A 115,343-nucleotide genomic window follows, 5' to 3' on the forward strand; every position below is an offset into this window, starting at 1 on the left:
TACGGCTCTGTTTTTTGATTGACCATGTCCGCGAATCCGATAATTCTGCCTTCTAGATCAGGATGCGGGTAGATTCCTGTATCGACAACAGCGACAGTAACACCTTTTCCTGTCAGGGTTTGCCCGTTTCTGACGACTTCCTTCGCTTGGCTTGCTTCGGTTGCCGTGTCTAAAAGCGCTTTGACTTCGCGGTTTAAATACACTTTACGGATATTGCTGCATTCAGAGAGAAGGGAATGTAATGCTGAAGGAGTAACCTCGGCGCTGCAGCAGTTGATTTTGTTGAAGCGGCTTTTTAGCTTGCTGCGTTTTTCTTTTTGCAGCACATCTCCAGCCATTTGAAAGCCGGTCTCGTGACAGCCTTCCTCAAATTCGATAATGACTGACATTTTTTTTCTGTTTTGCAATTTGGTTTCGAAAAATTTATGCAAGAAGCAAGGAGTCCATTTGAAGGGCTTGTAAAGCTGCAATACGGTTTCCCGTAACGGCCAATCTAGCTTGTGAGCATTTGCTCTCACCATTTGTACCATAGAGTACCCAAACATGTATTTTCCTCCTATTATAAGGTTCTCTGTATACTCTATGAACAGATGATAGGTTTGGTAAGTTTGTTTGTCCTCTGTAAGAGACAGACAAGAGTTTGTTTTTCTGAATCTTTCGCATTAGATACGATAGATTCAGAAGTTGAGGAAATCATTGGGGATTGAAAAAGAACGTTTGTTCGTATTATAATGTGGTCATATCAAACTGGGAAGGGGAGAGCAACCGTATGAATTTCTACTTGCACCGTTCTTTGGAAAGCCAAATGCCAATCAGCATTATATATATGAAGAAAGACGGAACGATTAGTAAAAGAACGATTATTGTGAGACAGAAAAGCAAAACGAAAATCAAAGCATTTTGTTTTTCGAAACAACAGATCAGAACATTTTTATTGGACTCTATCCTCTCCTGTGATTTTGTGAGAACAAATAAGCAAAATCTCTATTCTGCAGGCCGGTAACAGCTGTCCGTCTCAGCAACCGGGCAGCCTGTTACTAAAACCCTCCTTAAACCTATATACATTTATTTGCCAAGTGAGGTTGTTCCTACATTTTTTGTCTTTCCTCTCAACCTTTTTTCACTCTTATTTGAAATGAACCGCTAATAACCGTGACAATCAATTGATTTTTTGAAACCGGGAACTTTTTCACTGATGATATTGTGTATACAATGGTAAGATAAAACCTATTGGCTAAACCTCATATAATGAACCGCGCCATTCTTATGAAAGGAGTTAAACATGAGAAGATTTTTACTAAATGTCATATTAGTCTTAGCCATTGTCTTGTTCTTAAGATATGTTCATTACTCATTGGAACCTGAACCATCAAATCAGCCAGATACATATTCAAATTTCAGCAGCTTGGCAGAGAATGAGAGCCCAGCCGATTACGATATTTCATATAATGAGAAAAAAGGAAGCAAAGTCTTAATTATGTCTCCGCATGGCGGAAGAATTGAAGGCGGAGTAAGTGAGCTTGTTCGTTATTTCAATAATGAATACTCTACATACCTGTTTGAAGGGTTGAAGTCCCACGATAACCAAAGGCTGCACATTACAAGCACCAACTTTGATGAGCCATTGGCAAAAAAGAAAATCAAGGAGCATCAATATGTGGTGGCTTTTCACGGATATAAAGGGGAGAACAAGAATACGCTTGTAGGGGGAACAGACCGAAAGCGGGCGAAAATGATTGTGAGAGCCCTTGAGCGGAGAGGGTTTTCCGCTGAGTTAGCGTCGTCTAAAAGCGGTCTTGCTGGATTGAATGCCGAAAACATTAATAACCAAGGGGAAACGGGGCTAAGTATCCAGCTGGAAATCAGCCGTGAGCAGAGAGAAGCATTTTTTGATGATTTTTATTATAAAAATAGAAAATACACAAAGAACAGTGAATTTTATGCTTATGTCAGTGCGATCAAAGGTGTCCTGGAAAAAGAGTATTCGTAACAAGCAGATCAGAAGACAAAATAAGAGAAGATCAGTAGACTGAAATAGGATAAAAAAGGAGGCGAAACAATGGCAGATCATCATTTTTATTTAAAAGCGAATTGGCCGGGTAACCGCAATGATGTCGGTACGATTGAAAGCGGAAACCTGATCACATCGATTTCCATTCCTAAAGAAATGGATGGCCCGGGAGAAGGGACCAACCCAGATGAAATGCTTCTCGGGGCGGCAGCGACCTGTTACATTATTACACTTGCAGCGATGATGGAGAGAAGCGGGCTGGAAAAAGAAGACTTACAGATGGAGTCAGAAGGCATTGTCGACGTCACAAAAGGAGCCTTTACATACAAAAAGATCATTCACCGTCCCTCTGTCGTGCTTAAACATGATGCTTCACAAGACGACGTCGCATTGGCGCACAAGCTTTGTAAAAAAGCGGAGTCGTCATGCATGATTTCGCGTGCAATTCAAGGAAATGTCGAGCTGCAGCTTGAAGCCTCTGTGAAACTGGGTGGAGAATAAAGAAAACAGACGGTCACTCACAGACCGTCTGTTTTTTATCTTCAGCGTGGGCTTTCGATTGATTTAGCACGACCACGCCTGCAATGACAAGCGTGAGACCGAATACACCTTTTAAACTGATGGTTTCGCCAAAAAGCAAAAACCCGACAATTGCTGTAAGCGCGGTACCAACGCCCGACCATGTTGCATACGCGCTTGATAAGTCAATTGTTTTTAAAGAAAAGCTTAAAAACGTAAAAGCAGAAAGAAATCCGACTATGACGCCGGCAATGGGCCAGGCTTGTGTAAATCCTTCTGAAAGCTTCAGCATCGTGCTCCCAAACACTTCAGATACAATGGAGAGAGCCAAATAAAGCAATCCTCTCATCTTCATCACTCCTTTACTGCCAATTAAGTAACACGACCCCTGATAGTAATAAAAGAATCCCGATAAGCCCTTTGGCATTCAGATCTTCCTTGAACCATTTTACTCCGATCACTGTCGTCAGCACCGTGCCCGCTCCGCTCCAAGTCGCATAGGAGAGGCTCAGGGGAATATGGTTTAAAGTCAGGGACAGCATATAAAAGGCGAGGGAATAGCCAATAACGACCAAAGCACTTGGCTTCCACTTTTTGAAACCATCAGATACTTTCAGCATGGCTGCTCCTATCGATTCCGAACATATGGCAATCGTGAGGAATATATATCCTATCAACATCATGAATTCTCCTCACTATATTTTTAGATTAGAAAAAACTTCAGCTAGAAAAATATTAGTGTATGCCTATGTATGAGTCAAGAGATTCATTTTCACACACTTAAAAAGACCCCTTTTTAAGGGGCCTTTTGCGTTTAATAATAATAATAAGGGAACGGGGCATACGGATAATAGGGGTATCCGCCATAAAAATAAGGATTAAATAAAGCGCTTCCTATAAGCCCGCCTGCAAGGCCGCCGATAAACGGTCCTCCAAAAAATCCGAATGGCCGGCCAAACCCATAACCAAATCCGGGTCTTCCAAATCCATAACCGAACCCGAACGGTCTTCCAAACCCAAATGGTCTCCCGAATCCGAACGGTCTTCCAAATATTCTTGTATCTTCAGGGCTGAAATGCTCTAACTCGTTCATGTTTTCTTTCCTCCTGTAATAAAGTGTAGATGATGCAGTGTATTCACCCTGCCCGGATTTGATTGGGGGAATCGAGGAAAAGGAGGATGTGAACACATTGGGCCTGTATCAGTCTGACTGGTCAAAAGCACCGCCCCACGCACATGCCTATCATGTCAAAACAACGAGAGAACAGGGCCATTATCATCTCATTGAAGGGTTTACTCAGCCGGCAAACGGATCAAATACCGATCAGCATACACATTACTATACAGGGATCACTTCATTTGAAAACGGCCATTTTCATCGGTATTACGGAATCTCAGGGCCGGCGATTCCCTTAGCAGATGGCACACATTATCATGAAATCGAAGAAACGACATATCTGGCCTATAACGAGCCGATTGAGATCCAGTACGGAGGGGTTGTGTACGATCCCGGAGATGACAGAAGAAAAACGCATCGTCATAACCTAAAAGGAAAGACAAGGGAAATTGTCGGCAATGAGCCGCTCGGCTGGTAGAAGGATGTTTACCGAAGCAAAAAAAGGGCAAAATGGATAGGTGGTTGTCCATGTTGAATGCTATAATGGGGGGAGATTTATAAAAGAGAGTGATACATATTGAATAATACGAAGCAGCCCGTTGTCATTTTAGTCGGACCGACGGCAGTGGGGAAAACCAATTTAAGTATTCAGCTAGCCAAATCCTTAAACGCAGAAATTATCAGCGGAGATTCGATGCAGATTTATAAAGGGATGGATATTGGAACAGCTAAAATTACCGAACAGGAGATGGAGGGAGTGCCCCATCATCTGATTGACATTTTAGATCCCCAAGACTCTTTCTCTACTGCCGATTATCAAAGCTTAGTAAGAAATAAAATCAGCGAGATTGCAAATAGAGGAAAGCTTCCGATGATTGTCGGCGGTACAGGGCTTTATATACAATCTGTGCTTTACGATTATACATTTACGGAAGAGGCAAATGATCCCGTGTTTCGAGAGAGCATGCAAATGGCCGCTGAGCGGGAAGGCGTTGACTTTCTTCATGCCAAACTTGCTGCAGCAGATCCCGAGGCAGCAGCTGCGATTCATCCGAATAATACAAGAAGAGTCATTCGCGCACTGGAAATTTTACATACGTCCGGAAAAACGATGTCCCAGCATTTGAAGGAACAAAAACGAGAACTTCTGTACAATGCAGTGTTAATTGGCCTGACAATGGATAGAGACACGCTTTACGAAAGAATTAATCAGCGGGTCGATATGATGATGCAGTCAGGCCTTCTTCCGGAAGTGAAACGCTTATACGACAAGAACGTGAGAGACTGTCAATCAATACAGGCGATAGGCTATAAAGAGCTGTATGCATATTTTGACGGTTTTGTGACACTTTCCGATGCTGTCGAACAGCTAAAGCAGAACTCGAGGCGGTATGCGAAACGCCAGCTGACGTGGTTTCGCAACAAAATGCAGGTCACATGGTTCGATATGACACCGCCTGTTGATATGGAGCTGAAAAAAAAGGAAATTTTCACACATATAGCAGGAAAACTCGAACTTTAATCGAAAATGTATGATATAGAGAATCAAGGAGGACGAAACATGAAACCGATTAATATTCAGGATCAGTTTTTGAATCAAATCCGGAAAGAAAATACGTATGTCACTGTTTTTTTGCTGAACGGCTTTCAGTTGCGGGGCCAGGTGAAAGGCTTTGATAACTTTACCGTATTGTTGGAATCGGAAGGTAAGCAGCAGCTTATATATAAACATGCGATCTCAACGTTTGCGCCGCAAAAAAACGTCCAGCTTGAACTCGAATAGATCAAAAAATGCCATGTCAAGACATGAGGAAAGGCTGCCGGGGGTTCCCGGCGGCCATTTTTAACATGAATCCACTTTTGCTCCAAGCTTTTTGTGTAAGCTGACCATGCCAAGGCACGGTCTTTTTTTATGAGAACAACATACGGAAGTAAAAATGGTATATTATGTATAAAATGAATTTGGGGGTGATCGACCTTGTTTGAAAGTGAAGCAGAACTGAGACGAATCAGGATTGCACTTGTATGGATAGCTGTCTTTTTACTGTTCGGGGCGTGCGGGAATCAAGATACCATTATTGAAACAGACAGCGGCAATTCAGACTATGAAACGCCTCAGCCCACCTCGTTTCCACTTGAACATAACCATTTTGGCGTGATGGAGGACGGCTATATCAAAATTTATGAGTATAATGAGTCCCGCAATGAGGTAAAGCTGAAGAAAGAATACGCGGATGATGAGCTTGAATAAAATTCACAAGCATTCGAATTTACAAAGCGGATGCCAGCCGCTAAACTAAATACAGACACAGATCAAACAGAGGGTGAAAACATGAAGCATAAAGTGATCGTGAATCATTGGGAAGAAATTTGCGAAGATGATTCTTGCTATGAATACGGAACAAGTATCATTGTGAACGGAAAAGAATTAATCAGAGAAGCGTCAATTATCACTGCTTTGAAGGCGGTTTTAGAAGAGATCGGCGCGGATGTTGAAATAGAAGAAACAGTAGAGAGCGAAAAATGCTGTGATAGCTTAAGAAAAAAAAATCTAGACTACTAAGCAGTTTTTTTTCATGTTATGATATACATCGGCTAAAAACGACACCCCGAGTAGGACGAGAGATGATTCTCGTTCTGCTCTCTTTTTTGGGCCCTAATGAGTCTGCCCGTTTGCCTGATTTGATCAAAATATGAATTTTTCATAAAAACGAATCTATATATTGTGTTTTTGCTAGAGGGTAGTATACTATATATAGTGTTAGTGGTGAGAGATTCATATTTTTTGATAGGTCGTGATAAAACGTGGTACAAATCATATTTGATTCGAAAACAGGGAATGTTCAGCGGTTTGTGAATAAAACAGGCTTTCAGCAGATACGCAAGGTGGACGAAATGGACCACGTGGACACTCCGTTTGTTTTGGTCACCTACACGACAAACTTCGGCCAGGTACCGGCATCAACACAATCATTTCTCGAAAAATACGCCCATCTCTTATTAGGAGTCGCTGCGAGCGGCAACAAAGTATGGGGCGATAACTTTGCAAAAAGCGCCGATACCATTTCAAGACAATATCAGGTGCCGATCTTGCACAAATTTGAACTCAGCGGCACATCTAAAGACGTTGAATTGTTTACTCAGGAGGTAGAAAGAGTTGTCACAAAATCAAGTGCCAAAATGGATCCAGTTAAATAACGAAATCATGATCCAAAAAGATGGAAAATTCCAGTTTGATAAGGATAAAGAGGCTGTACATAGCTATTTTGTAGATTATATCAATCAAAACACAGTCTTCTTTCACGATTTAAAAGAGAAGCTGGATTATTTGGTTGAAAATCAATACTACGAAGAGGAATTCTTAAGCCTTTATTCTTTTGAAGACATTAAAGAAGTGTTTAAGACAGCTTACGCTAAGAAGTTTCGTTTTCCTTCCTTCATGAGTGCGTTTAAATTCTATAATGACTATGCTTTGAAAACGAATGACAAGAAAAAAATCCTCGAGCGTTATGAGGACCGGATCTCAATTGTTGCGCTGTTCTTCGCTAACGGCGACACTGAGAAAGCAAAAGAATATGTAAACCTGATGATCAATCAAGAATATCAGCCGAGCACACCGACATTTCTGAACGCCGGCAGAAAACGCCGCGGTGAACTTGTGAGCTGCTTCTTGCTGGAAGTCAATGATTCCTTAAACGACATTTCAAGAGCGATCGATATCTCCATGCAGCTTTCTAAACTGGGCGGAGGGGTTTCTCTTAACCTGTCCAAGCTTCGCGCGAAAGGTGAAGCCATTAAAGATGTTGAGAATGCGACAAAAGGCGTTGTAGGCGTCATGAAGCTTCTTGATAACGCGTTCCGTTACGCTGACCAAATGGGACAAAGACAAGGATCCGGCGCGGCGTATTTAAACATTTTCCACCGCGATATCAATGATTTTCTCGATACGAAAAAGATTTCTGCGGATGAAGATGTGCGTGTCAAAACGCTTTCGATCGGTGTTGTCATTCCGGATAAGTTCGTTGAGCTTGCACGCGAGGACAAAGCGGCTTATGTATTCTACCCGCACACGATTTATAAAGAGTACGGCCAGCACATGGATGAGATGGACATGAACGAAATGTACGACAAATTTGTCGACAACCCTCGGGTGAAAAAGGAAAAAATCAACCCGCGGAAACTGCTTGAAAAACTGGCGATGCTTCGTTCTGAATCAGGCTATCCATACATCATGTTCCAAGATAACGTCAATAAAGTGCATGCGAATAACCATATTTCCAAGGTCAAATTTTCTAACCTTTGCTCTGAAGTGCTGCAGGCATCTCAAGTTTCTTCATACACAGACTATGATGAAGAAGATGAAATCGGTCTGGATATTTCCTGCAACCTGGGTTCGCTTAACATTCTCAATGTCATGGAGCATAAATCAATCGAAAAGACAGTCAAGCTTGCGACAGACTCTTTAACACACGTGTCTGAAACAACTGATATCCGTAATGCGCCTGCTGTAAGACGGGCAAACAAAGCGATGAAATCAATCGGCCTCGGTGCTATGAACCTTCACGGCTACCTTGCGCAAAACGGCATTGCGTATGAAAGCCCGGAAGCGCGTGACTTTGCGAACACGTTCTTTATGATGGTGAACTTCTACTCCATCCAGCGTTCTGCGGAAATCGCAAAAGAGAAGGGCGAAACGTTTGATCAATATGAAGGCTCAACCTATGCGACAGGTGAATACTTTGACAAATACGTTTCTACTGATTTCTCACCGAAATATGAAAAAATCGCCAACCTGTTTGAGGGTATGCATATCCCGACGACAGAGGACTGGAAAAAGCTAAAAGCATTTGTGGCTGAACACGGCATGTATCACAGCTACAGATTATGCATTGCGCCGACAGGCTCTATCTCATACGTTCAATCAAGCACGGCGTCTGTTATGCCGATTATGGAACGCATTGAAGAACGAACATACGGCAACTCAAAAACGTACTACCCAATGCCTGGGCTTGCATCTAATAACTGGTTCTTCTATAAAGAAGCCTACGATATGGACATGTTCAAGGTTGTGGATATGATCGCCACTATCCAGCAGCACATTGATCAGGGAATCAGCTTTACATTGTTCTTAAAAGACACAATGACGACCCGTGATTTAAACCGAATCGATCTGTATGCACATCATAGAGGAATTAAAACCATTTACTATGCAAGAACGAAAGATACTGGGCAAGACAGCTGCCTTTCTTGTGTTGTTTGATTAAAGGAGAGTTTATAGTGACAAAAATTTATGACGCAGCAAACTGGTCAAAGCATGAAGACGATTTTACCCAAATGTTCTATAACCAAAACGTGAAACAGTTCTGGCTTCCGGAAGAGATTGCTTTAAACGGCGATCTCCTCACATGGAAGTACCTCGGAAAAAATGAGCAGGACACTTATATGAAGGTACTGGCCGGACTTACGCTTCTTGACACAGAGCAGGGGAATACGGGGATGCCGATCGTGGCTGAACACGTAGATGGCCACCAGCGGAAAGCGGTGCTGAACTTTATGGCGATGATGGAGAACGCTGTCCATGCAAAGTCGTACTCTAATATTTTCATGACCCTTGCACCGACTGAAACGATTAATGAAGTATTTGAATGGGTTAAACAAAATAAATATTTGCAGAAAAAAGCGCAAATGATTGTCGGGCTTTACAAAGCCATTCAAAAAGATGATGAAATTTCACTGTTCAAAGCGATGGTTGCTTCCGTCTATCTGGAAAGCTTCCTTTTCTACAGCGGTTTCTATTATCCGTTATATTTCTACGGACAAGGAAAACTGATGCAAAGCGGTGAGATCATTAACCTGATCCTTCGTGACGAAGCGATTCACGGCGTGTATGTCGGTCTCCTTGCTCAGGAAATTTATAATAAACAGACAGAAGAGAAAAAAGCAGAGCTTCGTGAATTTGCGATCGACCTTCTGAATCAGTTATATGAAAATGAGCTTGAATATACAGAGGACTTGTACGATCAAGTCGGACTCTCACACGATGTAAAGAAATTCATCCGCTATAATGCGAATAAAGCGCTGATGAATCTTGGATTTGATCCATACTTCGAAGAGGAAGATATTAATCCGATCGTTTTAAACGGATTAAACACAAAAACAAAATCGCATGACTTCTTCTCTATGAAGGGGAACGGTTATAAAAAAGCGACAGTTGAGCCGCTCAAAGATGATGACTTTTATTTTGAAGATGAAAAAGAGCAGATATAATATCTGCTCTTTTCGGCTTGAAGGTTCAAATGAGGAGGACGCAGTACCCATGGGAAAAATGGACGAAATGATTTTAGTTGCCCCGCGCGATGATGTGTTTAAGAAAGAAATCTTAACCTTCCAGGGCGTGTACAGTGAAGATAGCAGAGTAGCAGAAATCATGGCTCAGATTGAAGCGGCCTATCGTGAAATGAGAAGAGGAGACGCAGAAGAAGATCCGCGTTTCAAGCAGCCGATACCTTATGTCATCATTAAGCGTGAAGATGAAGTTTTTCTTTACGAGCGGCTGGCTGGCGGCGGTGAATCACGTCTGCACAACAAACTTTCTCTCGGCTTTGGCGGCCATATGAACGCCATCGAAGGGGCAGCTTCATTTGCTGAAGTCATAAAGCTGAACACAGACCGTGAGCTTGAGGAAGAACTGCAAATAAATGAAGAAGATAAACAGGCGATTGTCACACTGGGATTGATCAATGATGATGAAAACAGTGTTGGCAAAGTGCATATCGGTATTCTTTCTGCGCTTCAATTAAAGCCTGGCGCACAAGTGGAAGTGAAGGAGAAAGAACAAATTGCGGGTAAATGGATGAAAGTTTCTGAATTAAAACAGGATGACATCTACAACCGTCTGGAAACATGGTCACAGTTTGTTGTTGATATTCTTGAATAAAAAAACCCGGTTTCTCGCGATGAGGGACTGACCCCATAAGATGAGACAAATAAAAACACCTTCAAGTTTGAATACGGATGATTGTTATCCGAAATTAGACTTGGAGGTGTTTTTTCTATGGGGACAAGAGTGAGTTATCCGGTTGAAGTGAAACAGAAGGCTGTAGAAATGAGATTGGCAGGCGTACCTATGAAAGAGATCATGCAGGAGTTGAATATCAAAAATAATACGCAGATTAAGACATGGGTCAGATGGTATAAGGCTGGTGATACACATCGATTTGAACAGCCTGTTGGTAAGCAATACACTTATGGAAAAGGTCCGGAGTATTCTTCCGAATTAGAGAAACTGCAGGCAGAGAATCGATATCTGAGACAACAGAATGAAGTGTTAAAAAAGTACAACGAATTGGAAAGGAAGTTGATAGCCAAACGTCAGTCGAACTTGTAGAAGAATTGCACAGCACAATGACCGTGCAGGATATCTGTATTCATTTAGGTATCTCTCGCTCGTCTTATTATCGTTGGAAGAAGAATCTGAAGAAAGATCATCCCAAGCGCCATTTAGAAAAACAAATCGGCACGTTGTGCCGAGAGCACCAGTATCGATATGGATATCGAAAAATCACAGCTATATTAAAAAAGAGAATGTGTATTAACCATAAAACGGTTCAGCGTATTATGCAGAAAAATCAGTGGCAGTGCCGGGTTAAGGTGAAAAAGCGCAAGAAGAATGGGCAGCCATATGCCGTGGTCGACAATATATTAGATCGGAACTTTCAGTCTGATCATCCTCTTGAAAAACTAGTAACAGACATCACGTATTTGCCTTATGGACAGAAACAATTGTACCTTTCCAGTATATTGGATGTATATAATGGAGAAGTGATTGCTTTTACGATTGGAGATAAGCAGGACACAGACTTTGTCTTACACACACTTGATCAACTGCCAACACTGCCTGAGAACTGCGTGTTACATAGTGACCAAGGATCTGTGTATACATCTTACGAGTATCAGAAAGCTGTTAAAACAAAAGGCATTACCATGAGCATGTCCCGCAAAGGGACACCCGCTGATAATGCCTCCATCGAATCGTTTCATTCCTCACTAAAGTCTGAAACGTTCTATCTTAACAGCATTGATCGAACCACGACCGCCATCGTAGAACGCACTGTCATAGAATACATTCATTATTATAACAATATTCGTATTCAAACGAAACTAAACAACCAATCACCGATAAATTATCGGCAATTGGCTGTTTAAAAGGTGTTTTGATCCCTGTCTCAAAAACGGGGGTCAGTCCCATGAGGAGCCGGGTTTTTTTATGAGACGCTCGTCCCCGTCTCGGCTATGATTCTAGGATCACAATAGCGTCAAAGCCGGCATTTTTCGCTCTGGCAGCGAGGGTGTTTGCATTGTCTTTGGATGAAAATGCGCCAATCTGCACTTTGTATAATCCGTCCTTTAAAAGGACAATCGAGTCAAAACCTTTGGCTTCGGCTTTACTTGCGAGCGAGTCGGCATTCGCTTTGACTTTAAATGCGCCGATTTGAACCTTATATAACCCTGAGCTGGAAGTCTTTTTAAGGTTAAAGGCTTGCTCCAGCCCGTTTGCATGTCCTCTCGCTAAGCTTTGAATAAAACTGCTCGTTTTCAGCTTATTTGCATCGGCAACGGTATCAATGAAGCCGTTCTCGGTCAAGAGGGCAGGCATTGCCGACTCCCTTAGGACGTGGAAGTTCGCTGTTTTTTTGCCGCGATCGGCAAAGTCGACAGCTTGTATCACTTCAGAGTGAATTGCCGATTGATAAGTCGTCGTCGGGGCTCCTACACCTGGATAAATATAGCTTTCAAAACCTGTGCCTCCCCCGGAATTAACGTGAATGGACAAAAAGAAATCTGCTCCCCAGTTATTTGCGGCATTTGTCCGGTCGTTTAAGCTGACATATTGGTCGCTTGTCCGGCTCAGCAGCAAAGAAACGCCTTCATATTCATTAGTTAATATCGTACGTAAGGCTAAAGCGATTTGCAGGGTTAACGTTTTTTCCTGAAGGCCATTACCTGTTGCGCCTGGATCAGACCCGCCATGACCAGGATCAATAAAAATTTTAACCATTTTTCATCACCTCATTACAGGATATGAAAAAACACGGCTTCTGCTTGTACGATTATCATTCAACTGAAAAATGAGGAAATAACCCTTTCACACCGGAAATTATTTCTCGGGAAAGCGCACAATTCAACATGAAGCGACAACAGATACGGCCCGAAATGAAATATATGCATATGCCATATGTGGGTTCGGTTAACCTGCACTGATTCCTGCTGATTTTAAGCTTTGCGTTCATAAGCATTTGAAACGTAAATTGATGAGAAAAGCTCCTTTCATTAAAGACACCACTTTATAAATCGAAAAAAAGGAAAACACTTCAGGTATCTTAGGGTGGGTAATACGCTTCGTACAAAAAACAGCCCGTTGCATGAAAAAAGGATTGGCGAATGGAGAAAATAATGAAAAAGAAGTTCACCATGATACTCTGACAAAATGATTAAAAACAAAATCTCATGGTTTGTCCACCCCATGTTCGTGAATACAATAAGAAATAAAGTATTTCTCGGGAAAGCGCAGGATTCCTTATTGTTCCCGAAAAAAGCAATTGTTTCGACACATGATAGGCGTTTGTCACAATCGGCATCCGCTTGAATATCATATAGAGAGAACAGAGAGGTGAAGATGTTGGAGCGCGCTGTGACTTATAAAAACAACGGACAGATCAACATTATTCTGAACGGGCAAAAGCAGGTGCTGACGAATGCTGAGGCAGAAGCGGAATATCAGGCTGCATTGCAAAAAAACGAAGCAAAGCACGGCATTTTGAAGGAAATCGAAAAAGAAATGAGCGCATTAGTTGGGATGGAGGAAATGAAACGCAACATCAAGGAAATATACGCTTGGATTTTTGTGAACCAAAAACGCGCGGAGCAAGGCTTGAAGGTTGGAAAGCAAGCGCTGCACATGATGTTTAAAGGAAATCCGGGAACGGGAAAAACGACGGTTGCACGGCTCATCGGCAAGCTGTTCTTTGAAATGAATGTCCTGTCAAAAGGCCACTTAATAGAAGCGGAGCGGGCTGACCTGGTCGGGGAGTATATCGGACATACCGCCCAAAAGACGAGAGATTTAATCAAAAAGTCATTAGGTGGCATTTTGTTTATAGACGAAGCCTACTCGCTGGCAAGAGGCGGCGAAAAGGACTTTGGGAAAGAAGCGATCGACACACTTGTAAAGCATATGGAAGACAAACAGCATGAGTTTATTTTGATACTCGCCGGATATTCACGGGAAATGGATCATTTTCTCTCGTTAAATCCCGGACTCCAATCAAGATTTCCCATCTCCATTGATTTTCCGGATTACTCTGTGACCCAGCTCATGGAGATTGCGAAACGAATGATCGATGAAAGGGAATACCAGCTCAGTCAAGAAGCTGAATGGAAATTGAAAGATTACTTAATGACAGTGAAAAGCACGACAAGTCCCATTAAATTCAGCAATGGACGTTTTGTCAGAAATGTGATCGAAAAATCGATCAGAGCACAAGCCATGAGGCTTTTAATGGGAGACCAATACTTAAAAAGCGACTTGATGACCATCAAAAGCCAAGATCTTTCCATTAAAGAAGAAGCATCTGGATCTGCATAGACCTCTCAGTTTTTGAGAGGTCTGTTTTTTGCTCGTATTTCCGCATTTCAAAGCAATCGATTTGTGGTATACACATGCAGGGTTTGGTATGATAATACTACTGCCCAATATGCAAAAGAAAGGAACATCCATTTGAACGAACAAGAAACGATTCAGGAGAAAGCCATTTTAGTCGGATGTCAGCTGCCGCATATCACGGATGAGCATTTTGAAAATTCTATGGAAGAGCTAGCATCGCTGACAAAAACAGCAGACGGAAAAGTACTGACCAGCGTCACACAAAAACGGAACAGGGCTGACGCCGCTACATATATAGGAAAAGGGAAGGTAGAAGAGCTGAAGGCACTGGTGGAAGAGCTTGAAGCTGATCTCCTCATCTTTAATGATGAACTGTCGCCAAGTCAGCTGAAGTCATTGGCAACAGCAATTGAAGTGAAGATGATTGACCGCACGCAATTGATATTAGATATTTTTGCAAAGCGGGCGAGAACGAGAGAAGGCAAACTTCAAATTGAGCTGGCTCAGCTGCAATATGCACTGCCGCGTCTGACGGGACAAGGGATCAATCTCTCCCGGCAAGGCGGAGGGATTGGGGCAAGAGGTCCCGGGGAAACGAAACTGGAAACCGACCGCCGCCATATCAGAAATCGCATTCATGAAATCAACACACAGCTTTCCACTGTCATTCGCCATAGAAGCCGATACCGTGAAAGAAGAAAGAAAAACGGTGTGCTTCAAATTGCGCTTGTCGGCTATACAAACGCAGGGAAATCAACATGGTTCAACCGCCTGACGAGTGCCGATAGCTATGAAGAAGACCTCCTGTTTGCCACGCTTGATCCGATGACCAGAAAAATGGTCCTGCCAAGCGGCTACAGTGTTCTTCTTTCAGATACAGTAGGATTTATTCAGGATCTTCCGACGACATTGATTGCTGCATTCCGCTCAACGCTTGAGGAAGTAAAAGAAGCGGATTTGATCCTGCATTTAATTGATTCTTCAAATGAGGATTATGCGGGACATGAAAAAACAGTGCTTGGGCTTCTCGAGGAGCTTGAAGCAGATGATATCCCGATGCTGACGGCTTACAATAAACGTGATCAAAAACTGCCTGATTTTATACCGTCCGCCGGAAGGGATCACATTATGGTCAGTGCGAAATTTGAGGACGACGCTGCAGCCTTTAAAGAAGCGATTCAGCGCTATTTGCGCCAAGAACTGTTAACGTCTTTTGAAGCACATGTGCCGGCAAGTGAAGGGAAGCTCCTTTCCAGAATCAAATCGGAAACGATGATAGACCGCTTCTATTTTAATGAAGAAAATGAACAGTATGACATATCCGGCTATGTCCAAGAAGAGCAAAGTATCATCGGTGAATTAAAGAAGTATATGTAGGAAGGAAAAATAAAGACATGTTTGACACATTAACACACGGAGAATTATTGAAGAAAACGGCAATGGAAGTGGAAGCGGACATTGCCGGCATTCATAAACAAATAGAAGAAATCAGCGAGCGAAATGAGTGGAGAGTGCTTCAAAGCTATAGAAAACACAAAGTAAGCGACACTCATTTCACGCCGTCTACTGGATACGGCTATGATGATATCGGAAGAGACACGCTTGAAAGCATATATGCGGATGTGTTTGGCGGAGAAGCGGGGCTTGTAAGGCCGCAAATCATTTCAGGCACACATGCCATCTCAATTGCTTTGTTCGGTGTCCTCAGACCGGGGGACGAGCTCCTTTATATCACGGGCAAGCCGTATGATACGCTAGAGGAAATTGTGGGCGTCAGGGGTGGAGAAAACGCTGGATCGTTAAAGGATTTTCAAATCGGCTATAATGCGGTTGAACTGACGAAAGACGGAAAGATAGACTATGATGCAGTCGCCGCTGCGATCAATCCGAAGACAAAAGTAATCGGCATTCAGCGCTCAAAAGGATATGCGAATCGCCCTTCTTTCTTAATTAGTGAAATAAAAGAAATGATCCGTTTTGTAAAAGAAATCAATGAAAATCTGATCGTCTTTGTGGACAACTGTTACGGAGAATTTGTGGAAGAGCTTGAGCCTTGCCATGTCGGAGCCGACCTGATGGCGGGATCTCTCATTAAAAATCCCGGCGGCGGCCTTGCGAAAACAGGCGGCTACCTCGTCGGAAAAGCGAAATGGATTAAAGCTTGCTCATACCGTATGACGTCACCCGGCATCGGCAGAGAAGCAGGCGCATCTCTTTACTCGCTCCAAGAAATGTACCAAGGCTTCTTTTTGGCGCCTCACGTTGTGTCTCAAAGTCTAAAGGGAGCGGTGTTTACAGCGAGATTCCTTGAAAAACTCGGCTTCACTTCAAACCCGAAATGGGATGCGAAAAGAACGGATTTAATACAATCCGTTGAGTTTTCTGACAGAGAAAAGATGATTGCTTTTTGCCAGGCTATTCAATTTGCATCGCCAATCAATGCTCATGTGACGCCTTATCCAGCCTACATGCCTGGATACGAGGATGATGTCATTATGGCAGCAGGGACGTTTATTCAAGGAGCAAGCATCGAATTATCAGCTGATGGCCCTATCCGCCCGCCGTATGTAGCGTATGTTCAGGGAGGATTAACCTATTCGCATGTGAAGAATGCCATATGCAGTGCAGTGGATTCATTGATGGAAAAGCAATTAATTTAAATTTTTTAAAAATTTCTCTGGATTTGATGTTAAGAATCCTTACATCATATTGACACATAATATAACATCACCTATAATGAAACTAAGTTAAGAAAAGGAGGAAATTGAGATGAGTGATAATATTCGCCGCTCAATGCCTTTATTTCCAATAGGAATTGTCATGCAGTTAACTGAGTTATCAGCAAGACAAATTCGATATTATGAGGAAAATGGACTGATATTTCCAGCCAGAAGTGAAGGAAATAGACGATTATTTTCATTTCATGATGTAGATAAACTGTTAGAAATCAAGCACCTGATAGAACAAGGTGTAAACATGGCAGGAATTAAACAGATTCTGGCGAAAGCCGAAGCCGAGCCAGAACAAAAACAAAACGAGAAGACGAAAAAACCAATGAAACATGATCTGTCCGATGACGAACTGAGACAGCTCCTGAAAAACGAGCTCATGCAAGCCGGCCGTTTTCAAAGAGGGAATACATTCCGTCAAGGCGACATGTCCCGCTTCTTTCATTAATCCGTTAGCAACTGTTTTGCTATATACATTTACCTTTTAAGAGGAGGAATTTTACCAAATGGCAAAGTACACTAGAGAAGATATCGAAAAATTAGTAAAAGAAGAAAACGTGAAGTATATCCGTCTTCAATTTACTGACATTCTTGGAACAATCAAGAATGTTGAGATTCCTGTAAGCCAGCTTGGAAAAGCGCTTGATAATAAAGTCATGTTTGACGGTTCTTCTATTGAGGGATTCGTTCGTATCGAAGAGTCAGACATGTACCTGTATCCAGATCTAAATACATTTGTTATCTTCCCATGGACAGCTGAAAAAGGTAAAGTAGCACGTTTCATCTGTGATATTTATAATCCGGATGGCACACCTTTCGAAGGTGACCCGCGAAACAACTTAAAACGGATTCTGAAAGAAATGGAAGACCTCGGCTTCAGTGATTTTAACCTTGGGCCTGAGCCTGAATTCTTCTTATTCAAATTGGACGAAAAAGGCGAGCCAACGCTTGAACTAAACGACAAAGGCGGATATTTTGACTTAGCTCCAACTGATTTAGGAGAAAACTGCCGCCGCGATATCGTACTTGAGCTTGAAGAGATGGGCTTTGAAATCGAAGCGTCTCACCACGAAGTAGCACCTGGTCAGCACGAAATCGACTTTAAATATGCTGGAGCAGTCCGCTCTTGTGATGACATCCAAACATTTAAACTAGTTGTCAAAACAATTGCCCGCAAACACGGCCTGCATGCGACATTTATGCCAAAACCATTGTTCGGTGTGAACGGTTCAGGTATGCACTGCAATCTATCACTCTTCAAAAATGGTGTTAACGCATTCTTTGACGAAAACGCAGATCTTCAGTTAAGTGAAACAGCGAAACACTTTATTGCAGGTATCGTGAAGCACGCAACAAGCTTTACAGCAGTAACAAACCCGACAGTAAACTCTTACAAACGTCTTGTTCCTGGCTATGAAGCACCTTGCTATGTAGCATGGAGCGCGCAAAACAGAAGCCCGCTTATCCGTATCCCGGCTTCCCGCGGCATCAGCACACGTGTTGAAGTACGCAGCGTAGACCCAGCTGCTAACCCGTACCTTGCACTTAGCGTATTGCTTGCTGCAGGATTAGACGGAATCAAAAACAAACTGGAAGCACCAGCTCCAATCGACCGCAACATCTATGTGATGAGCAAAGAAGAGCGCATGGAAAACGGAATCGTTGACCTTCCAGCAACACTTGCGGAAGCACTAGAAGAATTCAAATCAAACGAAGTCATGGTCAAAGCGCTGGGCGAGCACCTATTCGAACACTTCATCGAAGCAAAAGAAATCGAATGGGACATGTTCCGCACACAAGTTCATCCTTGGGAGCGCGAACAGTATATGTCTCAGTATTAATCTTTCAATCCCTTGGCACTATTGGTGTCAGGGGATTTTTTATGTTAATAGGTAATAAATTATGGAGCGGCACTGCTAAAAAGCAGGGTCACTTTTAGTCTATTTCACTAATAATTCTATGTACTAAATTTTCAATTAGGGAAATAATTCCACGCTTAAGGAAGCAATACGCATAAATAATTCGACAAATTCTGTGATAATTCCATTGTTCAATACTTCTACCAGCAATAATAAGATGAGTAAGGTAGATGTTTATCATTGACATAGTAACCAAATGAATCCATAATTACGTTGAAATCTAAATCAATTTTCAAAAAGGAGATTTCTATGAAAAAATTGACTATCTTCTCCGGGGGATTAGGAGCGGTTTTTTCTGTACTGGCTCAACTGTTTGCGGTTAAAGATGACTCTTACACTTTGGGGAATTTATGGTTTTTAGGTGCTTTGGCGGGAATTATAACCATGCTTGCTTCAATCCAGACAAATAATAAACCAGTCTTCAGCATATTATTAATTGCTAGTTCAGTAATAGGTCTACTTGGAACTGGTCTTGTATACATCATACCAACACTTTTCAATATAATAATAATTTATAAATTTTCAAAAGTAAGCCAATGGTAAAATAAAGGTTCTTTTTTTATTTAGTATCCCTTTGACAAGGTCGGTAATGAATCGCAGAATGTTGCAGCTAGGGCTTCCGTGGGCATGATTATCGAACGCCATGTTTCTAGGATACCGGAATTGAAACATTTGCTGAGACATTTCGTGAAGCTGATCACCAAATGACCATTTTCATAGAGGCACGTCTAAAGAAGCTATCATAGGAGGACAATACTGTGTGGAAAGCTTTAAGTCAATTACTCAAGAAACAGAAAAATCAAAGTCCAAGCGATGAAGATTATATACAGATTCCAGAATTAGAAGTAAAAGTTTTGGGGATGCTTCACAGTATCAATATAGACTTGGTTAATTTAATAGCTCAAGCAGAAAAGTCTAAGGAGTTTATAGGACAAATCGAAGGCATCTGGCATTCTATAGCAAATCAATTTTATTCACTCGCCCAAGGGTTTGAGAATGAGGATATCAATAAGCTTTCTGCGGATCTTGATCATGCTGCCGCCACTTGGGAAACTGTTGCTAATAAAGCAAAAGAGTTTGTAACAAATTCATACCATGGGTAAAAGAAAAATAAGGGCCTGAAAGGGCTCTTTTGCTTATAGTCATATTTCCCGTAAGTATTACTTTTTGGATTTATTAAATTTTAAAGCGTGTTTGTTTCACTGAATTCATAGTCAAAAGGGGAATGTTTTTATGCTTGGAATCAACGTTGAAAAATCAAATGAAAACTTAATTATCAATTGGCAGCTATCCAAAATTGAAATTCCAATCAAAGAAATCAATGATGTATTTCTTGATCCAAACTATGGGGGAGAGGAGAAAAGCGCAGTAAGGATTGGGTTTCCTTATGGCTCAACAGATAGGGTAGTAATTAAAACAGCATATAACACTTACATTTTGTTCACCACTAATCCTGCTTTAATTATGAGTAAAATTGTTTCTTAATAAACAGTTTATGTCCCTTTTAAATTTATCTTAATGTTCTGTGTGGTAAAATTTAGTGAGATGATTTAAGGAGGAGGAGTATTTATGGAAGAAGGAAAGTTAGTTCACATGACATTAGATGGTATTAAGAAAGCAGTTACTAAATATGGTACATTTCCTGTGTTCCATCATGGGGGTTATGTCTTGGAAGATGCTACTTTTCATTTCAAAAATCCAGCAACTCCTCAAGAAATTAGCGGCTTAGAAAAGAAATTAGGTGTTACTTTTCCTAATGACTTTAAAGAGTTTTTGTTACAACACAATGGGATGGAAATGTTTGATGGCATTGAAATACTTAGCTTAGAGGGAATCGTTGAATATAATGAGGTTCAAGATTTCCCAGAGGGATACTTATTAATAGGATATCATTTTGATGGAAGGTATGTCATAGACACAAACAAATCAAAAAAAGGATTAGGTTATATGTTATATCTAGACTCAATTGACGATATTGAAGATGCGATTAACTTAAATTCTAATTTCGAGATATGGTTTGATATGCTAGTGTCTTCTAATGGAACGAAATATTGGGAAGTAAATCCGAATCTCCAAGAGTATTATAAACTGGTTTCAGAATAACACTTCGGCAAAAGAAAAAATTATGACTAATTTCAACAACCAAAGAAACTGCAATTTGAGGGAAGTATAATGACAATTTACGAGCAAATTAAAGATGCTTTGAAAAATAAGATCAATGAGTTGGTTTCACCTCAAGAAGTAAAGAAAACCCTTCAAGAAAAATACGGAACTAATCCGGATAGCATTATTTTATCAGATTATTGTTATAACCGGTATAATAAGGGGATTTCTTTTAATAAGCACCTCTTTGAATATGTGAATAGAAGTTCTTACAAATACTTAGGTGAAAACTCTCTTTATACAGGACTTATTTTCAGAAAATCAAAAGGGGAAGATAAGGAAGTTATCGTAGGCGAATGGGTAAACGGTGTTAAATCACTCCGAGAAGCTTTTATTACTAATAACCAAATAAATGATCAAGCCGAAATCATTAGTAAAGAACAACTTGTAAACCTTTATAATGAATATAACCAAATTCTGAGATATGAAATGAATGTATTGAACTGTAAGCCTACAGAATTGAGGCATTTAATTGGCAGAATCGGTGAATTCATTTGTGCAATCCAAACCAACGGCACTCTGGCACGTCAAACTAATCAGCATGGATTTGATGTTGTGAGTGATGGCAGACGGATTAGTGTAAAAACAACAGCTCAATCAAGTGGTTTTATTTCGATAAATAAAAATACATTTCATGATTTTGATGGTTTTTTTGTAGTTCAATACGTAAATGATGATTTTAAAGTTATTTTCTTCGGATCAAAGGAAGAAGTGCAAAAAATAAGCAGAGTTTATGGAAGCCAATACGAAGTTGAAATTTCACATCTTAAAAAGATTAACAAGGAATACCAATTAAATAACAATCTTGTTGATAACAAAACATTCCCTTACTTATTGTAAGGGGACGTTTGTTTAATCCTCATATATTTTATCTTCGCACTCTGGCTTACGAGTTGCATCCACAGTAAATGATCTTACTTCGTCTTTAGTTTTGTCCTAAATTCCCCGTATTACTTTTTTCTATTTAGATAACAACCATTGATTTCAATGCCGCCCATTGGATTTACCTCATAATCATCAGTGTAATCAATTGATTCAATATCTTTATCGTTTGTTTTAATAAAGTCATTAGCCAAAGAATACAACTCTTCTTTTTACAGAACTACTCGAACTTCCATTTTTTACTATGTTGTTCCTTCATAATTATCCCTCAGGGAAAGGTAGGGGGATTATTTTGGAGAATCATATTCCATTGCTTGTTCACAGTCAGAAATCCTTGAGTTGTTCTAGCAAGAGGCAATATTGTTGAATAAGGATAGTTTTAAAGAGGTTATTGTTGTCTTCATATTGAAATAAAGATTAAGTATATTAGAGGGGAGTTGCTTTAATGCACATAACAACAAAAAGGTTATTGATACGTGAATTTGAATTCAAAGATTGGCAAGCTGTACATGAGTATACATCTGATAGTAATGTAATGAAGTATATACCTGAAGGGGTTTTTACTGAAGAAGATGCAAAGGCATTTGTAAATAAAAACAAAGGTGATAACGCTGAAAAATTCCCTGTCATACTAAGAGATGAAGACTTTCTTATAGGCCATATTGTCTTTTATAAGTATTTTGGTGAACATACATATGAAATTGGGTGGGTGTTTAATCCGAATTATCAAAATAAAGGGTATGCTTCTGAGGCAGCTCAAGCTATCTTGGAATATGGATTTAAAGAAATGAACTTACATAGGATTATAGCTACGTGTCAACCTGAGAATATTCCCTCATACCGAGTTATGGAGAAGATTGGAATGAGAAGAGAAGGATTTTTTAAAAAATGTATTCCAAAAGGCAATGAATGGTGGGATGAATATTATTACGCTATTTTAGAGGAAGAGTGGAATTGTAAGAGGGGTAATGCAGGAAATTGAAACCATAACAGCTATAGAACGTATAGTGATAGTAGGGCTTATAGTGCTTAATATGAATGATGTGAGAGGGGTATCCAAATGCAAATTCATCTCACCAAAAGCGGAAAACAAGACAATCATCATAAATGGTTAGGAACTGTCTTGCTCAGTTGGGGAACATTCGTATTTGCTGGGCTTGTCAAGAAAAGTGTGTAAGTTATTCTAGATATTTCTTCACACGTTCCTTTAGGTGGTCATGAACTAATAGTTGATTCATGACCATAGCCCATTGCTGGATGCGTCCACCATCCCATTTCTTTTCTAATTCTTTTGTTCGTAAAAACAATATTTTTAATAGGGCATTCTCATGGGGGAATGCTCCTTTTTTCGTGACTTTTCGAAAGCTAGAGTGGATACTTTCAACGGCATTTGTAGTGTACATGATTTTACGAATATTACCACCATAATCGAAAAGTTGTTCCACATGAGAAAAGTTTCGTTTCCATACGTCTACAGCTCCAGGGTACGTAGACCACTGCTTTTCAAAAGATTCAAATGCACTGTGACAAGCCTTAAGGCTTGGAGCTCCATACACTTTCTTTAAGGCAGCAGTAAAAGGCTTGTAGTCTTTACTTGGTATATACTTAATCGAATTTCGAATTAAATGAACAATACATCTCTGTACGGTCACATCAGGAAAAATCGCACGTGCTCCTTCTTCCAGACCACTAACGCCATCCATTGAGAGAAAGAAGATATCTTCTACACCACGAGATTTGATTTCATCAAAAATTTGCATCCATTTATGTTTACTTTCCGTTTCATTCAACCACAAACCTAGAATGTCCTTTTTACCTTCTATGGTATATCCTAGTATTGTGTAAACGGCATACTTCTTCGTTTCATAGTCATTACGAATGGTTGTGTAAAGACAATCGACAAACACAAAAGGGTAACAGTTACTTAAGGGACGATTTTGCCACTCTTCTAAATTAGGAAGTACAGTATCCGTAATGTCGGATACCATTTCATGAGATACAGAAAAGCCATAGATGTCTTCTATCGTGGAAGAAATGTCTCGTTGTGACATTCCTCTGGCATACATCGAAATGACCTTATCCTCTATAGAGGATACATCTCTTTTACGCTTTGGAATCAACTGCGGTTCAAATGAACCATCACGATCACGGGGGACTGCAATTTCAACTTCTCCTGCCGTTGTTTTCACGATCTTTTTGCCATATCCATTTCTTCTATTTCTTGTTTCTTTTTCTCCCTTGTCATTGGATTCATAGCCCAAATGGTGATTCATTTCACCTTTTAGCATTGACTCAAACATGGGACCAAATATGTCTTTTAATGCTTCTTGCATATCTTCTACTGATTTAGGCTGATACTGTTCGATAATCTTGTTAGCTAATTCTACGGAGTTCGGATCTCTTTTCAATTTCCCCACTGAAACCACTCCTTTAGCTTTATACTTATTATTCTATCAAATAAAAAACTGTGTGAGTAAGGAACCGTACGCATTCCTTACTTACACAGTTAATATTACACTCCCTATTTGCTTTGTTTTTTGCTACTTTAGTCGGTTCAATGGCTAGCCAAGCAGGAGCTTCCAAGCTTTTGAAGCATGGCATCCAAGCAGGTTTAGTCACATTAATAACTGTCCCGTTGCTCTACATTCTTCTTAAACGGATGTCTAGTAGACCCTTTTATTCTATAGGACTGTCTGGGTGGCGGCAAGCTATTCCGAAAGCCATTATGGGAGCAATATATGTGATTGTATTATCCGGGTCTGGTTTCGCTATCGCCCATTTATTAGGCTGGATCAAAGTTACACAATTTCACTTCTCTGTCCATTTAGTGACAGCATTGCTCTTAAATATGATTATCGCTTTCTTTTATGAAGCTTTTCCAGAGGAATTAACTTTTCGTGGGACGGTGTACTATGCTCTAAATAAGCGTTTGAACTGTTTTATGGCCTTACTCCTACAACCAATCCTGTTTGTGCTTGCACCAATAACTGTAAGTGGCTTGCAATATATAGCTGGAATTGAATCACCTGCTATCACATTAGATTACATCGTTTTATTGTTGACTTTTGGATGCATCCTTCAACTCCTGCGTATTGTAACAGGAAGCTTATGGACGTCTATCGCTTTTCATCTAGCCTTTCTTGAAAATTCTCGGTTCTTCGTCCTGCAGGGGGAGGAGCGCTTTATTACCTATGAAGAAATTGTTCCGGGAACAGGTTCGCTGTTTGTGATCTTTTTTATGTTGCTTATTGTCGGTACTCTACTATTAATACCTGTTGCAATAACTCGCCGAAATACTATTCAATGGCGGAAGAATGAGAAATGCGACCAAGATGTTTAATTTCTGAGTAGAACAGTAGTTTTAAAGTGATTTTAAGGAGGATCTAGACAATGTTGAAGAAGCATTCCTGATGAAAGATTAGTAGATTTTGATTCTCAAGGTGGAAACCTTATTAGTGTTTTTTTAGTTACTCACTGTGAGTTATCTGATCAATCGTATAAAAATGTATTAAGCTTTAATGATGATCTTTTGGGTATGAAGCATAACTGTTCGTATGCAATGGATATTCTAAGCGTTAAAGAGGAATTTGATTTCGATTTCCCATTTAATATGCTTGCAATAAAAAGCTACGTACAAGAATTAATAAAAAGGTTAGGGATTGATATAACTCTGCCTGAAATGAAAGAAAGAGATTTTGACAAACTTTCTCAAGACTAAATAAAACTACGATTTTAAAGAGAACGGAGACTTGCTTTTAATATGAATGTTAGAAAAGCTGCAGCTATTTTTTCAATCACGATTCCAATTATCTCAGCTATCTTAATTATTAATTTTTTTACGGGAGTTATGTCAATTCCATGGCAAGGAATGCCGGTGTTTTTTCCATTATTGCTTTCTCCTATAGGAATCATTTTAGCGTTCGTTTCAATAAAGACAAATAAACGGTGTGCTTTATATGGGATTGTCTTAAATGCAATTATGTTTCCATTTCCTTTTTTCTGGTTTATAGGAGGGACTTTGTTATTTGGAGTTTAATCCATTAGGCATTACGCTTATACATTGGTATTTTCGAGCTTGTCAAAAGAAGGAATAAAAAATTTTCAGAATTGCTTGGCTTTACTTTATTTTGAAAGGGGTCGAGTAAGATGGATAGGAAAAAGGATGAAATACAAAGAAAATATAGGGAACAAATGAGGGAGAAGAAAGAACGAGAAAAAGAAGATGGCAGTTCACATACTTTTGAAATTGTTGTTGTGCTAGCCATTATCATTTTGATGTTTTTCTTTAATTCAGTTTTCAAGGCTTTTTAGATATTGTACAGATGACTTTCAGGATGTTTGAAAAATAACCCTTTGAGATATATACCACATGAAAGTATTGAAGGACTTATGAAAATTCAAGAGCCAGTTGAATCTTAATAATTAATCACCAAATAATGGGGATGTAAAATGAAATTGTATAATGAATTTATCAATATAGCTAAAACGTTTAATAAAGAGTTAGACATAATTCCATTATTATATGGATCTTTAGGTCTTGAAAAGGTAACTGGGTTAGACTTTTCCCCAGAAGATATTGATATCCTTATTCCTTTAATTTTTTTAGAGGAAAAGTGGGAAAAACTAAAAAAAGTGATGGAACTGCATGGATACAAAATGGTTGATTTACATGAGCATGAATTTAAGAAAACTAATACAAAAATAGGCATTGCTTACATTGAGGATTTAAAACCATTTGCAGATGTAGACTATAATAACCTAGAGGTTTTTGAAGATGGCGGAGCGAAATATCATTTGCTAACGATTGATGATTACCTCAAGATTTATAAAAAGTCTTTATTAGATGGTTATAGAAGAAGGAAGAAGAATCATAAAGACCAAAGTAAAATTAACATATTGAATAAATTAATACGGAATTAATTTCTGTATTCTCTTTTGGTGGGAGTGTAATATTAACTGTGTAAGTAAGGAATGCGTACGGTTCCTTACTCACACAGTTTTTTATTTGATAGAATAATAAGTATAAAGCTAAAGGAGTGGTTTCAGTGGGGAAATTGAAAAGAGATCCGAACTCCGTAGAATTAGCTAACAAGATTATCGAACAGTATCAGCCTAAATCAGTAGAAGATATGCAAGAAGCATTAAAAGACATATTTGGTCCCATGTTTGAGTCAATGCTAAAAGGTGAAATGAATCACCATTTGGGCTATGAATCCAATGACAAGGGAGAAAAAGAAACAAGAAATAGAAGAAATGGATATGGCAAAAAGATCGTGAAAACAACGGCAGGAGAAGTTGAAATTGCAGTCCCCCGTGATCGTGATGGTTCATTTGAACCGCAGTTGATTCCAAAGCGTAAAAGAGATGTATCCTCTATAGAGGATAAGGTCATTTCGATGTATGCCAGAGGAATGTCACAACGAGACATTTCTTCCACGATAGAAGACATCTATGGCTTTTCTGTATCTCATGAAATGGTATCCGACATTACGGATACTGTACTTCCTAATTTAGAAGAGTGGCAAAATCGTCCCTTAAGTAACTGTTACCCTTTTGTGTTTGTCGATTGTCTTTACACAACCATTCGTAATGACTATGAAACGAAGAAGTATGCCGTTTACACAATACTAGGATATACCATAGAAGGTAAAAAGGACATTCTAGGTTTGTGGTTGAATGAAACGGAAAGTAAACATAAATGGATGCAAATTTTTGATGAAATCAAATCTCGTGGTGTAGAAGATATCTTCTTTCTCTCAATGGATGGCGTTAGTGGTCTGGAAGAAGGAGCACGTGCGATTTTTCCTGATGTGACCGTACAGAGATGTATTGTTCATTTAATTCGAAATTCGATTAAGTATATACCAAGTAAAGACTACAAGCCTTTTACTGCTGCCTTAAAGAAAGTGTATGGAGCTCCAAGCCTTAAGGCTTGTCACAGTGCATTTGAATCTTTTGAAAAGCAGTGGTCTACGTACCCTGGAGCTGTAGACGTATGGAAACGAAACTTTTCTCATGTGGAACAACTTTTCGATTATGGTGGTAATATTCGTAAAATCATGTACACTACAAATGCCGTTGAAAGTATCCACTCTAGCTTTCGAAAAGTCACGAAAAAAGGAGCATTCCCCCATGAGAATGCCCTATTAAAAATATTGTTTTTACGAACAAAAGAATTAGAAAAGAAATGGGATGGTGGACGCATCCAGCAATGGGCTATGGTCATGAATCAACTATTAGTTCATGACCACCTAAAGGAACGTGTGAAGAAATATCTAGAATAACTTACACACTTTTCTTGACAAGCCCCTTTTGGTTTCCAGTCTCAATTAAAATTTTTAAGATTAAAATAAGTTTGAAAGGATAAATCATAGTGTTTAACACAGCCATTAATCCTCAGACAGTCAAATAGCCATTTCTACTCCGGTTAAAAGCTTCTCAATTTTTGCTTCTTATTTATCTTTCCTGTATTGATATATGTATGTAGGGTTGGACTTATAACATAAACTATTCTGCCATTCCTGTTCTTTCAATTCATGACCGGGCTTGCCATCAGCATAAATCTAGGCTAACAGTCTCCATACATCCTGTGATCACCTTTATCAAACTCTTAAATGCAACTTACCACTAACCAATTCCTTATTTCGCATAGATCATCTTTGGCATGTGTTTACACAAGAATCTGTTTTGGACTAATCGTCGTTAACTGATACATGACATTCGCAAATATTTGAGACACTGAATATAACGAAACAGTCAAAAATCAATATTTAAATCATTCTGTTTAAACTTTCTGAAAAAGATGTTGAAAAAGTTGAAAGGATTTTATAATATTAAGTCAAGTTAGTTTGTTCGATCAACAAACTAATAAGATAAACTTTCATTGTCCACAAGATAAGGTCTTACTGAATATGGATGGAAGGGGGATAAGAGGATCGATTTTAATGGAGCTAAACAATATAAGAAACGAAAGAATGAGGCTTTTATCCTTTTCCAGGTATATAAGGCATGACGAAAAAAGATGAGTTTACTGCTTGCTGATCACCATATTTTTTTGCACTGTTTTGAAAGCGCTTTTATAAACGTTTACTGACCGTAAATTCGAGAGATTGTTATACCGTTTCACACTGTTCCATATTAAAGGATCGAAAAGGGGAGAAATCATGCTCAGTGAAAATGTAAAGAAGATTAGCATGGTTGAAAAAGTTGGATATGCGTCTGGAGATTTTGCGTGTAATTTAATTTATGCAACAGTGTCTACGTATCTTTTGTTCTTCTATACAGATGTATTTGGTTTATCGGCAGCAGCAGCCGGTACTATGTTCTTAGTGGTTAGAATAATCGACGCTCTCGCTGATCCTTTTATCGGAACAATAGTTGACAGAACGAACAGCAGATTTGGGCGCTTTAGACCGTATCTTTTATTCGGAGCTTTCCCATTTGTCATACTGGCAATACTCTGTTTTACAACACCAGACTTTTCGGATATGGGGAAATTAATATATGCCTATATAACCTATGTTGGCTTGTCGCTTACATACACAACGATAAACGTTCCATATGGCGCGTTAACTTCTGCAATGACTAGAAATAATCAAGAAGTGGTTAGTATAACATCAGTTCGTATGTTATTTGCGAATCTTGGGGGACTTGTCGTTGCATTTTTTGTTCCCTTACTGGCTGCATATTTAAGTGATACTTCTGGCAACGAATCTCTTGGCTGGCAATTAACCATGGGTATTTTGGGAGTGATAGGCGGGTGCCTTTTAATCTTTTGTTTTAAAAGCACAAAAGAGCGGGTCACTCTTCAAAAATCCGAAGAAAAAATTAAATTTACGGATATATTTGAGCAGTTTCGTGTTAATCGTCCACTTGTTGTATTAAGTATTTTCTTTATTATTATTTTTGGAGTGAATTCCATCAGTAATTCGGTTGGCATTTACTACGTAACGTATAACTTAGAAAGAGAGGATTTGGTGAAGTGGTACGGTTTGATAGGCAGTTTGCCCGCTTTGGTCATTTTACCGTTTATTCCAAGGCTTCATCAATTTTTGGGGAAGAAGAAATTACTAAACTATGCATTATTACTGAATATTATCGGCCTCTTAGCTTTACTGTTTGTTCCGCCAAGTAATGTATACCTCATACTTGTCTGCCGATTAATCGCTGCTGCTGGAAGTCTCACTGCCGGGGGATATATGTGGGCGCTTATTCCTGAAACAATAGAATATGGAGAGTACAAGACTGGAAAAAGAATGGGTGGGCTCATTTACGCTATAATCGGATTTTTCTTTAAGTTTGGTATGGCCTTAGGAGGAGTTGTTCCGGGTCTGGTTCTTGATAAGTTTGGATATGTGGCAAATCAGGCACAAACCCCGGCGGCATTAATGGGGATTTTAATTACAACAACCATTATTCCCGTGTTCTTGCTGGTTCTAGCTTTAATTGATATTAATTTCTATAACTTAGATGAGAAAAAATATAAAAACATGGTTCGGGAATTAGAGAATAGAGACAAAGTTTATTTGGATCATATTGATGATTTCAAAGCTTAAAAAGAAAATAAACTGAGGAGGAGTCCCAAATGAAAATTACCAATCCAGTACTTAAAGGATTCAATCCCGATCCAAGTATTTGTAGGGCAGGAGAGGATTATTATATCGCTGTATCTACATTTGAGTGGTTTCCGGGAGTCCAGATACATCACTCAAAAGACCTAGTAAATTGGCACTTAGTTGCACATCCATTACAGAGAGTTTCACAATTAGACATGAAAGGAAATCCAAATTCAGGTGGGGTTTGGGCACCATGTTTAAGCTATAGTGATGGGAAGTTTTGGCTGATCTATACGGATGTTAAGGTAGTAGATGGCGCATGGAAAGATTGTCACAATTATTTAGTTACTTGTGAAACGATTAATGGTGATTGGAGTGAGCCGATTACATTAAATAGCTCGGGGTTTGATGCTTCTTTGTTCCATGATACGGATGGAAAAAAGTATTTATTAAATATGTTATGGGATCACCGTATTGATCGGCACTCATTTGGAGGAATTGTTATACAGGAATATTCTGATAAAGAGCAAAAATTAATCGGTAAACCAAAAGTTATATTTGAAGGAACTGATAGAAAACTGACAGAAGCTCCGCACCTTTATCATATCGGGAACTATTATTATTTATTAACTGCAGAAGGAGGAACACGGTACGAACATGCTGCTACAATTGCCCGTTCTGCAAATATTGAGGGGCCATATGAAGTTCATCCCGATAATCCAATCTTAACGTCATGGCATGACCCAGGAAATCCATTGCAAAAATGTGGTCATGCATCCATTGTTCAAACACATACAGATGAGTGGTATTTAGCTCATTTAACGGGACGTCCTATTCATCCTGACGATGATTCAATTTTTCAGCAGAGAGGATACTGTCCTTTGGGCAGAGAAACAGCTATTCAAAAACTTTACTGGAAAGATGAATGGCCCTATGTAGTAGGTGGAAAAGAAGGAAGCTTGGAGGTAGATGCACCTTCTATACCCGAAACAATATTTGAAGCAACGTACCCGGAAGTTGATGAATTTGAGGATTCAACATTAAATATAAATTTTCAAACTTTAAGGATTCCATTCACGAATGAATTAGGTTCATTGACTCAAGCGCCAAATCATTTACGATTATTCGGTCATGAATCATTGACCTCGACATTTACTCAGGCATTTGTAGCCAGACGCTGGCAAAGTCTCCATTTTGAAGCCGAAACTGCTGTTGAGTTTTATCCGGAAAATTTTCAACAAGCCGCTGGATTGGTGAATTACTACAATACAGAGAACTGGACGGCTCTTCAAGTCACGCATGATGAAGAACTTGGCCGCATTCTTGAATTAACAATATGTGACAACTTTTCTTTTTCACAGCCATTAAATAATAAAATTGTTATTCCTCGTGAAGTAAAGTATGTATATTTAAGAGTAAATATTGAAAAGGACAAATATTATTATTTCTATTCTTTTAACAAAGAAGATTGGCACAAAATTGACATTGCACTGGAATCGAAAAAATTATCAGATGATTACATCCGTGGGGGAGGATTCTTCACAGGGGCCTTTGTAGGGATGCAATGCCAAGATACCAGTGGTCATCATATTCCGGCCGACTTTAGATATTTTCGTTATAAAGAAAAATAATTTGCACATGAAAAAGGAGATTTCTATTTTAGAACTCCTTTTTCATATGAGAAGGTGCCTATGTCAATATTGCTTCAGAAATACTCCTAGAATAAAAAAGCTCATCTTTAAAGATGAGCTGTACATTCCATTAAAATTACATTGTAACCATGTCCAGAAAATGATCAATCACAATGGAGGACATTCCTAATGCCGGCGCATTCTGTCCTAAGGAAGATGGCAATAATTCATAGCTATTGCCTAAATGGGAATAAACCCTTGACGATACTTCACTTCTCATTGAATTTAAAACCATAGGATGCGATTCAATTATGCTATTTCTTAAAATTACGGCTTGTGGGTTGAAAGTATTTAGAATATTGGTAAGGCCTATTCCTAAATAGAATCCAAAATTTTGTAATGCATTTAAGGTTCCGATATCATTCAGATGGGCGAGGTTTATGATATCTTGATAGGACAGTTTTTTCTCTTTGGTCTGAAGATTTTTTAATAAAGCCTTCTCTGAAGCATACAATTCCCAGCAGCCTCGGTTTCCGCAGCTGCATTTAGGACCATTAAAGTCTATTGTCATATGTCCCATTTCTCCAGAGAAGCCGCTTACTCCTCTATATAAATGATTGTTGATAATAACACCGATCCCTATCCCTGTGCTGATACTTACGTAAATAATGTTATCGTGATTTTTTGCAGCTCCAAATACTTTCTCTCCATATGCGCCAGCATTTGCCTCATTTTCAATAAAAACAGGCACATTGTACTTCTCTTGTATAGAAGATTTTAAGTCAATATCTCTCCAGTTGGAGTTCGGAGTGAAAACAATTTTTTGATCTTTATCAATGAGTCCAGGCACGCAAATACCTATACCAATAAGCCCGTACGGAGATTGGGGCATTTGCGTAATAAAGTGATGAATCATATCAATCAAAATGTCTTTCGTTATTTCTGGAGAATTGGATTCCAAATGGCGGTATTGATCAAGAACGATTGTTCCTTCAAGGTCTGTTAAAATGCCATTAATATAATCCACACCAACATCTATTCCAACGGAGTATCCTGCCTTTTTATTAAAAACAAGCATGACAGGTCTTCTTCCGCCACTTGATTGTCCTTGACCTATTTCAAATACCATACTTTCTTTCATTAACGTGTTTACCTGTGATGAGACAGTTGATTTATTTAATCCAGTCATTTCAGATAATTTTGCTCTTGAAATAGGTGAATTTTTAAGGATTTCTTTTAATAATAACTTTTGATTTACTTTTCTGACAAAGGTTTGATCAGCGATATCCACTTCATCCACTCCATTTGTTTAATCTTTAAATTAAGTATCAACATAGTACATAGCGAATCTTCCCTTTATTATATCTAATGTGTTCATAAAAAACTAAAAAAATATTGAAAATACTGACGAGGTTATATAAGATGAAAATAAATTAGTTTGTTTAAACAACAAACTAATAGGTAACTTACAAGATGAAATAAAATGCATTTGTATTTGAATGATCATGTTTTGAATTTATTTTTAAGGGGGAAATTACATGGCTCAATCTCATTCCAGTTCAACCAACTATTTTGGAAGCGCAAACAAAGTGGTTTACGAAGGGAAAGATTCGACTAATCCTTTAGCATTTAAATATTATAATCCTCAAGAAGTAATCGGCGGAAAAACGATGAAAGAGCATTTGCGATTTTCTATTGCCTATTGGCATACATTTACCGCTGATGGAACAGACGTTTTTGGAGCAGCTACGATGCAAAGACCATGGGATCACTATAAAGGCATGGATCTAGCGAAGATGAGAGTAGAAGCAGCATTTGAGATGTTTGAAAAACTAGATGCACCATTCTTTGCTTTTCATGACAGGGATATTGCACCAGAAGGCAGTACGCTAAAAGAGACAAACCAAAATTTAGATATGATCGTGGGCATGATTAAAGATTACATGAGAAATAGCGGCGTTAAGCTATTATGGAATACCGCAAACATGTTTACGAATCCCCGTTTCGTCCATGGTGCCGCGACTTCTTGCAATGCAGATGTGTTTGCGTATGCTGCAGCACAAGTGAAAAAAGGGTTAGAAACAGCAAAAGAGCTTGGCGCTGAGAACTATGTATTTTGGGGCGGCCGTGAAGGATATGAAACATTGTTAAATACCGATTTAAAATTTGAGCTTGATAATTTGGCTAGATTTATGCATATGGCAGTGGATTATGCGAAGGAAATCGGGTACACAGGGCAGTTTTTGATTGAGCCAAAACCAAAAGAGCCGACCACCCATCAATACGATACAGATGCAGCAACAACCATTGCCTTTTTGAAGCAATATGGCTTAGACAATCATTTTAAATTAAATCTTGAAGCCAATCATGCCACATTAGCTGGGCATACATTCGAACATGAATTGCGCATGGCAAGAGTACATGGTCTGCTTGGCTCTGTTGACGCAAACCAGGGTCATCCTCTTTTAGGCTGGGACACGGATGAATTTCCGACGGATTTATATTCTACGACATTAGCAATGTATGAAATCCTGCAAAATGGCGGCCTTGGAAGCGGCGGATTAAACTTTGACGCGAAGGTCAGAAGATCTTCTTTTGAGCCTGATGATCTAATATATGCCCATATTGCAGGGATGGATGCATTTGCAAGAGGATTGAAAGTTGCCCACAAATTAATCGAAGATCGTGTGTTTGAAGATGTGATTCAACATCGTTACCGCAGCTTTACTGAAGGGATTGGTCTTGAAATTATAGAAGGAAGAGCTAATTTTCACACACTTGAGCAATATGCGCTAAATCATAAATTAATTAAAAACGAATCTGGAAGACAGGAGAAATTAAAAGCGATATTGAACCAATACATTTTAGAAGTATAACAGGATAAGCTCCAGATCCTGCTATCAATACCAAGTCACTGAATTACCCGTCATGATTCCTTTCCTATTGCTTGTTGTTATGACGGGTAACTTCTATAATTAGGATTTATTTAGAGTGAATGGTTTTTTAAAAGGGCAAGGAGTGAAAAAATGAAGTATGTCATTGGAATAGATCTTGGAACGAGTGCTGTTAAAACCATTTTAGTTAACCAAAACGGCAAGGTTTGTGCAGAAACGTCCAAAAGGTATCCGCTTATCCAAGAGAAGGCGGGATATAGTGAGCAAAATCCTGAAGACTGGGTGCAGCAAACAATTGAAGCATTGGCTGAATTGGTTTCTATATCCAATGTTCAAGCCAAGGATATTGACGGGATAAGCTATTCGGGACAAATGCATGGATTAGTACTGCTTGACCAAGATCGTCAGGTGTTACGTAATGCAATTCTTTGGAATGATACCAGAACAACGCCTCAATGTATAAGGATGACCGAGAAATTTGGCGATCATCTTCTTGATATCACAAAAAACCGTGTTTTAGAAGGGTTTACATTACCTAAAATGTTATGGGTAAAGGAACATGAACCTGAACTTTTTAAAAAAGCTGCTGTGTTTTTGCTTCCGAAAGACTATGTGCGATTTCGTATGACCGGTGCCATTCACACCGAATACTCCGATGCAGCAGGAACTTTACTTTTACATATTACTCGCAAGGAGTGGAGCAATGATATTTGCAGTCAAATTGGTATTTCTGCAGATATTTGTCCTCCGCTTGTTGAATCTCATGATTGTGTAGGGTCGCTGCTTCCGCACGTTGCCGCCAAGACCGGGCTATTAGAAAAAACAAAAGTGTACGCTGGGGGAGCAGATAATGCTTGCGGCGCTATTGGAGCAGGTATCCTTTATTCCGGAAAAACATTATGCAGTATTGGGACCTCAGGGGTCATACTTTCCTACGAAGAAGAAAAAGAAAGAGACTTTAAAGGGAAAGTCCACTTTTTTAATCATGGAAAAAAGGATTCTTTTTATACGATGGGCGTCACGCTCGCTGCAGGATACAGCTTGGACTGGTTTAAAAGAACGTTTGCACCAAACGAATCGTTTGAGCAATTATTGCAGGGGGTGGAAGCTATTCCGATAGGAGCCAATGGACTGCTATACACTCCTTATTTGGTTGGTGAAAGAACGCCGCATGCTGATTCATCTATTCGGGGAAGCTTGATCGGAATGGATGGAGCCCACAATAGAAAGCACTTTTTGAGGGCAATAATGGAAGGTATCACATTCTCTTTACATGAATCAATTGAGCTATTCCGCGAAGCGGGAAAATCAGTTCATACTGTTGTTTCTATTGGTGGGGGAGCTAAAAATGATACGTGGCTGCAAATGCAAGCTGATATTTTCAATGCGAGGGTGATTAAGTTAGAAAATGAACAAGGGCCAGCTATGGGAGCTGCAATGCTGGCTGCCTTTGGAAGCGGTTGGTTTGAATCCCTTGAAGAATGTGCAGAGCAGTTCATTCGTGAGGCTGCTGCATTTTATCCAAAGGCACAAAATGTTCAAAAATATAAAATACTATTTGATTTGTATAAGAACATTTACACTCACACAAAGGATCTCAATACAGCTTTGAAGAGCTTTCGAAAAAACTAATGATGTTATTGTCTGGAGATCAACCGAAGAACAATTAATGATCAATCATCATCAAAGGCCTTTGATGACATGGCTGCCTTCTTTTGAAAAGATGGTGAGAATAAGGTATCGCAACCTTTAAACAGTATTGGAGTGTCCAGCAGACAAAACGAACGAGCGGAACCGTATTCTGTCAGCGAACACTTCAAGAAGTGAGAAAGCTTAGGAATGCCAATGGGTAAGATGTATGAAACCGCGCTAACGACGGTAGAGGGATCTCTTGATTTATGATGAAATAGGAAGGATGTTTACACACAAATAACCCCCTCACATTGACGTGAAGGGGTGTTTTTTATTGTTACTATACAGCGGAAATTTTACAGGCTAGTTGCATGATTTTAGCTTGATAAGCAGAATGGAAACTAGACACGCCATCATCTCTTTCTAATTCTTTGGAAACTGCATTCTGCTAGGTTTGCTGCTTTTTTTAACAAACAGTGTTTTTCTATTTCACACAGCCATTAAATCCTCTGTTCGTCACATAACCGCTCTTACTCCAAATTGACAGTTTATCTGATTTTGCTTCTTGCTCATCTAGTCTGAATTGGTCTATGTATTTTGTGTTAGGCTCATATACATATGCTACTCTGGCCAATCCCTCTTTCAATAATGTCTCTTGAACAGATTTGCCGTCAACATAAACGTATGCTAACAGTCTTCCATACTTATCTCTGCGATCGCCTTTATCAAATTCCAGCTGTAGCTTACCGCTGTTGACCAATTCTTTATTTCGTTTCGACGCATCCTCACCGTATGGTTGAACACAAGAATTTGGTTTCTTCGTCTCAGGTGTATCAACGAGCAAGTAGCGAACTGTGTCTTTCTTTCCGTTGTAAATAACCTTAATCGTATCTCCATCTATTGCTCTATCTAATGTAACATCGACCAATTTCTTCTGATTTTTTGAATGAGGCGTGCCAGCCTTTTGTTCTGTCTGATTATATTCATTAGATTGAGTATCTTGAGAGACTTGCTCTGTCCCATTAGAATCTGAATGGTTTTTGGCTGCTTGATTTGATCCGCAAGCTGCCAAAGTAATACTTAAAACGATTGCGATCATACTGATCAAAATCTTCTTCATATTGATTCCCTCTTTATCATTTTCTTTTTTCGCAATTAAACATCATCATTATAACGATATGGACATTTTTTGTGAATGGAAAATACCCATAACTTCAAGGGAACTTATAACACTTAAATTGCCAATAGTTAACTTCATAATAAGATGATCAAAACATAACCATCACATAGCGGAAATAAATAATTCTGAAAATAATATTGATTGAAAATGCTTTTGGAATTATGATAATATAAGAAATGACAATAATGTGACAAAAATATTACTACAACATAACAACTAATAGCTTAGGTTTATTCTACTGTCTAAAAATGTAAACGGTTACAAATCCAGAGGCGAAAATCTAAGATAGAGATGACTTTAGTTTTGACTCAATATCCACACTGAAAGAGCTTATTAAGTATTCTTAATAAAGGCAGGGGAAATGGATATGAATGAACATCGAAATCGAAGGTTGAAATTAATAATGATTTCAGCAACTTTTGGAGGGCTTCTCTTTGGATATGACACCGGAGTTATAAATGGAGCTTTACCTTTTATGGCAAGGCCAGATCAGCTTGATTTAACACCGGTTACAGAAGGGCTTGTTACGAGTATTCTTTTATTAGGTGCCGCATTTGGAGCGTTGTTATGCGGAAGATTGGCTGATCGATATGGCCGACGTAAAATGATCCTTAATCTTTCCTTTTTATTTTTCCTGGCATCACTGGGAACAGCGTTAGCACCTAATGTTTTCATCATGGCGGCCTTTCGTTTTTTACTGGGGCTGGCTGTTGGAGGAGCCTCGGCGATGGTGCCGGCCTTTTTAGCAGAAATGGCACCGCATGAAAAGAGAGGGCGTATGGTAACCCAAAATGAACTAATGATTGTTGGCGGACAATTTTTAGCATATGTTTTTAATGCGATCCTCGGTGTAACAATGGCAAATACGGGACATGTTTGGAGATACATGCTAGTCATTTGTGCTGTTCCGGCTATCATGTTATTTGCCAGTATGCTTAAGGTCCCAGAAAGCCCGCGATGGCTAATCTCCAAAGGCAAAAACAGTGAGGCGCTGCGAGTTCTTAAACAAATTCGAGAAGATAAACGTGCAGAAGCTGAATGTAGAGAAATTCAAGAAGCGGTAGAAAAAGATACAACACTAGAAAAGGCATCACTCAAGGACTTTTCTACACCATGGCTGCGCCGTCTTTTATGGATTGGAATCGGTGTTGCCATAGTGAATCAAATTACAGGTGTGAACTCGATTATGTATTATGGCACACAAATCCTTAAAGAATCTGGTTTTGGTACAAAAGCGGCTTTAATTGCTAATATTGGAAATGGGCTGATATCAGTTATTGCAGTTATATTTGGGATTTGGCTGGTCGGAAAAGTGAGACGGCGTCCAATATTATTGATTGGTTTGGCGGGGACGACTACAGCGCTCCTATTGATTGCGATTTTCTCAATTGTGCTTGATGGATCTATGGCACTTCCTTATGTAGTGCTTTCTTTGACCGTTTTATTTCTTGCCTTTATGCAAGGGTGTGTAGGACCTGTGACTTGGCTTGTCATAGCGGAAATATTCCCTCAAAGGTTAAGAGGGCTTGGTTCTGGGATAAGTGTTTTTTTCCTTTGGATATTAAACTTTGTGATCGGTTTTGCTTTCCCGATCTTGCTTAGCTCTGTAGGTTTGTCTTTTACATTCTTTATATTTGTGGCTTTAGGTGTATTGGCAATCGGTTTTGTATACAAATTCATGCCGGAAACAAAGGGGCATACACTTGAAGAGTTAGAAGAGCATTTTCGTTCTCGACACGATCATAATACTCCCGAACAATCAGTTATTGAGGTATAAATATGTTGAAAATCTCTCTTCTTATAGGAGGGATTTTTTTAGTTTCAGAAAAAACAAAATCCCTCTGGGTAGAGGGATCTTGATTCAGCATTTTAAGATGTTCTACACGTATAATACTGGAGTTGATACTTTAAAAATCTCGCCATCTCTTATATAAAAACGAGGGATGCGGCGGCTTAATGTAGACACGACTTCATAGTTAATCGTATTGAGCATTTCAGCCACTTCATCAACGGAAATCTCGGCTCCTTTTTGCTTACCGTAAATCACGACTTCGTCTCCTTGTTTACCTTCACCGTTTTCTCCTAAACTGACCATGATCATATCCATTGTTACTCTTCCCGCCACTGGCACTCGTTTTCCGCGATGAAGAACAAATCCGCGATTGGAAAGGGCACGAGAATAGCCGTCAGCATAGCCGATCGGGAGTGTAGCAATTACTTCATTAGGTTCTGCGACGTATGTAGCACCATAGCTAACGGTTCGGGGTTCTGTCCGCATGGTTTTCACATAAGCGATGCGTGCCTTTAAACTTAACGCAGGTTCAAGCTTAACGAGATTTAGTTGTTTAATATAGGCTGAAGGATATAAACCATATAAGCCGATACCTAAACGGATCATATCAGCGCTAAATTCCGGAAATGCGATAGCTGCAGCCGTGTTGCACATATGCACGGTGGGCAGCTCAATCCCCTGTTTTTTTAAAAAGCTGAGAAAACTGATGAATTTTTCGTACTGCAGCTTTGTGAGTGTTGTGTCCGGTTCATCAGCTGTCGAAAAATGTGTGAAAATCCCTGTCCATCTGAGGAATTTACTTGCCTTTAAGGCTTTCACTACTTCTAAAAGTTCTTCCTTTGTGCGTACACCTAATCGTCCCATGCCGGTATCCACGTTAATATGAATGGCCAGCCGGTTAGCACTCGCTTCTTTTTCCAATATCTCGTTTGCTTCTTTCATCCAATCAACCTGGAATGCTGATAATGTTATATTCCAAGCTGCTGACTTCTTTACACAACTAAGGGATGTAAAACCAAGCACAAGGATAGGTGCTGTAATCCCAGCTTTTCGTAAAACGATTCCTTCCTCCACACTGGCAACAGCGAGCTCACTCGCCCCGTGTTCCAGTGCATGGCGTGCCACTTCTATAGACCCGTGACCATAACCGTTCGCTTTTACGACAGCCATAATTTTGCTCTTATGTGGAATATGACGGCGGATCGCTCGCAAATTCTTTTTAACGGCATCAAGATTGACTTCGATCCAAACTTCTCGGCAAAGCTTTATCATCAACGCTTCCTTCCTTCTTATGGATTATAAATACCACCTATTGCCGCAAGTAAATGTTAATTGTTGGATGATTCGATCTTATTTTATTCAACTTTATTTGAAATCATTCAACAGCAAATCCATGTGATACGAGAAGGTGCCTATCAATGTTCGAATAATAGCAAGTACGGGATACATGAGGCTTGTAAGTGGGGTGTTAATGGGTACGGCGACCGAGGATTACAAAAATGATTATTTGTTTTGGGACATTTTTTTCTAAGGGTAGATGATAACGAGAAATCTAATCAGGAAATACTTACCGTTGTTATGAACATTGGAAGAACCTTTTAAATGAGAAGGGCTGAGGAAATTCTGTAAAAGATAATCGGTTGAAAAGGCAGTCGATTCCTTGTTCCATAAACCTAACATCAGAGTATATAATTAAACTCGTATTCACAAAAATCGTTTAAGTAAGGGGTATACATGAATAGGGGAGTTAGTTTTCAAATACCGAATGAATATGGAAATTTTCTATGGAGAATACTGCAGCCGGTAGAAATAGCTAATTATAGGTGGCAAACGAGTGGGGAATCTTATTTTGTTGTAGAAGGAGAGCTCGATGATGAGGAGCTTTTTCATGACTATGCAATTGTTGAAGGGGCAGTTTTTGAGCAACAATTAAAAACAAATCAGTACTATACCATTTTCGTTGAACTGAAAGCATTTCCATATGGAAAAATGGTTAATCAAGTCAATATATATGAAGAGTTTGCTGACAGTGATTGCGAACTTGTCCTTTTGATAGCAGATAATAGCTACGTTTCGATTTACTGTAAAAACAAAAAAATCATTGAAAAACTGTACTTCAATGCTTTACAGAATGATTTTGAAGACGTTCAATTTATAACTGATGAAAATGACACAAGAACAAGCCTTACTGTATGATAGTCAATAAAAATTAAAGGAGCTAGTACATAACAATGCAAATTAAAATCAAGTATCTAGATGAAACACAAACAAGAATCAGCAAAATTGAGCAGGGAGACTGGATTGATCTTCGGGCAGCTGAAGATGTAACAATCAAAAAAGATGAATTTAAGCTTGTCCCATTAGGTGTTGCAATGGAGCTGCCTGAAGGTTACGAAGCACATGTCGTCCCTCGTTCAAGTACATACAAGAACTTTGGCGTTATTCAAACAAATTCAATGGGTGTTATCGATGAGTCATATAAGGGAGACAACGATTTCTGGTTCTTTCCTGCTTATGCATTGCGTGATACTGAAATTAAGAAGGGTGATCGTATCTGCCAGTTTAGAATCATGAAGAAAATGCCGGCGGTTGAATTGGTTGAAGTCGAGCATTTGGGAAACGAGGATAGAGGAGGACTCGGTTCAACAGGTACGAAGTAAACAAAATAAATCCTTGGCTGTCTTCATGCTGTGTGATTGATCAATGGAGGTTTCAGCCAAGGTACATATAAATATTATGTATAAAATGAATATTTTAATACGAAGGATTTAATTAAAAACAAATTTTAAAAAGGGAAGTTTTGAAAAAGTGAAATAGTAATAACTAAAGTCGATAAAGAACCTAAAGATGTCAAAGAAACAATTTTTCTGGTGCTTTGCTTTTTTGAAGGTTTACTTAGCTCGTGGATAACTGCCCCCCATAAAAGCATGGATGCTAAAATTATAATACTTATATACATATAGATGCTCCTTTTATTATATTTACAGTTTTTACATTTTTATTGATTTTACCACTTTAGGATTGAGTTGTCGATGAAACAAGCATCTCTATAAAGAAATACTTTTATCTAAATTTTTATAAATAGGGGAAGGCAACTAAAAACTAGTAATGCCACTAATAATAAGCCAAGTTAAATGACTTGTGTTCATTAATAATTGAATTTTACAGCAGCCATGAGCACAAAAAAATCTGAGTTCGTCGATAAATATCATAAAAAAGCCCCCGGTATGTCGCCAGGGAATAAATAGACGTTTAAGAGATTTAGTGATGTTTTTTATATGATTCGACAAAATCATAATAATGATCATCGTCATCATAATACTTTTTTTCGTAATGATAATCGTGATCATCGTAATATTTTTTATCATGGTCATCATACTTTTTGTCGTAATCATAATGTTTTTTATCATGATCATAATACTTGTCGCAATCATAATGCTTCTTATCATTGTCGTAATACTTTTTGTAATATGTTTTTTTCCAAGTGTAATACTCTTCTTTATATTTTTTATAATAACCCAATTAAATTCCTCCTTTATGTTATTCGAATTTAATTTATGAAGTTTAAATGATATGGTATGGTCAAATGAAATAAGAATAGTAAAAAGAGGCTGTTTAAAACACTTTCTGAAAAACAAAACGGATAGCTGTTTATGAAAATAAGAGCGAGAGAGAGCACTCAATCACTGTAAAATAATAGTAAAGTGTATAGAGAAGATTAGTATACGTAAAAAGGGACTTTCTCCTTGAAGAATATTTGAACGTTATGGTTAAGATTCAAGAGCTCTATAATGTGATTTTTCACACTGCTTCTGAAGGATTTAAAGTTAGACGTCAAAAAGCAGCAAAATCGGTTAGAAACAGATCATATAAGGAATGAAACGCTGCCAAATATCATAAAAAAGTTGTTAATGATCAAATGAATGAAATTAGAGAGAATTTATTTTAAAGAAAGCCCAATTGCACATGGACAAATGACAATTGATATTGAGGTAAAATACAATGCATTAAATCAGAAAAAGCTATTGGAGGATTTAATGTGTTTAGACAATTTCCAATTTGGTATACACAAACACCTGACTATTTGAATTTTTATGTACCGCAATATCAAACCATTTCGTATAATCCTCAACAATGTTATCAACGGTGTATGTACCAAACTGGCGGTAACTATGAGCTATGTGACAGACTATGTTATGGAGAAATACAGGTGTAAAAGAGGGGGGATTAACTCCTCTTTAAACACACAGTGAGTGGAATAAGATCCTCACTTTATCTGCAAGTGCTTAGTATTTGCGATAATATTGCATTCGTAATAAATTATGCTTAGCAACTGAAAATGAAAGAAGGATATGAATAGTCATGACGCAATTCGATAAACAATACAATTCAATTATAAAGGATATTATCAATAATGGAATCTCAGACGAAGAGTTTGATGTAAGAACCAAGTGGGACTCAGATGGAACACCGGCACATACTCTAAGTGTAATCAGTAAGCAAATGAGATTCGACAACTCAGAGGTTCCGATTTTAACGACAAAAAAGGTTGCCTGGAAAACAGCCATTAAAGAGTTGCTCTGGATTTGGCAGCTGAAATCTAATGATGTTAATGATTTAAACAAGATGAGCGTACATATTTGGGATCAATGGAAACAAGAAGACGGCACCATCGGACATGCATATGGATTTCAGTTGGGGAAGAAAAACAGAAGTCTAAATGGAGAAAAAGTGGATCAGGTAGACTATCTTCTTCATCAATTGAAGAACAATCCATCTTCACGCAGACACATTACAATGCTGTGGAATCCTGATGAATTAGACGCAATGGCCTTAACGCCATGTGTATACGAGACACAATGGTACGTTAAACATGGGAAACTCCACCTTGAGGTAAGAGCACGGAGCAATGATATGGCATTGGGAAATCCATTCAATGTATTCCAGTATAATGTGTTGCAGCGCATGATTGCTCAAGTGACTGGTTATGAGCTTGGTGAATATATCTTTAACATTGGGGATTGCCATGTGTACACACGTCATATAGACAATTTGAAAATCCAAATGGAAAGAGAACAGTTTGAAGCACCTGAACTATGGATCAATCCTGAAGTGAAAGATTTTTATGACTTTACCATTGATGATTTCAAGTTAATCAACTATAAACATGGGGACAAGCTTTTATTTGAGGTAGCGGTTTAATGCTGCCTTTTTATTGTGCAGTAAATAGATAGCAGGTATCCTAATTTCATTAAGCAATCTGGAAGATGAATAAAAATTGAAGGACAAACACGTATAATACATAAAAAAGATTAACTCTACAGTTAATCTTTTTTATTCAGAAGAAAATATCCTAACTTTGAAACTAAATACAAAGTAAAAGCAATCATTACAGTTCTAGATATTACAATTCCATGAATAGCTAGATCATATCCAGCAGGTATCAACGCATTTGTATTACACATAAAATATATAGATATTAGAAGTGCTACAATAACTAAAATCATTCCAAAAAGACTTGTTTTTTCATATTTCATACCAATTTCCACCCTTATTAAAGTTAGGTTTAAACAAAAGAGCTGAAGAAACGAACTATGACCAGTATGCTCCAAGGAAAACCGCCAGACAATGCTGGCGGCTTTTTGCTGCTTCGTTTATTTATTAACAGAGATCGTAACGTTATTTCCTGCAACTGAAACCTTTGCGAAATCCTGTGTATCTACCACAGGAGTGACGGCTTTATTGTCGATAGTGATGTTGTTAAAAGAGGTCGAAAAGGTTGCTTTGATCGCATCACGCTGGCTTTCATACGAAACAGCCGCGGTAGCAAGTGTTTTCCATTTTGAAATCGTGCCGATGTTGGTTCCTTGAATTTCTGTGATAATCCGTCCGGTGTAGCCGTCATTGTTCGTTCCCCAAAGGGTCATGCGCGTATTGCCGCTTAAATTTTTATAGATTGTCATTTGGACTGTGCTTCCAGGGCGGAAGCCTTTATTGTATGTGAATTTGTCTTTTCCTTCGATGTACGTTTCTTCATTTTTGGACCCAACCTTCATGAGGGGCTTCCAGACGTTGTATTGTTTGCTGTACTGAAGCCCGATATCGGCTTCAGTTCCGCTTGTTGCCCTAAAGCCAGAATAAATATAGGGAGTAGAGACCGAGTCGTTGTTTTTGACAGTTTCAGGAAGCGTGATTTTAGCTGTAAAAACGGCGCCCGTACTGTTCAGGTAGACACGGCCGCCGATTCCGTTAGGCAGCTCGGATGCTGCTTTTGCGACTTGAGCGTCTGCCGCGGGTAAACCTGGTATACCTGATGAAAGGGTTCCGAAAAGAACTGCTGTTCCTACTGCACCTGCAATCAATACTTTTTTCACCAAAATTCCCCCTTTTGATAGTGGTTTCGCCATTTATTATACCTTATTTTGGAACTGGATTTACGTATATAAATCGACAAAATATTTCATTTTGAATGATGTAAGGTCGAAACGCTTCGCCAATCTGAAAGCTATATACCTTTATCAGAGGAAAGAATGAGATCACATTCGTTTTAACCGATTTGAAATTTTCCTCAAAATAAAAGTACAAATGCTTAAAGAAACGATTATTAAAAGAATGCCCGCTATCGTTTCCCAGCCTGTAAAAAAGAGGTGACGTTTCATCAATGTCTGTCCTTGTAAAATGATAAAAGCACAGATACCGACTAAGAAAAGAAAACAAATACTTAGGATTGCTAACGCTTTACGTGAGTATGTTTTCATTTCATCTTTAAAATACAGCAATACGAAAATAAAGCAGATAACATTGGCTATTGTTCTAATCACCTCAAAGCTTTTCATGACAACTGATATAAATAGACAAAGTAAAATGAGATAAAATACGATGTTTCTATACAAAAAACCTCTCCTTTTATGTAGGATCCTCAAAGAGTTTATAAAAGTTTCTTTGTAACTGCAATAAATTGAATGCGCTCACTTATGAACTAACTAAACTATGTACTAAATATTCACTATTCTTTTTCAGATTCAGTCACCAAGGTTTTCATAGAAAGGGAAGCTTCAGAAATATACATATAGTGCACAAACAAAAAAGACCCGGCAATAGCCGGGGGAAAGTAAAAACGAGGAGATGTTAATGGCGTTTAGTAGTGTTTTTTATGCTTTTTATACTCTACAACATAATCATAGTCTTTTTTATCGTGATCATAATATTTTTTATCATAGTCATCATATTTTTTGTCGTAATCACAGTCATAATCTTTTTTATCATGATGGTCATAATATTTTTTATCATATTCGTAATACTTCTTATAATACGTTTTTTTGACCGTATAATACTCTTCTTTGTATTTTTTGTAATAACCCATATATACTCCTCCTTTATTTTTACTACGCTTTATTATACGGCGAGTAGATTTTGCGGCTTGGACAGTTAAAATCATAGAAGGAAAAAAGGGCTGTCCAAATGATAGAAAAAGACAGATGACACAAAAACAAATCAAAATAAAGAGCCGATTTTTCATCGGCCCAAACGATTTATCCTACATTTGTTTGTCTTCTTTGTTTTCTGAGTCATTTTTTCTGATATCCTGAGTCAGTCCGCTTGTTGCTTGTTTAAATTCTGATAAGGCTTTTCCTGCTGCACGGCCAAGCGCCGGCAGTTTATCAGGCCCAAATACTAAAAAACCCACAAACAAAATAACGAGTATTTTTGTGAAGCTTAATTCCATATCCTTTTCCCCCTGATTGAAGTACAACCTTTTAAACAAATTATAAGAGATAGCAGTACAAATGGGAATGCATTTATTTTGAACATTTTAAAACCAGACAAAGGCGGATTCATAAAACGGCTGCTGCTGAATATAATGTCCAATGCCACCTGCCTAAGAAGCAGGGAGGCAGGCTGGATCAATTATGTAGCTCTGCCGAAAATGATACAAACGTATCTGCGGCTATCATTGAAATAGAGGAGTGGTGTAGCTGATGAGATTCACTAAGGTAGTTGGATTTTTGTCTGTTTTAGGGTTGGCTGCGGTTTTTCCATTAACGGCACAAGCAGAAAAAGCCGGAACTGCGGGGGCTGGAGAGTGGGATAAGTTGGGGACTTACACATATACTTACTCAAGTCCGACGGTATACTCAACCGGAGGAGATTTTAGAGTGTGCCTTTCAGGAAGCACACCTTTTTCTGTTTCACTGCACTTATATGAGGATGATCCCGGTGACAATCCTGATGATTATGTAGGGGCAAACTATTTTTCACCCGGAGAATGCCACACCTTTGGCAGTATTGGAAAATTTGTAGATGGGAGCAATAACAAGGCCGAGTTCTTTGTTACCGATTACTCTGGTAAATCTAAAACTGTTACGTTTTATGATTGATGGACTCAAATTGTGAAGTATAACCCTTGGAAAAAACAAAAAAGAGAGATACTTCTCTCTTTTTTATTCTTCGACAGCCTTACGAAGCCGTTCATTTACAATGCCAGTCCAGCCGCCATCCATCTTACCGCGAACGACGGAGCTTTTCTCGTTTGCTTTGCCGATCACTTCATTCGGCTCTTTCCAGCCGCTGTGAATAAGGGTAAACCCTGTCTTTTCCCCCAAGTCTTCTAATTGAAAGGTAACGACCCATCCTTCTGTATCCCATTCAAAAGAAAGTTCAGTTGGAGCTTGAACAGCCAAAACTTTACAAGGGGACGGCCCAAACGGCGATTGTAAGTGAAATTCTTATCCTTCTTTGAGCTGAAAGTCATTGGGCATAAACCACTTGGCAATGCCTTCTGAAGTAGAGACTGTCTCCCAGACTTTCTGAATGGGAGCCTCCAGGGTAATGCTTTTTGTAATATCCGGTAATGCATTTTCGTTGTTTTGAGCCATTTCGTTTACCTCTTGACATATGATGTTTTTTTCAATTCAATCATATAATAACTAATAAGATCATGTCCATAGCGTGCATTATTTATGCTAGAGCTGCTGTTGAACAGCGTGTCAGTCGCCAGTCTGATCTGTGAATGGGAGAATTCTGCATGCACGAAAAAGAGAGAGAGGTGTATGTTGTCATTTCGTTCATTCTTGTTTGCTCAGCCGCAACTGCTATGTTTGAACCGGAATTCCTGTTCAGCCAATTTATTTTGCGATTTTTGTTTTAATAGTAAATGTGCCATTTTCTAAAACAGGAGGTTTTTTATGCTTGGAAAAATCAAAGCAGCCATTGATAACAGTCCAGGGAAGCCGGCCAGAATTATAGTTAGTGAAAAAGTGTTTCAGTAATTAGAGGAAGAAATGCGCTTTGTTTACGTATCCAAACCGAAAACGATAATGGGGATTCCTGTGGAAGTTTCAGATCAGGCAGAAAGCTTCAAGCTGGAATTTTAGTTTATCCCAGACTGCTAAAAGGCTCATTTTGTGTTTAATAATGCAAAATGGTCAGGTTGATTTCTTTAAAAGCATGATGAAATGTTCATCATGCTTTTTTTATTGAGAAAAAAGACGAACATAAAAAATAGGTATACGGGAAAAATAATCCTATTAGAGAGAGGGGAACTGACAGATGGATAACATGATATCAACACTTACTGACTGGAATGTGTGGTTTCAAGCGTTAGTAGTATTTCTCGTTCCATATGCAATCTATAAAGTGTTTACTTGGATTCATGTATAAGAAGGTGCAATGATGAGGTGGCGGAGCAATCAGTACAAAACACAGAAGCAGCATAAATCAGATCATTCAACAGCTGAAAAGGATCAGGATGTGTTAACCGGTAACATCGGATACGATTTAGAACATGTAAAAAGAAAAATAGGACATAACGGGGACGTTCATTTCCGTAAGCTTGAAATCACTCATTTACATGTGAAAGCGGCATTGATCTTTGTTGAAGGACTGTCTGATCAGGACTTGATTAATAAAGGACTATCAGTGTTAGTCATGAATCAACCTAATCAGGTAAGCGATGAAATTTCTCAATCCGGCAAAGGTATTTTAACTTCGAAACAGATAAAAAATCAAATCATATCAATCGGTGATGTCATAGAATCAGAGAAAATCAGTGATATCGTGTTGAATGTTTTCATGGGTTCGACAGCGCTTCTCATCGATGGAATACCGCAGGCCTTTCTTCTGGGAACTGTAAAAAAACAAAATCGAAGTATCGAGGAGCCGCTTTCAGAAGCGCTTGTCAGAGGGCCGCGCACAGGCTTTACAGAAGAGTTGAGTACGAATACAGCTCTTTTGAGACAGCAAGGAAAAAATGATCAATTAACATTGCAGAGATTTGAAGTAGGAACACGATTAAAAAAGGATTTAATTATCGCTTATATGAATGACATTGCAGATCCAAAAGTAGTCGAGGAAGTAAGAAAAAGAGTGAGAGGGATTGAGATCGATCATTTGCCGGAGTCAGGCTACGTTGAACAGTTAATTGAGGATAATTATTTGAGCCCGTTCCCGCAAGTACAGAGTACAGAACGTCCTGATCGCGTCATAAGCGGATTAATGGAAGGAAGAGTAGCCATTCTGCTTGACGGCACTCCGTTTGCTTTGATTGTTCCAGTCACTTTCAGCATGATGCTTCAATCGCCTGAAGATTATTATGAACGGTGGTTCCCGAGCTCGCTCATCAGATTGCTGAGGTTCATCGCAGCAATGATAACGTTATTTGCACCCGCTTTATATATATCATTTATTTCTTTTCATCCTGGGTTAATTCCGACCAAGCTGGCGATTTCAATTTCCGGGACGCGCCAGGGTGTTCCGTTCCCATCCCTCATTGAAGCCTTATTTATGGAAGTCGCGATCGAAATTTTAAGAGAAGCGGGGCTTCGTCTGCCAAAACCGATTGGACCCGCAATTGGCATAGTTGGCGGATTAATCATCGGGGAAGCAGCTGTGCAGGCGGGGATTGTCAGTCCAATCATGGTCATTGTTGTTGCGCTCACAGCAATTTCTTCATTTGCCATCCCGCATTATAGCACAGGTATAGCACTTCGGATGCTTCGGTTTGGTGCGATGTTTTGTGCGGCGGTGTTTGGATTGTTTGGAGTCATTATGTATTATCTGCTGCTAAGCAGCCATGTCGTAAAGCTAAAGAGCTTTGGTGTGCCATACGCAAGTCCGGCAGTGCCCTATCACTTAAAAGATTGGAAAGACTTTGTTATCAGAATGCCTCTTTTAGTCATGAAGCGCCGGCCTAAAATGATGAATACAGATAATACAAAACGGGTGAAATGATGAACTTAACAGGATGGTGATAAAGTCTCATGTTCAGCCCAACCAGTAAAATCACAACCGCTCAGGCAACGATTATCATCATTAATTATATGCTTGCTGCCGGAGTTCTTACGCTCCCTCGGACAGTAACAGAACAAACACAATCTCCTGATGGATGGATTTCAATTTTATTAGGCGGGGTACTAGCGGTAATAGCCGGGATGATTATAGTTAAATTAAGCCAGCAGTATCCTAAGGAGACCTTTTATGAATACTCCCGACATATTGTAGGAAAATGGCTCGGGCATCTGATCAGTATTGTTTTTATTACTTATTTTCTGGCACTCGGTGCATTTGAAGTCAGAGTCATGTCCGAAATCGTGGATTTTTTTCTCCTCGAAGGGACACCGTCTTGGGCCATCATTATGACAGTTCTTTGGATTGGGCTTTATTCAATTACACAAGGCCTAGATCCGATTGCACGGCTTTTTGAAATGATTTTTCCGATTACGGTCATCATCTTTTTAACGATAGCCCTCATGAGTTTAGGCATATTTGAAATCAACAATTTGCGCCCTGTATTAGGAGATGGAATCATGCCGGTTCTTAGAGGAGTAAAGACAACGAACCTTTCATTTACATGTTCAGAAATTATGCTCATTTTAGTAGCATTTATGAAAAAGCCGAAAAATGCGGTGAAAGCGGTTGTGATTGGGACAGGCGTTGTGACCAGTTTTTATATGATTACGCTGATTATGGTCATCGGTGCACTATCAGTTGAGGGAGTTGTGACGAGAACATGGCCGGGGCTTGATCTGATGAGAAGTTTTGAAATACCTGGTTTAATATTTGAACGGTTTGAATCATTTCTGCTTGTGATTTGGATTATGCAGCTTTTTGCCACGTTTATTATCACTTTTTATGCAGCTTCCCTGGGAGTCTCACAAGTTTTTAAAAAGAAACCCCTTTCATGTATGTTTGGGCTGCTTCCTGTTATTTATATCCTCTCTTGCATGCCGAAAAATGAAAATGACGTCTTTATATTGGGCGATACGGTCAGTCATATCGCTTTGTATATATTTGGCGCTTTACCGATTTTGCTGTTAGTCATTTCGAAATGGAGGAAAAGAGGTGAAAAGTAAACTAAAACGTCAATTGCCTGCTATGGGCATGGTATGTCTGCTGATGGTTTGCGTAACAGGATGCTGGAGCAGTCGGGAAATAGAAGATCTGGGTCTCACATTCGCTATCGCAATTGATAAAGGAAAAGAAACGAACACTGAAAAAGAGTTAAAAGAAGAGGGCGGGAGTTATCCGAAAAAAGACAACATTACGCTGACCTATCAATTTGTTAATGAAAAAGCGGCAGGCGCGGGCACTGGCGGGGGAGGCGGTAGCGGACAAGGAGTGCAAAAAGCGTATATTAATATAAGTGAAACAGGGGATTCATTACAGCAGATCGGAAGTGAGGTTGCACTAAGACGGGACCGAGAAGTGTTTAGCCCGCATTTAAAAGTTGTTGTCATGAGTGAAGATGTGCTGCACACATTTCCTATCGACGAAATGCTGGATCAATTTTTTCGTGATAATGAAATCAGGCTGAGCTGTCTTGTTTTATCTGCTAAAGGGGAAGCAAGAGACGCTCTCCAGCTGAAAGAAAACGGAGAAATTCCGGCATTTCGGCTGATTGGATTAGGTGAAAATGAACATAAAGTTTCCAGAATTCTTCCCCCTATGACACTCGCGAAACTAATTGGAAAACTGCATTCTGGCAGCAGCTTTTTACTGCAAAATGTGGTTGCGGCGAATGGAGCGGTCAAGTATTCCGGAGCAGCTGTAATCAACGGAAAATCGAAAAAAATGATCGGCACTTTAAATGAATATGAAACTGAGGGGATTACATGGATTAGAGGAGAAGGGAAAGGCGGAGTTGTCAAAAGTCATGATAAAAAGAGCCAACAGACGTTAGCGTACGATATCAATAAAATCAAAAGCAAAATTCAGCCAATCGTAAAAGGGAAAGATATTTCATTCCATGTCGATATTGAATCAGAAGGCGATTTGGTTGAAAACTGGAACACAAAAGAGGCGTTGGACACCCAGTTTATAGATCGTCTCGAAACGACTATTGAAAACGAGGTAAAGAAAATAGTTGGTCAGGTATTAAAAAAAATTCAGCATGATTATAAAGCAGATGTTGCGGGTTTTGATGAATCTGTTAGACTTACATATCCTCACTTATGGAAAAGGGTGAAAAATAACTGGGATGACACCTTCAGTAAAGCCGACATCACATACAGTGTGAACGTCACAATTACTCATTTCGGCACGGTTAAAACTCAGTAATGAATCCCAAGGAAGAGAAGGAAACCTCTCTTCTCTTTTTTATGCATTTATTAGGATAAAGATACTTTTTTTGGAGAGATATACACTTTTCAAATCGACCAATATGCTAATATAGGAATTGCTTGAAATAGAAGGGAGAAGGGGCTGTGAGGCAGAAACCGATTTATGTAGAAATCGAAATGAAATCTGATCTGGATACACTCTGGGAATATACACAAAACCCATCACTGCATAAGGAATGGGATCTCCGGTTTTCAAATATTACGTATTTGAATAGTCAGCCATGCGAAAAACAGAAGTTTCTTTACGAAACAAGGGTAGGCTTTGGATTAAAGGTGTCAGGTACAGGAGAAACCGTCGGTGTTTTCAACAAATGTTCATCTGAAAGGTCACTGGCTTTTGGCTCTGATCATCCATTATCTCTGATTCGGCATGGAAGCGGCTACTGGAAGTATATACAGAGAGAAAATGGGAAAATGACGTTTTTAACACAGTACCAATACAAAACAGCCTACGGACTGCTGGGAAGATGGATTGATCGTTTATTATTTCGGCCGCTGCTTGGCTGGGCGACTGCCTGGAGCTTTGATGCATTAAGGCTTTGGGTAGAGCAAAATAAACATCCGAAGCGCTTCATTCGATCTGCTATCATCTATGTGTTCATGTGTCTGTTTTTCAGCCTGTTTTGGTTCTATCAAGGCTTTGCAGGTGTTAAGACAAGCATATTGGCAGGAACAGCGGAGATAGGCTTAGCTATTTTGTGGCTGCTTCCTTTAAAAAGAAAATGGATCATTCATGGTGTCCAGGCTTGTATTTTTGCTGGGTTTGCTTGTCTAGGTTCCGAAATATTCATGTGGGTTCTGTTGAGTGTGTTTTCTGCTGCAAGCGGCGCTCTTAGCCTGCAGCTCCCCAGTGCCAGGCGCACAAAACGAAAGAGAAAGAAGTGACATTGTGAGTTCGATTTATGAAAAATCAATTATTAACTATCATTTGCTGCATCCCAAGCTGCAGAAACGGTACCAATTAGACGAGTCTCAAACATTCAGCGGGACGGGAACGATGTCAGAAATAAGCGGAGGCTCTTTTCTGGTTAGAATGCTGTTAAAGCTGGGTGTTTTTTTCAGATGCTTCTTTTCAGAAAGAGGCAAAGACATTCCATTTACAATACAAAATAGAACTTGTCTTTTGAAATCGCAACATACAGGGATAGAATGGAATCGTACATTTTTCTTTAAAGGCAAAAAACGTTTCTTTGACGCGATAATGATATATGACGAGAAAGAAAATAGAATACTTGATTTCTTCGGCAAACCTCATCTGCTGCTGTCTGTTTTGACGTTCGAGGCATCTCTTGACGGCTCTCTTACAATCACATCGGGAAAGCAATGGCTATTGATATTTGGAAAAAGAATCCCGCTGCCGAAATGGCTGACCGGTACATCCGTAGTTTGCGAAACGTTTGATGAAAAAAAGAATTGTTTCACCATTGAAGTGCATGTGCAAAATACAATTCTTGGCACTCTTTTCTTTTATAAAGGAACGTTTCAGGAGGAAGAGAGAGAATCATGGAACGAAATGGCATAGTCAGTGCGCTTTGTTTTATAGGATTTCTTGCAGCGGAAGCACCGGATATTTCAGTGGCAGAGGCACTCGTTTTGTTATCCATTCTATTTTTCGTGCCGGGAATTTTCCCTTTTGTTTTTCGTCAATCGCCGGTTCGTGCTGCTCAGTTTATGGAATATGGGCTAATCCAGTGCTATCCGGCAGCCGCATTCTTTGCGGTGTTGGCTCTTGTGACAGAGGTTGGAGTTTTCGCACTTATCTGGTGGATGTACACAGTTTTTATTGCATTGTATGCGATCCTCCGCCTTTGGGAAACAAAGATACATAGAATCGAAGAGACATCAGTTTTGTTCGGCCTTATTTATTTGGCGGGAGGAGGATTTTGGTTTTTTGCTTATGCTGCCCATTTGCAGATCATGCAATTTGGCCCTCTCATCATTTTGCTTACTGCTGTCCACTTTCACTATTCTGCTTTTCTGATCCCGATCTTCAACGGATTACTCGGCAGAACCATTAGAAAACATCGGATGTTGTACAGTTGGATAACATGGGTGATTTTGCTTTCGCCCCTTCTTATCGCACTGGGCATCACATATTCAAAAACACTTGATGTCATTGCGGTTAGCATTTATATGGCGGCGATTTATCTTCATGCATTTTTGGTGTTCACGGCAGCTTTTCGCACCAAGACGGGGACATTTCTTATTCGGCTTTCTTCCGCTGTTTTAATGATAACGATTGCTTTCTCGATGATTTATTCATTTGGTGTATTTCGGCAAGAAGTTACATTGACCATCAATCAGATGATTTGGATTCACGGTTTTGTCAATGCGTTTGGTGTTATCTTGCCCGCTCTCATAGGGTGGAGAATAGAGGATGCGAAGCCTTTTGATGCAGACAGTGTAAAGACATTCAGCCGTATCTACGGAAAAAGAAAGATTGGAGAAGAATTTTTAGCTAACATTCAAGCTGAAAATAACGCTCGGTACAGCGGGCTTGTGGATGATATGGGCAGCCTGCGTTCAAAAGATTTTTCACCAGAAAAACTGGCGCCGCTCATTCTTTCGTTTTATGAACAAACCATCGAATACAATATTAAAGCAAAAGTAACATGGAGCATGTGGTTTCGGCCGCTTGCAATTATTTACGAATGGTTCAGCAGAAGAATCGGCCAAATACATCTTTCGACGAACCCTGACTGGTATAGGATGTACAGCAAGATAAAAGGTGTTCATTCGAAAAAAGACGGAAGGGAAAGAGTACGTGCCTGGATTAGAACAAATGAAAAAAACGAAACCATTTTTACCGCTCTTTATTCAGTGTATCGTTCAAATGGAGAGGGGTATATGAATATTTCTTTACCGCTTCCATTCAGCAGCATGACAGGTATTTTAAAACCATATCATCATCAGGAGAAGCTGGTTTTAACAAGCAGGCGGAGAAAAAGCAGAGCGGGTGATGAGGGGATTTATCTGCAAACAAGAGCGGGAACTTGTCCGCTTCCTTTATCTGAAACCTTTCTGATAGAAGCTGCACATGACAACAAATTAACGGCTGTTCATCATATGTGGCTGTTTGGAATAAAATTTCTAACTGTTCATTACAGCATTACACATATTAACCAGCCTATTGAAAGAACCTAACACAAAGAAGAAGCTTCGTCTGCCAGTTGTAATAGATGAACTGTTTTTAAAAAATTCTGCGCCGCATCAAGACAGGAAAGGAAGGGTTTATGGTGTTTTATATCAGTTTATTTCTGATTCTTTGGCTGGCTGCGGGGTTTGCAGTGGGAATGAAACAAGTGTATGTCGATCAGCTGTTTGATAAAGCTGTGATCGAAAGGCTGGAAAAAGAAGCGAATGATCATGGACACGCTGACCGAATGATCAAACAGCGCGTCCTTTATATTGCAGCAGTGACATTAAGCGGGTTTATTTCTGTTTATTATGAAATGAAAACAATCCCGCAAAGGCGAAACATAAGAAAAATTGAAAAAAACATCATGAAATTAAATCAAGCAAAAAAACGAAGAATGAAGAGAAAATAAAAAATGCACAGGCCAAAGGGCAGGTGCATTTTTGTTTTGTATGGAAATGGGGGAGGTGGTGCCAGCTTACTTTTCATAAATTCAAAAATGAGAAGAACAGCGCCCGGGCTAATGGTATATAATATTGTGAATTTAACAAAAATTTAACAAGGAGGACGAGAGAATTCGTGCTAAAGCCTCAAAGAGACCTACATCCTGTTGATTTGGACTTAGAGGCGGAGTAGATGAAACCGGCCAAAGTATCCCTGCTCCGCCGTTTGCTCCATTCCTTGAAGCATGTTGATTGTAACATAGCCAAACGTTTTCCATCAACTATTAAAATTGTAAAATTATTGTTTATTTTTATGGTATTTACTCCGATTTCTTCAATTTATGCTGAAGATGTATATCAGAATTTTGAGGAATTAAAAAACAATGAAGATCCTTCTGATTACGACGTTGTTACGAAAGAAACCGGAAGCCCTGTTCTTGTTTTAGCTATTCACGGAGGAGGTATTGAAGGCGGGACAAGTGAAGTAGCGAGAGAGCTCAGCAAAGAGTACTCGATGTATTTATTTGAAGGCTTAAAATCGACAGGAAACTCAGTCCTGCACATTACGAGCACGCACTTTGATGAACCTCGGGCCCTTAAAATGACGGGAAATCATGAATATGTCATTTCATTACACGGGTACGCAGAAGAAGATCAGCAGATCGAAGTCGGCGGTACAGATCGCGTAAGAGCGGCAGATTTAGTTGAGAAATTGCAGCATGCCGGTTTTCCTGCTGTATTGCTCAATACGGACCATCCGCATGCGGGCGTTAGTCCGAATAACATTGCAAATAAATCAAAAACAGGTTTAAGTATCCAGATAGAAATGAGCACAGGCTTTAGAAAGTCTTTGTTCGGCATCTTTTCTTTAAAAAGCAGAGCTGTTACTCAAAATGAGAGGTTTTATAAGTTTACAGAAGTGATGTTCCGTTTTCTCAAAAATAGCTACTGAAAAATAGGAGGCGATAAGACAGCCTCCTATTCCTTATGCTTCTCATTCGTTTCGGGAAACAGCTCGTCCGCGGCTTCCGTTTGATACTGCAACGTGTTATCTCTCGCTGACAGTTCATTTCGGAAATTTTCATCAAGCACATTTTTCAGTAAATACCGATGAAAAAAGTATTCAAAAACAGTAAGACAGGCAGCGGAAAGGAGAGCTGCTCCAAATGGTGAGAAATCGTTTCTTGTTTGGGTTAAAACAAATACCCAAAGAATAATGAATGAAAGGCCAAAGTCAGCCAATGAAGCTGTAATATTGTTTGTTCTGGGTAAGACGAGCATGTCACCAGAAAGATAGGAAACAAAACCTAAGAAAAGTGCAATAAACATCACACTTAAAAAGGATGCGTGATAGACTCTGTCCAAAATCACATATAAAAGGGCAAGAGTGAAAGCAATCTTTGAAGCAAGCGCAATGATATGTTTCATTTGACCACCTAAATTGTTATTTTTTGAAGAAAATTCTTGGGCGTAAACAAATGATAAATAATGCAATTCAAAACCATTCATAATGGTCATGTTACTATTTTAAACAGTCCGTTTTTGTTTACACTGGTATTTTTTTCAGCTGTATGAAACTTTCTTATGAAAAAAGTCGTATATGTGGATGATCAGCTTTCAAGGGGGGAATGATTTGTGGAGATAAAAGGAATCAATCACTTGTTATTTTCAGTTACGCATTTGGATACATCGATTGATTTTTATCAAAAAGTGTTTGATGCAAAGCTTTTGGTAAAGGGAAGAACAACTGCATATTTTGACATGAACGGCATCTGGCTAGCGCTTAATGAAGAACCAGACATCCCGAGAAATGACATTAAGCTTTCTTATACCCATATTGCTTTTACAATTGAAGATCATGAATTTGAGGAGGTATCAGCTAAATTAAAAAGACTTCATGTCAATATTCTGCCTGGCAGAGAACGAGATGAACGCGATCGAAAATCAATTTATTTTACCGACCCTGACGGCCACAAATTTGAATTTCATACCGGAACCCTTCAAGACAGGCTTCGATATTACAAACAAGAAAAAACCCATATGCACTTTTATGATGAAACGGCCTTTTGATATCACAACCATATTTCATATAAGGTTAAATTTAAAGAAGGGTGTTGGTGGAGACTTTATGTTTGGGGAAGGTTTCTACCCGATTTGTTCAACGATGCCATATCTTTTGAACTGCACAAGTGATTGGGTGCAGGTGAAATTGAAATACATATTACATTTTATATGAAGAAAGCGAGCTGTTTTAACAGAGTGTTGAACTACCTAAACTATGTACTAAATTTTCAGTTATATCAATTGCCTCGCCCTTTAATAAATATAAAACCGCATCCTTCCACGACCTAAAAAATGAAACGTTTTTAAGAAGATAGCGTCTAATATTCTAAACGTTCATATTTTGAATAAAAGTTTCCTAAAGGAAAGAAAATTTCTTGACTTCAACAATTGTTTGGTGGATAATTATGGTGTAAACATGATGTTCTTTTTCCTCCTATTCAGGCTCGCACCCAAAAGTCAGGGCGAGCCTGCTTTTTTTGAACAACAAACCCCCTCTCCATAAAGGAAGAGGGGGTTATTTTATGCATCTGATAGATCAATAGATTAATGGACGGTTCTGAACACGCCAATCACTTTCCCTAGAATGCTGACATTCTGCAAAATGATAGGTTCCATCGTTGGGTTCTCAGGCTGCAAGCGAATGTGGGTATCCTCTTTATAGAATCGTTTTACAGTTGCTTCATCATCTTCTGTCATCGCAACTACAATTTCCCCATTGTTCGCTGTGTTTTGCTGTTTAACGATGACATAGTCCTTATCGAGAATACCAGCATCTATCATACTGTCTCCCATAATCTCCAGCATAAATACATGCTCGTCTGGAGGAACCATGCGGTCTGGGAGCGGAAAATATTCTTCAATATTTTCTACTGCTGTAATAGGAGATCCCGCCGTGACTTTCCCGATGACCGGTACATTAACGACCTGGCTTTGCGGAATGTCTACTTCTTCATCAAGAATTTCTATTGCTCTTGGTTTTGTCGGATCCCGTCTGATCAGCCCTTTTGTTTCCAAGCGGGCCAAATGGCCGTGGACAGTAGAGCTGGACGCAAGCCCGACAGCCTCTCCGATCTCTCTCACGGAAGGCGGATATCCTTTTGATTTAACCTCTGCTTTAATAAAACGGAGGATATCAAGTTGCCTTTTTGATAGCTTCGTCATTTTTCGCACCTCAAAACGTCGATTTTAAGAAGATTATAGCATGATTTTCCTTACAGTACAAACATAGGTTCGAAAAAACAATTGACAGAAACGTTTGTTCGTATATACTGAAATTATAAAAAATGCGAACAAACATTCCTGTTGGAGGTTATGATCATGAGTAAAGAATCTATTATTTTTGTCGGTCTGTTCACAGTGATTTTGAGCGCGGTTATCCTTATGCTGTCATATACAAGCAGCGGCCAAGAGCTTAATCAGTATGTTAAAATAGAAGTCCAGCAAGGCGACACACTCTGGTCAATTGCTGATCAGGTAGCAGATACAAAAAAGATAAACAAAAATGATTTTATTGAATGGGTAGCTGATAAAAATCAACTTCAAACCTCTGATATCCAGCCGGGTGATGAGTTAGTGATCCCATTGAAAAAGAAGCATCAGGATGCATATGAATTAGCAACTGTAAGATAGAGAGGAAAGAGAGATAAAATGAAAGCACTCATTTATGCCCGTGTAAGCACAAATAAAGAACAGCAGGAAACGTCATTAAAGCGGCAGGAGGAGGAGCTTACGGCCATTGCAGCGGAGAACGGCATGGAAGTGGTCAAAGTGATTTCAGAAAAAGCCAGCGGATATGAAATGGGTCGGGATGGTGTATTTGAGCTGCTTGATGAGATTAAGAACGCTGGAATTGATGTCATTTTGGTTCAGGATGAGACAAGGCTCGGACGGGGAAACGCAAAAATCGCACTGCTTCATTGTATTTACAGAGAAGGTGTGAAAGTCTATACAACGGCTCATAGAGGTGAACTGGAGTTATCGGAGGCTGACTCAATGGTCTTGGAAATCGTCAGCATTGTGGAAGAGTATCAGCGAAAGATTCACAACATGAAAATCAGACGGGGAATGAAGCGTGCAGTAAAAAACGGTTTTAAACCGCAAAAAAACTTAAAAAACCAACATGGGAACAGTGGAAAAGAAAAAATAGAGGTGCCAATCTCTGAGATCGTCCGCCTAAGAGCGAATAAACTGACGTTTGCTGAAATCGCGGCTACCCTAAGAGGGTTTGGCTATGATGTCTCTAAAGCAACCGTTCACCGACGTTTTCAGGAATACATAGAGAATGAAGAGACAGCAGAGTGAATCAGTTGTAAAACTTTTTTTGATCTAGTACTATATAGACAAAATGCAATAAAGGAGTTTAACATGATTTCAAACGCGAAAATTGCCAGAATTAATGAACTTGCTGCCAAAGCTAAAGCTGGCGTTATTACAGAAGAAGAAAAAGCCGAACAGCAAAAGCTCCGTCAAGAGTACTTGAAAGGTTTTCGTTCTTCTATGAAGAACACGTTAAAAAGTGTGAAAATCATTGACCCAGAAGGCAATGATGTTACACCAGAAAAGCTAAAAAGAGAACAAAGAAATAACAAACTTCACTAATATAAGAGGAATACGGCAATATCGTATTCCTCTTTTGCATATACTATAATCAAAACTCTTATGTGACAAAATTCAACAAGTTTCTCTCAAATTTAAGCTGAAACAGTTGAGAAAAAGTCGTCAGACATTTATGATGTAAGGGTACAACACATAAGGAAGGGGATTTTTATGGATACAATTGAAAAGAAATCAGTTGCTACCATTCGCACACTGTCAATAGACGCTATTGAAAAAGCAAATTCTGGTCACCCAGGGATGCCGATGGGAGCCGCTCCAATGGCATACACGCTGTGGACAAAATTTATGAACGTAAGTCCGGCAAACCCTGGCTGGTTTAACCGTGACCGTTTTGTTTTATCTGCTGGACACGGGTCAGCACTATTATACAGCATGCTTCATTTAAGCGGGTTTGATCTTAGTATTGAAGATCTTAAGGGATTCCGCCAGTGGGGCAGCAAAACACCAGGACATCCGGAATTCGGACATACTGCCGGTGTTGATGCTACAACAGGTCCGCTTGGCCAAGGAATTGCCATGGCAGTCGGTATGGCAATTGCTGAACGCCATTTAGCGGAAACATACAACCGCGATTCATTTAACGTAGTCGATCATTATACATACAGTATTTGCGGTGATGGTGATTTAATGGAAGGTATTTCTTCTGAAGCCGCTTCACTCGCAGGCCATCTTCAGCTTGGCCGTCTGATCGTACTATACGATTCTAATGACATCTCTCTTGATGGAGACCTCGACCGTTCATTCTCTGAAAACGTGAAACAGCGTTTTGAAGCAATGAATTGGGAAGTTCTTTATGTTGAGGATGGAAACAATATTGAAGAATTAACAGCGGCTATCGAAAAAGCACGCCAAAATGAAAAGAAACCTACATTAATTGAAGTGAAAACGACAATCGGATTCGGTTCACCTAACCGTGCCGGTACATCCGGTGTTCACGGTGCGCCGCTTGGTAAAGAAGAAAGCAAATTAACAAAAGAAGCTTACGCGTGGACATATGAAGAAGACTTCTACGTTCCGTCAGAAGTTTATGAGCATTTCGCTGCAGCTGTTAAAGAATCAGGTGAGAAAAAAGAACAAGAATGGAATGCTCAATTCGCTAAATATAAAGAAGTTTATCCTGAACTTGCTGAACAGCTTGAACTGGCAATCAAAGGAGAGCTTCCGAAGGACTGGGATCAAGAGGTTCCTGTGTATGAAAAAGGAAGCAGTTTGGCATCCCGTGCATCTTCCGGTGAAGTTCTCAACGGACTTGCGAAAAAAATTCCTTTCTTTGTCGGAGGTTCTGCTGACCTAGCGGGATCGAACAAAACGACTATTAAAAATGCCGGTGATTTTACAGCGGTTGATTACTCAGGCAAAAACTTCTGGTTTGGTGTACGTGAATTTGCGATGGGTGCGGCCTTAAACGGTATGGCGCTTCATGGCGGTCTTCGTGTATTCGGCGGAACTTTCTTTGTCTTCTCTGATTACCTGCGTCCTGCGATTCGCCTTGCAGCGTTAATGGGCCTTCCTGTGACATATGTCTTCACACATGACAGTATTGCGGTTGGTGAAGACGGTCCGACGCACGAGCCTGTTGAACAGCTTGCTTCACTCCGTGCGATGCCTAACCTTTCTTTGATCCGTCCAGCAGACGGCAATGAGACAGCAACAGCATGGAAGCTTGCAGTGCAAAGCACTGACCACCCAACAGCGCTAGTGCTTACACGTCAAAACCTTCCTACCATCGATCAAACATCTGAAGAAGCATTGGCAGGAGTAGAAAAAGGTGCATATGTCGTTTCTAAATCTAAAAACGAAACACCTGACGCTCTTCTCATCGCTTCCGGATCAGAGGTAGGTCTTGCAATTGAAGCGCAGGCTGAATTGGCAAAAAAAAATATCGATGTTTCTGTTGTCAGCATGCCTTCAATGGACCGTTTTGAGAAACAATCTGATGAATACAAAAACGAAGTCCTTCCTGCAGATGTGAAAAAACGTCTTGCAATTGAAATGGGCTCATCATTTGGATGGGGCAAATACACGGGGCTTGAAGGTGACGTTCTCGGCATAGACCGATTCGGTGCATCTGCTCCTGGTGAAACCATCATTAACGAATACGGCTTCTCAGTTCCGAACGTAGTGAATCGAGTTAAGGCATTAATCAATAAGTAAGCTTTTGAAAGAGGATGAGTCAAATCATCCTCTTTTTCTTGTTTATCCGACAAAAATAGTATTGGCTGTTTAACAGTAATAGACAATTCTTTCTTTTCTTCTTTTGTATAATAGAGAGCAAATGAAATGCTGCTGGAAAAGGGGATGAAAAGATGGAACGTCACTACTATACGTACCTGATCAAAGAGGAATTTGCCAATCACTATTTCGGCCGGGAATCGGTTATGTTTGAGCTGTTTCAAGACTATCATTGGACAAGCCTTGAAAAGCAGCAGTATGAAATGACAGAGAAACAGATTCAATATATTACACAACCAATCCCGATTTTACATATGCATCAGCGGTTAAAAATGAATTTAAACAAGACGGATTACAGGCAGCTGGATTATATTTATAGAATAGCTTTGCCGAAAGCAAAAGGCCACGCGACGTTTATGATGAAGGAGCACATGATAGAAATTGTGGCTTCGGGAGATTACGAGGCAGAAACGATATTCTTTGAAGTGTTAAGAAAAGTAAGCCCTTGCTTTTTAGCAATGGATTTCAATTCGAAGCGTTACGGATGGCTAAATCCGGTGAAAGAAAGAAATTTTGTCTAAAACCGAAGAAAAAGAGATGTAAATGTTGTATAATAGCTTTTGGTTTAGTACACTTTAAACTAGACAACATGAAGGAGGAAATAAAATGACTTTATGGGTTGGCATCCTAGTGGGCGTTGTTGCATTGCTCATAGGTGTTGCACTCGGGTTTTTTATTGCTCGTAAATATATGATGAGCTACCTGAAAAAGAATCCGCCTATTAATGAACAAATGTTACGCATGATGATGATGCAAATGGGAATGAAACCTTCTCAAAAGAAAATCAATCAAATGATGAAAGCCATGAATAATCAAACGAAATAATACGTAAAGATTATGATATAGAGAAACATGGTTATAAAATAAAAAACCCTTATACGGGTTTTTTATTTTGCAATCATTCATCACCCGCTACTGCTCGAAGGCGCTGCTTTTGATATTGTATGAGAAGATGGTCAAGCTCCTGACTGAGCTCTATCGTAATATGAGATGTCATTCCGTTCGCCATGACAATTTGCAGCAGCTCTGCTCTTTTTTTTTCAATTTCTTTTAATAGATGCTCTCTAATCACAGGGATGTATCCTTTCATACATTAGATCTTCAAAGTGAATGTTTATATTATATCCATATTTATACTAATTTTCAAATGAGAAGGAGTATAATGTCTCAATGTCAAATTAAATTATATAAGTTTTTTCTGAAAATAGAAATCCTTCAAGTGAAAGTGTTAAAAAAATGAAATGATTTTGTCATAACTTGAAGGAATGTCAAATCATGAAGGGATGATGACATGGGAGACGTGAATTATTTTTTGACATTCGGAGCGGGGTTTTTATCCTTTATTTCGCCTTGCTGCCTGCCGCTTTACCCAGCTTTTTTGTCATATATTACAGGGGTCAGCATGGACGATGTAAAAACTGAAAAGCTGCTGCTGCAGAAAAGAAGCTTGTTTCATACTTTTTGTTTTTTGCTTGGCTTTTCAGTCATTTTTATTGCTTTAGGCTATGGAACATCTTTTATTGGCAGCCTGTTTAGGGATTATCACGATGCGATTCGGCAAATTGGCGCGTTGCTTATTATTTTGTTCGGTTTCATTACACTCGGTGTGTTCCGGCCTGAGGCTATGATGAAAGAGCGGAGAATCCATTTTAAGCATAAACCAAGCGGGTTTTTAGGGTCGGTCTTAATCGGAATGGCATTTGCAGCTGGATGGACACCATGTACCGGTCCGATATTAGCTGCTGTTATCACACTTGCAGGCACCAATCCGGGCTCAGCGGTGCCATACATGATGTTATATGTACTCGGTTTTGCGGTACCGTTTCTTTTATTGTCTTTTTTTATCACAAAGCTGAAGTGGATAAGGAAGAACCAGCTTTTCATTATGAAAGCTGGTGGCGTTTTGATGATTGTGATTGGTGTGCTGTTATTCTTTAATTGGATGAGCCTGATCATTATTTTGCTGTCAGATCTTTTTGGAGGCTTTACTGGTTTTTGACGGTAAATTACTTTCGTACTACTACTAATCCTTTTGTTTTTGGTACAATAAGACTATTATCTGTGGAAATCGATTGTTGGAGGGGAATATGACAAGAGTTTTAGTTGTAGACGACGCCAAGTTCATGAGAGTGAAAATCAGAGAGATCTTGGAAGAGGCAAATTACATAATCGCAGGCGAAGCGGCGGACGGTGAACAAGCAGCTGACCTGTATAAAAAACTGCGCCCGGACCTTGTGACAATGGATATTACAATGCCGGTGAAAAACGGCATAAAAGCGCTTCGTGATATCTTAACCTTTGATCCTAAAGCGAAGGTCATCATGTGCACCGCCATGCGCCAGCAAAGAATTGTAACGGAAGCGATTGAGCTGGGGGCAAAGGATTTTATTGTTAAGCCGTTTGAGGAAACAAAAGTGCTGGAAGCTGTAAGCCGCGTTATGGGACATTAAAGTCATTTCTTTTCAAAATGGTTTTTTTTATTGTTTTGGAGTATAGTATATAGTATCAACACTCCGAGAAACAAAGGAATGATAAGTATGATGATTATAGTTTCATCGATTATTGCTGTGTTAATGGCTGTAGCTGTGATGGTGGTCAGAATAAAGTCCTCTGACAAGCCTGTTTCACCAAAAAAAATCATTCTTCCGCCGATTTTTATGAGTACGGGAGCGTTAATGTTTTTATTTCCGGTATTTTGGGTAACTGGAGCAGAGTTTTTGGAAGCATTCACTTTAGGTGTGATTTTCTCTATTTTTCTAATCAAAACTTCTAAGTTCGAAATTAAAAATAATGAAATTTACATGAAACGCTCTAAAGCATTTGTTTTTATATTAGTCGGTCTTTTGGTGATCAGAATCGTGATGAAATCGATCTTGAGCACATCAATTGATTATGGTGCACTGAGCGGAATGTTTTGGATTCTGGCTTTCGGTATGATTGTGCCTTGGAGAATCGCCATGTATTTATCATATCGAAAACTTCATAACGAGCTGCAGTCATCTAATATTCAAATGAATTAAAAAACCTTTCCTCTTGTGGGACTGACCCCATAAGATGAGACAAATAAAAACACCTTCAAGTTTGAATACGGATGATTGTTATCCGAAATTAGACTTGGAGGTGTTTTTTCTATGGGGACAAGAGTGAGTTATCCGGTTGAAGTGAAACAGAAGGCTGTAGAAATGAGATTGGCAGGCGTACCTATGAAAGAGATCATGCAGGAGTTGAATATCAAAAATAATACGCAGATTAAGACATGGGTCAGATGGTATAAGGCTGGTGATACACATCGATTTGAACAGCCTGTTGGTAAGCAATACACTTATGGAAAAGGTCCGGAGTATTCTTCCGAATTAGAGAAACTGCAGGCAGAGAATCGATATCTGAGACAACAGAATGAAGTGTTAAAAAAGTACAACGAATTGGAAAGGAAGTTGATAGCCAAACGTCAGTCGAACTTGTAGAAGAATTGCACAGCACAATGACCGTGCAGGATATCTGTATTCATTTAGGTATCTCTCGCTCGTCTTATTATCGTTGGAAGAAGAATCTGAAGAAAGATCATCCCAAGCGCCATTTAGAAAAACAAATCGGCACGTTGTGCCGAGAGCACCAGTATCGATATGGATATCGAAAAATCACAGCTATATTAAAAAAGAGAATGTGTATTAACCATAAAACGGTTCAGCGTATTATGCAGAAAAATCAGTGGCAGTGCCGGGTTAAGGTGAAAAAGCGCAAGAAGAATGGGCAGCCATATGCCGTGGTCGACAATATATTAGATCGGAACTTTCAGTCTGATCATCCTCTTGAAAAACTAGTAACAGACATCACGTATTTGCCTTATGGACAGAAACAATTGTACCTTTCCAGTATATTGGATGTATATAATGGAGAAGTGATTGCTTTTACGATTGGAGATAAGCAGGACACAGACTTTGTCTTACACACACTTGATCAACTGCCAACACTGCCTGAGAACTGCGTGTTACATAGTGACCAAGGATCTGTGTATACATCTTACGAGTATCAGAAAGCTGTTAAAACAAAAGGCATTACCATGAGCATGTCCCGCAAAGGGACACCCGCTGATAATGCCTCCATCGAATCGTTTCATTCCTCACTAAAGTCTGAAACGTTCTATCTTAACAGCATTGATCGAACCACGACCGCCATCGTAGAACGCACTGTCATAGAATACATTCATTATTATAACAATATTCGTATTCAAACGAAACTAAACAACCAATCACCGATAAATTATCGGCAATTGGCTGTTTAAAAGGTGTTTTGATCCCTGTCTCAAAAACGGGGGTCAGTCCCTTGTCAGGAAAGGTTTTTTATTTGAGAAGGGTCTGATAAGGTTCCAAATCGATTTTTTTGTCCCGCAGATGCCTTTTTAAGAAGGAATGGTCTCTTTTAGGAGTTGCGAGAATATAGCCTTTGATCATAAGTTGCTGATCAATCTTTGCTACCTTTTCTTTTAATGCAAGCTCACCGATTTTGCCTGCGATTTTAGCTTTTGCTGCATCTCTGAACAGCTCTGGCACGGGCGCAGTCAATTCATCTAGAAACTGTTTGTTTTCATCGTTCCATAAATGTCTGCTGTTTTCAATATAGTAATCCTGCCAATCAAGCTCTGATCTGCCGTCCTCTTTTGGTAAACGCTTTAAAAACTTTCGAAACATGAAAAAACCGCCGATTGATAATAAGACTACCATCATGATTACCCAAAACAGAATAAACCATAAAAACCATCCTTCCAGCATCAATCATTCCCCCTTATTCTAACCATATTGTATACGAAGAGAGATTAGAAGAACACAGTAAAAAAAGAATAGAAAAAAGTGATAGACGTCTAGTCAAAAGAGATAGTAGATCATATTCTATTGTATAGTGAATCTGCTATTTGGCCATGGGAGAGTCACTAGAGGGTATTTGACGATAAATGGACGGAAAAAAAGTCACTTTCATAATAGGGGATGAAAGTGACTTTTTATGTTTAGCTGAGAGGAAATTGAAGAGAAAAAGAAGAGCCATCTTCTGTTTCTTTATTGACGGCGACTGTGAGTATTTGATTTTCGCATTCGACTTGAATGTTTTTGTCATTAAAATAAAAAGGAAGCATCATTTGTTTTTCAAAAGTCTGTCCTGACGATTTGACAGTTAAGATGAACTCGCATCCAGAAAGGGTAACTGTTACTTGTGTAGGCTGTAAAAAAGTCAGATCCGCTTCTATAATATACTGCTGACTTGTTTCATATAAATCAATAGGCAATGTTTCGTCGTACCAGGCGAAGGGGTCTTCAAAAAATTGCCGAAGCCATTCATCCATACTATCGAAATCATTCGCATCGTTGCGTTTTGAATGGTTCATGGAAGCATTCCTCCACATATCAACCTTGCTTTACATCATATGCGGTGGATTATAAATGGGTGAACGCATAAAAAAACAGACACTAAGGTCTGCTTTTCTTACATATCATGGCTTGAGTTGTGCTTTTGTCTTGTATGGTTTCGGTTTTTTACTTTTTTGCTTCCGCTTAGAGGCTCGGGTTGGCCGGGATTGTGTCCTTTAGGGGCGTTTTTATGCATATCTTTACTTGTATTCTTATTGGTCATAAAATGAGAACCTCCTTAAAAGAGTTCGGTGTTATTGATTGGTTTTTCTTTTTTTGTTATTTTGGCGTTCTGCTTCAGTCAGTACAAGCTGGTCGTTTTCAATATAGCCGGCGCCTTTGCCTTGGCTTTTTGCGTCATTCATTCCGTTAATGACGTGATTCGCTTTTCTTTTGACCATCATTATCACCTCAATCATAATATGGCTTCTTTTATTGTGTTATATGAGAGAGCGTAAACAGTAAAAATTACCGGTACATTTTTCTCATAAGTCGAACTTATTGTATTTAATAAAAACATTGATATTTACTTATGTATGATTTTGTTTTAATATGAAATTGTGAGAAAATTGTGATGGAATGTAATGTTCATCTGAGAATGATCTGATCTGAAGGGGGATTTTGGAGAATGGCAAACGAGCAAAAAACTGCAGCAAAAGACGTTTTCCAAGCGAGAAAAACGTTTACTACAAATGGGAAAACATATCATTACTACTCTTTAAAAGCGTTAGAAGATTCAGGTATAGGAAAGGTTTCGAAGCTTCCTTATTCCATCAAAGTTCTTTTAGAATCAGTATTGCGTCAAGTTGACGGCTTCGTTATCAAAAAAGAACACGTGGAAAATTTGGCAAAATGGGGAACTGCCGAATTAAAGGATATCGACGTTCCGTTCAAACCGTCTCGTGTTATTTTACAAGACTTCACAGGGGTTCCGGCAGTAGTAGATCTGGCTTCACTGCGTAAAGCAATGGCAGCTGTCGGCGGAGATCCTGATAAAATCAACCCTGAAATTCCTGTTGATCTCGTTATCGACCACTCTGTACAGGTAGATAAAGCGGGTACAGAAGATGCATTAGCAGTAAATATGGACTTGGAATTCGAAAGAAATGCAGAGCGCTACAAATTTTTAAGCTGGGCAAAGAAAGCGTTTAACAATTATCAGGCAGTGCCGCCTGCAACAGGTATTGTGCACCAGGTCAACCTTGAGTTCTTGGCAAGTGTTGTCCATGCCATTGAAGAAGACGGCGAGCTTGTAACGTATCCTGATACGCTTGTCGGAACAGACTCACACACAACAATGATTAACGGTATCGGTGTTCTCGGCTGGGGTGTCGGTGGAATTGAAGCTGAAGCGGGAATGCTTGGACAGCCTTCTTACTTCCCAGTTCCAGAGGTAATCGGCGCGAAACTTGTCGGCAAGCTTCCAAACGGAACAACAGCTACTGACTTGGCGTTAAAAGTAACACAAGTGCTGCGTGAAAAAGGCGTTGTCGGTAAATTTGTTGAATTCTTCGGACCGGGAATTGCTGAACTGCCGCTTGCAGATCGCGCAACAATTGCGAATATGGCTCCGGAATACGGTGCTACATGCGGATTCTTCCCAGTAGATGAAGAAGCGCTTAACTACCTGCGCCTGACAGGCCGTGATCCTGAACATATTGATGTTGTTGAAGCATACTGCAGAAGCAATGGCTTGTTCTACACTCCAGATGCGGAAGACCCTCAATTTACTGATGTGGTTGAAATTGACCTGTCTCAAATTGAAGCAAACTTATCGGGTCCAAAGCGTCCTCAGGATTTGATCCCGCTATCTGCTATGCAGGAAACGTTTAAAAAGCAATTAGTCAGCCCTGCAGGTAACCAAGGATTCGGTTTAAATGCTGAGGAAGAAAATAAAGAAATTAAGTTTAAACTCCTTAACGGCGAAGAAACAGTTATGAAAACGGGTGCGATCGCCATTGCTGCGATTACAAGCTGTACAAATACATCAAACCCATACGTTCTGATCGGCGCCGGACTGGTAGCGAAAAAAGCGGTTGAGTTAGGGCTTAAGGTGCCTAATTACGTGAAAACGTCACTTGCACCGGGTTCTAAAGTTGTTACAGGATATCTTGTGAATTCAGGCCTTCTTCCATACATGAAAGAGCTTGGCTTTAACCTCGTTGGGTACGGCTGTACAACATGTATCGGGAACTCAGGCCCGCTTTCACCGGAAATCGAAGAAGCGGTTGCGAAAAATGATCTTCTGATTACGTCTGTCCTTTCCGGAAACCGTAACTTTGAAGGACGTATTCACCCGCTTGTTAAAGGCAACTATCTTGCTTCACCGCCGCTTGTTGTGGCATATGCGCTGGCTGGAACGGTAAACATTAACCTGAAAACCGATCCAATCGGTGTGGGCAAGGATGGTCAAAACGTATACTTTAATGATATTTGGCCGTCAATGGACGAAATCAATGCACTTGTTAAGCAAACTGTTACGCCAGAGCTATTCCGCAAAGAGTATGAAACAGTATTTGATGACAACAAGCGCTGGAACGAAATTGAAACAACAGATGAAGCATTATATAAATGGGATAGCGAGTCAACTTACATTCAAAACCCGCCATTCTTCGAAGAAATGTCTGTTGAGCCAGGCAAGGTTGAACCATTAAAAGGTTTGCGTGTTGTCGGTAAATTCGGCGATTCAGTCACAACTGACCATATTTCTCCTGCGGGGGCAATCGGAAAAGATACGCCTGCCGGAAAGTACTTGCAAGAAAAAGGTGTTTCTCCTCGCGACTTTAACTCTTACGGTTCCCGCCGCGGAAACCATGAAGTCATGATGAGAGGAACATTTGCAAACATTCGGATCAAAAACCAAATTGCACCGGGTACAGAAGGCGGATTTACGACGTACTGGCCGACTGGTGAAGTAACATCCATCTATGATGCGTGCATGAAATACAAAGAAGATAAAACTGGTCTTGTCGTATTAGCAGGAAAAGACTATGGTATGGGATCTTCACGTGACTGGGCTGCAAAAGGAACAAACCTTCTCGGCATCAGAACGGTCATTGCAGAGAGCTTCGAAAGAATTCACAGAAGCAATCTTGTATTCATGGGTGTGCTGCCGCTTCAGTTTAAACAAGGTGAAAATGCGGATACACTCGGCTTAACGGGTAAAGAAGTCATCGAGGTAGATGTTGATGAAACAGTTCGTCCTCGTGACCTTGTGACTGTAAGAGCAATCAATGAAGACGGCAATGTAACAACTTTTGAAGCAGTCGTCCGCTTTGATAGTGAAGTTGAAATTGATTACTACCGCCATGGCGGCATCCTTCAAATGGTGCTTCGTGAAAAAATGAAGCAGTCCTGATGAATCAATAGGAAGAGAAGGCATTTCGCTTTCTCTTCTTTTTATGACACAATGTGCTGCGGAGGTGGCATATGCTGAAAAAATGGCTCGCAGGGATCCTGCTTATCATGCTAGTCGGTTATACGGGATGGAATTTATATCAAACATACAGCAAAAAAGAAGTCGGAATTCAAGAGGGGCAACAAGCACCTGATTTTTCTTTGAAAACGCTATCAGGAGAGAAAAGCTCTTTACAGGATGCAAAAGGCAAAAAAGTGCTGCTCAATTTTTGGGCAACTTGGTGTAAGCCGTGCCGTCAGGAAATGCCTGCGATGGAAAAGCTGCAAAAAGAGTACGCCGACAAACTTGCGGTTGTTGCGGTAAATTTCACTTCAGCTGAGAAAAGTGAGAAACAGGTCCGAGCGTTTGCTGATACTTATGACTTAACGTTCCCCATTCTGATTGATAAAAAAGGGATCAATGCTGACTATAACGTGATGTCATATCCAACGACATATATCTTAGATGAAAAAGGTGTTATCCAAGACATACATGTTGGCACCATGACAAAAAAAGAAATGGAACAAAAACTGGATCTTGATTAGATTCAGTTTTTTTTATGCTCAGATATGCTTACAAGTTTTCAGAATTGGAAAAAATAAAAGAATATGCGGAGGTGAGAAGCGTGAAGAAGATGAGAAAACGTTCTTTTCATGAGCTCGTCATGGAAAACAAAAAAGAGCTGATGACCAATACAGAGTATTTAAATCAGCTTGAGGAAAAGCTTGAACAGCGATTTAAGCAAAAATAACCTTTAATTTGTATTCATGTTTACCCCTCCTTTTGAGAAACCTATCTGTTGAGGAGGGATAAACATGGGAAACAACAAGAAAAACGGTCAGCCTCAATATGCTCCAAGCCACTTGGGTACAAAGCCTGTAAAATATAAAGCCAATAAAGGGGAAAAAATGCATGATACTTCAGGACAGCGGCCGATTATCATGCAGACAAAAGGCGAGTAGCGAAAATTCGAGTTTATTTCTAGGAGGTACATCCGAATGACAAAGAACCAAAATCAATATCAGCAGCCTAATCCTGATGATCGTTCTGACAATGTGGAAAAATTGCAGGATATGGTTCAAAATACAATTGAAAATATAGAAGAAGCAGAAGCATCAATGGAGTTTGCTTCTGGAGAAGATAAACAGCGTATCAAAGAAAAAAATGCGAGACGCGAACAGAGCATTGAATCATTTCGTAATGAAATACAGGACGAATCCGCAGCGAGACAAAACGGATACCGTTCTTAAAAAACCAGGGAAACCTGGTTTTTTTCTTTCTGATTTGATTATGGTAAAATGGGGCTAAATTGACGTTAAGGGAGCAGAGTAATCTTGCATGTATCCAAAAAAGAAATAGAAGTGCGTTATGCAGAAACAGACCAAATGGGAATTGTCTATCACGCAAATTATCTTGTGTGGATGGAGGTCGGCAGAACGGCCTTGATTAAGGACTTAGGCTTTTTATATAGTGATATGGAAAAAAAAGGCGTTCTGTCCCCAGTCGTTGATATCAATATTTCCTATAAAAAGCCGCTTCATTACGGAGAAACCGCGGTTGTACATACATGGATAGAGGACTATAACGGATTTAAAACCGTCTATGGTTACCACATTTATAATCCGGCCGGTGAGCTTTCCATCAAAGCCACCTCATCTCATATTTGTGTGGATAAAGAAAGCTTTAAGCCAATTCAATTCCGCAAAGCTTTTCCTGATTGGCACACAGCATATGAAAAGGCCAAAAAATAGGGAAGTGAACGGGATATGGCGTTTGGTGTGAAACGGGAGGAACTTAACCGGTGGAAACAAGCAGTGAAAAGAGGAGAAATCGCATTTTTAACACATTACTGGCTGGATGACCGATTTCCAGAAGCAAGGACTGTGACAAAAGCCGGCTGTGCAGACATTGATAAGCTGGTTCAGTGGGGAGCGGCGTACGGGTTAAAAAAAGAATGGATCCATAAGAAAAGTGAATTTCCTCACTTCGATCTGCTGGGTGAAACACAAAAATATATTTTAGAACAAGAGAACCTAACCGATCATCTTATACGATTTCATTTGTAAAAAAAGAACGCACATGATGTGCGTTCTTTTTTATTGGTATTCAAAAACCGGTTCATCAGCGTCTTCTGAATAGCTGACGAGAAGGTCGTGGTTATCAAAGTACCATAAATCACTTTCTTCAATAAAGAAGGTAATGCCGTCAGCTTCTGCAGTGACTCCAGCCTCTTGTGGGGCATCTTTCGCTACACCGAGAGAAAAACCCTTTTGAACGTTGCTGCAGCCTCCATAGCGGACGAAAAAGCGAACCTGGTCTCCGCTTTCCAAATCGAGTTCTTCTTTATACCAGTTCAATGCGTCTTCGTTAATTGTCATATTCATAACAGAACACCCCTTTGTTCTTCATTTGAATTTTCTCTATTATAAACGTATTAGGCTATTCTGTGTCAAAAGAGAAGTTTTTTAAGCTTATAGCCATTTTACTTTAGGTTCTGTTTTATTGATAATTCGTTTAATGTTCGCTCGGTGTCTGTATATCACAAAAATAGTGAGCAGGGTAACGACAATCAATAAATACGTATCATGGACAAAGAAACTATATATAACAGTATAGATCCCTGTTAACATCGATGAGAGAGAAACAAATTTAGTCAAGTATAAAAAGATGAAGAATACCGCAACCATCGTGATAAATAACAGGGGTGCGTAAAACAGCAAAACGCCTCCTGATGTCGCCACGGCTTTACCGCCTTTAAATTTGGCGAAGATGGGAAACACGTGGCCTAAAACCGCAAAGACTCCTGCAAGAAGCGGGTGAATATCAACATGCATGAGAAAAGGCAATGCAGTTGCCAGTGTCCCTTTCAAAATATCTCCGGCTATGACGACCGAACCAGCTTTTACACCCAATGTACGGAATGCATTGGTAGCGCCTAAGTTGCCGCTTCCGTGCTCCCGAATATCAATTCCCTTGGCAAGCTTGCCCACAATTAAGCCAGATGGAATGCTGCCTATCAAGTAGGCCAAAATAATCAATAAAGCAATTAACATCTACATTTCTCCTTTTTCAAATTCCCTTCTTTTTATTTTAACATGAGATGTCATGATCTGATGATAAGTTTTTTTTGTAAAGTTTGCTTACAAATCCAATCAAACATGCATCATATTTTGATTTCTCCTGTTTTGATCGTGTAAAATAAGTGAAAAAGGAGTGACACACGATGCAAAACCCTTCTAAAGCGGAAATTAAAGAGATTCTTCAAAGAAGCAAACGTATAGCGGTAGTAGGGCTTTCAGACCGTCCGGATAGAACGTCACATATGGTTTCAAAAGCAATGCAGGACGCGGGTTATGAAATTATCCCTGTGAATCCTACAATTGATGAGGCGCTAGGTGTCAAAGCCGTTTCATCTTTAAAAGAGATAGACGGTCCGATTGACATCGTAAATGTATTCCGGCGCTCAGAACAGCTTCCTGGAGTGGCGGAAGAGTTTTTAGAGACAGATGCGCCAGTATTTTGGGCACAGCAAGGGCTAGTTAATGAGGAAGCATACCAGATGCTAAAAGAAAAAGGCAGAACGGTTATTATGGATCTGTGCATAAAAGTGGCACACGCTGTAACAAAATAGGTGCAGAACTGCAAAAATCCTTGTAAATTCAAGGATTTTTGCTTTTTAATTTTAAGATATTGTTTGCGTATTACGGTGAAACAGATACAATAAAGCTTGAACAGCTTTTTTTGAATACCTTGTCCAGCTGGGTTTCGGCCGTTCGATTTGCGAAGGTCTGCTGCTTTATATATAATAAACAAACATACGTTCTCATAGTGTAAAAACAGCACTAGCCGATGTTTTGAGAAGAACTGATTCGTTAGCTCTATGTTGCGATTGCAAACATATTGGTTATAATGAAGAGTCCAAGGCAGTACTGGCTCGAGGCGAGGTTTATAAAAAATATCTTATATACAAATGATGTGTAACACTGAAAAAGAGAAAGACAATGTTAGTTTTTGAAAGGGGTTTGTACGTTTGGCTAGAAAACAGCAATTTGATTACAACGAAGATGCCATACAGGTGCTCGAAGGCCTTGAGGCTGTCAGGAAAAGGCCGGGTATGTATATTGGCTCTACTGACGCACGGGGTTTGCACCACTTGGTTTATGAAATTGTAGATAACTCTGTCGACGAGGTGCTTGCCGGCCATGGAGATCACATAATCGTCAAAATACATAAAGACAATAGTATTTCTGTACAGGATAGAGGCCGCGGCATGCCGACCGGAATGCATAAGCTCGGCAAACCAACCCCTGAAGTGATTTTAACGGTGCTTCATGCCGGAGGGAAATTCGGCCAAGGCGGCTATAAGACAAGCGGCGGGCTCCACGGAGTTGGTGCATCAGTCGTGAATGCTTTATCTGAATGGCTGACGGTTACCATTGAGCGGGACGGTTTTGTCTATCAGCAGCGATTTGAAAATGGAGGAAAACCGGTTACATCTCTCGAAAAGATCGGCAAAACAAAAAAGACGGGAACTCTTACACACTTTAAGCCAGATCCAACGATGTTCAGCACAACCACTTATAATTTTGAAACGCTCTCTGAGCGCTTAAGAGAGTCTGCGTTTTTGTTAAAAGGACTGAAAATTGAGCTGATTGATGAACGCAATGACCAGCATGAGGTCTTTTATTATGAAAACGGCATAGAAGCGTTTGTTGCTTACTTAAATGAAGAAAAAGACGTCTTGTCTGAAGTGGTCTCGTTTGAGGGTGAGCATCATTCTATAGAAGTGGACTTTGCGTTCCAGTTTAACGATGGTTATTCTGAAAATATTTTGTCGTTTGTCAACAATGTCAGAACAAAAGACGGCGGGACGCATGAGTCAGGTGCAAAAACTGCGATGACGCGTGCTTTTAATGAATATGCGCGAAAAGTGGCTTTGCTGAAAGAAAAGGATAAGAACCTTGAAGGCACCGATATAAGGGAAGGGCTTTCAGCCATTATTTCTGTCCGCATACCTGAGGAGCTTCTTCAATTTGAGGGACAAACAAAAGGAAAGCTCGGTACCAGTGAAGCAAGATCAGCGGTGGATGCGATTGTTTCAGAACAGCTTGCTTACTTTTTAGAGGAAAATCGGGACACCGCAACGCTTCTTGTCAAAAAAGCAATCAAGGCGAGCCAGGCGCGCGAAGCGGCACGCAAAGCTCGTGAAGAAGCAAGAAGCGGCAAAAAACGAAAAAAATCAGAAGCGACTTTAAGCGGAAAGCTGACGCCTGCGGGTTCAAGAAACCCGGCAAAAAATGAATTGTATCTCGTTGAGGGAGATTCAGCAGGCGGGTCAGCCAAGCAGGGACGAGACCGCAGATTCCAGGCGGTTCTGCCTTTACGCGGTAAAGTCATTAATACAGAAAAAGCTAAGCTTGCTGATATCTTTAAAAATGAAGAGATCAATACGATCATTCATGCGATCGGCGGGGGAGTCGGGGCAGATTTCTCAATCGATGACATCAACTACGACAAAATCATCATTATGACTGATGCCGATACTGACGGCGCCCATATTCAAGTGCTGCTTCTTACCTTTTTCTATCGCTATATGAAACCGCTCATTGAGCATGGCAAGGTGTTCATTGCGCTGCCACCTTTATATAAGGTCAGTAAAGGAAGCGGGAAGAAGGAAATCATTGAATATGCATGGTCTGATGAAGAGATGGGTGATGTCCTGAAAAAAGTCGGCAAAGGCTATACCATTCAACGATATAAGGGTCTTGGAGAGATGAACGCAGACCAGCTGTGGGAAACGACGATGAATCCGGAGTCCCGCACACTTGTTAGGGTCAAAATTGACGATGCGGCACGTGTAGAGAGACGTGTGACGACGTTAATGGGAGACAAAGTAGAGCCGCGCAGAAAGTGGATTGAGAAAAACGTCGCTTTCGGCTTAGATGAAGAAAGCAATATTTTAGAAAATGAAAACTTATCGGTCGCTGAGGAGGTTTAATGATTGTCACAGCCAGAATTATTTCATGATTTACCATTAGAAGAGGTGATCGGCGACCGTTTTGGACGCTACAGTAAATATATTATTCAAGACAGGGCGCTGCCCGATGCGAGAGACGGATTAAAGCCGGTACAGCGCAGAATTCTGTATGCAATGCATACAGATGGAAACACGTTTGATAAAAACTTCAGAAAAGCGGCCAAAACGGTCGGTAACGTCATCGGTAACTATCATCCGCACGGTGACAGCTCGGTTTATGAAGCAATGGTGCGGATGAGCCAGGATTGGAAAGTTCGTAATGTGTTAATCGAAATGCATGGAAACAATGGAAGTATCGACGGAGATCCCCCGGCAGCCATGCGTTATACAGAGGCACGATTATCTCCGATTGCATCTGAGCTTCTTCGGGATATTGACAAAAACACGGTTGAATTTGTGCCGAACTTCGATGACACAAGCAAGGAGCCTGTCGTACTCCCGGCGATGTTTCCTAACCTATTGGTCAACGGATCTACCGGTATTTCAGCAGGATACGCGACCGACATTCCCCCTCATCATCTGGGAGAAGTCATTGATGCTGTCATTAAGCGTATTCAAATGCCATCTTGCTCTGTTGATGAACTCATGGAAGTCATTAAAGGGCCTGATTTTCCGACAGGCGGTATTATTCAGGGCATTGACGGGATAAGAAAAGCTTACGAAACCGGAAAAGGAAAAATCATTATCCGCGGAAAGGCTGAAATTGAAACAATCAGAGGCGGACGAGAACAAATTGTCATTACTGAAATTCCATTTGAAGTAAATAAAGCAAACCTTGTAAAAAAAATGGACGAGTTCCGTATTGATAAAAAGGTTGAAGGCATCTCAGAGGTTCGTGATGAAACGGATCGAACAGGGCTGAGAGTGGTCATTGAACTGAAAAAAGAAGCTGATGCCAAAGGCATTTTGAATTTCTTATATAAAAATACTGATTTGCAGATCACATATAACTTCAATATGGTGGCTATCCATAACCGCCGTCCGATGCTGATGAGCCTGCCGTCTATTTTGGATGCATATATCGGACACCAAAAGGAAGTTGTCACAAACCGGTCCGTTTACGAGCTTCAAAAAGCAAAAGACAGACATCATATCGTAGAAGGGCTCATGAAAGCTTTGTCTATTTTGGATGAAGTGATTGCAACAATCCGTTCTTCTAGCGATAAACGTGACGCTAAAAACAATTTGATCGCCAACTATGAATTTACAGAGCCTCAGGCTGAAGCCATCGTGTCATTGCAGCTATATCGTTTAACCAATACCGATATCACAGCGCTTAAGGAAGAGGCAGAAGAGCTCGGTAAAAAAATTGAAGAGCTCGAATCTATTCTGAGCAATGATAAAAAACTGCTAAAAGTGATTACAAACAGCTTAAAAGCACTGAAAAAGAAATATGCAGATACGAGACGCTCCGTGATTGAAGAAAAAATTGAGGAAATTAAAATCAATCTCGAAGTCATGATTGCATCTGAGGATGTATATGTAACCGTTACGAAGGATGGTTACCTAAAACGGACGAGCCAGCGCTCATTTGCCGCTTCCAACGGTCAGGATTTCGGAATGAAAGATACGGACAGGATGCTGCATCAGTTTGAAATGAATACGACAGACGTGCTGCTGCTCTTTACGAACAAAGGAAGCTACATCTATTGTCCTGTTCACCAGCTGCCTGATATCAGATGGAAGGACATGGGCCAGCATTTTTCAAATCTAATCACTATTGACCGTGATGAAACGATTGTAAAGGCTATACCGATAAAAGAATTTGATCCGTCGGCATATCTTCTATTCTTTACGAAAAACGGCATGGTGAAAAAGACAGAGCTCACTCATTATAAAGCACAGCGTTATTCTAAGGCACTTGTAGCCTTAAATCTGAAGGGTGAAGATGAACTGATTGATGTACATGTAACAAATGGGGAAAGCCAGATCTTTATGGCCACTCACTTAGGGTATGGTCTATGGTTTGGAGAAGACGAAGTGAATGTAGTTGGCGCGCGTGCGGCAGGTGTCAAAGGGATTAACTTAAAAGAGGATGACTTTGTTGTCTCCGGTGAGATCCTTCAGCAATCTGATTCAATTGTCTTGTTCACACAGCGGGGAGCGGTAAAACGCATGGGTCTTTCTGAGTTCGAGAAGACATCCCGCGCAAAACGCGGTGTCGTAATGCTAAGGGAACTGAAAAAGAATCCTCATCGTGTTGTAGCACTGTTCGCTTGCGGTCTTGAACAGCGACTAATGGCAGAAACAGAAAAAGGTGACAGAAAAGAACTGCAGGCAAAAGAGTTGCGGACAAACGACAGATACAGCAATGGCTCTTTCTTTTTTGATGAAGAGGAATCAGGTAAGGTTACAGCTGTTTGGCGCCTTCATACAGAACAATAATAAAAAACCCGCTCATACTATATGAGCGGGTTTCGTTTGTTTTTTATCAGCTTTCATGGTTGGTGAATAGATCTGTTACAGCATGAATGACTTCAATCCCCTGCCATACAAATAAATTCAGCGCTGTGAAAGAAAATAAGCCTAAAATCACCATTCTTAAGATAAACAACATGTTTAACAGCCTCCTCATATTTTCGTTACATAATCGGGTGATGTTGAACATGAAGTTTGCCGAAATAAGACGATTGATAAAATTTGGCCAGTATAAAGCTTTTTTTCCGCTGACGTCTGCGGGAGTATCCCGTACTTTTGCTTTCAGCGGTCAGCAGCAGAACAGCCATTGCCCATAAAGCGGTCAGCGTAAATGCCCCTGTGATGGATTTCTTCTCATCATCAGCATTTTGGCCGGCTTTCATCTCATGCATTTCCTGCTGGTCGGCTACGGCTTTATAATGATGGCCGATATCAAAGGCGTGGGGAATTGAGAGCAAATGAAAACTGGCAATCGCCAAGAATAAGATGGATGCTTTCAATATCGTTACTTTTTTCAAATGATCTCCCCCTCCTTTAATATTACTGAATATTTTTATAATAATACCCCAATCCATCCTAAAAGTAAACCTGATTTATTAAATTTAAAAATAAATTTAACCTTGTTAAGTATATATCTTTTTGCTTATTTTTGAAAGAGAAAACTTCTTTTATTAGCGTATGTATACCCGGTTTATGGTGTGAATAAAAACATATTTTAAATGATATGTTTGTTGTTTAGGGTTTATTACTTTATTTATGTGTTAAATCAAAGGGAAAGGCAAGAGAATGGGAAGAAATGATTACATTGTTAATAGGGCACTCTTTTTTAAAAGCCAGCTTGCAAGGAATGTTTTTATTCGTAGGAAAATAATAGAGAAGGGGTCGACAGAGTAACATCTGGCTATGACAATATTCTTCTCGAAAAAACTTCCTAATTCGTCATATTGTGATATAATAAAACTCGTTATGTTAAAAAATCTAACATCAAAATCGAATTCGTGTTGAATTGATGAAAACGGGAGGTAAATATGGAGTCTTTTTTCAATAGTTTAATTAATATTCCAAGTGATTTCATCTGGAATTACCTATTTTATATTTTAATAGGGCTTGGATTATTTTTTACCATACGTTTTGGTTTTATCCAATTCCGTTATTTTATTGAAATGTTCAGAATAGTAGGGGAGAAGCCGGAAGGAAATAAAGGTGTTTCATCTATGCAGGCGTTCTTTATTTCGGCCGCATCCCGAGTCGGCACAGGGAATTTGACTGGTGTAGCCTTAGCAATTGCGACAGGCGGACCAGGCGCTGTATTTTGGATGTGGGTAGTAGCTGCAGTAGGTATGGCTTCAAGTTTTGTTGAGAGTACGTTAGCGCAGCTTTATAAGGTGAGAGACGGGGAGGATTTCCGCGGAGGCCCGGCTTACTACATTCAAAAGGGTCTTGGAGCCAGATGGCTTGGCATCGTTTTTGCAATCTTAATTACCGTCTCATTCGGCTTGATTTTTAACGCTGTTCAAACAAATACAATTGCTGGAGCATTGGATGGCGCATTCCATGTGAATAAAATAGTTGTAGCCATAGTTCTGGCGGTTTTAACTGCGTTTATCATTTTCGGCGGTTTAAAACGTGTTGTCGCTGTTTCACAGTTAATTGTGCCGGTTATGGCAGGCATTTATATCCTTATCGCTTTATTTGTTGTCATCACGAATATTACAGCTTTCCCTGGCGTTATCGCTACAATTGTTAAAAATGCTTTAGGTTTTGAACAAGTCGTCGGCGGCGGAATAGGCGGCATCATCGTTATCGGTGCGCAGCGCGGACTTTTTTCAAACGAAGCAGGAATGGGGAGCGCACCAAACGCGGCTGCGACGGCTCATGTATCCCATCCGGCAAAGCAAGGCTTTATTCAAACATTAGGCGTATTTTTTGATACATTTATCATATGTACGTCCACAGCATTTATTATTTTGCTGTACAGTGTAACGCCAAAAGGCGACGGCATCCAAGTCACACAGGCTGCTCTTAACCATCATATTGGAGGCTGGGCGCCGACTTTCATCGCAGTCGCAATGTTCTTGTTTGCATTCAGTTCAGTTGTCGGCAACTATTATTATGGCGAGACAAACATTGAATTTATTAAAACAAGCAAAACATGGCTGAACATTTACCGTATCGCTGTAATTGCTATGGTTGTGTATGGATCTTTATCAGGCTTCCAAATCGTTTGGGATATGGCGGACCTCTTTATGGGTATCATGGCGCTGATCAACTTAATTGTGATTACGCTGCTGTCAAACGTTGCTTACAAAGTGTATAAAGATTACGCGAAACAGCGTAAACAAGGACTTGATCCTGTATTCAAAGCGAAAAACATCCCAGGGCTGAAAAACGCTGAAACATGGGAAGATGAGAAACAAGAAGCATAATTTAAATATAAAACAAAGCTGCATTCAATAGTTGAATGCAGCTTTTTCATTATTGGAAATAAATTTAATTTTTCGACTCGAATGAAAAATGACGTGTAAAGTCCCAATTCAGTCCGGTTTTCTTTGTTCTATAAGTGTCATGTGTGTCTTATTCAATGGAGATAGAGCAAATTGACAGGCTTTTAAACCTCCCAAAAACAAGAAATTAGGTTGATAGACAATCATGAGAAAGATTTTTACAATGAGTTCGTGCTCATAAGAAGTGGAGAGCCAAAATGATGCGAAGGAGGAAAAGATCAGATATGAAACGGTCAATCTCTATTTTTATTACGTGTTTATTGATTACGTTATTGACAATGGGCGGCATGATGGCTTCGCCGGCATCAGCAGCAGGGACAAAAACGCCAGTAGCCAAGAATGGCCAGCTTAGCATAAAAGGTACACAGCTCGTTAACCGAGACGGTAAAGCGGTACAGCTGAAGGGGATCAGTTCACACGGATTGCAATGGTATGGAGAATATGTCAATAAAGACAGCTTAAAATGGCTGAGGGACGATTGGGGTATCACCGTTTTCCGTGCAGCGATGTATACGGCAGATGGCGGTTATATTGACAACCCGTCCGTGAAAAATAAAGTAAAAGAAGCGGTTGAAGCGGCAAAAGAGCTTGGGATATATGTCATCATTGACTGGCATATCTTAAATGACGGTAATCCAAACCAAAATAAAGAGAAGGCAAAAGAATTCTTCAAGGAAATGTCAAGTCTTTACGGTAACACGCCAAACGTCATTTATGAAATTGCAAACGAACCAAACGGTGATGTGAACTGGAAGCGTGATATTAAACCATATGCGGAAGAAGTGATTTCCGTTATCCGCAAAAATGATCCAGACAACATCATCATTGTCGGAACCGGTACATGGAGCCAGGATGTAAATGATGCTGCCGATGACCAGCTAAAAGATGCAAACGTTATGTACGCACTTCATTTTTATGCCGGCACACACGGCCAATTTTTACGGGATAAAGCAAACTATGCACTCAGCAAAGGAGCACCTGTTTTTGTGACAGAATGGGGAACAAGCGACGCGTCTGGAAATGGCGGTGTATTCCTTGATCAATCGAGGGAATGGCTGAAATATCTCGACAGCAAGACCATCAGCTGGGTGAACTGGAATCTTTCTGATAAGCAGGAATCATCCTCAGCTTTAAAGCCGGGGGCATCTAAAACAGGCGGCTGGCGGTTGTCAGATTTATCTGCTTCAGGAACATTCGTTAGAGAAAACATTCTCGGCACCAAAGATTCGACGAGGGATATTCCTGAAACGCCTGCAAAAGATAAACCCACACAGGAAAACGGTATTTCTGTAAAATACAGAGCAGGGGATGGGAGTATGAACAGCAACCAAATCCGTCCGCAGCTTCAAATAAAAAATAACGGCAATACCACGGTTGATTTAAAAGATGTCACTGCCCGTTACTGGTATAAAGCGAAAAACAAAGGCCAAAACGTTGACTGTGACTACGCGCAGATTGGATGCGGCAATGTGACACACAAGTTTGTGACGTTGCATAAACCAAAGCAAGGTGCGGATACCTATCTGGAACTTGGATTTAAAAACGGAACGCTGGCACCGGGAGCAAGCACAGGGAATATTCAGCTTCGTCTTTACAATGATGACTGGAGCAATTATGCACAAAGCGGCGATTATTCCTTTTTCAAATCAAATACGTTTAAAACAACGAAAAAAATCACATTATATGATCAAGGAAAACTGATTTGGGGAACAGAACCAAATTAGTTAAGCTTTTTTTGGCGGACATCAGTAACGATGTCCGTTTTCATCATCTAATAGGAGGTTTGCGTTGTGGATGAAATACTGAAACAGTATATGGTGCTGTACAAAAAAATGAGTAATATGATAAATGGTCCGGACTATCCAGGTAAGGAAAAAGACATCCAGCATCAAAAAGATCAGATCGAAGTTTACGAAAAACAGCTGCAGCAAGGTTTTTCTACAGATTATGACTATGATGTGTTTGCTGATTCTGTTATCAAATGCGCATATGGCGATATGACGCTTTTTTTGATTTGTCATTCAGCAGTAAAATATCAAATTTTCAATTTCTGTCTCACTAACTTAAGTATACTTTGATATTGAGACAGGAATTTATTTATTTTACTTACTTCCTAGAATATATATTATGTAAACTAGAAAGGATGAAGATTAAAGCTTTGCTGTTTTTATGTACATCCTTTCTTCTTCCTTCCTGTAATTCAGCAACAAAATAAAAAAGCGATTTCCCAATCGGAAAATCGCCAATTCAGACACTCTATTATTTATGTGTGTCTTTGTGCTCTTAACGATTTACAACAAATGTTGTTACGCTTTGAGCTGGAAGATGGGCCCAAAAATGATTGCCTGATACAGTGAGATTCGTTCCAGGTTGTAGATTGCTGCTGCTGCTCGTGATCCATCTAGATACGTTTGAAGCAGATCCATTCTGCAAAACAAAGTTTTGGTTGACCCCTGTGTTACTTTTATTGATAGCAACAATAACGACCTTGTTGTCACCTTTATAGGCTGACACGTAAACGTTCGCATTAGGGTTTTTCGTTGCATCAATCCTTACATAGCCGGGACGCACAAACTTTGAGAAATGAGCCATATTGTAGCCGCGTTTGCTGATCGTGCCGTCTTCTTTCATAGGACCGTATGATCTTCGGATGTACCACCAAACATAAGCTTGAAAATCTCCCTCTACCATCGAACTGTGAATATGATGTGAAACATCCAATGCCTCAGGCCATCGATCCGCCGAGTTGTTATCACTGTTCGGATAGTATACTTCCGTCATCCAAAGATCCTTCCCTGCTCCTTTTTGTTTGAAAAGAGGATAAGGGAATTGGCTGACCTGAGTGCCGTACAGGTGAGTTCCGAGAATATCCATATTGGCAAGAGCCTGCGGATCGTTCAAAATCGGGTCCGACAAATTCTTCAAGTATTGAAATGACTCAGGCGCAATGACGCGGGCATTGATCGATCCGGCGTTTTCTCTCATAAAGCGAAGTATTTCTTGCGGCGTCCACCACGTCCACTCGTGAGCGTAATCAGGCTCGTTTTGGACCGAAATCGCGTAAAGATTCACACCATTATTCTTCATGAAGGTAACAAAATCGTTAAGATGCTGCGTACTTGTTGTATTTCAGCCGTTTAGCCGATGTGTCACCATTACGATTAAAGGTCTCAACCATATCACTTGGAGGATTCCAAGGAGAAGCAAAAACAATTGCTCCATGTTTGACCGCACTCTTTGCAGTCTCCACCTCTTTATACCAATTATTTCGATTTTCATCTACATGAATTCTTAAGATTGAAAATCCTAACTGGTTCTGTCCATTGCCAAAAGCCATTTCTCTTTGAGCTGCTGTAAGATCCCCAGCCCAAGCGGGATGATTCATCCCTCCAAAACCGCGAATCACTTGTTTCTCTGCAGATACATTAACTGTTACATCACTTGCTGCCAAAACTTCAGTAGCGCCTGGCCCTAACATGACTGACAGCATAGTGAAACATACTAATAGTACACAAATTGTTTTTTTTATGCGTGGAATCATTTATTCCTCTCCTTCGTCATGTGTCTTTTACGGTATTAAAAAATCTGCATGGCATATCCATAATGGCGGGCTGTTCCGGTGATGGCCCGTACTTCACCCTCCTCGTTTTTAAGCGGTCCCATTACGAGTCCTATCTTTGCGTAAACTGCCAGTAATCAAAATTAAACAAGTTTCCTGTACCTGTTCCGGTAAATACAAAGAATACTTTGTGCACACCGGTTGCCCCGCTTACTTCAGTTTCTATTTTTCTCCACGTTTGCGCTCCACCTGTGGAAGGTACATTCAGAGTTCCAACAAGCTTACCATCAGCACTGTCGAGGCGCACTTCTATTTTTCCGCCTAAAGTGGATGCTACATTTGCTTTAAATGACCTGGCACCGCCCGCTCCGAAGTCTGCATTTCCTACAGCAATCCAGTCTCCATTTTGAATGCTTGTTACATGCTGATTATTTACTGGCCCGCCGGGTGCTGTGGACTTCTCTGTCAAAATGCGTCCATTCCAAGCAAACGTTTCAGCTTCTACCCGGTTATAAGGATTCAAATTGGAAAGCTGTGTTACACCTGCATAATTTGCTGCTACCTCTTGGATGGATCCATCTGGGTTATGCACCAGCTTATTAATATGGGGAGAACGGTATCCTTTGCCGGCCCCGAACAGAGCGGAACTGACAGTTTGCGCGTGGTACACCACATACCACTCGTTTTTAAAATTGAAAACAGCATGATGGTTGTTTCCGCCACCTCCGAAAAATGCACCCGGATTTTTCAGGAAATGCCCTCTATATGTAAAGGGACCCATGGGATTTGAACTGGTCATGTAGCCGATCTCACCCGGGGGTTTATCGGCCGGGTGCGTGCCGCCGAAATTAATGCAATAGGAGTAATAATATGTTCCGTTATACTTGTGCAATCCCGAATCTTCAAACATGAAAGGCGCATCAATTGTAGATGCACTTCCAACAACACTCGTCATATCAGGCCCCAATTTTATGACTCTAGCCGTTTTAGGATTGGCCCATTGTCCCTGCGTTGGATTTGAACCGCCAGGAACGCCTCCCCCGGCATACAGGTAACCGGTGCCGTCATCATCTACAAATACTGCCGGATCAAAAAGCCATACAACACCAGACTTTCCTGGCGTACTTGGCGTTACGAGCGGTTTTCCGATTGGATCGGTCCATGGACCAATCGGGCTGTCTGCGGTGAGAACCCCGATACCTCCGCCGCTGTTTGCGAAATAAAGGAAGAATTTATCCTTGCCATTGATTTTTTTTACTGCGATTGACGGTGCCCATGACGCCCCTGCCCATTTTGCTATCCCGCGGCCACCATTAGCTCCATTGGCACCTGCTACTGGAATGGCTCCGTGGTCTGTCCAGTTCACCATATCCGCTGAAGAAATGACGAATACTTTATTCAAATTGGCAAATGAATTATCTTTAATCGTTCCGTTGCTATTATATTCATAGTCATCACTTGACATATAAATATAGACTCTCCCGTTATAGGTCAGCGCAATCGGATCTGCGCCCAAATGATGGTCGATAAGCGGGTTTGAATTCCCTACATGTTTTGCAATTGTACTACTGGTGGCAGCATACGCAGACTTTCCAGATAAACAGCTCAATAGTAAAGCAAAAACAAATAAACATACGCTACACTTTTTCCTCATCACTTCACATCCTCCTTTTTCCTTAAAATGGGGGATTTTCTTTTGGAATTTGATAACAACAGGTCACGAAGATTGCACGCATAAAGTAGCCGGAAGCTGTTTAGCAATGTTCCCCCAGTTCTTGTTCTGAAAGCTCATCTTCATGTGTCTCCATTCTCTCCTTTCTTCGAGGAGATCGCACCACTCCTTCAAAATTGTTCAAAAAAACTTCCCCATTCCTAGCGACCATTGTCCAGAAAATAAAAAGACAGGATTGTTCATGGCCTCCCACTAATCACATTGAACGGAGATTACATCATTATCCAATATATCCCTTTATCTAACATCCTACATCATTAAAAAAATTGTGTATAGAAACTTTTGGAGGAGTTAGTGTTCGATTCTACAAAGGAACTGGATACATTTATTCATTGATAAGATGGGGCTAACACTCCGTTTATATTTGTATGTTTTCAGACACAAAAAACAGCCGTTCAATGCGGCTGTTTTTTTCAAGTGTATAAGAATTATTGAGCGGTATACCCGCTTTTTCATGTTTTGTTCATATTTTATTAATTGTTTATTCAACACTGTCCGCTATAGTAATCCATACAACAAATATGACTGCCACTCGCATCTTTTATGAAGGGAGGTCCGTTACGCTGAAAGAAAAAATAAAGACCTTAGGCCGTTTTTGCACCGTAGGCGTCGGCAATACGCTGATAGATTTTGGTGTCTTCTTTCTTCTTACCGCTTGTCATGTCTCTTATCTGCCGGCGCAGATCTGCTCCTATACTGCAGGTATCGTCAACAGCTATGTGTGGAACCGGAATTGGACGTTTTGTGTGAAACGTAAGGCTGACGGGAAAGAGATCGTGCGTTTTCTCATGATTAATATTGCCGCGTCGGGGATCACCTTTTTGCTGCTTTATTTGTTTCAAAATTGCGGCTGCTCGCTTTTGGTGAGTAAGCTCGCCGCCACTATCGGCGGAATGATGATGAATTTTATCGGAAACCGAATCTGGGTATTTGGAGATTCGCTGAAAACATACAGGATCAGGAGTGAGGATGAATGAGAAAAAAAGTGAGAAAAGCGGTTATTCCCGCAGCGGGTTTAGGAACGAGATTTCTGCCGGCGACAAAGGCGCAGCCTAAAGAAATGCTCCCAATCGTCGACAAACCAGCAATCCAATATATTGTAGAAGAGGCCGCAGAGTCAGGAATTGAAGATATACTGATTATTACAGGGAGAAACAAACGCTCGATTGAAGATCATTTTGATCGGTCGGCGGAATTGGAATTCAATCTCCGGGAAAAAGGCAAGACGGAGACACTTAAGGAAATGCAGCAGATTGCCGATTTGGCCAACATTCATTACATCCGCCAGAAAGAACCGCTCGGATTAGGCCATGCGGTGCTGTGTGCGGAGCATTTTATCGGAGATGAGCCTTTTGCCGTTCTCTTAGGTGATGATATTATGGTGTCTGAAACACCGGCTCTTCGGCAATTAATGGATGTATATGACGTTTATGGCACAGAGGTTGTCGGTGTACAGTCAGTTCTCCCTGAGGATGTCAGCAAATATGGTATTATAAATACATCAGGGTCTCAAGGGCATGTATACGAAGTGAACGATTTAGTGGAAAAGCCTTCTCCTGAAGAAGCGCCTTCGGAAATCGCAGTGATGGGACGTTATGTGCTGAATTCTTCGATCTTCTCCGTTTTGAAGACAATTGGCAGAGGCGCGGGCAACGAAATTCAGCTGACAGATGCGCTTCGTGAGGTTTGCCGTAAGGAGCCGATCCATGCCCGGCTGCTGGAAGGAAATCGATATGACATTGGCGATAAGCTAGGCTGTTTTAAAGCGAGCACCGAAATCGGCTTAATGCGTCCCGAAATGAGATCTCAGCTTTTGGCCTATTTAGAAGATGTGATCAAACGGGAAACGAAAGAAATGCTGCGGTAAAAAAATTGTAACCATCTTGCTCGTCAATCAGTCATATAATAGTGAAAAAGATTAGGACAGGTTGTGAAGAATGTGGGCAGTTTGATAAGCGAAATTTTAACATGGCTGACGAACATGGGATATGCGGGTATTGCGATTGGGTTAATGATTGAAATCATTCCGAGTGAGATTGTATTAGCTTATGGCGGCTATATGGTATCGGAGGGCACGATTGGATTTATTGGCGCAATTATTGCGGGTGTTATCGGGGGCACCATTGCCCAGATCTTTATTTACTGGATCGGCCGCTATGGCGGCAGGCCATTTCTGGACAAATACGGGAAGTATTTATTGATTAAAAAGCATCATATCGACATGTCGGAAAACTGGTTTCAGAAATACGGCGCCGGAGTTGTCTTCTCGGCTCGTTTTATACCGGTTGTCAGACATGCCATATCCATTCCGGCAGGTATTGCCAGAATGCCTTTTCTCAAATTTGTGGTACTGACTGTGCTTGCTATCATTCCATGGTCTATTCTGTTTGTTTATTTAGGCATACAGCTAGGAAGCCAGTGGGATGATGTTGAGAATATAGCAGGCACTTATACAACACCGATTATGATATTGGCTGTTGTCGTGATAGCCCTTTATTTTGTGATTAAGAAACGTACAGCCATATTTAAACGATAGCTAGCAGATATGCATAGGGGTGACTGACGCTCCCCTATGCATATTTTTTTACTTCCGATGTTGATTTGCCAGCTTCAGATTCTCCGCTAAAAATGCGACAAACACTTCATCCCGCACGAGCGATGCGGCATAATTTCTCTTAATAAACCATTCTGCCTCTTCAAACGCTGCGAATGTTTCGTCTTGGGTTTCTCCGTTAATTTGAATATTCCATTCGTTGTCTAAAGGGAAAAGAAAAAATCTCATTTGTGCGCGATTTTCATATAATGATCCATTCGCAGATCCCTTTAGATTATAGATGTTACGGAAGGCATCCGGCCGTACAGGATCAATACGGAAAGCTTCAGCTACAAACAACTCGTATACTTCATCGGTTATTGAACAGCCGGACGCTTTTGCATGCCCTCCGCCGCCATATCGGCCGGCGATTTCTGACACATCGATGTAATCATGAATGGTGCGGAGACTGACTCGTTTTGACCCCATGCTCAAAATCGCTATGTAATCGAGGTGCGGATTATCTTTCCCTAGCCTGTTCCCCAGCTCTGAATGGTACGATTCAGCGTGAACGATGCCTACACAGTGTTCGTGAACAAAGGTTTGTACCATTTCCCTTTTCTTTCTGCGGAGGTAGCGCTCGATTTTTTCGTCTTCTAAATCAAGCAGTTTTTCTTCAAAATCATCGAAGAAAAATTCGTCATGCGCGGAAAGGCGCTGGATCATTTTTGCTTCAAATTCATCGATTGACAGCAAAAAGAAAAGATCATTAAGCCGCTTCGCCTGTTTTTGATCGTACCGCTCCCACTCCCATGTATCGTATTGGCGGACGAGCTCTGTGAATTGATCTAAGGCATTTGTCGGTTTCATGAAGCCATTTTCAACGAGATAACCATATAAAAGCGATGTCGCGGATGTGAGCCTTCCATCATCGTATTCCACCTGGACAAATCCCCATTCATGCTCATTCAAATGAAGGGCTGTTTTATGATGGTCTATGAGCTTCACTTTGCCCCCTGCATGAACATACTCATTCAATCTCTCTTCGTTTTCTTCATTGACGGCGAGATCGGTGATGAATAACGCATCCTGTCTGTTGCTCTCCTTCGCTTTTTCTAAAAAGTACTGCACCTGTGCGTTTAAACCGTTGACAGAGTTATACCGGACCTCTACGTCTTTTCCGAACGCCAATTTTGCTACGATTCCGCACCCTACTCCGTCCAAGTCGTTATGTGAATATAAATGATACATAATGTAGGCCCCTTTTTATGATAAACTGACAATTGCCGCTAGAGGTGCGGCAGCCTTTATTTACTATTCTAAAAAACCAAGCGTTTTATGCAAAGGTAATTAGTTGACATAATGTTGTTATTGTAAATATATAAAGGAGCGCTTTTTTTGCGCTCCTAAGTTCTTGCTTTTACACTGGATAAACCGGATGCTTTCGATTGGTAAATGTCATTTCCTTTGTCATGTATGCCTTGAGCCGTTTGGCCAGCTCATCACGCAGCGAATTGGCTGGGATAACAGCATCAATGATCATTTCTGAAGCCAGACGGTAGATATTGATGTCCTCTTTGTATTCCTCCCGTTTGCTGCTGATAAATGCGGCTCTCTCTTCTTCTGGCAGCTCGGCGATTTTTTTAGCGTAGACAGCGTTTACAGCTGCCTCAGGGCCCATGACGGCGATTTGGGCGGTTGGGAGCGCTAGACAGCAATCCGGTTCAAATGCCGGCCCTGCCATTGCATACAACCCCGCCCCGTAAGCTTTTCGGACAATGACAGAGAGTTTTGGAACAGTTGCCTCCGACATTGCAGAAATCATTTTTGCTCCGTGTCTGATAATCCCAGCCTGTTCTACTTTTGTGCCAATCATAAAACCGGGGATATCCGCTAAGAACAGCAATGGGATATGAAAAGCGTCACATAAGGTAATAAACTTAGCCGCTTTGTCTGCTGAATCGTGGAATAAGACGCCTCCTTTTACCTTCGGCTGGTTTGCAACAATGCCGACAGGCTGTCCGTGGATTCGTGCGAGGCCCGTCAATAATTCCGGTGCAAATAAGGCTTTGATCTCAAAAAATGAGTCTTCATCTATGACCCGCTCAATCAGCTCATGCATATCAAAAGGCGCGTTTTGATTTTGCGGAATGACGTCGGCAAGCGGGGTGTCGAAGTGTTTTGGCGGGCGTTTCTCATGAATGGGCGCTTTTTCTTGAAAATTTGCCGGAAAGTAAGACAAATAAGCCCGCGCCAGCTGTATGGCTTCTTCTTCAGTTTCTGCAAGAATATCTCCGCAGCCGGAGATTGAGCAATGCATACGGGCGCCACCCATTTCTTCGAGAGACACTTTTTCTCCAATAACCATTTCCGCCATCCTTGGCGAGCCTAAATACATGGAGGCGTTACCGTCTACCATAACGACGATATCACAGAAGGCCGGAATATAAGCGCCTCCTGCCGCAGATGGTCCGAAAAGCAGACAGATTTGCGGAATGCGTCCCGATAATTTGACTTGATTGTAAAAAATTCTTCCTGCACCGCGTCTCCCTGGAAAGACATTGATTTGGTCGGTAATTCGGGCGCCTGCCGAATCGACTAAATAAATGAGCGGACAGTTTAATTTTTCGGCGGTTTCTTGAATTCTGATGATTTTTTCAACTGTTTTTGCTCCCCATGACCCCGCTTTCACTGTTGAATCATTCGCCATGACGCAAACAGTTTGGCCGCCGATTTTGCCGATAGCGGTTACAACTCCGTCAGCGGGAAGCCCGTCTGACATACATTCCGCAAAAAAAGCGTCTTCTAGCTCAATGTCATCGTCAAAGAGAAGGGAAAGCCGCTCTCTGACAAAGAGCTTGCCTTTTTCCCGATTGCTTTGATGATACTTTTCCGCTCCGCCTTTTCGAATCCGTTCAGCCCGTTCTGTTCGTTCCTTTTCATAATCCATGAGCATTGCCTCCCTTTTATATTCCCTTGTATACGGCCCGTCTTTTTTCTTGAAAGGCCTGAAGCCCTTCTCTCCTGTCTTTTGTCGGGATGGTTTGTTCATACGCTTTTTGTTCAATCGCAAGACCTGTAGCGAGATCTGTCTCCAATCCTTTATTGATTGCAAATTTAGCCTGACGGACAGCGATCGGCCCGTTGGCAGAAATGGCTGCGGCCAGTTCCTCTGCTTTTGGCATAAGGTCATAAGGAGCCGTGACATGCTCTACAAGGCCGATTTCTTTTGCTTCGTGTGCGGTCACGCGTCTGCCTGTATAAATGAATTCTTTTGCTTTTCCTCTGCCAATCAGCCGGGGCAGCCTTTGGGTCCCTCCAGCGCCCGGGATAATAGCTAACCCTGTTTCCGGAAGTCCCAGCACAGCTGATTCAGTTGCGATTCGAAGGTCGCATGCCAATGCCAATTCTAGTCCGCCGCCTAATGCGCTTCCATTTATCGCAGCTATGACCGGCTGAGGCAAGGCATCAAGTAAAGCCGCCGTTCTTTGAATGAGAGATACACTTTCCAGAACCTGATCTTCTTTCAGTTTTATCCGTTCCTTTAGGTCTGCCCCTGCACAAAACGCTTTTTCACCGGTGCCTGTGAGGATGACACAGCGGATGTTTGAGTTGAATTCAATTTCCTGAAGAATCATTTGCAGGTTTCTAAGCATTTCCGCTGAAAGAGCATTTGCTGCCTGAGGCCTGTTTAAGGTGATCAACGCAATATGTTCATTTGTAACAGTAAAAAGAATAGAGTCTCCCATTGTATGCGTCCTCCCTTTTATCAAGATGATTTAAACACCTGTAAATTTCTGCTCGGCAGCGGTTTGCCCATTTTTTCTTCTATCCATTTGGCCGCAGATAGCAGTTTTTCTAGCTTTACATTTGTTTTGATATCCATCTGTTCAAGCATGTACACGATATCCTCAGTTGCGGCGTTTCCTGATGAACCTGGCGCATATGGGCATCCCCCAAGCCCGCCTGCCGAGCCGTCGAACACCGTTATGCCCATTTGGAGTGCTGTGACCATGTTGGCCAGAGCGGTTCCTCTCGTATCATGAAAATGCAGGGCAATTTGATTAGCCGGGAATCGTGCCAAAAGAGCTTCAAGTACAGTTTCCACTTGGGCGGGATTAGCCGCTCCAATCGTATCTCCAAGCGACAGTTCAGAAATTCCAAATTCAAATAGAGCTTCTGAAAGGCGAATGACTTGTTCAATGGGGACATCTTTTTCGTACGGACAGCCGAATACAGTCGAGAGGTAGGCTCTTGTTGTGAGGTTTGCTTTTTGTGCGTCGTTGTTTACTTGTTTGAGTATATGAAGGGACTCAGAAGTGGATTTATTGATGTTTTTTCTGTTGTGCGTCTCGCTGGCGGACATAAAAACGCAAGCTTCGTCAATGCCTCCTTCAAGCGCATTCTCCAGTCCTCTTTGATTCGGGACAAGTGCCGCGTACGTTACCCCTTTTTCACGGTTGATGCCCTTTGCTACGTCGATAGCATCTCGAAGCGCCGGAATCCATTTCGGGTGAACGAAGGATGTGATTTCAATATACGAAAGCCCTGTCCGGGAAAGCTGGTTGATCCAGGTTATTTTATCCTCTGTTGCGATCCATACGGGCTCGTTTTGTAAGCCGTCACGCGGGCCGACTTCTTTGATTGTCACTTTTTTAGGATATGACATGGTCTTCCTCCAAATTATTGAGTGGAATCGCTCAGTTCGAGCAGTACGTCTCCTTCATTTACAAAGTCGCCTTCATTTTTTTTGACTTCTTTTACGATTCCGCTTCTATCTGCAACGATCGGGATTTCCATTTTCATCGATTCCAAAATGGCTACCTCCTGGCCCTTTTCGATTTGGTCGCCGGCTTTGACGTGGACTTTCCACAGGTTTCCTGCCATTTGTATGCTAACCGTCATGACAACTGCCTCCTTTATAGGTGTTGTTTCAAAAAGTCAGTCGTGACATCCCCTTCTTTAAATGCCTTTGTTGCCGCAGCCTGTATGAGAAGCGGAAGATTTGTTTTGATTCCCTCTACACGATAGTCGCGAAGCGCTGTCTCTAGTTTTTCAATTGCTTCTGTTCTGGTTTGGCCTTTGACAATCATCTTAGCGATCATCGGGTCATAAAAAGGGGTAACGGTGCTGTCTTTTGCTACCGCACATTCGTGTCTGACTCCTTTTTGGTCAGGAAGTGAAAACGCAGTGATCGTACCTGGTGACGGGAAGAAGGTCTTGGGATCTTCCGCGTATATTCGAACCTCTATTGCATGCCCGTTCCGTTGGATGTCTTTTTGGGAGAATGTGAGTGTATGGCCCGCAGCAATCCGCAGCTGCTGCTCAACTAAGTCCAGGCCTGTTATTTCTTCAGTCACGGGGTGTTCAACTTGCAGTCTCGTATTCATTTCGAGGAAATAAAAATTTTGCTTCTGGTCAACTATAAATTCGATGGTGCCTGCGTTCGTATAGCCGATTGCCTTCGCTGCTTTTACCGCTGTTTGCCCGATCTTCATTCTTAGTTCATCGTCTACAAATGGAGACGGTGCTTCTTCAATGACTTTTTGGTGGCGCCTCTGAACAGAGCAATCACGTTCAAACAGATGTACTGTATGGCCGTGTTGATCGGCCAAAAGCTGAACCTCGATGTGACGCGCATGTTCAATAACTTTTTCTATATACATCGACCCGTCACCGAAAAAATCTGCTGCGCGTTTTTTGTTTCCCTCGTACGCTTTTTTTAATGCTTCTTCATCTTCAACACGCTGCATTCCGATGCCCCCTCCGCCCGCTGAAGCTTTCAGCATGACAGGATAGCCGATTTGACTTGCGGTGCGGCAGGCTGCCTCTATATCTCCGAGGGATTCAGAAACGCCTGGCACCACAGGGACTCCTGCAGCCTCCATTGCTTTTCGCGCTTCAATTTTGCTGCCCATCTTTGCGATGATATCAGGGGAAGGTCCGATAAACACGATGTTTTCTTGCTTGCAGCGTTCAGCGAATCGGCTGTTTTCTGATAACAATCCATATCCCGGGTGGATCGCGTCGGCATTTGCTTTTTTCGCCGTCTTTATGATTCTCTCTATATTTAAATAACTTTCACTGACTCTCGATTCCCCGATCAAATAAGCCTCTGTAGCGGCTTTTGTATGGGGCGCGTCCTTGTCTGCTTCTGAATAAACCGCGACCGTTTTAATGCCGAGACGGCTGCATGTTCGGATAATTCTCATTGCAATTTCACCGCGGTTGGCGATCAGTACTTTTGTAAACATGATTTCACCTCATTGACTTGATGATAGGTTGAACATTTCAATCGTTTTTTCTCGCAGTTTATATTTTTGAATTTTGCCTGAGGCCGTCATCGGATAGTCATCCGTAAAAATAACATAACGCGGAATTTTGTGGCGGGCGATTTTCCCTTTGCAATAGGCTTTAAGCTCATCAGGTGAAACGCTTTTACCGCCTTTCAGTTTAATCCAGGCTGCAGCTTCCTCCCCGAATTTGGCGTCAGGAACACCAACGACCTGTACATCTAAAACAGCGGGATGCCGGTATAAAAATTCTTCAATTTCCCGTGGATAAATGTTCTCGCCGCCTCTGATGAGCATATCTTTTAATCTTCCGGTGATGCGGCAGTATCCGTCTTCATCCATGACAGCAAGATCTCCGGTAAACAGCCATCCGTCATGATTGATTGCTTTTCTGGTCGCATCTTTGTCTTTATAATAGCCTTTCATGACGTGATAGCCACGGGTGCACAGTTCTCCCTGCATGCCTCTTTGAACTTCTTGACATGTCCCAGGTTCTACAATTTTCACCTCAGTATGTGGCAGGACGCGGCCGGTTGTTTCGACTCTTCTTATGAAGGAATCATTTGCTCTCGTTTGTGTAATGACTGGCGAGGCTTCGGTTTGTCCATAGGCGATCGTAATGTCTTTCATGCCCATCCTTTCAATCACAGCTTTCATCACTTCACTTGGACAGGGAGAGCCGGCCATGATTCCTGTTCGGAGCGTCGATAGATCATATGCATCAAAATCCGGATGATGCAGCTCGGCGATAAACATGGTAGGCACACCATGGAGCGCTGTGCATTTCTCTTTTTCTACCGTTTTAAGGACGGTAACGGGATCAAATTCTTGCACGGGTATCATGGCTGCCCCGACGGATACACATGCCAAAACCCCAAGCACGCATCCAAAGCAGTGAAAAAACGGAACAGGGATGCACATGCGGTCTTGAGAAGTTAAAACCATACATTCAGCGATATTGGCAGCGTTATTAATGACATTAAAATGGGTCAGCATCACGCCTTTTGGAAACCCTGTCGTTCCTGATGTGTATTGCATATTAATCACATCGTCTTTATCCAGGCTGTTCATTCTCTCTTCAAGCTCAGCATCTGTCACTGTTTTCGCCAATATCTCTGTATCGTCCCAATGATACATGCCAGCCAACCGTTTATTGCCAATATAGATCAGCGTTTTTAAAAAGGGATAGCGTTCAGATTTCAGTTGGCCGGGCTTTGCTTCTTGCAGTTCTGGAATTAAACTGTTTACGATGTCTGGATAAGAAGTGCCCCTGTATGAATCCATGATAATAAGCGCGGCGGCATCCGATTGCTTTAACAAGTAGTCCAGCTCGTGTGCTTGATAATTGGTATTGACGGTTACGAGCACGGCTCCGATCTTCGCAGTTGCGAACTGGATGGCAAGCCATTCAGGGATATTAGAAGCCCATATGGCGACGTGGTCTCCTTTTCCAATCCCCATCCGCATAAGGCCTTTAGCGGTTTGACGGCACAGACTGTCAAATTGAGCGTACGTATAACGGATATTTCGGTCTGGATACACAACAGCGTCTCGATCGGGATACGCATCAGCTGTTTGTTCCAGCAGCCTGCCGATTGTGGAATGGATGAGTTCAGCCAATCATTGTTCCTCCTTTCTTAATGATGGGAAAGCGTTTACATTTTTATTTTAAAAGCTGTCTGGCGATCACGAGACGCTGAATTTCAGATGTGCCTTCACCGATTTCCATTAATTTTGCGTCCCGCAGCATCCGTTCCACCCCATACTCTTTCATATAGCCTGAACCTCCATGGATTTGAATGGCTTGATTGCAAGCTCTAGTCGCCGTTTCAGATGCGAACAGCTTGGCGTACGCCGCTTCTTTTGTGAACGGGCGGTTATGGTCTTTCAGCCAGGCGGCTTTTAACACCATTTGCCGTGCCAGATCAATTTCCATCGCCATGTCAGCAAGCTTAAATTGAATCGCTTGGAAGGAAGAAATCGGCTGTCCAAATTGCTTCCGTTCTTTCGCATATGCCAATGATGCGTCAAGTGCCGCCTGGGCAATGCCAACCGCAAGAGCAGCAATGGAGATTCGCCCGCCGTCCAGCGTATATAGAAATTGTTTAAATCCTTTTGTTGGATCGCCGAGTAAGTTGCCCGCAGGCACTCTTACATCCTCAAGCAAAATTTCTGCTGTATTCGAACCGCGGACGCCCATTTTATCGTACGGGCTCGTAATCGTGAGTCCTGGTGTGTCAGTTGGCACAATCAATGCGGAGATGATGTTTTTTCCGTCTTTGTTTTTGCCTGTTACCGCGGTCACAATAACTGTCCGTGCGTAGCTTGCATTTGTAATCCAGCACTTTTCGCCGTTGATTACATACTCGTCACCATTTGAAATCGCTTTTGTTTGAGTGCCTCCTGCATCTGAGCCGGCATTTGGTTCCGTCAGGCCGAATGATCCGAGTGCTGTGCCTGAAGCCAGCGGCGTCAAATGCATCCGTTTTTGTTCTTCTGTTCCGAAGTAGTAAAGAGGGCTTGCGCCTAGCGAGACCGCTGCAGCATAGCTTAATCCAGTACTGCCGCAGGCTTTGCCGACTTCTTCAACCGCTAAGGCATATGAAATCGTATCACCGCCAGATCCGCCGTATTCTTCTGGAAATGGAATACCCATCAGACCGAGTTCACCCATTTTTTCAAATGTTTGCATCGGGAACTCGCCTGTTTGATCTACATGTTCAGCGTGAGGAGCAATTTCTTTTTTCGCAAAATCTTTTACCATTTCACGCACCATTTGTTGTTCTTTTGTCAGCTCAAAATTCACATCGTTTCCTCCTTCACATCTTTGTAACATCCTATTAGGCGAGTTCTATAATCATTCCCTGACAAGAAAAGTCTGAAAATTAAAACTGAATCATTTTTTATGTGATAATTTCAGCGGAATGAGCAAATACATGCAGTAGGCGCATACCATCCATATCGCAAACGCAATAACTTGGCCCTTTGATAAAGCCGGGAAGATGAGGGAGATTCCAAAGGGAAATCGTATCAATCAATAAACCGACCGCTGATCCCCATATACCTAGCTTGATCACCGCGAACTGTGATTGATCGAGTTTTTGATAGAGAAAGAACACAAGGCATAAAACAAGAGCGGTGCCCGCTTCCAAGAGAAGAAAGTTCGTCAAAAAGGCTTCTTCAGCCGGATCAGTCAACACAGCATCTTCGAACAGCACAAAAAATAATGTGGCACCTAACCAGACTAGAAATGAAAACGTAAAACACGTCCTGTACGTGTTTCTCTTCGATTTTATTTAGTACTAATTTCTCAGATTCCAATAATGGAAAATGTCCAAACACCGCCTCCAATATTTATGTGAATCTCACCTTTGTTTTTTAAAAAAATACAGCGATTTACCATCGTTTCCTGTCTCCAAAATCACTAAAAAAGACGACTTAGAAAGCCGTCCTTCTCATTTCTTATTTTGTTGTTCGTTTGGAAGCCTTGCTTTCGTTATGAAGCCGGTCTGCTGAAGTGACATAATACGTATATTTCTTGTTAGGATCTGCCGTGTTATCTAAGAAGGTTTGCTGCTCATGTGTTTTTCTTTGCGTTGCCAGCAATGTTTTCTGCTTTTTCCCTTCGGCACTGTATATCGCATAATAGGCTGTTTCTTTCGTTTTTTGATTTGATGGGTGATCTTTAATCTGCAGAAGATTGCCGTTTTTGTCTTTAGTGACTTTCGTAAGCTTCGGTTTTTTTGGGGCGGTATTGTCAAGCCAAGGCATTTGCGGAACCAGTGCCGGCTTGCTGTAAAGATCGGTGCTGAACCTGTCTTTGATGCCAAGCGGATTTTTGTTGAGGTCCTTGAGGCTGAAATGCATGCTTCCTTTCACCAGTTCAAGCTGGCGGTTCAAAGTGATTTGCCGCACATATTCCTCAGGATCGGACCAAGGCGGATCAAAATTGTTATTGATTTTATATGCTGCCTGGCCAATATATAAGTGAACAGGCCTATTTTTGACTTCATTGCTCCACCAATCAGCCAGCACGTCGTAAGCCGCTGCGTTAAAGCCGATACTCCAATAAATTTGCGGAGCAATATAATCGATGTCGCCTTCTTGGATCCAATGTCTTGTGTCTGCATATAGATCGTCATAATTTCTGACGCCTGCTTTTGTATTCGATCCGGTCGGGTCATCTGCGGCGTTTCTCCATACTCCAAAGGGACTGATGCCGAATTTGACATACGGTTTTGCAGCTTTAATTGTTTGGTTGATTTGTTTGACAAGCTGGTTCACATTGTCACGCCGCCAGTCATCGATATTAGAAAAAGCGCCTTTTCCGTATTGTTCATACTGTGCTTGATCAGGAAATTCCTGTCCCGCTATTTTATAAGGGTAAAAATAATCATCCATATGAACAGCATCTATATCATAATGTTTTACGACTTCTTCAATGCCTTTGACGATAAAATCTCTCGCTTCTGGAATGCCTGGATGATAATACAGCTGGTTTCCGTAGGCGGCAACCCAATCTGGATGTTTTCTTGCCGGGTGACTCTCAGACAATTTATTAAGATCTGTATGATTCATTGTAATACGGTAAGGGTTAAACCACGCGTGAAATTCCAAATTTCGTTTATGGGTTTCTTCAATCATAAATGCAAGAGGATCATAGCCCGGGTCCTTCCCTTGGACACCGGTTAAGTATTCCGACCAAGGCCCGTAAGCTGACGGATAAAAGGCATCAGCCGTCGGTTTAATCTGAACAATAACGGCATTCATTCCCATTTTTTGCACATCGTTCAGCAGTTTGATATACTCCTGTTTTTGCTCTTTCACAGATAACCCTTTTTTGGACGGCCAATCAATATTTAATACGGAAGCAATCCATACGGCTCTCAGCTCCCTGTCTGACTGCGCATTGGCCATAAACGGAACGGAAATGACAAACGTTCCGATGATCAAGCTGACAAGGAAACGGACAATCGACTTTTGACAAACCTTCATTCTGTTTCTTCTCCCCCATTACATCACTTTCACTATTCGCTATTACGGTATTCCCGGGCTATAAAAGGGTGATTAACAGAATGTCTATCTCACTAAATAAACGAAAAAAGTCCTAAAGCATGTTGTGAGCCGCTTTTAGGACTTTTTATCATTCATCATGGTTTGCAGACTTTTTAACACATCAATAAGTTTTACGCTGACACCGACAGCCGTTTCAAGGATCGCTTGTGCTCCGGCAATGGCTAAAATAAAGATCAGCGGTATTGCAATACGAGGCACAAAAAGATAGCCAAGTCCGATCAAGATGGCACACCAAACACCGGCACACCAGTAGCAATTAAGCATGTATCCAAAGTTAGAAGCCGGCACGCTTTTTTCATATACATGCCCGTTTTGATCAACAATCCATTTCTTTTTCATAAAAGGTTTTCGGATAAATTCTGTGATTTTGTCAAATACAATCAAATGTGTCAGCCTGTAACTGGCTAGAATCAGCATGATAAACGTAAGAAAAGATAAATGATCCATGACAAGCCTCCAAGAAAAAGGATGATGTTATCATTCCCTAGTGTCATCGATCCATTCTTTGATACAAAAAGAAGCGGACAGAGAATGCCTCTGTCCGCGAATCCGCTCTATTGTTTGTGCGGGATTGCTTTATTTGAAGTGATCTTTTCTAAAATGTCGAGGATGATGTCAGCATTCTTTTCAGCATATGTTCCTTCCAGCATGTCTTTATGAGCGCCAAAACCCGTGTACTCACTGTAGTTTCCGCAGGCGCCTTCCCATTTCGTTAAGCCTGTATGCCCGCTTGTTTCGGGGTGGATTCCAGCTTCGATGAAATGAATGCTTGCTTTGATGTGCCCTTCATTCAGCAATTGTGCCCAATATGCCTCTTTTTTTCTTCATCACCTTTTCTCTGACTGCTTCAGGCAGATATGCTGCAGATTCGTCATTTCCGGTATCGATAGGCAAAGACTGTTCTTACTGTTCTTTTAGATAAGCGTCCACAATAATGAAGTCGCTGACTTCCAATCCTTTGCGCTCCATAGCCTGTGCCACTTCAAAAGCCAGGTTTCCGCCTGCAGAGTAGCCTAATAAAACGTATGGCCCCTCAGGCTGTATGTCCGTCATGCAATTAACATATTGTTCAATGCGGGTGTCTTGTTCAATAAAGTGAAACCCGTATACGGCTGCCTTCTCATTCAGCAATAAAGCAAGGTCTTTAAAATAAATGCCAAATCCCGATATCGGCGGGAAGCAGAAAAGATTTTGCGCGCCGTGCTGGTTCAGTTTGATCACATGCTGTTCATTTGCGTCTGTCAGCTGTTTAGAGTAAAGTGTTTCGGCAAGCTGAGCGATTGTCGGATGTTCGAATAACAAATCAATCGAAATATCAATTTGCTGCTGGTGCTTCAGTGTGTGTATGACCTGCAACGCTTTTAGTGAATGTCCGCCAAGTGCGAAGAAGTCATCATCAATATTGATTGTGTTGACACCGAGAACATGCTTCCAAATGTTCGCCAATTCTTCCTCAACCAAGTTTCTTGGCAGTGTGATGTCCTTCCGTTTGTCAGGCTTATTTTCTGGTATAGGAAGAGCGCTGCGGTCTATTTTTCCGTTTCCGGTAAGCGGCATCCGCTCCACACGCACCCAGTGCTGCGGGATCATATAGTCTGGGAGCACACGCGCCAAATCGGCACGTATCTCCTTTTCTGTTCGTTTGTCATCGCCGACGTAATGAGCGTACAGCTGTCCCTCTCCGTCAATTTCTCTCATTGTCACTGCCGCTTCCTGCACACCTTCCATTTCTAACAGGCGCGCTTCAATTTCAGCGGGCTCAATTCGTTTTCCGCGGATTTTCATTTGCCTGTCAATTCTGCTGATGTATTCTAAGTTTCCATTTTGTCAGGTCATCTCTGTTCAAATAGCCTTTAGCGACCCCATCACCGCCAACACAAAGCTCGCCGGGAACGCCTATTGGCAAAAGACGCCCTTTTGTATCTAAGATGTAAGCGGTGCTATTGCTGATTGGTTTTCCAATCGGAATCGGCCCCGCATAGTCTCTCTTCATTTCAAAAAAGGTTGAAAAAGTCGTGTTTTCCGTAGGCCCGTAAATATTATGAAGCGCGAGATCTGGACAGGCGTGTCTGACGGCATTCATCAGGGCAGGAGAGAGTGCTTCTCCTCCGACATATAACGTATGGAGTCCGCGAAACATGTCAGCTCGTACCTGTGCCAGCTGATTAAAAAGAGCTGTCGTTAAAAATAGCACTGTGATTTCATTTTCAAGCAAATACGCTCCAAACCGATCAAGGTGACAGCATTGTCGATTTATCAATGATATGAAGGCTTGCGCCATTTAAAAGTGCCCCGAACATTTCAAAGGTGACGGCGTCAAAGCTGATAGATCCAGTCATAATAAACCGGTCATCACCGGACGCAGACGTGTAATTGCTGTTTCTGACAAGGGACACGACATTGCGATTCGTGATCATGACCCCTTTCGGCCGGCCTGTTGATCCTGAGGTATACATGATATATGCAAGATCGTCTGGACTGGAGATGGTGTTGATAGGAAAATGGTTCTCTCCCATCAATGCCTGCGCATCTGCAATCATACATGTTCCTGAGAACGCAGCATTTTGCTCCAGCCCCTTTTGAACAATCAGTATTTTTGCCTGCGTTTCCTCAAGCATAAAGCTGACTCGTTCAGACGGAAGCTCCGCATCAAGCGGGAGGAATGCTCCCCCTGCTTTTAATACGGCAAGCACACTGATCATGAATTCGGGAGAAATATTCCGGCTGTCTCGTTTTTCCGAAATCCCTTTTGAATTAACTCTCTGGCGAGCGCATTAGAGCGTTTATCAAGCTCTTTATACGAAATAGACATATTGCCATACACGAGTGCGGTATGGTCTGGCGTCTTTTCTGCTTGTTCGCGAAATAAATCGATAATTGTATGATTCTTTGGATACTCCGTTTTTGTATTGTTGAACTGTGTGACCTTTTTCTGTTGCATAAAGAAAAGAAAAATCAGCAATTGGCATATGAGGGTGCTGTGCCGCTGTGCTAAGCGCTTGCGTAAATTGCCTCTTGATACAGCTGATCCAGGCAGCATCGTAAACGAATGCATTATAGCTGAACTTGATGACAAGCTCTTCGCCGGGAGCAACGACAAGATTAAAGTTATATCCTGATTGCTCGGATACTTGAACTTGATCGATTTGCAGCGGTGAATCGGTTTGATCAGCGGAATCGGCGATTTTCTGCTGTAACGGATAGTTTTCAAAGACGATAATGTGATCAATCAGTTCCTGTTTTAATGCGGTGTTTGCCTGAATATCAAATAAAGGCTGGCAGGTAAATGGCTCAGCTTCCAGCATTTCTTTCTGGCAGCGTATGAGCAGCTCGTGAAACGTTTCGTCTTGATGTGTTTTAATGCGAATCGGTATGGTATTGATAAACAACCCTATCATTTGCTCCACGCCCGGGATTTCTGACGGTCTTCCTGATACAACTGCGCCAAACACAACGTCGTCTGTGCGGTTATATTGCTGCAGCATCACACCCCAGACCGTCTGAATAAGGGTAGCGAGCGTGACGCCATGTTGTTTGGCAGTCTCTTTGAGCTTGTCTGTCAGTGGTTTATTTAATGAAAATATCAAATCTTCACGGTGATAACCTTCTTTTGTTTCTTTATCAGACACACGAGGCAGAGGTGATGGAGTGCTGTAGTTTTTTAAATAGGTATCCCAGTAGGCCGCTGCTTTTTCTTTGTCTCGGTTTGTCAGCCAGGAAATATAGGTGCTGTACGGACGGACAGGGTCTAATGAAAGCGGTTTTCCTGCATGAATCGATTGATAAATTTGCATAAATTCCTGCATAACAATACCTAGGCACCATCCGTCCATTAAAATGTGATGGTGACTCCAAAGACAGACATGCTCATCTTCAGCTGTTTTGAACAGAGAAATCCGCATCAGCATGTCTTTTTGCAGATCAAAGCCTTTTTGCTTGTCCTTCTCTTTAAAGCGTTCAATATACTCATTCTGGTCGTTTGTTGGCAGATGAGAAATGTCTTCGCTGTACAAATGGAATTCACGTTCTGTCATCACGACTTGCCGAGGTCCCGACAAATGCGGGACGTGCGGCAAAAACACGGTTCTGAAAATATCATGGCGGTCGATAATGGCTTGAATGCTGCGCTGAAACCATTTATAGCTGAGGCTTCCTTTAATGGTGAAGAGCGACTGCTCAACGTATGCCCCCTCCTCTTTACGGAGGAAGGAATGAAAGAGCATTCCCTCCTGCATGTGACTCAGAGGATAAATGTTCTTGATTTTTTTAATGTTATCCATAGTGTCTGCACCTTTCTTCACGGATTCATTAGTGAAAACTGAGCATATCAGCGATCTCTTGCAGGGCGTCCTCGGTCAGTTCTTGATCATCAAAATCACTGATCGTCTTTTCTGTTTCTCTTTTGTTCTGGCAGTGTTCGATCAGCTGTAATAAAAATTGACGGCATGTTTCGCTAAGCTGTTCGATGGTTTTGTGCTGAAAACGGGTAGTGTCATAAGTCATATTGACAGTCATTTTCCCTTCTGCAGCGATTGCACTGATATCCAGCGACTGTTCACGGTTCCATGTTGTGCTGATATCACCCCCGGCACCCAGCGGAGAGAATGAGAAGGCGTCCTCCTCAGGTACTTCAGCTGTGCGGCCGCTTTCAAATTGACCAAGATAATTAAAGCTGATTTCTGGTGCACCTGTGAAATTGATGTCTTTTTTGCCAGGCGAAGTCAAATATTTGATGACACCGTAGCCGAATCCTTTGTCAGGTACACGTCTCAGTGTATCTTTTGTTGTTTTTAGCACATGAACCATGTATTCTTCCGAATCTGGCAAGTCTGCGTTCAATTTAACCAATAACGGATAAATGGCGGTAAACCATCCAACCGTCCGGCTCACATCTATTCCTTCTAATACATCCTCTCGCCCGTGGCCCTCTAATGATAGTTTGAAGGCGGATTGATTGGTCCAATGGCGCAGCGCAAGAATGACAGAAGCGAGCAGCATGTCCTGCGTATCAGTGTTATATGCGCTGTTGGCGTCTTTTAAGAGTGCTGCTGTCTCTTTCTCGTTTAAGGTAAACGAAATCGTGGACCGTTGTCCCTCGTGTGCTCTAGTTCCATCAATGTGATCAAAAGGCAATGCCTCTGTTTGATACTCTTCGGCTTCGCGCCAATACTTGAGCTGTTTCATGAGCTGCTGGCTTTCAGCGTAGTCAGAGAGCTTTTTCGCATACGCTTTAAATGAGCTTGTTTTAGGCGGCAGTTTGATATCCTCCCCGCCTGCAGCTTGGCGATACCCTAAAGCCAAATCTTCAAGCAGAACCCGCCATGAAATACCGTCAACGACGAGGTGATGAGCAGATAAAAATAAGAAATCACCGTCAATTGTGTGGAAAAGACCGGCTTGCAGCAGCGGACCATTCTTCAAATCCATTTTCTGCTGAATATCAAGTACATGGCGCTTGATAATAGGTTCATACGGTCTATTTCCATCAGTGCATAAATCAATCATCTGAAGGCCGTACAACGCGTCGTCCGAATGACTGAGCGGCCGATTATACTGATCCCACTTTCCTTGTTCATTCTGTGTAAACACCATTCGCAGCGCATCATGATGACACGTTATTGCTTTTAACGTTTTTCGCAGTGCGTCTTCTTGTACAGAGGTGCTTCGATGCAGCATTACGGACTGATTAAAATGGTGTTTTTCTTTTATATCTTGAGAAAGAAACCATTTTTGAACAGGCGACCATTGTACGTCTCCCTCAACCGCAGCTTGGCTGGAACTTGTATCTGAATCACGGATATAAGCTGCCAATTCTTGAATGGTCGGATGGCTAAACAAATCTTTCACTGCCATTTGCTTGCCTATCCGGTGAAGCCGCGCAGATACCTGTAACGCTTTGATTGAATCTCCGCCAAGTTCAAAGAACGAATCAGCTGTTCCGATCTTTTCTGCCCCCAGTACTTCTTTCCATATATCTGCCAGTATTTGCTCCATTTTGCTGGCTGGCGGGAGGAATGGACGTTCACCTTCGTGGTTGTATACAGGTTTTGGAAGTGCTCCGCGATCCAGCTTGCCGTTTGGTGACAATGGAAGTGAGTCCAGTTTTTCAATAAACGCAGGGTGCATAAACACCGGCAGCTTGTTTTGTAATTCTGAGCGTACAGCATTTGTGCTCAACTCTGGTTTTGTCACCACATAAGCGCTTAATTCGGTTTGTCCTGACGCTGTTTCATGAGCAACTACTGCGGCGTCTTTTACACCATTTATACACCGGATGACCGATTCAATTTCTTTCGTTTCTACACGGTATCCTCTGATTTTGACTTGATCATCGATTCTTCCGAGATATTCGAGTGTTCCGTCGGCCATCCATCTGGCGGCGTCTCCTGTTCGGTACATTCGTGTTTCGGGTTTAAATGGATTCTGCGTGAATGCTCTCTCTGTCAGTTCTGGAAGATTAACGTACCCTCTTGCAAGCCCTGTTCCTGCTATACAAAGCTCTCCCGCAACACCGATTGGCTGAAGCTGATGATTGCTATTTAAAATCAGCACTTGAGTCCCGTCAATCGGCTGGCCGATGCTTACGTATGCCTGCTTTTCCTTATGTCTCATGACGGTAGTCGCCACGCTGTTTTCTGTCGGTCCATATTCGTTGGCGAGTTCGGTATGCGGACATATAGCTAAGCTGCGGTCGATCAATTCGCGGTCAGCCGCTTCTCCCGCCAGTGTGACGACTCTAAGTGTCTTTACATCTTCCGGCTGCACTATGTCCAAAAGCGCTCGATATAAAACAGGCACAATAATCATATGTGTAATCCGTTGACGAGACAGCTGATGCTTAATGGCCAGAATATCCTTCGCTTCCTCTTCATGAAGCAAAACGGCTTTTGCACCTGACAAAAGCGGTGTAAACATACTCGTTATAAAGCCGTCAAATGAGAAAGAAAAGAGCTGCAGAATGGTATCTGTCTCGTTGAATGCATAAGCGTTTCGCCGCCACTGAAGAGTGTTGGCAATACCTTTATGCTCGACCATTACCCCTTTTGGACGGCCCGTCGTTCCAGAGGTATAAATGATATAAGCCAAATGATGAGCAGACGATACTTGCGGCAGCGGTGATTTGTCGTATGCCTCTACACTTTCTATCGCTAAGATCTCTCCTTCAAAGTCAGCAAGTGCTTCCCGATCCGCTTCATTTATTGTCATCAGCAGTTTCGTTCCGCTGTCGCTGAGGATATAGCGTTTCCGTTCTGTCGGGTATTCAGGATCGATGGGAACGTAACAGCCTCCGGCTTTCCACACACCAAGTATGGATGCTATCATACTGAACGAACGATGCATCATGATGCCTACTGGTGTGTCCGGCTTAACACCTCGGCTGCGCAATGCACGTGCGATTCCATTGGACCACTCGTCCAACTCTTGATACGTCAGTGTTTTGTCTCCGCTGACAAGTGCAGAAGCTTTTGGTGTTCGTGCAGCTTGCTGCTCAAACAATTGACTGATTGTTTGAACTCCGTATTGATTCGCTTGCCCGGTGTTAAACTCATTAAGCAGCTGGTGCCGCTCTTCTTGGGTCAGGATGTCGATATGGTTGAGTGTCACCTCCGGGTTTTTGCCGATGATGCTAAGTACATTTGTTAAATGCGATACCCAGCGTTCAATGGTGGTTTTCTCGAACAATGCGGTTGAATATTCAAAAAGGAAATGAATGTTTCCGTCGCCCTCAGATGCCTGTAGTGTCAAATCGAATTTAGAAACGAGATGAGAAACTTGTGCCGGCTTCATTTTCAAATCATGAAGATACAATGGCTCGTAATCATTATTTTGAACAACTAACATCGCATCAAACACTGGGTTCCGGCTCATATCTCGTGTCAATCCAAGCTTATCGACAAGCTCTTCGAACGGGTAATCTTGGTGCTCAAAGGCTTCCAATGCTGTCTCACGCACTTCCTGCAAATACTGTACGAATGGCTTCCCGCCCTCCGGGCGTGTCCGAAGCGCCAGCGTGTTCACAAACATGCCGAGTATCGGCTCAAGATCCTTATGCGGCCGGCCGGCGATTGGCGAGCCGACGATGATATCCTCCTGTCCGCTTAAGCGTGACAAGAACGCGGTGTAAGCCGCAAGGAGCACCATGTACAGTGTGCTTCCGTTTTCTCGTGCCAGCTTGTGAAGGCCTGATGCAACCTCTTGATCCAGCGTAAATGAGACCTTGTCACCAGCGAAGCTTCGCACCGGCGGGCGGGCATGATCAGCGGGGAGATCCAGCACAGGCAGCTCGCCCTCGAGCTGCTTCAGCCAGTACGCCTCTTGCGTTTTGTACGCGTCTCCTGTTTTGAATCCTTCTTGCCATACGGCATAATCTTTATATTGAATGCGCAGCGCCGGAAGCTTCCGATTATTGTACAGCTCGCCGAATTCTTGAATCAGAATGTTGACGGAAACACCGTCTGAAATGATGTGATGCATATCAACCAGCAACAGGTGCCGCTCATCTGATACCTTTACGATTTGGGCACGGAACAGCGGCGCTTGGCTGAGATCAAACGGTTTGATAAATGCGGCTGCGGCCTCCTGTTCGGTTCGTTCGCCGAGAACTGTAGTCTGTAACGTAAACGGCACCTCGTCATGGATGCGCTGCACCGGATCGCCTCCTTCGTCCTGTTCGAAGGCGGTTCGAAGCGACTCGTGGCGCTTGATCAGCTCTTGGAAAGCTCTGTCCATCCTTTCAGGGTTGAGCTTCCCTTCGAGCTCTAACACAGCCGGCATATTGTAGCCTGTCCCTCCGTCTTCCAGCTGCTGAAGGACATAAATCCGCTTTTGGGCAGAGGAAACCGGATAGGTTTCCTGTTTTTCAGCGGGCTTAATCGCTTCATATGGACTGTCCGTTCCTTCACGGATAACGGCAGCCAGTCCTTCTACTGTCGGATGGGCAAACACATCTTTTAGCGGCACCTGTACATCGAATTCTTTGGTGATCCGTGAGACAAGCGCCGTTGCTTTTAAGGAATGTCCCCCGCGGTCAAAAAAGTTGTCGTGAATCCCGACAGGGCCATTTTTCAGCACGTCCTCCCACAGCTGAGAAAGCTTCATCTCAGTCACGTTTCTCGGCGCTGTGTAGGTCTCCGCATCTGCCGCTCCGCCAGGAGCTGGCAGGGCGTTTCGGTCGAGCTTTCCGCTTGGCGTAACCGGCCACTGTTTCATTTCTATCATATAGGCTGGGACCATGTAGCCCGGCAACAGTCTCTCAAGCTGTGCCCGCACTTCGTTTCTTTGGAGCCCTTCTACATAAGCGCATAATTCCGGCTCACCGCTGTCTGTCCGTACGGTAACGGCCGCCTCTCTTACACCTTCTATGCTTCTTAGTGCCGCTTCAATTTCTCCCGGCTCAATCCGGTAGCCGCGGATTTTCACCTGATCATCCGTGCGCCCGAGGAATTCAATATTCCCGTCAGGGAGCCAGCGCGCCACATCCCCGGTTTTGTACATGCGTTCCCCCGGGTAAAACGGGTCTTCTAGAAAACGCTCCTCCGTTAATGCCGGCCGATTCAAATAACCTCTGGCAACACCCGCTCCGGCAATGTACAGTTCGCCAGCGACACCGGAAGGCTGTACGGCTAAATACGGATCTAAAACATACAAACGCGCACCAGGTACGGGCTTCCCAATCGGAATCCGCAAACGATCCCTGTCCCGTTCTGGATCTAACACGTAAAATGCCGCGTCTACCGTTGCTTCTGTCAGCCCGTAGCCATGGATTAATGATACCTGCGGCAATACAGAAGCAAAACGGGCTGCCGTACGCGGCGCAAGCGGTTCACCTCCGGCGAATACACGTTTCAGGCTTGTGCTGTCACGCAACCTTTCGATTTCCGCTTGATCGAGAAAGCTGTTCAGCATAGCCGGAATAAAATGAGCCGTTGTCACGTTTTCCTGATGAATGGCTTTTACGATCAATGCCGGATCTTTCTCCCAGCCGGGCGGAAGCAGATACGCCGAAGCACCGGAAAGCGACCACCAAAACAGCTGCCACACAGACGCATCAAAGGAAAAAGAGGTTTTCACCATGACAATGTCATCTTCCGAAAGCGGAAACTGGTGCTGCATGCCGGTCAGAAAGGAAACAGCCTGACGGTGCTCAACGGCCACTCCTTTCGGCTGCCCGGTAGAGCCCGATGTATAGATGACATAGGCGAGAGATCCGCCGTCAGCAGGAGTAAACTCATGGTTTTCTGCTTTTTCGCTCGCAAGAGATGTCATGTCCACTTCAAGCGTTTCGCCAGAAAAGTTTGGTGCGGAGCATCCCGGCTGTGTCAGCAAGAGCGATGCCCCGCTGTCTTTCAGCATGTAGCTCAGCCGCTCCTTTGGATACGCAGGATCAAGCGGCAAATACGCCCCGCCGGCCTTCAATACAGCAAGGACAGCGATCAGCATGTCAGGTGAGCGTTCAGACAGGACACCGACGATACTTTCGTTTGTGACGCCGCGTGCCGCAAGGTGCGCAGCCAGCCGGCTGGCGTACATATCAAGCTCAGCGTATGTCAGCGAACCGCCTGAAAAGCGAATGGCCAGCCGCTCCGGTGTGAAAGCTGCCTGTCGCTCAAACAGCCCATGCAGGGTGAAAGCTTTAGGCGAAACAGCTTCCGTCTTGTTAAACTCATACAACAATTTTTGCTTTTCTCTTGTATTCGTCATATCTAATTCTCTTATAAAGCTGTGCGGATGTTTAAGGGCGTTTTCCAGTATGGTAAGCAGATGAGATTGTATTCGTTTAATATCCTCAAGAGAAAACAAGGTATTTTGATAGTCGAAATTTAATTGAATGGTTCCATTGTCTATCCGTTCTTGTATTTGAACTGAAAGTTCGTTCGCGGTGTATCCGCTGAAATAAAGCGCTGTTTCATAGTCAAAATCATCTGCATTGTGCCACTGAAGTGGCTGATACTGCATAGATATACCGATAAGGTTGTGTAAATCCTTCTGTTCATTTCTTAATTCATTTACAAGCAAATTATAAGGAAACCGTTGATGACGCATAACAGAAAGCTGTTCCCTGCCTATTGTGCGGACAAAGGAAAGAAAATCTGTGTCAGGATCAACCGTTATTCTGATTGGAAGAGAACTAACGAACATGCCGAGCATTTCTTTTTCAGCCTTTGACCCTCTGTTGCCATAGTAGGTGCCAATGGCAAGATCTTTTTTAGAAGTGATTCGGCTGATGCATATGTAAAATGAAGCCATAAATAAGGAAATGATATTGATCTTGTGTTCTTCGCAGAAGATTCGAATCGTTTGCTCTAGATCAGGTGAAAGAATGATGGTGTCTCTGGATGCAGATGTGCTCTGTTTTTGTAAGGACGTCTGGTCGGCTAACGAGTGGTATTCCAACGGGTGCTCAAAGGTTTGCGTCCAAAATAAACGGTCCTTTGCAAACCGCGGAGATTGTAGATATTGACTCTCTTTTTCGATGTAGCTCAAGTAAGAAGGTTCCGGCTGATCAGGTAAAGGATCTTTCTTTTTTATTTTTTGATAAAGATCTATAATTTGATTTCCCATCACGTTTAAAGAGATTCCATCCATTATGATATGATGGAATTTCGCAAATAGCCAAACTTCATGAGAGTCAATTCTAAGGAGGTAAAATTGATAAAGAGGCGAGTTGAACAGTTCAAATGGAATGCTCGCTTGATCCTGAATCCATTGCTCTATTTCTATCATTTCAACATTTGAAAAATCAATTATTCTAAGTGGATAATATTTATATTCAGTAAGGTGCAATCGCGGCTCAAGCTCTTCTCCTTCTAACAGCTGAAATCTAATGGCGTCGTTGCGGGAGATGGAATGATTCAGCGCTCCGTCCAGAGTATCAAGCTCAATATTGCCTTTGAATTTCACACAGGCTGTGAGATTGCAAATGCTGGTATCTGGCTCCAGCAGTTCGGTAAACCACACTCTCCTTTGGGCATGGGTTAAAGAATAAATATGTTCGCTCAACGGATTCCCTCCAGTTCTCATAATAAGAGGATAAGAAAAAGTAGAAAAAAGCAGAAAAATGACAATAAAAGAAATTATATGACTATATAATCCATATATGCACTATATTAACGGATATTTTTTAAAGTACAATAAAAAACATTAAATTTTTATAACATTTTTTTGAATATAGTATTATTTCTTTATTTTTCGTTTCTTTTTTTATCAAATTTCCGGATATAAAGTGATAAAAGTATTGTTTTACATAAGGTCTTATACACTACTTTTTAATCGAACTAATTTGCTTTTGTGCATCATTCTTCTAATTATTGGAAGGTTCGACAAAGACAGACATAAAAAAACCTGTTTTCTCATGGAAAACAGGTCTGCCGCTATTATTGATTTGCCAAAATGACAGCGATTTGATCCTCAATATCTTTTCCATCCTCTTCATCAATCAATCCATTTAGAAGAATAGAGAAAACAAGTTTTTTTCCGCTCTTTGTTTCTGCGTACCCCGATAGAGAGCTTACCGTACTGAGCGATCCGGTTTTTGCTCTTACTTTTCCTTGTGCAGGAGTGTCTTTCATGCGGTTTCTCAGCGTTCCGCCCACCATTCTGT

General features: G+C 41.2%; 115 protein-coding genes and 11 pseudogenes (2 of these 126 only partly in view). 81 read left to right on the forward strand and 45 right to left on the reverse strand.

The window, feature by feature from the left end; translation table 11 throughout:
- A protein-coding gene (gene aprX / locus NSQ09_RS15100; RefSeq protein WP_041336030.1) for a serine protease AprX crosses the window boundary here: on the reverse strand, positions 1 to 545 show its 5' end (the start). 784 nt of this gene lie to the left of the window's left edge; the window shows 545 of its 1,329 coding nt (coding positions 1-545); the start codon lies at positions 543 to 545; the stop codon falls past the left edge of the window.
- Between the two features lie 224 nt (positions 546 to 769).
- On the opposite strand from aprX, the gene NSQ09_RS15105 reads away from it, so the two are divergent.
- From NSQ09_RS15105 to NSQ09_RS15115, 3 genes are all read left to right on the forward strand, one after another.
- Positions 770 to 1,003 (forward strand): hypothetical protein, encoded by a 234-nt coding sequence (locus NSQ09_RS15105; protein ID WP_014476869.1) that lies wholly within the window; start codon positions 770 to 772, stop codon positions 1,001 to 1,003.
- 279 nt (positions 1,004 to 1,282) lie between these two features.
- Complete coding sequence (locus NSQ09_RS15110; protein WP_121591822.1) at positions 1,283 to 1,990, forward strand: poly-gamma-glutamate hydrolase family protein; 708 nt, start codon at positions 1,283 to 1,285, stop codon at positions 1,988 to 1,990.
- Positions 1,991 to 2,059: 69 nt separating this feature from the next.
- Complete coding sequence (locus NSQ09_RS15115) at positions 2,060 to 2,512, forward strand: OsmC family protein (protein WP_017694910.1); 453 nt, start codon at positions 2,060 to 2,062, stop codon at positions 2,510 to 2,512.
- 13 nt (positions 2,513 to 2,525) lie between these two features.
- Here the strand turns inward: NSQ09_RS15115 and ebrB are convergent, their stop codons facing one another.
- The 3 genes from ebrB to NSQ09_RS15130 all read right to left on the reverse strand — a co-directional run bounded on the left by ebrB (position 2,526) and on the right by NSQ09_RS15130 (position 3,623).
- Positions 2,526 to 2,879 carry a multidrug efflux SMR transporter subunit EbrB gene (gene ebrB / locus NSQ09_RS15120; RefSeq protein WP_121591823.1) on the reverse strand — a complete coding sequence of 118 codons (354 nt, stop codon included), beginning with the start codon at positions 2,877 to 2,879 and terminating at the stop codon, positions 2,526 to 2,528.
- A gap of 13 nt (positions 2,880 to 2,892) precedes the next feature.
- A complete protein-coding gene (gene ebrA / locus NSQ09_RS15125) occupies positions 2,893 to 3,210 on the reverse strand; it encodes a multidrug efflux SMR transporter subunit EbrA (protein WP_015483253.1) in 318 nt (105 codons plus the stop codon).
- Between the two features lie 134 nt (positions 3,211 to 3,344).
- Positions 3,345 to 3,623 (reverse strand): hypothetical protein, encoded by a 279-nt coding sequence (locus NSQ09_RS15130; RefSeq protein WP_041336033.1) that lies wholly within the window; start codon positions 3,621 to 3,623, stop codon positions 3,345 to 3,347.
- Positions 3,624 to 3,711: 88 nt separating this feature from the next.
- On the opposite strand from NSQ09_RS15130, the gene NSQ09_RS15135 reads away from it, so the two are divergent.
- From NSQ09_RS15135 to NSQ09_RS15180, 10 genes are all read left to right on the forward strand, one after another.
- The gene (locus tag NSQ09_RS15135; protein ID WP_072592536.1) at positions 3,712 to 4,125 is read left to right on the forward strand and encodes a YmaF family protein; all 414 of its coding nucleotides are present in this window, start codon (positions 3,712 to 3,714) and stop codon (positions 4,123 to 4,125) included.
- A 99-nt stretch (positions 4,126 to 4,224) separates the two neighbouring features.
- On the forward strand, positions 4,225 to 5,169 hold the full coding sequence (gene miaA / locus NSQ09_RS15140) for a tRNA (adenosine(37)-N6)-dimethylallyltransferase MiaA (protein WP_029726461.1): 945 nt from the start codon (positions 4,225 to 4,227) through the stop codon (positions 5,167 to 5,169).
- 39 nt (positions 5,170 to 5,208) lie between these two features.
- A complete protein-coding gene (gene hfq, locus NSQ09_RS15145) occupies positions 5,209 to 5,430 on the forward strand; it encodes an RNA chaperone Hfq (RefSeq protein WP_003221097.1) in 222 nt (73 codons plus the stop codon).
- Between the two features lie 195 nt (positions 5,431 to 5,625).
- Positions 5,626 to 5,898, forward strand: coding sequence for a YmzC family protein (locus NSQ09_RS15150; protein ID WP_014479841.1), 273 nt, complete (start codon positions 5,626 to 5,628; stop codon positions 5,896 to 5,898).
- A gap of 81 nt (positions 5,899 to 5,979) precedes the next feature.
- Positions 5,980 to 6,210, forward strand: a complete 231-nt coding sequence (locus tag NSQ09_RS15155) for a hypothetical protein (protein ID WP_003245262.1) — start codon at positions 5,980 to 5,982, stop codon at positions 6,208 to 6,210.
- Between the two features lie 242 nt (positions 6,211 to 6,452).
- On the forward strand, positions 6,453 to 6,845 hold the full coding sequence (gene nrdI / locus NSQ09_RS15160; RefSeq protein ID WP_003231758.1) for a class Ib ribonucleoside-diphosphate reductase assembly flavoprotein NrdI: 393 nt from the start codon (positions 6,453 to 6,455) through the stop codon (positions 6,843 to 6,845).
- Complete coding sequence (nrdE, locus tag NSQ09_RS15165; RefSeq protein ID WP_014479842.1) at positions 6,805 to 8,907, forward strand: class 1b ribonucleoside-diphosphate reductase subunit alpha; 2,103 nt, start codon at positions 6,805 to 6,807, stop codon at positions 8,905 to 8,907. The genes nrdI and nrdE overlap by 41 nt, the downstream gene beginning before the upstream one ends.
- A 17-nt stretch (positions 8,908 to 8,924) precedes the next feature.
- Entirely contained in the window at positions 8,925 to 9,914 is a 990-nt protein-coding gene (gene nrdF / locus NSQ09_RS15170) for a class 1b ribonucleoside-diphosphate reductase subunit beta (RefSeq protein ID WP_003231754.1), read from the forward strand.
- 49 nt (positions 9,915 to 9,963) lie between these two features.
- Complete coding sequence (locus NSQ09_RS15175) at positions 9,964 to 10,584, forward strand: hypothetical protein (protein ID WP_121591824.1); 621 nt, start codon at positions 9,964 to 9,966, stop codon at positions 10,582 to 10,584.
- Positions 10,585 to 10,701: 117 nt separating this feature from the next.
- A protein-coding gene (locus tag NSQ09_RS15180) for an IS3 family transposase (RefSeq protein WP_087614160.1) occupies positions 10,702 to 11,852 on the forward strand; the annotation gives its coding sequence in 2 pieces (ribosomal slippage) (positions 10,702 to 10,975 and positions 10,975 to 11,852; 1,152 coding nt in all).
- Between the two features lie 85 nt (positions 11,853 to 11,937).
- Here NSQ09_RS15180 and cwlC read toward each other — a convergent pair.
- A complete protein-coding gene (gene cwlC / locus NSQ09_RS15185; protein WP_041336037.1) occupies positions 11,938 to 12,705 on the reverse strand; it encodes a sporulation-specific N-acetylmuramoyl-L-alanine amidase in 768 nt (255 codons plus the stop codon).
- Positions 12,706 to 13,323: 618 nt separating this feature from the next.
- Between cwlC and spoVK the strand changes: the two genes are divergently transcribed.
- The 10 genes from spoVK to NSQ09_RS15235 all read left to right on the forward strand — a co-directional run bounded on the left by spoVK (position 13,324) and on the right by NSQ09_RS15235 (position 21,961).
- Entirely contained in the window at positions 13,324 to 14,292 is a 969-nt protein-coding gene (gene spoVK / locus NSQ09_RS15190; RefSeq protein WP_003231746.1) for a stage V sporulation protein K, read from the forward strand.
- A gap of 132 nt (positions 14,293 to 14,424) precedes the next feature.
- A complete protein-coding gene (hflX, locus tag NSQ09_RS15195; protein ID WP_213414505.1) occupies positions 14,425 to 15,687 on the forward strand; it encodes a GTPase HflX in 1,263 nt (420 codons plus the stop codon).
- Positions 15,688 to 15,704: 17 nt separating this feature from the next.
- Positions 15,705 to 16,970 (forward strand): methionine gamma-lyase family protein, encoded by a 1,266-nt coding sequence (locus NSQ09_RS15200; RefSeq protein WP_341031887.1) that lies wholly within the window; start codon positions 15,705 to 15,707, stop codon positions 16,968 to 16,970.
- A gap of 109 nt (positions 16,971 to 17,079) precedes the next feature.
- The gene (glnR, locus tag NSQ09_RS15205; protein ID WP_003238341.1) at positions 17,080 to 17,487 is read left to right on the forward strand and encodes a transcriptional repressor GlnR; all 408 of its coding nucleotides are present in this window, start codon (positions 17,080 to 17,082) and stop codon (positions 17,485 to 17,487) included.
- A 58-nt stretch (positions 17,488 to 17,545) separates the two neighbouring features.
- Positions 17,546 to 18,880, forward strand: a complete 1,335-nt coding sequence (glnA, locus tag NSQ09_RS15210) for a type I glutamate--ammonia ligase (protein WP_003231737.1) — start codon at positions 17,546 to 17,548, stop codon at positions 18,878 to 18,880.
- A gap of 327 nt (positions 18,881 to 19,207) precedes the next feature.
- Complete coding sequence (locus tag NSQ09_RS15215; RefSeq protein ID WP_129137653.1) at positions 19,208 to 19,501, forward strand: hypothetical protein; 294 nt, start codon at positions 19,208 to 19,210, stop codon at positions 19,499 to 19,501.
- A 215-nt stretch (positions 19,502 to 19,716) separates the two neighbouring features.
- Entirely contained in the window at positions 19,717 to 20,061 is a 345-nt protein-coding gene (locus NSQ09_RS15220; RefSeq protein ID WP_086343863.1) for a hypothetical protein, read from the forward strand.
- Between the two features lie 130 nt (positions 20,062 to 20,191).
- Positions 20,192 to 20,443 carry a SunI/YnzG family protein gene (locus NSQ09_RS15225; protein WP_014479887.1) on the forward strand — a complete coding sequence of 84 codons (252 nt, stop codon included), beginning with the start codon at positions 20,192 to 20,194 and terminating at the stop codon, positions 20,441 to 20,443.
- A gap of 183 nt (positions 20,444 to 20,626) precedes the next feature.
- Positions 20,627 to 21,061: an SMI1/KNR4 family protein gene (locus NSQ09_RS15230; protein ID WP_080262658.1), complete on the forward strand. Its 435-nt coding sequence runs from the start codon at positions 20,627 to 20,629 to the stop codon at positions 21,059 to 21,061.
- Between the two features lie 69 nt (positions 21,062 to 21,130).
- A complete protein-coding gene (locus tag NSQ09_RS15235) occupies positions 21,131 to 21,961 on the forward strand; it encodes a DUF7225 domain-containing protein (RefSeq protein WP_217002362.1) in 831 nt (276 codons plus the stop codon).
- 12 nt (positions 21,962 to 21,973) lie between these two features.
- Here NSQ09_RS15235 and NSQ09_RS15240 read toward each other — a convergent pair.
- Positions 21,974 to 22,262 (reverse strand): annotated as a pseudogene (locus NSQ09_RS15240) (DUF1433 domain-containing protein).
- A gap of 186 nt (positions 22,263 to 22,448) precedes the next feature.
- Between NSQ09_RS15240 and NSQ09_RS15245 the strand changes: the two are divergent.
- On the forward strand, positions 22,449 to 22,985 hold the full coding sequence (locus NSQ09_RS15245; protein ID WP_129137655.1) for a GNAT family N-acetyltransferase: 537 nt from the start codon (positions 22,449 to 22,451) through the stop codon (positions 22,983 to 22,985).
- A 78-nt stretch (positions 22,986 to 23,063) separates the two neighbouring features.
- Positions 23,064 to 23,156, forward strand: a pseudogene (locus NSQ09_RS15250) (CPBP family intramembrane glutamic endopeptidase); the annotation flags it as partial.
- A gap of 25 nt (positions 23,157 to 23,181) precedes the next feature.
- Here the strand turns inward: NSQ09_RS15250 and NSQ09_RS15255 are convergent.
- Positions 23,182 to 24,429 (reverse strand): IS256-like element ISBsu2 family transposase, encoded by a 1,248-nt coding sequence (locus NSQ09_RS15255; protein WP_031600262.1) that lies wholly within the window; start codon positions 24,427 to 24,429, stop codon positions 23,182 to 23,184.
- A 95-nt stretch (positions 24,430 to 24,524) separates the two neighbouring features.
- On the opposite strand from NSQ09_RS15255, the pseudogene NSQ09_RS15260 reads away from it, so the two are divergent.
- The 8 genes and pseudogenes from NSQ09_RS15260 to xynB form a co-directional block, all read left to right on the forward strand.
- A pseudogene (locus NSQ09_RS15260) lies at positions 24,525 to 25,343 on the forward strand (CPBP family intramembrane glutamic endopeptidase); the annotation flags it as partial.
- 63 nt (positions 25,344 to 25,406) lie between these two features.
- Positions 25,407 to 25,721 (forward strand): hypothetical protein, encoded by a 315-nt coding sequence (locus NSQ09_RS15265; RefSeq protein ID WP_129138070.1) that lies wholly within the window; start codon positions 25,407 to 25,409, stop codon positions 25,719 to 25,721.
- A 42-nt stretch (positions 25,722 to 25,763) separates the two neighbouring features.
- Positions 25,764 to 26,039, forward strand: coding sequence for a hypothetical protein (locus NSQ09_RS15270; protein WP_095843716.1), 276 nt, complete (start codon positions 25,764 to 25,766; stop codon positions 26,037 to 26,039).
- A gap of 110 nt (positions 26,040 to 26,149) precedes the next feature.
- On the forward strand, positions 26,150 to 26,314 hold the full coding sequence (locus tag NSQ09_RS15275; protein WP_003245467.1) for a hypothetical protein: 165 nt from the start codon (positions 26,150 to 26,152) through the stop codon (positions 26,312 to 26,314).
- 138 nt (positions 26,315 to 26,452) lie between these two features.
- Positions 26,453 to 26,923 (forward strand): hypothetical protein, encoded by a 471-nt coding sequence (locus tag NSQ09_RS15280; RefSeq protein ID WP_095843717.1) that lies wholly within the window; start codon positions 26,453 to 26,455, stop codon positions 26,921 to 26,923.
- Positions 26,924 to 27,039: 116 nt separating this feature from the next.
- A complete protein-coding gene (locus tag NSQ09_RS15285) occupies positions 27,040 to 28,287 on the forward strand; it encodes an IS256-like element ISBsu2 family transposase (protein ID WP_031600262.1) in 1,248 nt (415 codons plus the stop codon).
- Between the two features lie 879 nt (positions 28,288 to 29,166).
- A complete protein-coding gene (locus tag NSQ09_RS15290; protein WP_095843718.1) occupies positions 29,167 to 30,558 on the forward strand; it encodes an MFS transporter in 1,392 nt (463 codons plus the stop codon).
- 29 nt (positions 30,559 to 30,587) lie between these two features.
- On the forward strand, positions 30,588 to 32,189 hold the full coding sequence (xynB, locus tag NSQ09_RS15295) for a xylan 1,4-beta-xylosidase (RefSeq protein WP_284929835.1): 1,602 nt from the start codon (positions 30,588 to 30,590) through the stop codon (positions 32,187 to 32,189).
- 136 nt (positions 32,190 to 32,325) lie between these two features.
- On the opposite strand, the gene xylR is transcribed toward xynB, so the two are convergent.
- Positions 32,326 to 33,480, reverse strand: coding sequence for a transcriptional repressor XylR (gene xylR / locus NSQ09_RS15300; protein WP_129137657.1), 1,155 nt, complete (start codon positions 33,478 to 33,480; stop codon positions 32,326 to 32,328).
- A 247-nt stretch (positions 33,481 to 33,727) separates the two neighbouring features.
- On the opposite strand from xylR, the gene xylA reads away from it, so the two are divergent.
- The 3 genes and pseudogenes from xylA to NSQ09_RS15315 all read left to right on the forward strand — a co-directional run.
- Positions 33,728 to 35,065, forward strand: a complete 1,338-nt coding sequence (xylA, locus tag NSQ09_RS15305; RefSeq protein ID WP_015252022.1) for a xylose isomerase — start codon at positions 33,728 to 33,730, stop codon at positions 35,063 to 35,065.
- A 150-nt stretch (positions 35,066 to 35,215) separates the two neighbouring features.
- Entirely contained in the window at positions 35,216 to 36,715 is a 1,500-nt protein-coding gene (xylB, locus tag NSQ09_RS15310; RefSeq protein ID WP_341031894.1) for a xylulokinase, read from the forward strand.
- A gap of 104 nt (positions 36,716 to 36,819) precedes the next feature.
- Positions 36,820 to 36,985, forward strand: a pseudogene (locus NSQ09_RS15315) (glycoside hydrolase family 11 protein); the annotation flags it as partial.
- Positions 36,986 to 37,199: 214 nt separating this feature from the next.
- Here the strand turns inward: NSQ09_RS15315 and yncB are convergent.
- The gene (gene yncB / locus NSQ09_RS15320) at positions 37,200 to 37,835 is read right to left on the reverse strand and encodes an endonuclease YncB (protein ID WP_114523493.1); all 636 of its coding nucleotides are present in this window, start codon (positions 37,833 to 37,835) and stop codon (positions 37,200 to 37,202) included.
- Positions 37,836 to 38,256: 421 nt separating this feature from the next.
- On the opposite strand from yncB, the gene NSQ09_RS15325 reads away from it, so the two are divergent.
- A complete protein-coding gene (locus tag NSQ09_RS15325) occupies positions 38,257 to 39,672 on the forward strand; it encodes a sugar porter family MFS transporter (protein WP_114523492.1) in 1,416 nt (471 codons plus the stop codon).
- 102 nt (positions 39,673 to 39,774) lie between these two features.
- On the opposite strand, the gene alr is transcribed toward NSQ09_RS15325, so the two are convergent.
- A complete protein-coding gene (alr, locus tag NSQ09_RS15330) occupies positions 39,775 to 40,959 on the reverse strand; it encodes an alanine racemase (protein WP_114523491.1) in 1,185 nt (394 codons plus the stop codon).
- Between the two features lie 462 nt (positions 40,960 to 41,421).
- Here alr and NSQ09_RS15335 point away from each other — a divergent pair, with 462 nt between their 5' ends.
- A complete protein-coding gene (locus tag NSQ09_RS15335) occupies positions 41,422 to 41,883 on the forward strand; it encodes a DUF2691 family protein (protein WP_003231652.1) in 462 nt (153 codons plus the stop codon).
- 35 nt (positions 41,884 to 41,918) lie between these two features.
- Positions 41,919 to 42,347, forward strand: a complete 429-nt coding sequence (gene dutA, locus NSQ09_RS15340; RefSeq protein WP_003231650.1) for a dUTP diphosphatase DutA — start codon at positions 41,919 to 41,921, stop codon at positions 42,345 to 42,347.
- Positions 42,348 to 42,948: 601 nt separating this feature from the next.
- Here dutA and cotU read toward each other — a convergent pair.
- The gene (gene cotU, locus NSQ09_RS15345; protein WP_003231648.1) at positions 42,949 to 43,209 is read right to left on the reverse strand and encodes a spore coat protein CotU; all 261 of its coding nucleotides are present in this window, start codon (positions 43,207 to 43,209) and stop codon (positions 42,949 to 42,951) included.
- A gap of 401 nt (positions 43,210 to 43,610) precedes the next feature.
- Here cotU and NSQ09_RS15350 point away from each other — a divergent pair, with 401 nt between their 5' ends.
- The gene (locus NSQ09_RS15350; RefSeq protein WP_003231643.1) at positions 43,611 to 43,775 is read left to right on the forward strand and encodes a hypothetical protein; all 165 of its coding nucleotides are present in this window, start codon (positions 43,611 to 43,613) and stop codon (positions 43,773 to 43,775) included.
- Between the two features lie 274 nt (positions 43,776 to 44,049).
- Positions 44,050 to 44,889 (forward strand): thymidylate synthase, encoded by an 840-nt coding sequence (locus tag NSQ09_RS15355; protein ID WP_024572380.1) that lies wholly within the window; start codon positions 44,050 to 44,052, stop codon positions 44,887 to 44,889.
- A gap of 122 nt (positions 44,890 to 45,011) precedes the next feature.
- Here the strand turns inward: NSQ09_RS15355 and NSQ09_RS15360 are convergent, their stop codons facing one another.
- The 5 genes from NSQ09_RS15360 to tatAC all read right to left on the reverse strand — a co-directional run bounded on the left by NSQ09_RS15360 (position 45,012) and on the right by tatAC (position 47,413).
- Positions 45,012 to 45,299 (reverse strand): hypothetical protein, encoded by a 288-nt coding sequence (locus tag NSQ09_RS15360; RefSeq protein ID WP_119123060.1) that lies wholly within the window; start codon positions 45,297 to 45,299, stop codon positions 45,012 to 45,014.
- A gap of 42 nt (positions 45,300 to 45,341) precedes the next feature.
- Positions 45,342 to 46,064, reverse strand: coding sequence for a YrpD family protein (locus NSQ09_RS15365; RefSeq protein WP_124073252.1), 723 nt, complete (start codon positions 46,062 to 46,064; stop codon positions 45,342 to 45,344).
- Positions 46,065 to 46,223: 159 nt separating this feature from the next.
- The gene (locus NSQ09_RS15370) at positions 46,224 to 46,580 is read right to left on the reverse strand and encodes a YoqO family protein (protein WP_017697367.1); all 357 of its coding nucleotides are present in this window, start codon (positions 46,578 to 46,580) and stop codon (positions 46,224 to 46,226) included.
- A 245-nt stretch (positions 46,581 to 46,825) separates the two neighbouring features.
- Positions 46,826 to 47,050 (reverse strand): hypothetical protein, encoded by a 225-nt coding sequence (locus NSQ09_RS15375; protein WP_014476919.1) that lies wholly within the window; start codon positions 47,048 to 47,050, stop codon positions 46,826 to 46,828.
- Positions 47,051 to 47,224: 174 nt separating this feature from the next.
- Entirely contained in the window at positions 47,225 to 47,413 is a 189-nt protein-coding gene (gene tatAC / locus NSQ09_RS15380; protein WP_003231634.1) for a twin-arginine translocase TatAC, read from the reverse strand.
- 78 nt (positions 47,414 to 47,491) lie between these two features.
- On the opposite strand from tatAC, the pseudogene NSQ09_RS15385 reads away from it, so the two are divergent.
- Positions 47,492 to 47,650: pseudogene (locus NSQ09_RS15385) on the forward strand (hypothetical protein).
- A gap of 16 nt (positions 47,651 to 47,666) precedes the next feature.
- Positions 47,667 to 48,065, forward strand: a complete 399-nt coding sequence (locus NSQ09_RS15390; protein WP_009967329.1) for a hypothetical protein — start codon at positions 47,667 to 47,669, stop codon at positions 48,063 to 48,065.
- 63 nt (positions 48,066 to 48,128) lie between these two features.
- Here NSQ09_RS15390 and NSQ09_RS15395 read toward each other — a convergent pair.
- A pseudogene (locus tag NSQ09_RS15395) lies at positions 48,129 to 48,563 on the reverse strand (SRPBCC family protein).
- Between the two features lie 149 nt (positions 48,564 to 48,712).
- On the opposite strand from NSQ09_RS15395, the gene NSQ09_RS15400 reads away from it, so the two are divergent.
- The 10 genes and pseudogenes from NSQ09_RS15400 (at position 48,713) to pghL (ending at position 57,834) form a co-directional block, all read left to right on the forward strand.
- Positions 48,713 to 48,835 (forward strand): hypothetical protein, encoded by a 123-nt coding sequence (locus tag NSQ09_RS15400; RefSeq protein ID WP_260512026.1) that lies wholly within the window; start codon positions 48,713 to 48,715, stop codon positions 48,833 to 48,835.
- A 37-nt stretch (positions 48,836 to 48,872) separates the two neighbouring features.
- Positions 48,873 to 49,061, forward strand: a pseudogene (locus NSQ09_RS15405) (hypothetical protein).
- Between the two features lie 295 nt (positions 49,062 to 49,356).
- On the forward strand, positions 49,357 to 50,916 hold the full coding sequence (locus tag NSQ09_RS15410) for a spore germination protein (RefSeq protein ID WP_088326103.1): 1,560 nt from the start codon (positions 49,357 to 49,359) through the stop codon (positions 50,914 to 50,916).
- Between the two features lie 29 nt (positions 50,917 to 50,945).
- On the forward strand, positions 50,946 to 52,037 hold the full coding sequence (locus tag NSQ09_RS15415) for a spore germination protein (protein WP_124059907.1): 1,092 nt from the start codon (positions 50,946 to 50,948) through the stop codon (positions 52,035 to 52,037).
- A complete protein-coding gene (locus NSQ09_RS15420; protein ID WP_163189392.1) occupies positions 52,027 to 53,241 on the forward strand; it encodes a Ger(x)C family spore germination protein in 1,215 nt (404 codons plus the stop codon). The genes NSQ09_RS15415 and NSQ09_RS15420 overlap by 11 nt, the downstream gene beginning before the upstream one ends.
- Before the next feature lie 146 nt (positions 53,242 to 53,387).
- Positions 53,388 to 54,188, forward strand: coding sequence for a hypothetical protein (locus NSQ09_RS15425; protein WP_341031912.1), 801 nt, complete (start codon positions 53,388 to 53,390; stop codon positions 54,186 to 54,188).
- Between the two features lie 4 nt (positions 54,189 to 54,192).
- The gene (locus tag NSQ09_RS15430) at positions 54,193 to 54,825 is read left to right on the forward strand and encodes a DUF4166 domain-containing protein (protein WP_026113727.1); all 633 of its coding nucleotides are present in this window, start codon (positions 54,193 to 54,195) and stop codon (positions 54,823 to 54,825) included.
- Complete coding sequence (locus NSQ09_RS15435; RefSeq protein ID WP_017697359.1) at positions 54,807 to 56,447, forward strand: YndJ family protein; 1,641 nt, start codon at positions 54,807 to 54,809, stop codon at positions 56,445 to 56,447. The genes NSQ09_RS15430 and NSQ09_RS15435 overlap by 19 nt, the downstream gene beginning before the upstream one ends.
- Positions 56,448 to 56,536: 89 nt before the next feature.
- Complete coding sequence (locus NSQ09_RS15440; protein WP_026113726.1) at positions 56,537 to 56,851, forward strand: hypothetical protein; 315 nt, start codon at positions 56,537 to 56,539, stop codon at positions 56,849 to 56,851.
- Between the two features lie 224 nt (positions 56,852 to 57,075).
- Positions 57,076 to 57,834, forward strand: a complete 759-nt coding sequence (gene pghL / locus NSQ09_RS15445) for a gamma-polyglutamate hydrolase PghL (RefSeq protein ID WP_017697358.1) — start codon at positions 57,076 to 57,078, stop codon at positions 57,832 to 57,834.
- Between the two features lie 26 nt (positions 57,835 to 57,860).
- On the opposite strand, the gene NSQ09_RS15450 is transcribed toward pghL, so the two are convergent.
- Positions 57,861 to 58,310 carry a YndM family protein gene (locus NSQ09_RS15450; protein ID WP_017697357.1) on the reverse strand — a complete coding sequence of 150 codons (450 nt, stop codon included), beginning with the start codon at positions 58,308 to 58,310 and terminating at the stop codon, positions 57,861 to 57,863.
- Between the two features lie 207 nt (positions 58,311 to 58,517).
- On the opposite strand from NSQ09_RS15450, the gene fosM reads away from it, so the two are divergent.
- The gene (fosM, locus tag NSQ09_RS15455; RefSeq protein ID WP_017697356.1) at positions 58,518 to 58,952 is read left to right on the forward strand and encodes a FosM family fosfomycin resistance protein; all 435 of its coding nucleotides are present in this window, start codon (positions 58,518 to 58,520) and stop codon (positions 58,950 to 58,952) included.
- Positions 58,861 to 59,118, forward strand: coding sequence for a hypothetical protein (locus tag NSQ09_RS15460; protein WP_369877881.1), 258 nt, complete (start codon positions 58,861 to 58,863; stop codon positions 59,116 to 59,118). Before fosM ends, NSQ09_RS15460 begins: the two co-directional genes overlap by 92 nt.
- A gap of 371 nt (positions 59,119 to 59,489) precedes the next feature.
- On the opposite strand, the gene lexA is transcribed toward NSQ09_RS15460, so the two are convergent.
- Positions 59,490 to 60,107 (reverse strand): transcriptional repressor LexA, encoded by a 618-nt coding sequence (gene lexA, locus NSQ09_RS15465; RefSeq protein WP_003238209.1) that lies wholly within the window; start codon positions 60,105 to 60,107, stop codon positions 59,490 to 59,492.
- A 150-nt stretch (positions 60,108 to 60,257) separates the two neighbouring features.
- Here lexA and yneA point away from each other — a divergent pair, with 150 nt between their 5' ends.
- From yneA to NSQ09_RS15495, 6 genes are all read left to right on the forward strand, one after another.
- Positions 60,258 to 60,575, forward strand: coding sequence for a cell division suppressor protein YneA (gene yneA, locus NSQ09_RS15470; RefSeq protein WP_003231598.1), 318 nt, complete (start codon positions 60,258 to 60,260; stop codon positions 60,573 to 60,575).
- A gap of 18 nt (positions 60,576 to 60,593) precedes the next feature.
- Positions 60,594 to 61,247, forward strand: coding sequence for a YneB family resolvase-like protein (locus NSQ09_RS15475; RefSeq protein ID WP_017697355.1), 654 nt, complete (start codon positions 60,594 to 60,596; stop codon positions 61,245 to 61,247).
- Positions 61,248 to 61,310: 63 nt separating this feature from the next.
- Positions 61,311 to 61,544: a DUF896 domain-containing protein gene (locus NSQ09_RS15480; RefSeq protein WP_003231595.1), complete on the forward strand. Its 234-nt coding sequence runs from the start codon at positions 61,311 to 61,313 to the stop codon at positions 61,542 to 61,544.
- Between the two features lie 168 nt (positions 61,545 to 61,712).
- Entirely contained in the window at positions 61,713 to 63,716 is a 2,004-nt protein-coding gene (gene tkt / locus NSQ09_RS15485; RefSeq protein ID WP_341031917.1) for a transketolase, read from the forward strand.
- 152 nt (positions 63,717 to 63,868) lie between these two features.
- Positions 63,869 to 64,315: a sporulation inhibitor of replication protein SirA gene (gene sirA / locus NSQ09_RS15490; RefSeq protein WP_003231591.1), complete on the forward strand. Its 447-nt coding sequence runs from the start codon at positions 63,869 to 63,871 to the stop codon at positions 64,313 to 64,315.
- An 85-nt stretch (positions 64,316 to 64,400) separates the two neighbouring features.
- Positions 64,401 to 64,619 (forward strand): YneF family protein, encoded by a 219-nt coding sequence (locus tag NSQ09_RS15495; protein WP_003221221.1) that lies wholly within the window; start codon positions 64,401 to 64,403, stop codon positions 64,617 to 64,619.
- Positions 64,620 to 64,692: 73 nt separating this feature from the next.
- Here NSQ09_RS15495 and ynzD read toward each other — a convergent pair whose 3' ends face one another.
- Positions 64,693 to 64,866: an aspartyl-phosphate phosphatase YnzD gene (gene ynzD, locus NSQ09_RS15500; protein ID WP_010886518.1), complete on the reverse strand. Its 174-nt coding sequence runs from the start codon at positions 64,864 to 64,866 to the stop codon at positions 64,693 to 64,695.
- 219 nt (positions 64,867 to 65,085) lie between these two features.
- Here ynzD and ccdA point away from each other — a divergent pair, with 219 nt between their 5' ends.
- The 4 genes from ccdA (at position 65,086) to NSQ09_RS15520 (ending at position 68,076) form a co-directional block, all read left to right on the forward strand.
- Positions 65,086 to 65,793, forward strand: a complete 708-nt coding sequence (gene ccdA, locus NSQ09_RS15505; RefSeq protein ID WP_017697354.1) for a cytochrome c-type biogenesis protein CcdA — start codon at positions 65,086 to 65,088, stop codon at positions 65,791 to 65,793.
- A gap of 88 nt (positions 65,794 to 65,881) precedes the next feature.
- Positions 65,882 to 66,244 carry a response regulator gene (locus tag NSQ09_RS15510; protein WP_003245707.1) on the forward strand — a complete coding sequence of 121 codons (363 nt, stop codon included), beginning with the start codon at positions 65,882 to 65,884 and terminating at the stop codon, positions 66,242 to 66,244.
- A gap of 78 nt (positions 66,245 to 66,322) precedes the next feature.
- On the forward strand, positions 66,323 to 66,814 hold the full coding sequence (locus tag NSQ09_RS15515) for a CcdC family protein (protein ID WP_010886519.1): 492 nt from the start codon (positions 66,323 to 66,325) through the stop codon (positions 66,812 to 66,814).
- Between the two features lie 111 nt (positions 66,815 to 66,925).
- Positions 66,926 to 68,076 (forward strand): IS3 family transposase gene (locus NSQ09_RS15520; RefSeq protein WP_087614160.1). Its coding sequence is split into 2 segments (ribosomal slippage): positions 66,926 to 67,199 and positions 67,199 to 68,076, totalling 1,152 coding nucleotides; the frame shifts between segments, so codons are not numbered across the junction.
- Between the two features lie 58 nt (positions 68,077 to 68,134).
- Here NSQ09_RS15520 and yneK read toward each other — a convergent pair.
- From yneK to sspO, 4 genes are all read right to left on the reverse strand, one after another.
- Complete coding sequence (yneK, locus tag NSQ09_RS15525; RefSeq protein WP_017696519.1) at positions 68,135 to 68,563, reverse strand: DynA interaction protein YneK; 429 nt, start codon at positions 68,561 to 68,563, stop codon at positions 68,135 to 68,137.
- Between the two features lie 233 nt (positions 68,564 to 68,796).
- A complete protein-coding gene (gene cotM, locus NSQ09_RS15530; RefSeq protein ID WP_010886520.1) occupies positions 68,797 to 69,189 on the reverse strand; it encodes an outer spore coat protein CotM in 393 nt (130 codons plus the stop codon).
- 80 nt (positions 69,190 to 69,269) lie between these two features.
- Positions 69,270 to 69,416, reverse strand: a complete 147-nt coding sequence (locus tag NSQ09_RS15535; RefSeq protein WP_003221237.1) for a small acid-soluble spore protein P — start codon at positions 69,414 to 69,416, stop codon at positions 69,270 to 69,272.
- A 31-nt stretch (positions 69,417 to 69,447) separates the two neighbouring features.
- The gene (gene sspO / locus NSQ09_RS15540; RefSeq protein ID WP_003244839.1) at positions 69,448 to 69,594 is read right to left on the reverse strand and encodes an acid-soluble spore protein SspO; all 147 of its coding nucleotides are present in this window, start codon (positions 69,592 to 69,594) and stop codon (positions 69,448 to 69,450) included.
- Positions 69,595 to 69,821: 227 nt separating this feature from the next.
- Between sspO and acnA the strand changes: the two genes are divergently transcribed.
- The 7 genes from acnA (at position 69,822) to NSQ09_RS15575 (ending at position 74,656) form a co-directional block, all read left to right on the forward strand.
- Entirely contained in the window at positions 69,822 to 72,551 is a 2,730-nt protein-coding gene (acnA, locus tag NSQ09_RS15545; protein ID WP_003231573.1) for an aconitate hydratase AcnA, read from the forward strand.
- Between the two features lie 71 nt (positions 72,552 to 72,622).
- Positions 72,623 to 73,135 carry a redoxin domain-containing protein gene (locus NSQ09_RS15550; protein ID WP_003244797.1) on the forward strand — a complete coding sequence of 171 codons (513 nt, stop codon included), beginning with the start codon at positions 72,623 to 72,625 and terminating at the stop codon, positions 73,133 to 73,135.
- Positions 73,136 to 73,215: 80 nt separating this feature from the next.
- Entirely contained in the window at positions 73,216 to 73,341 is a 126-nt protein-coding gene (locus NSQ09_RS15555) for an FbpB family small basic protein (protein ID WP_003244964.1), read from the forward strand.
- Between the two features lie 64 nt (positions 73,342 to 73,405).
- Positions 73,406 to 73,552, forward strand: coding sequence for an acid-soluble spore protein SspN (gene sspN, locus NSQ09_RS15560; RefSeq protein ID WP_003231569.1), 147 nt, complete (start codon positions 73,406 to 73,408; stop codon positions 73,550 to 73,552).
- Between the two features lie 36 nt (positions 73,553 to 73,588).
- A complete protein-coding gene (tlp, locus tag NSQ09_RS15565; protein ID WP_015714015.1) occupies positions 73,589 to 73,840 on the forward strand; it encodes a small acid-soluble spore protein Tlp in 252 nt (83 codons plus the stop codon).
- Between the two features lie 84 nt (positions 73,841 to 73,924).
- Positions 73,925 to 74,341, forward strand: a complete 417-nt coding sequence (locus NSQ09_RS15570; protein WP_003231566.1) for a YbgC/FadM family acyl-CoA thioesterase — start codon at positions 73,925 to 73,927, stop codon at positions 74,339 to 74,341.
- A 15-nt stretch (positions 74,342 to 74,356) separates the two neighbouring features.
- Positions 74,357 to 74,656, forward strand: a complete 300-nt coding sequence (locus NSQ09_RS15575; RefSeq protein ID WP_024571429.1) for a hypothetical protein — start codon at positions 74,357 to 74,359, stop codon at positions 74,654 to 74,656.
- A gap of 30 nt (positions 74,657 to 74,686) precedes the next feature.
- On the opposite strand, the gene NSQ09_RS15580 is transcribed toward NSQ09_RS15575, so the two are convergent.
- A complete protein-coding gene (locus NSQ09_RS15580; protein WP_003231562.1) occupies positions 74,687 to 74,974 on the reverse strand; it encodes a HesB/YadR/YfhF family protein in 288 nt (95 codons plus the stop codon).
- 87 nt (positions 74,975 to 75,061) lie between these two features.
- Entirely contained in the window at positions 75,062 to 75,643 is a 582-nt protein-coding gene (gene plsY, locus NSQ09_RS15585; RefSeq protein ID WP_003231560.1) for a glycerol-3-phosphate 1-O-acyltransferase PlsY, read from the reverse strand.
- 170 nt (positions 75,644 to 75,813) lie between these two features.
- Between plsY and NSQ09_RS15590 the strand changes: the two genes are divergently transcribed.
- The 3 genes from NSQ09_RS15590 (at position 75,814) to parC (ending at position 81,012) form a co-directional block, all read left to right on the forward strand.
- Complete coding sequence (locus NSQ09_RS15590; RefSeq protein ID WP_003245606.1) at positions 75,814 to 76,221, forward strand: CoA-binding protein; 408 nt, start codon at positions 75,814 to 75,816, stop codon at positions 76,219 to 76,221.
- A 399-nt stretch (positions 76,222 to 76,620) separates the two neighbouring features.
- Complete coding sequence (gene parE / locus NSQ09_RS15595) at positions 76,621 to 78,588, forward strand: DNA topoisomerase IV subunit B (protein ID WP_014479944.1); 1,968 nt, start codon at positions 76,621 to 76,623, stop codon at positions 78,586 to 78,588.
- Between the two features lie 3 nt (positions 78,589 to 78,591).
- Positions 78,592 to 81,012 (forward strand): DNA topoisomerase IV subunit A, encoded by a 2,421-nt coding sequence (gene parC / locus NSQ09_RS15600; RefSeq protein WP_341031923.1) that lies wholly within the window; start codon positions 78,592 to 78,594, stop codon positions 81,010 to 81,012.
- 46 nt (positions 81,013 to 81,058) lie between these two features.
- Here parC and NSQ09_RS15605 read toward each other — a convergent pair whose 3' ends face one another.
- Together NSQ09_RS15605 and NSQ09_RS15610 are read right to left on the reverse strand one after the other, a co-directional pair.
- Positions 81,059 to 81,184 (reverse strand): hypothetical protein, encoded by a 126-nt coding sequence (locus NSQ09_RS15605; protein WP_003231548.1) that lies wholly within the window; start codon positions 81,182 to 81,184, stop codon positions 81,059 to 81,061.
- A gap of 25 nt (positions 81,185 to 81,209) precedes the next feature.
- Positions 81,210 to 81,563 carry a hypothetical protein gene (locus tag NSQ09_RS15610; RefSeq protein WP_014476950.1) on the reverse strand — a complete coding sequence of 118 codons (354 nt, stop codon included), beginning with the start codon at positions 81,561 to 81,563 and terminating at the stop codon, positions 81,210 to 81,212.
- Positions 81,564 to 82,073: 510 nt separating this feature from the next.
- Here NSQ09_RS15610 and NSQ09_RS15615 point away from each other — a divergent pair.
- The 3 genes from NSQ09_RS15615 to NSQ09_RS15625 all read left to right on the forward strand — a co-directional run bounded on the left by NSQ09_RS15615 (position 82,074) and on the right by NSQ09_RS15625 (position 85,627).
- A complete protein-coding gene (locus NSQ09_RS15615) occupies positions 82,074 to 83,471 on the forward strand; it encodes an alanine/glycine:cation symporter family protein (RefSeq protein ID WP_015383775.1) in 1,398 nt (465 codons plus the stop codon).
- A gap of 302 nt (positions 83,472 to 83,773) precedes the next feature.
- The gene (gene eglS / locus NSQ09_RS15620; protein WP_341031926.1) at positions 83,774 to 85,273 is read left to right on the forward strand and encodes an endo-1,4-beta-glucanase EglS; all 1,500 of its coding nucleotides are present in this window, start codon (positions 83,774 to 83,776) and stop codon (positions 85,271 to 85,273) included.
- Between the two features lie 66 nt (positions 85,274 to 85,339).
- Positions 85,340 to 85,627, forward strand: a complete 288-nt coding sequence (locus NSQ09_RS15625; RefSeq protein ID WP_341031929.1) for a YnfE family protein — start codon at positions 85,340 to 85,342, stop codon at positions 85,625 to 85,627.
- A 205-nt stretch (positions 85,628 to 85,832) separates the two neighbouring features.
- Here the strand turns inward: NSQ09_RS15625 and xynC are convergent.
- A pseudogene (gene xynC, locus NSQ09_RS15630) lies at positions 85,833 to 87,090 on the reverse strand (glucuronoarabinoxylan endo-1,4-beta-xylanase XynC).
- 130 nt (positions 87,091 to 87,220) lie between these two features.
- Entirely contained in the window at positions 87,221 to 88,762 is a 1,542-nt protein-coding gene (gene xynD / locus NSQ09_RS15635; RefSeq protein WP_017696507.1) for an alpha-L-arabinofuranosidase, read from the reverse strand.
- 599 nt (positions 88,763 to 89,361) lie between these two features.
- Here xynD and NSQ09_RS15640 point away from each other — a divergent pair.
- The 3 genes and pseudogenes from NSQ09_RS15640 to NSQ09_RS15650 all read left to right on the forward strand — a co-directional run bounded on the left by NSQ09_RS15640 (position 89,362) and on the right by NSQ09_RS15650 (position 91,376).
- Positions 89,362 to 89,807, forward strand: a pseudogene (locus tag NSQ09_RS15640) (GtrA family protein).
- A 6-nt stretch (positions 89,808 to 89,813) separates the two neighbouring features.
- The gene (gene galU / locus NSQ09_RS15645) at positions 89,814 to 90,707 is read left to right on the forward strand and encodes a UTP--glucose-1-phosphate uridylyltransferase GalU (protein WP_003245127.1); all 894 of its coding nucleotides are present in this window, start codon (positions 89,814 to 89,816) and stop codon (positions 90,705 to 90,707) included.
- 72 nt (positions 90,708 to 90,779) lie between these two features.
- Positions 90,780 to 91,376 carry a DedA family protein gene (locus NSQ09_RS15650; protein WP_003231529.1) on the forward strand — a complete coding sequence of 199 codons (597 nt, stop codon included), beginning with the start codon at positions 90,780 to 90,782 and terminating at the stop codon, positions 91,374 to 91,376.
- A gap of 48 nt (positions 91,377 to 91,424) precedes the next feature.
- Here NSQ09_RS15650 and nrnB read toward each other — a convergent pair whose 3' ends face one another.
- The 15 genes and pseudogenes from nrnB to dacB all read right to left on the reverse strand — a co-directional run.
- Positions 91,425 to 92,624, reverse strand: coding sequence for an oligoribonuclease NrnB (nrnB, locus tag NSQ09_RS15655; RefSeq protein ID WP_017696504.1), 1,200 nt, complete (start codon positions 92,622 to 92,624; stop codon positions 91,425 to 91,427).
- Positions 92,625 to 92,793: 169 nt separating this feature from the next.
- Positions 92,794 to 94,329, reverse strand: coding sequence for an acyl-CoA carboxylase subunit beta (locus NSQ09_RS15660; protein ID WP_080344200.1), 1,536 nt, complete (start codon positions 94,327 to 94,329; stop codon positions 92,794 to 92,796).
- Positions 94,330 to 94,339: 10 nt separating this feature from the next.
- Entirely contained in the window at positions 94,340 to 95,122 is a 783-nt protein-coding gene (locus NSQ09_RS15665; protein ID WP_129137662.1) for an enoyl-CoA hydratase, read from the reverse strand.
- Positions 95,123 to 95,142: 20 nt separating this feature from the next.
- On the reverse strand, positions 95,143 to 96,042 hold the full coding sequence (gene ldeG / locus NSQ09_RS15670) for a hydroxymethylglutaryl-CoA lyase (protein ID WP_017696501.1): 900 nt from the start codon (positions 96,040 to 96,042) through the stop codon (positions 95,143 to 95,145).
- A gap of 14 nt (positions 96,043 to 96,056) precedes the next feature.
- Positions 96,057 to 96,278 (reverse strand): acetyl-CoA carboxylase biotin carboxyl carrier protein subunit, encoded by a 222-nt coding sequence (locus tag NSQ09_RS15675; RefSeq protein WP_014476962.1) that lies wholly within the window; start codon positions 96,276 to 96,278, stop codon positions 96,057 to 96,059.
- Between the two features lie 14 nt (positions 96,279 to 96,292).
- A complete protein-coding gene (locus NSQ09_RS15680; RefSeq protein WP_129137663.1) occupies positions 96,293 to 97,627 on the reverse strand; it encodes an acetyl-CoA carboxylase biotin carboxylase subunit in 1,335 nt (444 codons plus the stop codon).
- Positions 97,628 to 97,636: 9 nt separating this feature from the next.
- The gene (locus tag NSQ09_RS15685; RefSeq protein ID WP_017696498.1) at positions 97,637 to 99,286 is read right to left on the reverse strand and encodes an AMP-binding protein; all 1,650 of its coding nucleotides are present in this window, start codon (positions 99,284 to 99,286) and stop codon (positions 97,637 to 97,639) included.
- A 43-nt stretch (positions 99,287 to 99,329) separates the two neighbouring features.
- Entirely contained in the window at positions 99,330 to 100,472 is a 1,143-nt protein-coding gene (locus NSQ09_RS15690) for an acyl-CoA dehydrogenase (protein ID WP_017696497.1), read from the reverse strand.
- A 90-nt stretch (positions 100,473 to 100,562) separates the two neighbouring features.
- Positions 100,563 to 100,866 (reverse strand): annotated as a pseudogene (locus tag NSQ09_RS15695) (DUF5367 family protein).
- A complete protein-coding gene (locus NSQ09_RS15700) occupies positions 100,856 to 101,020 on the reverse strand; it encodes a hypothetical protein (RefSeq protein ID WP_033880476.1) in 165 nt (54 codons plus the stop codon). Before NSQ09_RS15700 ends, NSQ09_RS15695 begins: the two are co-directional and overlap by 11 nt.
- A 108-nt stretch (positions 101,021 to 101,128) precedes the next feature.
- On the reverse strand, positions 101,129 to 102,661 hold the full coding sequence (locus tag NSQ09_RS15705) for a glycoside hydrolase family 10 protein (protein WP_341031938.1): 1,533 nt from the start codon (positions 102,659 to 102,661) through the stop codon (positions 101,129 to 101,131).
- A 135-nt stretch (positions 102,662 to 102,796) separates the two neighbouring features.
- Positions 102,797 to 103,189: a DUF1360 domain-containing protein gene (locus tag NSQ09_RS15710; RefSeq protein ID WP_341031940.1), complete on the reverse strand. Its 393-nt coding sequence runs from the start codon at positions 103,187 to 103,189 to the stop codon at positions 102,797 to 102,799.
- A 107-nt stretch (positions 103,190 to 103,296) separates the two neighbouring features.
- Positions 103,297 to 107,043, reverse strand: a pseudogene (locus tag NSQ09_RS15715) (non-ribosomal peptide synthetase).
- 7 nt (positions 107,044 to 107,050) lie between these two features.
- The gene (locus tag NSQ09_RS15720; RefSeq protein WP_341031942.1) at positions 107,051 to 114,763 is read right to left on the reverse strand and encodes an amino acid adenylation domain-containing protein; all 7,713 of its coding nucleotides are present in this window, start codon (positions 114,761 to 114,763) and stop codon (positions 107,051 to 107,053) included.
- A gap of 353 nt (positions 114,764 to 115,116) precedes the next feature.
- Positions 115,117 to 115,343, reverse strand: partial view of a D-alanyl-D-alanine carboxypeptidase/D-alanyl-D-alanine endopeptidase gene (dacB, locus tag NSQ09_RS15725; protein WP_024573330.1) — the 3' portion only. It continues 1,249 nt past the right edge of the window; only the last 227 of its 1,476 coding nucleotides appear in the window; its start codon lies beyond the right edge, outside the window; it ends in the stop codon at positions 115,117 to 115,119.

Origin of the sequence: Bacillus sp. FSL W8-1202, assembly GCF_038006165.1 — a bacterium.
GTDB classification, from domain to species: domain Bacteria; phylum Bacillota; class Bacilli; order Bacillales; family Bacillaceae; genus Bacillus; species Bacillus subtilis.

Bases quoted from the DNA above. Each gene is read 5' to 3' on its own strand.
- NSQ09_RS15390 (WP_009967329.1), top strand. From the start codon at position 47,667: ATGAGATTCACTAAGGTAGTTGGATTTTTGTCTGTTTTAGGGTTGGCT.
- xylB (WP_341031894.1), top strand. From the start codon at position 35,216: ATGAAGTATGTCATTGGAATAGATCTTGGAACGAGTGCTGTTAAAACC.
- NSQ09_RS15665 (WP_129137662.1), bottom strand. From the start codon at position 95,122: ATGGGAGACTCTATTCTTTTTACTGTTACAAATGAACATATTGCGTTG.
- NSQ09_RS15235 (WP_217002362.1), top strand. From the start codon at position 21,131: ATGACAATTTACGAGCAAATTAAAGATGCTTTGAAAAATAAGATCAAT.
- NSQ09_RS15680 (WP_129137663.1), bottom strand. From the start codon at position 97,627: ATGTTTACAAAAGTACTGATCGCCAACCGCGGTGAAATTGCAATGAGA.
- lexA (WP_003238209.1), bottom strand. From the start codon at position 60,107: ATGACGAAGCTATCAAAAAGGCAACTTGATATCCTCCGTTTTATTAAA.
- NSQ09_RS15270 (WP_095843716.1), top strand. From the start codon at position 25,764: ATGAATGTTAGAAAAGCTGCAGCTATTTTTTCAATCACGATTCCAATT.
- yncB (WP_114523493.1), bottom strand. From the start codon at position 37,835: ATGAAGAAGATTTTGATCAGTATGATCGCAATCGTTTTAAGTATTACT.
- hfq (WP_003221097.1), top strand. From the start codon at position 5,209: ATGAAACCGATTAATATTCAGGATCAGTTTTTGAATCAAATCCGGAAA.
- NSQ09_RS15175 (WP_121591824.1), top strand. From the start codon at position 9,964: ATGGGAAAAATGGACGAAATGATTTTAGTTGCCCCGCGCGATGATGTG.
- NSQ09_RS15410 (WP_088326103.1), top strand. From the start codon at position 49,357: ATGATGAGGTGGCGGAGCAATCAGTACAAAACACAGAAGCAGCATAAA.
- NSQ09_RS15660 (WP_080344200.1), bottom strand. From the start codon at position 94,329: ATGCTCATGGATTATGAAAAGGAACGAACAGAACGGGCTGAACGGATT.
- ebrB (WP_121591823.1), bottom strand. From the start codon at position 2,879: ATGAGAGGATTGCTTTATTTGGCTCTCTCCATTGTATCTGAAGTGTTT.
- cwlC (WP_041336037.1), bottom strand. From the start codon at position 12,705: ATGGTTAAAATTTTTATTGATCCTGGTCATGGCGGGTCTGATCCAGGC.
- NSQ09_RS15590 (WP_003245606.1), top strand. From the start codon at position 75,814: ATGCAAAACCCTTCTAAAGCGGAAATTAAAGAGATTCTTCAAAGAAGC.
- NSQ09_RS15325 (WP_114523492.1), top strand. From the start codon at position 38,257: ATGGATATGAATGAACATCGAAATCGAAGGTTGAAATTAATAATGATT.
- NSQ09_RS15200 (WP_341031887.1), top strand. From the start codon at position 15,705: ATGTTTGACACATTAACACACGGAGAATTATTGAAGAAAACGGCAATG.
- eglS (WP_341031926.1), top strand. From the start codon at position 83,774: ATGAAACGGTCAATCTCTATTTTTATTACGTGTTTATTGATTACGTTA.
- alr (WP_114523491.1), bottom strand. From the start codon at position 40,959: ATGATAAAGCTTTGCCGAGAAGTTTGGATCGAAGTCAATCTTGATGCC.
- NSQ09_RS15705 (WP_341031938.1), bottom strand. From the start codon at position 102,661: ATGAAGGTTTGTCAAAAGTCGATTGTCCGTTTCCTTGTCAGCTTGATC.
- ccdA (WP_017697354.1), top strand. From the start codon at position 65,086: ATGGGAGACGTGAATTATTTTTTGACATTCGGAGCGGGGTTTTTATCC.
- NSQ09_RS15710 (WP_341031940.1), bottom strand. From the start codon at position 103,189: ATGGATCATTTATCTTTTCTTACGTTTATCATGCTGATTCTAGCCAGT.
- NSQ09_RS15350 (WP_003231643.1), top strand. From the start codon at position 43,611: ATGAAATTAGAGAGAATTTATTTTAAAGAAAGCCCAATTGCACATGGA.
- NSQ09_RS15720 (WP_341031942.1), bottom strand. From the start codon at position 114,763: ATGAGAACTGGAGGGAATCCGTTGAGCGAACATATTTATTCTTTAACC.
- tkt (WP_341031917.1), top strand. From the start codon at position 61,713: ATGGATACAATTGAAAAGAAATCAGTTGCTACCATTCGCACACTGTCA.
- NSQ09_RS15515 (WP_010886519.1), top strand. From the start codon at position 66,323: ATGATAAGTATGATGATTATAGTTTCATCGATTATTGCTGTGTTAATG.
- NSQ09_RS15130 (WP_041336033.1), bottom strand. From the start codon at position 3,623: ATGAACGAGTTAGAGCATTTCAGCCCTGAAGATACAAGAATATTTGGA.
- xylA (WP_015252022.1), top strand. From the start codon at position 33,728: ATGGCTCAATCTCATTCCAGTTCAACCAACTATTTTGGAAGCGCAAAC.
- dutA (WP_003231650.1), top strand. From the start codon at position 41,919: ATGCAAATTAAAATCAAGTATCTAGATGAAACACAAACAAGAATCAGC.
- sspN (WP_003231569.1), top strand. From the start codon at position 73,406: ATGGGAAACAACAAGAAAAACGGTCAGCCTCAATATGCTCCAAGCCAC.
- NSQ09_RS15480 (WP_003231595.1), top strand. From the start codon at position 61,311: ATGATTTCAAACGCGAAAATTGCCAGAATTAATGAACTTGCTGCCAAA.
- NSQ09_RS15605 (WP_003231548.1), bottom strand. From the start codon at position 81,184: ATGTTGTTTATCTTAAGAATGGTGATTTTAGGCTTATTTTCTTTCACA.
- yneK (WP_017696519.1), bottom strand. From the start codon at position 68,563: ATGCTGGAAGGATGGTTTTTATGGTTTATTCTGTTTTGGGTAATCATG.
- NSQ09_RS15415 (WP_124059907.1), top strand. From the start codon at position 50,946: ATGTTCAGCCCAACCAGTAAAATCACAACCGCTCAGGCAACGATTATC.
- glnR (WP_003238341.1), top strand. From the start codon at position 17,080: ATGAGTGATAATATTCGCCGCTCAATGCCTTTATTTCCAATAGGAATT.
- NSQ09_RS15435 (WP_017697359.1), top strand. From the start codon at position 54,807: ATGGAACGAAATGGCATAGTCAGTGCGCTTTGTTTTATAGGATTTCTT.
- NSQ09_RS15105 (WP_014476869.1), top strand. From the start codon at position 770: ATGAATTTCTACTTGCACCGTTCTTTGGAAAGCCAAATGCCAATCAGC.
- spoVK (WP_003231746.1), top strand. From the start codon at position 13,324: ATGTTGGAGCGCGCTGTGACTTATAAAAACAACGGACAGATCAACATT.
- xynB (WP_284929835.1), top strand. From the start codon at position 30,588: ATGAAAATTACCAATCCAGTACTTAAAGGATTCAATCCCGATCCAAGT.
- NSQ09_RS15355 (WP_024572380.1), top strand. From the start codon at position 44,050: ATGACGCAATTCGATAAACAATACAATTCAATTATAAAGGATATTATC.
- nrnB (WP_017696504.1), bottom strand. From the start codon at position 92,624: ATGTATCATTTATATTCACATAACGACTTGGACGGAGTAGGGTGCGGA.
- NSQ09_RS15225 (WP_014479887.1), top strand. From the start codon at position 20,192: ATGCTTGGAATCAACGTTGAAAAATCAAATGAAAACTTAATTATCAAT.
- NSQ09_RS15475 (WP_017697355.1), top strand. From the start codon at position 60,594: ATGAAAGCACTCATTTATGCCCGTGTAAGCACAAATAAAGAACAGCAG.
- NSQ09_RS15440 (WP_026113726.1), top strand. From the start codon at position 56,537: ATGGTGTTTTATATCAGTTTATTTCTGATTCTTTGGCTGGCTGCGGGG.
- yneA (WP_003231598.1), top strand. From the start codon at position 60,258: ATGATCATGAGTAAAGAATCTATTATTTTTGTCGGTCTGTTCACAGTG.
- ebrA (WP_015483253.1), bottom strand. From the start codon at position 3,210: ATGTTGATAGGATATATATTCCTCACGATTGCCATATGTTCGGAATCG.
- ldeG (WP_017696501.1), bottom strand. From the start codon at position 96,042: ATGTCATATCCTAAAAAAGTGACAATCAAAGAAGTCGGCCCGCGTGAC.
- glnA (WP_003231737.1), top strand. From the start codon at position 17,546: ATGGCAAAGTACACTAGAGAAGATATCGAAAAATTAGTAAAAGAAGAA.
- NSQ09_RS15535 (WP_003221237.1), bottom strand. From the start codon at position 69,416: ATGACCAATAAGAATACAAGTAAAGATATGCATAAAAACGCCCCTAAA.
- NSQ09_RS15615 (WP_015383775.1), top strand. From the start codon at position 82,074: ATGGAGTCTTTTTTCAATAGTTTAATTAATATTCCAAGTGATTTCATC.
- tlp (WP_015714015.1), top strand. From the start codon at position 73,589: ATGACAAAGAACCAAAATCAATATCAGCAGCCTAATCCTGATGATCGT.
- NSQ09_RS15510 (WP_003245707.1), top strand. From the start codon at position 65,882: ATGACAAGAGTTTTAGTTGTAGACGACGCCAAGTTCATGAGAGTGAAA.
- tatAC (WP_003231634.1), bottom strand. From the start codon at position 47,413: ATGGAATTAAGCTTCACAAAAATACTCGTTATTTTGTTTGTGGGTTTT.
- NSQ09_RS15280 (WP_095843717.1), top strand. From the start codon at position 26,453: ATGAAATTGTATAATGAATTTATCAATATAGCTAAAACGTTTAATAAA.
- NSQ09_RS15275 (WP_003245467.1), top strand. From the start codon at position 26,150: ATGGATAGGAAAAAGGATGAAATACAAAGAAAATATAGGGAACAAATG.
- NSQ09_RS15115 (WP_017694910.1), top strand. From the start codon at position 2,060: ATGGCAGATCATCATTTTTATTTAAAAGCGAATTGGCCGGGTAACCGC.
- NSQ09_RS15400 (WP_260512026.1), top strand. From the start codon at position 48,713: ATGCACGAAAAAGAGAGAGAGGTGTATGTTGTCATTTCGTTCATTCTT.
- NSQ09_RS15335 (WP_003231652.1), top strand. From the start codon at position 41,422: ATGAATAGGGGAGTTAGTTTTCAAATACCGAATGAATATGGAAATTTT.
- cotM (WP_010886520.1), bottom strand. From the start codon at position 69,189: ATGTGGAGGAATGCTTCCATGAACCATTCAAAACGCAACGATGCGAAT.
- galU (WP_003245127.1), top strand. From the start codon at position 89,814: ATGAGAAAAAAAGTGAGAAAAGCGGTTATTCCCGCAGCGGGTTTAGGA.
- NSQ09_RS15375 (WP_014476919.1), bottom strand. From the start codon at position 47,050: ATGGGTTATTACAAAAAATACAAAGAAGAGTATTATACGGTCAAAAAA.
- acnA (WP_003231573.1), top strand. From the start codon at position 69,822: ATGGCAAACGAGCAAAAAACTGCAGCAAAAGACGTTTTCCAAGCGAGA.
- NSQ09_RS15215 (WP_129137653.1), top strand. From the start codon at position 19,208: ATGAAAAAATTGACTATCTTCTCCGGGGGATTAGGAGCGGTTTTTTCT.
- NSQ09_RS15580 (WP_003231562.1), bottom strand. From the start codon at position 74,974: ATGAATATGACAATTAACGAAGACGCATTGAACTGGTATAAAGAAGAA.
- sspO (WP_003244839.1), bottom strand. From the start codon at position 69,594: ATGGTCAAAAGAAAAGCGAATCACGTCATTAACGGAATGAATGACGCA.
- plsY (WP_003231560.1), bottom strand. From the start codon at position 75,643: ATGTTAATTGCTTTATTGATTATTTTGGCCTACTTGATAGGCAGCATT.
- NSQ09_RS15245 (WP_129137655.1), top strand. From the start codon at position 22,449: ATGCACATAACAACAAAAAGGTTATTGATACGTGAATTTGAATTCAAA.
- NSQ09_RS15290 (WP_095843718.1), top strand. From the start codon at position 29,167: ATGCTCAGTGAAAATGTAAAGAAGATTAGCATGGTTGAAAAAGTTGGA.
- pghL (WP_017697358.1), top strand. From the start codon at position 57,076: ATGAAACCGGCCAAAGTATCCCTGCTCCGCCGTTTGCTCCATTCCTTG.
- NSQ09_RS15155 (WP_003245262.1), top strand. From the start codon at position 5,980: ATGAAGCATAAAGTGATCGTGAATCATTGGGAAGAAATTTGCGAAGAT.
- NSQ09_RS15675 (WP_014476962.1), bottom strand. From the start codon at position 96,278: ATGACGGTTAGCATACAAATGGCAGGAAACCTGTGGAAAGTCCACGTC.
- NSQ09_RS15110 (WP_121591822.1), top strand. From the start codon at position 1,283: ATGAGAAGATTTTTACTAAATGTCATATTAGTCTTAGCCATTGTCTTG.
- NSQ09_RS15450 (WP_017697357.1), bottom strand. From the start codon at position 58,310: ATGAAACATATCATTGCGCTTGCTTCAAAGATTGCTTTCACTCTTGCC.
- sirA (WP_003231591.1), top strand. From the start codon at position 63,869: ATGGAACGTCACTACTATACGTACCTGATCAAAGAGGAATTTGCCAAT.
- NSQ09_RS15575 (WP_024571429.1), top strand. From the start codon at position 74,357: ATGGCGTTTGGTGTGAAACGGGAGGAACTTAACCGGTGGAAACAAGCA.
- NSQ09_RS15550 (WP_003244797.1), top strand. From the start codon at position 72,623: ATGCTGAAAAAATGGCTCGCAGGGATCCTGCTTATCATGCTAGTCGGT.
- xynD (WP_017696507.1), bottom strand. From the start codon at position 88,762: ATGAGGAAAAAGTGTAGCGTATGTTTATTTGTTTTTGCTTTACTATTG.
- NSQ09_RS15495 (WP_003221221.1), top strand. From the start codon at position 64,401: ATGACTTTATGGGTTGGCATCCTAGTGGGCGTTGTTGCATTGCTCATA.